The 115343-nt window shown below is 58.1% G+C and carries 85 protein-coding genes, 1 pseudogene and 1 riboswitch (1 of these 87 running past the window's edge); of the genes and pseudogenes, 55 read left to right on the forward strand and 31 right to left on the reverse strand.

The window, feature by feature from the left end:
• The 3 genes from HBN68_RS22025 to HBN68_RS08655 form a co-directional block, all read left to right on the forward strand.
• Positions 1–197 (forward strand): hypothetical protein (locus tag HBN68_RS22025; protein ID WP_222931619.1); only part of this gene is annotated, 197 nt, incomplete at its 5' end.
• Positions 198–295: 98 nt separating this feature from the next.
• The gene (locus HBN68_RS08650) at positions 296–1180 is read left to right on the forward strand and encodes a DUF4123 domain-containing protein (RefSeq protein WP_169963642.1); all 885 of its coding nucleotides are present in this window, start codon (positions 296–298) and stop codon (positions 1178–1180) included.
• Positions 1181–1364: 184 nt separating this feature from the next.
• The gene (locus HBN68_RS08655) at positions 1365–1916 is read left to right on the forward strand and encodes a hypothetical protein (protein WP_169963644.1); all 552 of its coding nucleotides are present in this window, start codon (positions 1365–1367) and stop codon (positions 1914–1916) included.
• A gap of 90 nt (positions 1917–2006) precedes the next feature.
• On the opposite strand, the gene putA is transcribed toward HBN68_RS08655, so the two are convergent.
• Entirely contained in the window at positions 2007–5960 is a 3954-nt protein-coding gene (putA, locus tag HBN68_RS08660; RefSeq protein WP_094991891.1) for a trifunctional transcriptional regulator/proline dehydrogenase/L-glutamate gamma-semialdehyde dehydrogenase, read from the reverse strand.
• Positions 5961–6418: 458 nt separating this feature from the next.
• Here putA and putP point away from each other — a divergent pair, with 458 nt between their 5' ends.
• The 3 genes from putP to rlmJ all read left to right on the forward strand — a co-directional run bounded on the left by putP (position 6419) and on the right by rlmJ (position 9401).
• Positions 6419–7906: a sodium/proline symporter PutP gene (gene putP / locus HBN68_RS08665; RefSeq protein ID WP_094991892.1), complete on the forward strand. Its 1488-nt coding sequence runs from the start codon at positions 6419–6421 to the stop codon at positions 7904–7906.
• A 227-nt stretch (positions 7907–8133) separates the two neighbouring features.
• Positions 8134–8475, forward strand: a complete 342-nt coding sequence (locus HBN68_RS08670; protein WP_094991893.1) for a hypothetical protein — start codon at positions 8134–8136, stop codon at positions 8473–8475.
• Between the two features lie 89 nt (positions 8476–8564).
• Positions 8565–9401, forward strand: a complete 837-nt coding sequence (rlmJ, locus tag HBN68_RS08675; RefSeq protein WP_169963646.1) for a 23S rRNA (adenine(2030)-N(6))-methyltransferase RlmJ — start codon at positions 8565–8567, stop codon at positions 9399–9401.
• Between the two features lie 161 nt (positions 9402–9562).
• On the opposite strand, the gene msrA is transcribed toward rlmJ, so the two are convergent.
• The 12 genes from msrA to aceE form a co-directional block, all read right to left on the reverse strand.
• On the reverse strand, positions 9563–10213 hold the full coding sequence (gene msrA, locus HBN68_RS08680) for a peptide-methionine (S)-S-oxide reductase MsrA (protein ID WP_169963649.1): 651 nt from the start codon (positions 10211–10213) through the stop codon (positions 9563–9565).
• A gap of 67 nt (positions 10214–10280) precedes the next feature.
• The gene (locus tag HBN68_RS08685; RefSeq protein WP_169963651.1) at positions 10281–12974 is read right to left on the reverse strand and encodes an EAL domain-containing protein; all 2694 of its coding nucleotides are present in this window, start codon (positions 12972–12974) and stop codon (positions 10281–10283) included.
• Between the two features lie 183 nt (positions 12975–13157).
• Positions 13158–14546, reverse strand: a complete 1389-nt coding sequence (locus HBN68_RS08690) for an alkaline phosphatase D family protein (protein WP_169963653.1) — start codon at positions 14544–14546, stop codon at positions 13158–13160.
• A 192-nt stretch (positions 14547–14738) separates the two neighbouring features.
• The gene (locus HBN68_RS08695; protein WP_346010205.1) at positions 14739–16661 is read right to left on the reverse strand and encodes a lipase family protein; all 1923 of its coding nucleotides are present in this window, start codon (positions 16659–16661) and stop codon (positions 14739–14741) included.
• Between the two features lie 296 nt (positions 16662–16957).
• Entirely contained in the window at positions 16958–17785 is an 828-nt protein-coding gene (locus tag HBN68_RS08700; protein WP_262373490.1) for a hypothetical protein, read from the reverse strand.
• Positions 17786–17797: 12 nt separating this feature from the next.
• Positions 17798–18316 carry a hypothetical protein gene (locus HBN68_RS08705; RefSeq protein ID WP_169963657.1) on the reverse strand — a complete coding sequence of 173 codons (519 nt, stop codon included), beginning with the start codon at positions 18314–18316 and terminating at the stop codon, positions 17798–17800.
• Positions 18307–18609, reverse strand: a complete 303-nt coding sequence (locus HBN68_RS08710) for a hypothetical protein (protein WP_169963659.1) — start codon at positions 18607–18609, stop codon at positions 18307–18309. Before HBN68_RS08710 ends, HBN68_RS08705 begins: the two co-directional genes overlap by 10 nt.
• Positions 18610–18621: 12 nt before the next feature.
• Positions 18622–19404, reverse strand: a complete 783-nt coding sequence (locus HBN68_RS08715; protein ID WP_262373491.1) for a hypothetical protein — start codon at positions 19402–19404, stop codon at positions 18622–18624.
• Positions 19401–20255, reverse strand: a complete 855-nt coding sequence (locus tag HBN68_RS08720) for a DUF4123 domain-containing protein (protein ID WP_169963661.1) — start codon at positions 20253–20255, stop codon at positions 19401–19403. Before HBN68_RS08720 ends, HBN68_RS08715 begins: the two co-directional genes overlap by 4 nt.
• Positions 20252–22333 (reverse strand): type VI secretion system tip protein TssI/VgrG, encoded by a 2082-nt coding sequence (gene tssI, locus HBN68_RS08725; RefSeq protein ID WP_169963663.1) that lies wholly within the window; start codon positions 22331–22333, stop codon positions 20252–20254. Before tssI ends, HBN68_RS08720 begins: the two co-directional genes overlap by 4 nt.
• A gap of 438 nt (positions 22334–22771) precedes the next feature.
• The gene (aceF, locus tag HBN68_RS08730) at positions 22772–24406 is read right to left on the reverse strand and encodes a dihydrolipoyllysine-residue acetyltransferase (protein ID WP_094991901.1); all 1635 of its coding nucleotides are present in this window, start codon (positions 24404–24406) and stop codon (positions 22772–22774) included.
• Between the two features lie 11 nt (positions 24407–24417).
• A complete protein-coding gene (gene aceE / locus HBN68_RS08735; RefSeq protein ID WP_094991902.1) occupies positions 24418–27063 on the reverse strand; it encodes a pyruvate dehydrogenase (acetyl-transferring), homodimeric type in 2646 nt (881 codons plus the stop codon).
• Between the two features lie 383 nt (positions 27064–27446).
• Between aceE and glnE the strand changes: the two genes are divergently transcribed.
• The 9 genes from glnE (at position 27447) to HBN68_RS08780 (ending at position 38552) form a co-directional block, all read left to right on the forward strand.
• Complete coding sequence (glnE, locus tag HBN68_RS08740; RefSeq protein ID WP_169963665.1) at positions 27447–30419, forward strand: bifunctional [glutamate--ammonia ligase]-adenylyl-L-tyrosine phosphorylase/[glutamate--ammonia-ligase] adenylyltransferase; 2973 nt, start codon at positions 27447–27449, stop codon at positions 30417–30419.
• An 84-nt stretch (positions 30420–30503) separates the two neighbouring features.
• The gene (locus HBN68_RS08745; RefSeq protein ID WP_047273066.1) at positions 30504–31427 is read left to right on the forward strand and encodes a branched-chain amino acid transaminase; all 924 of its coding nucleotides are present in this window, start codon (positions 30504–30506) and stop codon (positions 31425–31427) included.
• Positions 31428–31582: 155 nt separating this feature from the next.
• A complete protein-coding gene (waaF, locus tag HBN68_RS08750; protein ID WP_094991904.1) occupies positions 31583–32617 on the forward strand; it encodes a lipopolysaccharide heptosyltransferase II in 1035 nt (344 codons plus the stop codon).
• Positions 32618–33679, forward strand: a complete 1062-nt coding sequence (waaC, locus tag HBN68_RS08755) for a lipopolysaccharide heptosyltransferase I (RefSeq protein ID WP_169963668.1) — start codon at positions 32618–32620, stop codon at positions 33677–33679. It abuts the gene before it with no gap.
• Positions 33679–34800, forward strand: a complete 1122-nt coding sequence (locus tag HBN68_RS08760) for a glycosyltransferase family 4 protein (protein ID WP_094991906.1) — start codon at positions 33679–33681, stop codon at positions 34798–34800. The genes waaC and HBN68_RS08760 overlap by 1 nt, the downstream gene beginning before the upstream one ends.
• Complete coding sequence (gene rfaP / locus HBN68_RS08765) at positions 34800–35606, forward strand: lipopolysaccharide core heptose(I) kinase RfaP (RefSeq protein ID WP_169963669.1); 807 nt, start codon at positions 34800–34802, stop codon at positions 35604–35606. The genes HBN68_RS08760 and rfaP overlap by 1 nt, the downstream gene beginning before the upstream one ends.
• Positions 35606–36340, forward strand: a complete 735-nt coding sequence (locus tag HBN68_RS08770; RefSeq protein WP_094991908.1) for a lipopolysaccharide kinase InaA family protein — start codon at positions 35606–35608, stop codon at positions 36338–36340. The genes rfaP and HBN68_RS08770 overlap by 1 nt, the downstream gene beginning before the upstream one ends.
• Complete coding sequence (locus HBN68_RS08775) at positions 36337–37089, forward strand: lipopolysaccharide kinase InaA family protein (protein ID WP_169963671.1); 753 nt, start codon at positions 36337–36339, stop codon at positions 37087–37089. The genes HBN68_RS08770 and HBN68_RS08775 overlap by 4 nt, the downstream gene beginning before the upstream one ends.
• The gene (locus tag HBN68_RS08780) at positions 37089–38552 is read left to right on the forward strand and encodes a lipopolysaccharide kinase InaA family protein (RefSeq protein ID WP_169963673.1); all 1464 of its coding nucleotides are present in this window, start codon (positions 37089–37091) and stop codon (positions 38550–38552) included. Before HBN68_RS08775 ends, HBN68_RS08780 begins: the two co-directional genes overlap by 1 nt.
• A 123-nt stretch (positions 38553–38675) precedes the next feature.
• Here HBN68_RS08780 and HBN68_RS08785 read toward each other — a convergent pair whose 3' ends face one another.
• Together HBN68_RS08785 and HBN68_RS08790 are read right to left on the reverse strand one after the other, a co-directional pair.
• A complete protein-coding gene (locus tag HBN68_RS08785; RefSeq protein ID WP_169963675.1) occupies positions 38676–42905 on the reverse strand; it encodes a membrane-targeted effector domain-containing toxin in 4230 nt (1409 codons plus the stop codon).
• A gap of 119 nt (positions 42906–43024) precedes the next feature.
• Positions 43025–45127 (reverse strand): TonB-dependent receptor, encoded by a 2103-nt coding sequence (locus tag HBN68_RS08790; RefSeq protein ID WP_169963677.1) that lies wholly within the window; start codon positions 45125–45127, stop codon positions 43025–43027.
• Between the two features lie 282 nt (positions 45128–45409).
• Here HBN68_RS08790 and HBN68_RS08795 point away from each other — a divergent pair, with 282 nt between their 5' ends.
• The 8 genes from HBN68_RS08795 to HBN68_RS08830 all read left to right on the forward strand — a co-directional run bounded on the left by HBN68_RS08795 (position 45410) and on the right by HBN68_RS08830 (position 54299).
• The gene (locus HBN68_RS08795) at positions 45410–47167 is read left to right on the forward strand and encodes a carbamoyltransferase (RefSeq protein ID WP_094991913.1); all 1758 of its coding nucleotides are present in this window, start codon (positions 45410–45412) and stop codon (positions 47165–47167) included.
• Positions 47151–48281, forward strand: coding sequence for a glycosyltransferase (locus HBN68_RS08800; protein ID WP_094991914.1), 1131 nt, complete (start codon positions 47151–47153; stop codon positions 48279–48281). Before HBN68_RS08795 ends, HBN68_RS08800 begins: the two co-directional genes overlap by 17 nt.
• Complete coding sequence (locus HBN68_RS08805) at positions 48281–49177, forward strand: antimicrobial resistance protein Mig-14 (protein WP_169963679.1); 897 nt, start codon at positions 48281–48283, stop codon at positions 49175–49177. The genes HBN68_RS08800 and HBN68_RS08805 overlap by 1 nt, the downstream gene beginning before the upstream one ends.
• A 112-nt stretch (positions 49178–49289) precedes the next feature.
• Positions 49290–50684 carry a PIG-L family deacetylase gene (locus HBN68_RS08810; RefSeq protein WP_169963681.1) on the forward strand — a complete coding sequence of 465 codons (1395 nt, stop codon included), beginning with the start codon at positions 49290–49292 and terminating at the stop codon, positions 50682–50684.
• A gap of 64 nt (positions 50685–50748) precedes the next feature.
• The gene (locus HBN68_RS08815; protein WP_169963683.1) at positions 50749–51633 is read left to right on the forward strand and encodes a DUF6625 family protein; all 885 of its coding nucleotides are present in this window, start codon (positions 50749–50751) and stop codon (positions 51631–51633) included.
• Entirely contained in the window at positions 51630–52781 is a 1152-nt protein-coding gene (locus HBN68_RS08820; RefSeq protein WP_094991917.1) for a glycosyltransferase family 4 protein, read from the forward strand. The genes HBN68_RS08815 and HBN68_RS08820 overlap by 4 nt, the downstream gene beginning before the upstream one ends.
• A complete protein-coding gene (locus tag HBN68_RS08825) occupies positions 52778–53662 on the forward strand; it encodes a glycosyltransferase (RefSeq protein WP_169963685.1) in 885 nt (294 codons plus the stop codon). Before HBN68_RS08820 ends, HBN68_RS08825 begins: the two co-directional genes overlap by 4 nt.
• A 16-nt stretch (positions 53663–53678) precedes the next feature.
• Positions 53679–54299, forward strand: coding sequence for a CatB-related O-acetyltransferase (locus tag HBN68_RS08830; protein WP_169963687.1), 621 nt, complete (start codon positions 53679–53681; stop codon positions 54297–54299).
• A 15-nt stretch (positions 54300–54314) separates the two neighbouring features.
• Here the strand turns inward: HBN68_RS08830 and HBN68_RS08835 are convergent, their stop codons facing one another.
• Positions 54315–55526, reverse strand: a complete 1212-nt coding sequence (locus HBN68_RS08835; protein WP_169963880.1) for an acyltransferase — start codon at positions 55524–55526, stop codon at positions 54315–54317.
• A gap of 2 nt (positions 55527–55528) precedes the next feature.
• Positions 55529–57397: an O-antigen ligase family protein gene (locus HBN68_RS08840; protein ID WP_169963882.1), complete on the reverse strand. Its 1869-nt coding sequence runs from the start codon at positions 57395–57397 to the stop codon at positions 55529–55531.
• Between the two features lie 157 nt (positions 57398–57554).
• On the opposite strand from HBN68_RS08840, the gene msbA reads away from it, so the two are divergent.
• Together msbA and hldE are read left to right on the forward strand one after the other, a co-directional pair.
• On the forward strand, positions 57555–59363 hold the full coding sequence (msbA, locus tag HBN68_RS08845) for a lipid A export permease/ATP-binding protein MsbA (RefSeq protein WP_169963689.1): 1809 nt from the start codon (positions 57555–57557) through the stop codon (positions 59361–59363).
• Between the two features lie 170 nt (positions 59364–59533).
• A complete protein-coding gene (gene hldE / locus HBN68_RS08850; RefSeq protein ID WP_169963691.1) occupies positions 59534–60955 on the forward strand; it encodes a bifunctional D-glycero-beta-D-manno-heptose-7-phosphate kinase/D-glycero-beta-D-manno-heptose 1-phosphate adenylyltransferase HldE in 1422 nt (473 codons plus the stop codon).
• 41 nt (positions 60956–60996) lie between these two features.
• Here hldE and HBN68_RS08855 read toward each other — a convergent pair whose 3' ends face one another.
• The 4 genes from HBN68_RS08855 to HBN68_RS08870 form a co-directional block, all read right to left on the reverse strand.
• Positions 60997–61965: a metal ABC transporter ATPase gene (locus HBN68_RS08855; protein WP_094991923.1), complete on the reverse strand. Its 969-nt coding sequence runs from the start codon at positions 61963–61965 to the stop codon at positions 60997–60999.
• A 41-nt stretch (positions 61966–62006) separates the two neighbouring features.
• A complete protein-coding gene (locus tag HBN68_RS08860) occupies positions 62007–62819 on the reverse strand; it encodes an aldo/keto reductase (protein WP_169963693.1) in 813 nt (270 codons plus the stop codon).
• Positions 62816–63991: an FAD-dependent oxidoreductase gene (locus HBN68_RS08865; RefSeq protein ID WP_094991925.1), complete on the reverse strand. Its 1176-nt coding sequence runs from the start codon at positions 63989–63991 to the stop codon at positions 62816–62818. The genes HBN68_RS08860 and HBN68_RS08865 overlap by 4 nt, the downstream gene beginning before the upstream one ends.
• Positions 63992–64080: 89 nt before the next feature.
• Positions 64081–64413 carry an SMR family transporter gene (locus HBN68_RS08870; RefSeq protein WP_094991926.1) on the reverse strand — a complete coding sequence of 111 codons (333 nt, stop codon included), beginning with the start codon at positions 64411–64413 and terminating at the stop codon, positions 64081–64083.
• Positions 64414–64560: 147 nt separating this feature from the next.
• On the opposite strand from HBN68_RS08870, the gene waaA reads away from it, so the two are divergent.
• On the forward strand, positions 64561–65838 hold the full coding sequence (gene waaA, locus HBN68_RS08875) for a lipid IV(A) 3-deoxy-D-manno-octulosonic acid transferase (protein WP_169963695.1): 1278 nt from the start codon (positions 64561–64563) through the stop codon (positions 65836–65838).
• Between the two features lie 30 nt (positions 65839–65868).
• Here waaA and HBN68_RS08880 read toward each other — a convergent pair whose 3' ends face one another.
• Both HBN68_RS08880 and HBN68_RS08885 read right to left on the reverse strand, forming a co-directional pair.
• The gene (locus HBN68_RS08880; protein WP_169963697.1) at positions 65869–70572 is read right to left on the reverse strand and encodes a DUF6543 domain-containing protein; all 4704 of its coding nucleotides are present in this window, start codon (positions 70570–70572) and stop codon (positions 65869–65871) included.
• 138 nt (positions 70573–70710) lie between these two features.
• The gene (locus HBN68_RS08885; RefSeq protein ID WP_094991929.1) at positions 70711–72147 is read right to left on the reverse strand and encodes a TolC family outer membrane protein; all 1437 of its coding nucleotides are present in this window, start codon (positions 72145–72147) and stop codon (positions 70711–70713) included.
• Positions 72148–72329: 182 nt separating this feature from the next.
• A riboswitch (TPP riboswitch) is annotated at positions 72330–72435 on the forward strand.
• 154 nt (positions 72436–72589) lie between these two features.
• Between HBN68_RS08885 and thiC the strand changes: the two genes are divergently transcribed.
• Positions 72590–74479: a phosphomethylpyrimidine synthase ThiC gene (thiC, locus tag HBN68_RS08890; protein ID WP_094991930.1), complete on the forward strand. Its 1890-nt coding sequence runs from the start codon at positions 72590–72592 to the stop codon at positions 74477–74479.
• Positions 74480–74510: 31 nt separating this feature from the next.
• Positions 74511–74753: pseudogene (locus HBN68_RS08895) on the forward strand (putative hydroxymethylpyrimidine transporter CytX); the annotation flags it as partial.
• 51 nt (positions 74754–74804) lie between these two features.
• On the opposite strand, the gene HBN68_RS08900 reads toward HBN68_RS08895, so the two are convergent.
• Positions 74805–75551 (reverse strand): RsiV family protein, encoded by a 747-nt coding sequence (locus HBN68_RS08900; RefSeq protein WP_169963699.1) that lies wholly within the window; start codon positions 75549–75551, stop codon positions 74805–74807.
• Positions 75552–75771: 220 nt separating this feature from the next.
• On the opposite strand from HBN68_RS08900, the gene HBN68_RS08905 reads away from it, so the two are divergent.
• The 9 genes from HBN68_RS08905 to HBN68_RS08945 all read left to right on the forward strand — a co-directional run bounded on the left by HBN68_RS08905 (position 75772) and on the right by HBN68_RS08945 (position 85097).
• Entirely contained in the window at positions 75772–76395 is a 624-nt protein-coding gene (locus HBN68_RS08905; protein ID WP_169963702.1) for an NUDIX domain-containing protein, read from the forward strand.
• Positions 76386–76838 carry a DUF1249 domain-containing protein gene (locus tag HBN68_RS08910; RefSeq protein WP_094991933.1) on the forward strand — a complete coding sequence of 151 codons (453 nt, stop codon included), beginning with the start codon at positions 76386–76388 and terminating at the stop codon, positions 76836–76838. The genes HBN68_RS08905 and HBN68_RS08910 overlap by 10 nt, the downstream gene beginning before the upstream one ends.
• Before the next feature lie 105 nt (positions 76839–76943).
• Positions 76944–77759 carry a 3',5'-cyclic-AMP phosphodiesterase gene (gene cpdA, locus HBN68_RS08915; RefSeq protein WP_169963704.1) on the forward strand — a complete coding sequence of 272 codons (816 nt, stop codon included), beginning with the start codon at positions 76944–76946 and terminating at the stop codon, positions 77757–77759.
• A gap of 111 nt (positions 77760–77870) precedes the next feature.
• Positions 77871–78479: a YqiA/YcfP family alpha/beta fold hydrolase gene (locus HBN68_RS08920; RefSeq protein ID WP_094991935.1), complete on the forward strand. Its 609-nt coding sequence runs from the start codon at positions 77871–77873 to the stop codon at positions 78477–78479.
• A gap of 54 nt (positions 78480–78533) precedes the next feature.
• The gene (gene parE / locus HBN68_RS08925; RefSeq protein WP_169963706.1) at positions 78534–80438 is read left to right on the forward strand and encodes a DNA topoisomerase IV subunit B; all 1905 of its coding nucleotides are present in this window, start codon (positions 78534–78536) and stop codon (positions 80436–80438) included.
• Complete coding sequence (locus HBN68_RS08930) at positions 80438–81418, forward strand: esterase-like activity of phytase family protein (protein WP_169963709.1); 981 nt, start codon at positions 80438–80440, stop codon at positions 81416–81418. Before parE ends, HBN68_RS08930 begins: the two co-directional genes overlap by 1 nt.
• The gene (locus HBN68_RS08935) at positions 81415–81936 is read left to right on the forward strand and encodes a TIGR02281 family clan AA aspartic protease (RefSeq protein WP_169963710.1); all 522 of its coding nucleotides are present in this window, start codon (positions 81415–81417) and stop codon (positions 81934–81936) included. Before HBN68_RS08930 ends, HBN68_RS08935 begins: the two co-directional genes overlap by 4 nt.
• A gap of 11 nt (positions 81937–81947) precedes the next feature.
• Complete coding sequence (gene parC, locus HBN68_RS08940) at positions 81948–84212, forward strand: DNA topoisomerase IV subunit A (protein WP_094991939.1); 2265 nt, start codon at positions 81948–81950, stop codon at positions 84210–84212.
• A gap of 180 nt (positions 84213–84392) precedes the next feature.
• A complete protein-coding gene (locus HBN68_RS08945; RefSeq protein WP_169963712.1) occupies positions 84393–85097 on the forward strand; it encodes an ABC-type transport auxiliary lipoprotein family protein in 705 nt (234 codons plus the stop codon).
• Positions 85098–85200: 103 nt separating this feature from the next.
• Here HBN68_RS08945 and HBN68_RS08950 read toward each other — a convergent pair whose 3' ends face one another.
• Positions 85201–86733: an AhpA/YtjB family protein gene (locus tag HBN68_RS08950; RefSeq protein WP_094991941.1), complete on the reverse strand. Its 1533-nt coding sequence runs from the start codon at positions 86731–86733 to the stop codon at positions 85201–85203.
• A gap of 132 nt (positions 86734–86865) precedes the next feature.
• On the opposite strand from HBN68_RS08950, the gene serB reads away from it, so the two are divergent.
• Positions 86866–88080 (forward strand): phosphoserine phosphatase SerB, encoded by a 1215-nt coding sequence (gene serB, locus HBN68_RS08955; protein WP_094991942.1) that lies wholly within the window; start codon positions 86866–86868, stop codon positions 88078–88080.
• 47 nt (positions 88081–88127) lie between these two features.
• Here the strand turns inward: serB and asd are convergent, their stop codons facing one another.
• The 3 genes from asd to HBN68_RS08970 are packed head-to-tail and all read right to left on the reverse strand — an operon-like array spanning position 88128 to position 91398.
• Positions 88128–88979 carry an archaetidylserine decarboxylase gene (gene asd / locus HBN68_RS08960; RefSeq protein ID WP_169963714.1) on the reverse strand — a complete coding sequence of 284 codons (852 nt, stop codon included), beginning with the start codon at positions 88977–88979 and terminating at the stop codon, positions 88128–88130.
• A 9-nt stretch (positions 88980–88988) separates the two neighbouring features.
• Positions 88989–89816, reverse strand: a complete 828-nt coding sequence (locus HBN68_RS08965) for a rhodanese-like domain-containing protein (protein WP_094991944.1) — start codon at positions 89814–89816, stop codon at positions 88989–88991.
• Positions 89817–89859: 43 nt separating this feature from the next.
• A complete protein-coding gene (locus HBN68_RS08970; RefSeq protein ID WP_169963716.1) occupies positions 89860–91398 on the reverse strand; it encodes an HDOD domain-containing protein in 1539 nt (512 codons plus the stop codon).
• Between the two features lie 165 nt (positions 91399–91563).
• Here HBN68_RS08970 and motA point away from each other — a divergent pair, with 165 nt between their 5' ends.
• Together motA and motB are read left to right on the forward strand one after the other, a co-directional pair.
• Positions 91564–92415, forward strand: coding sequence for a flagellar motor stator protein MotA (gene motA, locus HBN68_RS08975; protein WP_094991945.1), 852 nt, complete (start codon positions 91564–91566; stop codon positions 92413–92415).
• 3 nt (positions 92416–92418) lie between these two features.
• Entirely contained in the window at positions 92419–93411 is a 993-nt protein-coding gene (motB, locus tag HBN68_RS08980) for a flagellar motor protein MotB (protein ID WP_169963718.1), read from the forward strand.
• Positions 93412–93453: 42 nt separating this feature from the next.
• Here the strand turns inward: motB and rsgA are convergent, their stop codons facing one another.
• Positions 93454–94485 (reverse strand): small ribosomal subunit biogenesis GTPase RsgA, encoded by a 1032-nt coding sequence (rsgA, locus tag HBN68_RS08985; RefSeq protein ID WP_094991947.1) that lies wholly within the window; start codon positions 94483–94485, stop codon positions 93454–93456.
• A 106-nt stretch (positions 94486–94591) separates the two neighbouring features.
• Between rsgA and orn the strand changes: the two genes are divergently transcribed.
• Positions 94592–95134, forward strand: a complete 543-nt coding sequence (gene orn, locus HBN68_RS08990; RefSeq protein WP_048377049.1) for an oligoribonuclease — start codon at positions 94592–94594, stop codon at positions 95132–95134.
• A 170-nt stretch (positions 95135–95304) separates the two neighbouring features.
• Positions 95305–95916, forward strand: a complete 612-nt coding sequence (locus tag HBN68_RS08995; protein ID WP_094991949.1) for a trimeric intracellular cation channel family protein — start codon at positions 95305–95307, stop codon at positions 95914–95916.
• On the opposite strand, the gene HBN68_RS22170 is transcribed toward HBN68_RS08995, so the two are convergent.
• Positions 95898–96059: a hypothetical protein gene (locus tag HBN68_RS22170; RefSeq protein ID WP_262373492.1), complete on the reverse strand. Its 162-nt coding sequence runs from the start codon at positions 96057–96059 to the stop codon at positions 95898–95900. The two genes, HBN68_RS08995 and HBN68_RS22170, sit on opposite strands and share 19 nt — an antisense overlap.
• 720 nt (positions 96060–96779) lie before the next feature.
• On the opposite strand from HBN68_RS22170, the gene HBN68_RS09005 reads away from it, so the two are divergent.
• Positions 96780–97775 carry a hypothetical protein gene (locus HBN68_RS09005; protein WP_169963720.1) on the forward strand — a complete coding sequence of 332 codons (996 nt, stop codon included), beginning with the start codon at positions 96780–96782 and terminating at the stop codon, positions 97773–97775.
• 53 nt (positions 97776–97828) lie between these two features.
• Positions 97829–102511, forward strand: coding sequence for an RHS repeat-associated core domain-containing protein (locus HBN68_RS09010; RefSeq protein WP_169963723.1), 4683 nt, complete (start codon positions 97829–97831; stop codon positions 102509–102511).
• A gap of 10 nt (positions 102512–102521) precedes the next feature.
• Here the strand turns inward: HBN68_RS09010 and queG are convergent, their stop codons facing one another.
• Complete coding sequence (queG, locus tag HBN68_RS09015; protein ID WP_169963725.1) at positions 102522–103586, reverse strand: tRNA epoxyqueuosine(34) reductase QueG; 1065 nt, start codon at positions 103584–103586, stop codon at positions 102522–102524.
• Between the two features lie 62 nt (positions 103587–103648).
• On the opposite strand from queG, the gene HBN68_RS09020 reads away from it, so the two are divergent.
• From HBN68_RS09020 to HBN68_RS09070, 11 genes are all read left to right on the forward strand, one after another.
• Entirely contained in the window at positions 103649–104509 is an 861-nt protein-coding gene (locus HBN68_RS09020) for an NAD(P)H-hydrate dehydratase (RefSeq protein ID WP_169963727.1), read from the forward strand.
• Entirely contained in the window at positions 104497–104970 is a 474-nt protein-coding gene (tsaE, locus tag HBN68_RS09025) for a tRNA (adenosine(37)-N6)-threonylcarbamoyltransferase complex ATPase subunit type 1 TsaE (protein ID WP_094991955.1), read from the forward strand. The genes HBN68_RS09020 and tsaE overlap by 13 nt, the downstream gene beginning before the upstream one ends.
• Positions 104970–106394 (forward strand): N-acetylmuramoyl-L-alanine amidase, encoded by a 1425-nt coding sequence (locus tag HBN68_RS09030; RefSeq protein WP_222931620.1) that lies wholly within the window; start codon positions 104970–104972, stop codon positions 106392–106394. Before tsaE ends, HBN68_RS09030 begins: the two co-directional genes overlap by 1 nt.
• The gene (gene mutL, locus HBN68_RS09035; RefSeq protein ID WP_169963729.1) at positions 106391–108304 is read left to right on the forward strand and encodes a DNA mismatch repair endonuclease MutL; all 1914 of its coding nucleotides are present in this window, start codon (positions 106391–106393) and stop codon (positions 108302–108304) included. Before HBN68_RS09030 ends, mutL begins: the two co-directional genes overlap by 4 nt.
• On the forward strand, positions 108304–109284 hold the full coding sequence (gene miaA / locus HBN68_RS09040; protein ID WP_169963731.1) for a tRNA (adenosine(37)-N6)-dimethylallyltransferase MiaA: 981 nt from the start codon (positions 108304–108306) through the stop codon (positions 109282–109284). Before mutL ends, miaA begins: the two co-directional genes overlap by 1 nt.
• An 89-nt stretch (positions 109285–109373) precedes the next feature.
• Positions 109374–109634 (forward strand): RNA chaperone Hfq, encoded by a 261-nt coding sequence (gene hfq / locus HBN68_RS09045; RefSeq protein WP_047273123.1) that lies wholly within the window; start codon positions 109374–109376, stop codon positions 109632–109634.
• A gap of 12 nt (positions 109635–109646) precedes the next feature.
• Complete coding sequence (gene hflX / locus HBN68_RS09050) at positions 109647–110948, forward strand: ribosome rescue GTPase HflX (RefSeq protein ID WP_047273124.1); 1302 nt, start codon at positions 109647–109649, stop codon at positions 110946–110948.
• Between the two features lie 96 nt (positions 110949–111044).
• Entirely contained in the window at positions 111045–112229 is a 1185-nt protein-coding gene (gene hflK, locus HBN68_RS09055; protein ID WP_094991958.1) for an FtsH protease activity modulator HflK, read from the forward strand.
• Entirely contained in the window at positions 112229–113107 is an 879-nt protein-coding gene (gene hflC / locus HBN68_RS09060) for a protease modulator HflC (protein WP_094991959.1), read from the forward strand. The genes hflK and hflC overlap by 1 nt, the downstream gene beginning before the upstream one ends.
• Positions 113108–113430: 323 nt before the next feature.
• Complete coding sequence (locus HBN68_RS09065; protein ID WP_169963733.1) at positions 113431–114618, forward strand: ATP phosphoribosyltransferase regulatory subunit; 1188 nt, start codon at positions 113431–113433, stop codon at positions 114616–114618.
• A gap of 54 nt (positions 114619–114672) precedes the next feature.
• Positions 114673–115343, forward strand: the 5' portion of a protein-coding gene (locus tag HBN68_RS09070; RefSeq protein ID WP_047273128.1) for an adenylosuccinate synthase. The gene runs 619 nt beyond the window's last position; 671 of the gene's 1290 nt are visible here — the first part of the coding sequence; the start codon lies at positions 114673–114675; its stop codon lies beyond the right edge, outside the window.

Raw genomic sequence — 115343 nt, forward strand, 5'->3', positions numbered from 1 at the left:
TCCACCTCAAGGCCGGGGCCCTGGTGACGTTGGATGCAGGCGCGAACCTGACGTTGATGGCAGGCGGTCATCATCTCGTGATCAATGCGGCGGGCATTTTTTGCAGCACACCGATCCAGTTGGGGGGGCGTGCCGATACCGGGCACGCCCGCCCTGCCGCTAGCGCCGGGCGAGGTAAAGGGCTTGCAAAGTGTTGAGCTGGACCCGGCGACTCAGTTGCAAGCGTTGTACCTCAAGGCACCTGCGTGCCCGCAATGCGAAATTTTGAAAAAACCCCTTTCAGTGGGAGGTGCGCATGCTGACGCCTGACACATTGCCTCGCGACCTGCCCTGGCAAGGCAATGCCTACTTGTTGCTGGATGGCATCAGTGTGCAAAACCTGCGAGTCCGCTTGCACGAGTGGTTTGGTGCCCCGGATTTCCAACTGCTGTATGCCAGCACACCGCTGGCGTCCTGCAACCTTGTGTCTCCTTGCCTGATCACGCTGGATGGGCCGCAAATGCCCGGTTTGCGTCCTTATTTTTCGCACATTGCTGAAGAGTGGGGCTATCTGATTTTCAGCCGTGCCAGCGCATTCGAGGTCATCTGTCATTTGCGTGCGCTGCTGAATGCGCAATACCCGCACGGGCCGAACGTCTGGTTGCGGGTGGCCGATCCCGCCGTCATGCATGCCTTGCTCACCCATGCTGCCGCTACGCAGCGCACGCACGTGTTCGGGCCTATGGAGCAGGTGGTGCTGCCGGATGCGATCAGTAATAAGTGGCACCACCACGTGCGCAGCGGTGACACACCGCAGCCCTTGACGGCGCAACCTTATGCCTTGTGTGAGCGCCAGGTGGCTTTGCTCGATGAGGTGCGTCTGCGGGCTACATGGAGAAGCCTGCAGGAACATGTGCAGGAAAAATTCCCGAACCTGCCAATCGGCCAAGACGCGCAAACACGCTGGGAGTGGATTCGCCAGGTGACCGAGGACGCTTATGCATTGGGGTTCAACAGCGAACACGACATCTGCCTGTACGCCAATGTGCAGGTGTTATTGGGTGATGACGCGCTGGAGTCCCATCCCGACATCGCCGGGCTGCTGACCCGACCGTCCTCACTCACGCCGACCCAACGTATTACCCAGGCCGCCGAACAGGCGCTAGCCCGCAGCGGCTACGTTGAGGAGCCCAAGGCATGAGCGCACCGCGTCCAAATTCCACTCATAGGGATATGAGGCCTGAGTTCCCGTCACCGGGTTCGGACTCAACAGCCGAGTCCTCCTAATGAGTGGGATTTGTCCTACATAAAGTTCGGAGCGGGACGATTCTTCGGGGTTGCTGAACGGCGCAATGTCGCCGCTTTCCATTTGTCAGGATCCCCTCATGACTCACGACACAGCACTCGCTGGCACCAAACCCGCTGAGTTTTATGTGATTTCGATCAAAAAGTTCCTCTTTATGTGCGTCATCACTATGGGGTGGTATTTGGTGGCGTGGTCCTATCTGCAGTGGACGCACTACAAGCGTTCGACCGGGGCAAATATTTGGCCTGCCTTTAGAAGCATTGTGGGTCTGTTGTATGTTTTTTCACTCTTCAGCAACGTTCAACGCGCACTCGTTGACTCCGGTCGCGATTATGAGTGGCATCCGATAAGCCGCTGCATCGTGCTCTATACCGCTTGGATCGTTTCGAGCTTCACCCTGCTGGTGGAGCCTGAACTTATCCTCGTTGCGCTCAACGCTGTGTTATTGGTGGCCAGTTGCTGGGCGCTGGTAGGGGCTCAAAAGGCCATCAACTTTCTCCACAACGACCTTCAGGGCAAAAAGAACCATGCACTGAGCTTTGTCGAGGGTCTCTGTGCAGTGGGCGGAGGCGTAGTCTGGGTGCTGTTGATCTTGATAGCGTCACTTGTGGTTTACATGCCCGTTGAATAGAAGCGTTCGTTGGCCTGACTGATTGTTCACGGGCAATAAAAAACCGGGCACCTTCACAGGTGCCCGGTTTTTCAAGTTTCGGTTAATGCATCAACCGATGGTCATCAAGCTTGCGTTACCCCCCGCCGCAGCGGTGTTGACGCTCAATGCACGCTCAATCACCAAGCGTTCCAGTGCGATGTTGGTTTCGCCCTGGGACAGACCTTGCACGCCGACGATAGCGCCCGCACGTTTGGCCACTTGCTGGCACACATCGCGCAGTTGGTCACAGTCGCCATGGTGCAGCACAGCGTCGAAGATCACATCGTCCTTGGTCCAGTCAGCGACCAGTTTGACGCGTGCCTGTACTTCTTTTGGCAAACGGGCCAACAAGGTTTTGGCCAATTCGCTTTGCGGGATAACCGCCGAACTACCCACCGCCAGAACGGCTGCCAGTTGAGTCAGCAGGTCGCTTTCAGTGTCGGCCAGGCACAGCACGTGTTCACGCGGCAGGATGGCGTAGCTGTTGCGTTCGCCCGTCGGGCCATTCAACAGGCGGGTAATACCGCTTTGCGAATGGGTGCCGAATTCGCTGCACAGTTCGGCCAGTGTTGCCTGCTGATTGCTTTCTGCCCAGGCTTGCAGGGCTTTGAGCGGTTTGCTCAAGGCGTCGCGGGCCTGGGTGTCTGGCGCGCTGATGGCGTCGACTTTTGCGAACGATTGCTCAATGGCATTGCCCGGACGCGTCGACAGCAGGCGGAACAGGTACAGCGGACCACCGGCTTTCGGGCCAGTGCCTGACAAACCTTCACCGCCAAACGGTTGCACACCGACCACCGCGCCGACGATGTTGCGGTTCACGTAGACGTTCCCCGCATGGACGCTGTTGACCACTTTGGCGATGGTCTCGTCGATACGTGTGTGCACGCCCAGCGTGAGGCCGTAGCCCGACGCGTTGATTTGCGCGATCAACTGGTCAAGGTCTTTGCGCTTGTAACGAACCACGTGCAGCACCGGGCCGAAAATTTCGCGTTCCAGCTCGTCAAAGCTTTCCAGCTCAATCAGGGTCGGCATGACGAAGGTGCCGCGCTTGCATTCTTCGATGTCGGCAATTGCCATCTGGTACACGTTGCGACCTTTGTCGCGCATGCCCTGAATGTGTTTTTCGATACCGGCTTTGGCTTCGGCGTCGATCACCGGGCCAATGTCCACGCACAGGCGCTCAGGGTTGCCCATGCGCGATTCGGCCATGGCACCTTTGAGCATTTCGATGACACGGTCAGCCGAATCTTCCTGCAAGCACAGGACACGCAGAGCCGAACAACGCTGACCGGCGCTGTCAAAGGCCGAGGACACCACGTCGATGACCACTTGTTCGGTCAGCGCTGAAGAGTCGACGATCATGGCATTTTGGCCACCGGTTTCGGCGATCAGCGGGATTGGACGGCCCTGAGCATCCAGGCGGCCCGCGATGTTGCGTTGCAGCAGACGGGCGACTTCGGTGGAACCGGTGAACATCACGCCTTTGACGCGATCGTCACCCACCAGGCGGGCACCGACGGTTTCGCCACGGCCCGGCAGCAGTTGCAATACGCCTTCAGGGATACCGGCTTCCAGCAGGATGCGCACAGCTTGTGCCGCCACCAGCGGAGTTTGCTCGGCAGGTTTGGCGAGTACCGGGTTACCGGCGGCCAGAGCGGCAGCCACCTGACCGCTGAAAATGGCCAGCGGGAAGTTCCACGGGCTGATGCACACCACTGGGCCCAGAGGGCGGTGGGCATCGTTGGTGAGGTCGTTGCGTGCCTGTACCGCGTAGTAGCGCAAGAAGTCGACGGCTTCTCGGACTTCAGCGATGGCGTTGGCGTAGGTCTTGCCCGCCTCACGCGCCAGCAGGCCCATGAGTGGCTGGATCTCGGCCTCCATCAAATCGGCAGCACGCTCCAGAATGGCAGCGCGTTCGGCGGGCGGGGTAGCCTGCCAGATCGGCGCGACGTTCAGGGCGCACTGGATTGCGTTGTCGGCATCTTCAACGGTGGCTTCTTGCACGTGGCCAACCACGTCACGCAGATCGGACGGGTTGAGCACAGGGGCCGGGGTTTCAGTGCTGGACGCGCAGCCGAGCATCGGCGCGGCTTTCCAGTCATTGTGGGCCGTGGCTAGCAAGGCGCAGGACAACGAGGCCAGGCGGTGTTCGTTGGCCATGTCGATGCCGCTGGAGTTGGCGCGCTCGCTGCCATAGAGATCACGCGGCAACGGGATGCGCGGGTGAGGCAAGCCGAAGCCGCCTTCTTGCGCAGCCATTTGCTCGATCTGCGCGATCGGGTCGGCCACCAGTTCCTGAATCGAAATGCTGTGGTCGGCAATGCGGTTAACGAACGACGTGTTGGCGCCGTTTTCCAGCAGACGACGTACCAGATACGCCAGCAATGTTTCGTGCGTGCCGACCGGTGCGTACACGCGGCAAGGACGGTTCAGCTTGCCTTCGGACACTTTGCCGACCACTTGCTCGTACAGTGGCTCGCCCATGCCGTGCAGGCATTGGAATTCGTACTGGCCAGGGTAATAGTTCTGACCGGCGATGTGGTAAATAGCCGAAAGTGTCTGGGCGTTGTGGGTCGCAAATTGCGGGTAGATGGCTTCTGGTACGGCCAGCAGTTTTTTCGCGCAGGCAAGGTAGGACACGTCGGTGTACACCTTGCGGGTGTAGACCGGATAGCCTTCCAGGCCTTCAACTTGGGCGCGTTTGATTTCGCTGTCCCAGTACGCGCCTTTTACCAGGCGGATCATCAAGCGGTGACGGCTGCGGCGTGCCAGATCGATCACATAGTCGATCACGTACGGGCAACGCTTCTGGTAAGCCTGAATCACAAAGCCAATGCCGTTCCAGCCAGCCAGCTGTGGCTCGAAGCACAGGCGCTCCAGCAGGTCGAGCGACAGCTCAAGGCGATCAGCCTCTTCGGCGTCGATGTTCAAGCCGATGTCATATTGCTTGGCCAACAAGGTCAGCGACAGCAGGCGCGGGTACAACTCGTCCATCACGCGCTCGTACTGGGCACGGCTGTAACGCGGGTGCAGGGCCGACAGCTTGATCGAGATGCCAGGGCCTTCATAAATGCCGCGACCGTTCGAAGCCTTGCCGATCGAATGGATCGCCTGCTCGTAGGACGCGAGGTATTTTTGCGCGTCAAGCTCGGTGAGTGCAGCTTCACCCAGCATGTCGTAGGAGTAACGGAAGCCTTTAGCTTCAAAACGCGTGGCGTTGGCCAGCGCTTCAGCGATGGTTTCGCCGGTTACAAACTGTTCGCCCATCAGGCGCATGGCCATGTCGACGCCCTTGCGGATCATCGGCTCGCCGCTTTTACCGATGATGCGGCTCAGGGAGGAGGTCAGGCCTGCTTCGTTGTGAGTCGATACCAGCTTGCCGGTCAGCAACAGGCCCCAGGTCGCGGCGTTGACGAACAGCGACGGGCTGTTGCCCAGGTGCGGGTGCCAGTTGCCCGTGCTGATCTTGTCGCGAATCAAGGCGTCACGGGTGCCTTTGTCCGGGATGCGCAGCAGTGCTTCGGCCAGGCACATCAGGGCCACGCCTTCCTGGGACGACAGGGAGAATTCTTGCAGCAGGCCCTGAACGATACCTGCACGGCCACCGGCGCTCTTCTGGTTGCGCAGTTTTTCGGCAATCGACGCAGCCAGGGTTTGCGTAGCCTCGGACATCGGCGCAGGCAGACGGGCCTGCTCGATCAGCATCGGAACCACTTCGGGTTCCGGGCGACGGTAGGCAGAAGTAATGGCGGCGCGCAGTACGGACTGCGGCAGGATGCTTTCTGCGAACTCCAGGAAGCACTGGTGCGCGTGATCGGCTTGCACGTCGTCGGCGTCATCGCTGGCCGCGCCAGGGATACCGCTCAACTCGGTCAGGGTTGCACCACCCTCGAGTTTTTCCAGGTAATTGAAGATTGCCTGCTTGATCAGCCAGTGTGGCGTGCGATCAATCGAAGTCGCGGCGGCCTTCAGGCGCTCGCGGGTCGGGTCATCAAGTTTGACCCCAAGGGTGGTGGTAGCCATATTTTTATCCTCATGGGTGCCGCATTTGCGCGGCAGCAGCTGGCGGCAAGATTAGCTCTGCGCACATCGAGGTGCAACCTAGTGCAACCCGTTTTTTTGAGGATTGTTCGACAGTTCGTCAGGTATTTTCATGCCCCGTATTTTTTTGCACAGGGTTGGTGCTTTTTCTTTGCTTAAGTGCGGTTCTTGCTCCGAAAAGGAGCAAAAAAACCGAATTGAGACGAAAAGGCGACAAGGTGCAACTTGTCAGACAAAAACTGGTTGCACCTGATTTGCTTTGTTGCATAGCATTCGCCGCTAAGGTGCAACCTCTTCACTGTTGGGTTCATCGGCTGATGATTTTCCTGGGGAAACGTCAGTTATAAATGCGCGGCTATGTTCTTCGTCTCAAACAGGACGTTTGTGAGCGTCCCACCAGACCGCTGCTAAACATAAAAACAATGCCAGGGCTTAATTCAATGAGTGTTAGTAACCCAACCCTGATCACGTTCGTGATCTATATCGTGGCAATGGTGCTGATTGGCTTCATGGCCTATCGCTCCACCAACAACCTGTCTGATTACATTCTCGGCGGCCGTAGCTTGGGCAGCGTTGTGACGGCTTTGTCCGCTGGCGCCTCGGACATGAGCGGCTGGTTGTTGATGGGTTTGCCGGGTGCGATTTATGTTTCCGGCCTGTCGGAAAGCTGGATTGCCATCGGTCTGGTGACCGGTGCCTACCTGAACTGGCTGTTTGTGGCGGGTCGCCTGCGGGTTCAGACCGAGCACAACGGCGATGCACTGACCCTTCCGGATTACTTCGCCAGCCGTTTTGAAGACAAAAGCGGCCTGCTGCGGATTATTTCTGCGATCGTGATTCTGGTGTTCTTCACCATCTACTGCGCTTCCGGCATTGTGGCCGGTGCCCGTCTGTTTGAAAGCACCTTCGGCATGCCGTACGAAACCGCACTGTGGGCAGGCGCAGCAGCGACTATCGCCTACACCTTCGTCGGCGGTTTCCTGGCTGTAAGCTGGACAGATACCGTTCAGGCCACCCTGATGATCTTCGCGTTGATCCTGACGCCAATCATCGTGCTGTTGGCGACCGGCGGCGTGGACACCACCTTTTTGGCAATCGAAGCCCAAGACCCAAGCAACTTCGACATGCTTAAAGGCACGACCTTCATCGGCATCATCTCGCTGATGGGCTGGGGGTTGGGTTACTTCGGCCAGCCGCACATTCTGGCGCGCTTCATGGCCGCAGACTCCGTGAAGTCGATCGCCAAAGCGCGTCGTATCTCCATGGCGTGGATGATCCTGTGCCTGGCCGGTACGGTTGCCGTGGGCTTCTTCGGTATCGCTTACTTTTCGGCGCACCCGGAAGTGGCCGGTCCCGTGACTGAAAACCCTGAGCGTGTGTTCATTGAACTGGCCAAGTTGCTGTTCAATCCGTGGATTGCCGGTGTATTGCTGTCGGCTATTCTGGCTGCCGTGATGAGCACCTTGAGCTGCCAGTTGCTGGTGTGTTCCAGCGCCCTGACCGAAGACTTCTACAAAGCCTTCCTGCGCAAAAATGCGTCGCAGAAAGAACTGGTATGGGTCGGTCGCGCCATGGTCCTGGTGGTGGCATTGATCGCCATCGCGCTGGCTGCCAACCCTGATAACCGCGTTCTTGGCTTGGTGAGCTACGCATGGGCAGGCTTCGGCGCCGCGTTCGGCCCTGTGGTTCTGATCTCCGTGCTGTGGAAAGGCATGACCCGTAACGGTGCGCTGGCCGGTATCGTGGTGGGCGCCATTACGGTCATCGTGTGGAAGCACTTCGAGCTGCTGGGTCTGTACGAAATCATCCCGGGTTTCATCTTCGCCAGCATCGCTATTCTGGCGGTCAGCGTCATGGGCAAAGGCCCTAGCACGAAGATGGTCGAGCGCTTCGACGCTGCCGAGAAAGACTTCAAGCTAAACCGTTAAGTGCATTGAGCTTCGGCTCGCGGCACTGTTCCTGAAAACGGCCCGTCTCTTTTGGAGGCGGGCCGTTTTTTTATGCGAGTGATTCTTTGGCAGGAAATTGAAGAAGGCATTCTGTAAGAGGATTCCTGGTGGTGACGAGGAAACGTCTGAGCTTGTTTTAACGCTTCATTCCACGTCTAGCCTTGTCTCAACGCTCGCTTATGAGCGTCAACTCAAGGAGTGTGTTGATGGGCCGGAAAGTCATTCGCGGTGATATCTCGCTGCATAAAATACCGTTTCAGTTCCAGAGCCAGTATGTATGGACGATTCAGCTGTTTATCGTTTTACCCAACGGTATTCGCAAGCAACTCGGCATGATCAGTGAACCCACATCAATCAGAGAGCCCTGGAATTTTGCATTCAATTTCGATGATGAACATACCCCTGACGGTGTAGGGCACTATGGGATTCGGGTTGAGGTACTGGACGGAACCGTTGTGGTTGCGGATGCCGATCAAAGCTTTTCAATTGCCTGGCATAACGATGCACCAAGCTTTCAGCAACTGGTGCTTGAACCCCAGGCCATTTGACCGGTAACACCGTCGGGCGCGGGGGGTGGCATAACGCCTGACGACATGGGCTGCACAGGGTAAACTTCGCCCCCTGCGCAGGAGCAACCATGAACTATCGTCACGCCTTCCACGCCGGCAACCATGCCGACGTCCTTAAACATATTGTTTTGACCCGTCTCATCGCCTTGATGTCGCGTAAAGAGCAGCCCTTTGCCTATCTGGACACCCATGCGGGCATTGGCTTGTACGATCTTCAAGGGGATCAGGCCAATCGCACCGGTGAGTATCTGGAGGGCATTGCACGTTTGTGGGGGCAAAAAGACTTGCCCGCCGTGACGGCGGACTACATGCAAGTGCTGCACGCGATGAACCCGGACGGTGAGTTGCGTTACTACCCTGGTTCACCTGAGTTGGCACGACGTTTGACCCGCTCCCAGGACCGCGTGTTGTTGAACGAGAAGCACCCGGAAGATGGCGTGTTGCTCAAAGACAACATGAAGGGCGATCGTCGGGTCGCGGTGCATCTGGGGGAAGGATGGCACGTCCCGCGTGCGCTGCTGCCAGTGGCCGAAAAACGCGGGTTGATGCTGATTGACCCGCCGTTTGAAAAGCTTGATGAAATGAAACGCTGCGCCGAGTCGTTGAAAGATGCGATCAGCCGGATGCGTCAGACGGTTGTGGCCATCTGGTACCCGATCAAGGACAAACGCCAGCTGCGTCGTTTTTATCAGGATCTGGCAAGTTCAGGCGCGCCGAAACTTTTGCAGGTGGAGTTGTTTGTACATCCCCTCGACACGCCAAACAGCCTGAATGGTTCGGGTTTGGCGATTGCCAACCCGCCTTGGGGCCTGGAAGAGGAACTGCGTGAACTGTTGCCATGGTTGGCCAGAAAGCTGGGGCAAACCCAGGGTGGCTGGCAGATGGAATGGTTGATCGCAGAATAAGTCATCGCCCGCCCGCACTGACGGGGAGGGCGGTGCGTTGTGGCTGGAGCAGCCAGCGGCGGTGGAGTGAATCGCCGCTTCACGCAGCTCGGCAACGGCTACAGATCATGCGTTTCTGTAGCCGCTGACGAGCTGAGCCATGCGGCGTCGGGAGCGGGGCTTTAAATTGGGCAAGTCACGCCTGTGCCGCCAATCCCGCAATAGCCATCAGGGTTTTTGGCCAAGTATTGCTGGTGATAAGCCTCGGCAAAGTACACCGTCGGAGCCTCATCAATTTCAGTGGTGATGGTGCCTTTACCTGCTTTGGTCAGTTCAGCCTGGTAGGCCTCTTTGCTGGCCTTGGCGGCTGCGAGTTGTTCAGGCGTGGTGCAATAGATCACCGAACGGTATTGGGTGCCGATGTCGTTGCCCTGGCGCATGCCCTGAGTCGGGTCGTGCAGTTCCCAGAACATTTTCAGCAGTGCGTCGTACTTGACCTTGTCCTGGTCGTAGACCACCAGCACGACTTCTGTGTGGCCAGTCAGGCCCGAGCACACTTCTTCGTATGTCGGGTTAGGGGTGGAGCCGCCCGCATAGCCCACGACGGTGCTGACCACGCCATCTTTCTGCCAGAACTTGCGTTCCGCGCCCCAGAAACAACCCAGGCCGAAAATGGCAAAGCCGACATTGTCAATAAAAGGGCCCAGCAGCGGGGTGTCTTCGAACACGAAATGCTTTTCGGGCAGCACCATAGGCGTTTCACGGCCCGGCAGGGCTTGTTCAGGGGTAGGTAGCACGTTTTTATTCACCAGGATTTCCGAGCGCAAGACCATGTTTCAAGCCCTCTCAGTCAGTTTGTAAAAATGTAGACCGCCAGTGTGCCCGAGTGTTGCGGCGCTGTCAGTCCAGAGGGCCACGCGGGTAGCGTTTGAGTTTTTCCACCAGTTCGCTGCCAGGAATCGGCCGGTCAAACAGGTAGCCCTGGCCCACATCGCAGCGATGGCGGCGCAAGAAGGCCAGTTGCTCGGCGGTTTCAATGCCCTCGGCCACGACTTTGAGCTTGAGGTTGTGCGCCATGGCGATCACGGCGGAGGTGATTTCCATGTCGTCCTGGTTGTCGGGGATCTCATTGATGAAACTGCGATCGATTTTGATGATGTCGATCGGGAACTTCTTCAGGTAGCTGAGCGATGAGTAGCCCGTACCGAAATCGTCCATGGCCAGGGTCAGGCCCAGTTTTTTCAGTTGGTCGAGCTGCAGGTGAGTGTCTTCGGTGGCTTCGAGCAGCAGGCCTTCGGTCAGTTCCAGCTCCAGCAAGCGCGCGGGCAGTTGTTCTTCCTTGAGGATGCTGGCAATCGAGGCAACCAGGTCGGGGTCGGAAAACTGCTTGGGCGACAGGTTAATGGCGACTTGCAGGTTGCCCAGGCCTTCGGCGCTCAACTGCTTGCTCATGCGGCAGGCCTGACGTGCAATCCACTTGCCGATAGGGATGATCAGGCCGGTTTCTTCGGCCACGCTGATGAACTGGTCCGGGCGGATCATGCCGCGCTCCGGGTGGTTCCAGCGAAGCAACGCTTCCATCCCCAGTAACCGGCCTGTGCGCAGGCACAGTTTAGGCTGGTAAAAGACGTCAAGCTCGTTTTGGGTCAGGGCGCGGCGCAGGTTGTTTTCGACGAACAGCTTGTAGCTGGCTTCGGCGTTCAGCGCTTCGGTAAACACCTGAACCTGATGTTTGCCATTGGCTTTGGCTTTGTGCAGGGCAAGGCCTGCGTTACGCATCAAGGTTTGCGGGTCGCGGCCGTGCAGCGGTGCGCTGGCCACGCCTACCGAGCCGGTCACGCTGATTAACTGGTTGTCGACGAACATGGGTTTGTCGAGTGTCATCAACAACTGGCTGGCAATCTGCTGGCCGGTTTCAAGGTCGGTGTCGTCGAGCAGCACCGCGAACTCATTACTGGCAAACCGCGCCAGGCTTCCGCTGGGGCTCAGGCTGTTACGCAGGCGGCGTGCGAGGCTGATTAGCAATTTATCGCCGGTCTGGTGACCGAGGCTGTCATTGATGCGTTTGAAATTGTCGATGTCCACCAACAGCAGGCAAAGGGGGGCATCGTGGTTGCGATTGAAGCGTTCATCCAGATTGCGAATGAAAGCGGGGCGATTGCCCAAATTCGTCAGGTTGTCGGTATAGGCCAGTCGCTCGATGCGCTGTTGAGCGAGCTTGGACTCCGTAATGTCTTCGTAAATGCCGATGTAATGCGTCAACTCGCGGTTGTCGCCATAAACCTTGGAAATCGACAGTTGTCCCCAGTAGGGCTCCAGGTTTTTACGGCGGCTCTTGAATTCGCCTTGCCAGCTGTTGCTTTTGCTCAGGCTTGACCGCGCGTCGAACAACAGTTCGCTGAGGTTTTCCAGGGCGGGCAATTCGGAGAGTTTGTGCCCTTGAACTTCTTCAGTGCTGTACTGGGTGATGGCCGTAAAACTGGGGTTCACGTACTCCACTACGCCATCACAATTGACCAGTAAAAAAGCGTTGGCGCTTTGCTCCACGGCGCGCTGAAACAGATGCAGCGCATTGGTGGCTGCTCGCCGGTTATGGTTGTTGATCACTTGCGCAAACTGGTCGGCCAGCTCACCGGCAAAGGCAATTTCATCGGATTGCCACAGGCGGGTGTTGCCGTTTTGTTCAAGGCACAGCACGCCAACCACCTGACCATCAATCCGGATGCTGGCGTCGAGCATGGCGCTAGCTTCGCCCCTGCTGAGGCTGGCAACCAATTCTCGCGTGCGCGGGTCGCGGTTAGCGTTTTGCGCATCAATCGAACGGCTGGTGTGCAGCGCCTCAAGGTAATCCGGGAAGTCGCTGGCGTCGAAAATCTCGTGAGCGACGTAGGCATTGCTGTTGCGCTCGTAAGCGGAGATAGGCAGCAGACGGTTGCCTTCGAGGTTCCACAGGCTGGCGCCGTCGATCTGATAGATGTCGCAGGCGCTGCGGGTGATCAGCTCTGCGGCTTCTTGCAGGGAGTTGTTCTGGCTATAACGATGGCGGGCCAGGCGCAGGATCAAATCTTGCTGAGCGCGCACACGCTCCAGATGTTGAAGCTGTTCTTGCTGGGCGCGCTGGTTGAGCTCAAGGGCAATCTGCAAGCGGGAATTCTGGGTTTCGAGATCATCCAGCGGCACCGGCGGTGCGCTATTGATGGCCGACTCAACCACCAGCAGGTAACCCCGCAGCAAGTGGCGATTATGTTGTTTATAGGCCTCGCCCAGTTCCATCAGGCTCAGCGCGCCCAGAGAGGTGTGCAAGGTGTAATGCACCACGTAATACGGGTTGACCCCAAGCTGGAGCTGGATGGCATCGTGCAGCCGATAGCGCGCTTGCGGTGCCATCAGGCTCGCATATGGCGACCCCAGCAGCGAACAAAGCTCGACGGCTGGCAAGCCGAATTGGCGCTCGCAATTAGGGTCCAGGTAAAGCAGCGCCCAACTGGCGTCATTAAGCCGCTCGAAACGCAGCATCCCGAGCCTGGAAGGCACAGGTAACTGGGTGACGACCTCGGCTGCCGCTCGCGGGACAGCATCGGGTTGGCTTTTCATTGGGAAACTCGCTTCACAAATGCTGTTTATGCACGGGCTGGCGCCTGTTACTGCGGTTCGGGCAAGGTTGCATCATGCTCACTGTGCTGACAAGTGAGCATGCAGGCTAAGTGCTATATAGGGTTATCGGCAGGCAGGCACATTTCTGCATGCCGACTGTCGTACGTTTCAGGCGTAGACGTGTCAGCGCAGGGCGATGGTCACGGACTCGATCTTTCTGCCTTTCTTATCGTGAAAGTCCACGTTTAACTGATCCGCTTGCAGTGTCAGGCAAGCAAAATTGTCTTCGCTGATCATGCGGCTAGTCATCGAGGCTTTGTAGGTGCCCGCTGTGTTGGTGGCCAAAGGCTCGTCGAGAATGAGGTTGTCTGCCTTGGCGTAGGGCAGCATTTTCGAATTGCACAATGGCGATGACACGATGCTGTGCACGACGAAGTCAGGGTCTTGGCTATGCCGCAACTGGCTGGTCAACGAGCCATGAATATCCCCGGATACAAACATGACGTTCTTGATCTTGTTCGAGCGAATGGTCTCAAGGATGCGTGTGCGCTGCGTCGAATAGGCCTTCCAGCCATCTTCGCCATGGTTCTTCAGGTCCGGGAACGCCAGCACACTGCTGACAATAAATTTCACTTTGGCCGGGCTCTGGATTAGCCATTTCAGCAGGGCGTTTTCTTGTTCAACACCCAGCATGCGTTTGTCGCTGCCCGACAAAATGCGTTGCGTGCGGCAGTCCGTGACAAACCAGTCGCTATCACCGTCGGCAAACGAGTGCCAGTAGCGCGAGACCTTGCGGTTGATTTTTCCGTCGGGGAGCCGTTCAAGCGCCGGGCCATGGCTGCATTGATAGATTTCATAAGCGCGTAGAGCGTTTTGATAGAGCGCTTTGTCAGCGCTGCTTTGATTGGCGGGCCAGTTATCTTCGATTTCGTGGTCGTCGAGAATCATATAAGTCGGTGTGCCCGACATTAAGTTGCGAATGTGCGGCTGCGAAAATGCGCTGCGGTATTTATGGGCGATGGCCGGGTAATCCCGGTCGGGCGCCACGATGTTCAAATCGTCGACGTAGACCTGATCGCCAACCATCAGCAACCCGTCCAGGGGCTGGCGGGCGGCCAGGGACTGAATGGCGCTGAAAATGGCATCCCCGAGTTCTGGCGCAGAGGGCACACCCAAGGTGAGCCTCAGGTAGCGACAAGACCCCACGACATAGCGGCGTACCCGGTTGCGTTCAGTGCTCGCGGTCTTGAAGGTGTAAACGGTTTCTGGCCATTCCAGTGCGATCTTGGCGACGGTTTCGGGAGTGTGGTCGGGGTGCGTGGTGTTGAACCAGCCCGCTTGGTATTCGTAAGGGCTGTCGGCATCAAGGTTGTCCAGCACCAGGGTGTCGGACATGTCGTATTCGCCATTGAGCTTTGAGTAAACACCCGCAGACCACAGCTGCTCGCCGCGTTTGCGGTGCCGAATCCCTGCAAAAACCGGGTAATCCGTGCTGGTGGCGCCGCGTAGGAAAATACGTGCATGGTGGGGCGTGGTGTAGCCCAGAATCGGGCCGACGGTAGGTCGATTCACATCGAAATCCTTTCTGATGTTTAAAAAAATCCTTTTTTAAACATAGAAGTGGGCCCCATGGATGACCTGTCCGTGAGTTCGACATGGGCCGTAGGGCGAAGCGATTAGCGCCTGTGTGATCCGGCCGATGTGAATACCGCGAAACACAGCCTCCAGCCCGGTGACTGGCGCAACCGGGCTGCTGCTGAGGGGTTACACAATGGAGTCGATGTCCAGGTAATACGGTTTCCCGGCTGAGGCGACCTCCATGTCATACGCCGTGGGCTGAGGGATCATCGCGATTTGCACCTGCACCTGGTTCTCGCGCTGGGCCATCCAGCGATCCAGCGTGGGTTGCAACTGCTCAGACTGCGCAGCGGTGCCGTAGACATCCTTGAGGGTCAGGTAACGGTTGTTCTGGGTCTTCAGGCGTTGCAGGGCCGTGCCGAGCTTGCCGTACTCGCCTGAATAATCATTGACGGTCTGGATGTAGTCGGGTTCGTTATTGGCATAACCCTTGGTGTCGGTGGCTTCTCTGCCCTTTTTCCAGACCTGTTCGCGCATGGTTTGCAGTGCTTTACCTACCAGCCTGTATTCACGATTGGTCACCACCGTCTGACTGTCTTGCTGGGTTTGCTGCCAGCGCCGCAAGGTGGCCCATGAGAACGGGATATAAGCGCCCGACAAACTGTGATCACCGAAGCTCATGAATTGTTTGATCACCCCACCGCGCAAAGGAAGGTCTCCATCCTTGGCCAGGGCGCGGGTGCAAGCGGCCTCTTCGATGGAGGCGCAACCGGGGTTCCAGAGAATTGAGGATTTTTCCTCGGTGCCGAAACGCACGGGCATGAAGTGGTGCAACGTGCCGTGATGCTCATACGGTTTGCCGCCGACCCGCACCAGGCCTCCGACAAAAATAAGAATGGCCAACACCGGGTTGATCACAAACAGCGAAGCCAGCCCCGGAAGCCAGATGGTACGCCGGGCATTCATCCAGGGCGCGGGCACGCTGGGCACCATGTCGTCGTTGTTGACCATACGATGGTGAACCAGCGGCTTGGCGGCCTCGACGAAAGCGGCATCACCTGCACGCGGTGCGCCGTAGGTGTAGAGGAGGATGTCGTACTGTTGCTCTTTATCGTTGCGCAAGGCCTCAGCGAGGATCAGTGCAATTGCCCCGCCCAAACTATGCCCCGAGATAATGACTTTTTGTCCCGTGTGAAAGCGATCGAGGTAGTCCTGAATGAATTTTTTTAGCGCCTTATAGGCATCGTAAAAACCATGGTGAACATGACCTGTACCCTCTTCAAAAGGCACTTGTACAGCATCGGCATCACGCCACCAGTCTGCCTTTTCAAGCGTGCCACGTATGCCGATCAGGATGATCTCATCGTGGTGCGTGATATAGGCCTGGGTGCTTTTACCGCTCAGCCAGTACTCATCGTGATCGGTGAAAAAATGAAGATTAGCCGGGTGCTCTTGCTCTTCTTCTTTCTCCGGCAAATTCATTTCATAAAGCGCAGGGTCGAAGGGCAGGATTTCGAAGCGTTTGGAGTAGGGCACCTCTTCATAAAGGGGGTAATAGCGGGTGACTGAAGACTGGTCTTTGTCGACCTTCCAGCTTTGGCGGAAGTTTGCCAGGGCATCCCCGAAAAAGTTGCCGACACTGGGGTCAAATTTGAATTCCACAGTCTGGGTAGGCCTGAGGGGAGGCTCTTGGCCGAAATCCGAATAACTCAACCCGGCCATGATGGAGAGCTGATACAAATTCAAGGCGCTGAAGTCATTACTGGTTGAAAGCAGAGGGCGGAATGCACGCAAAGGGCGAACCTCCAGCACGGTATGGCGATTAGGCATTAACCCGACGCCGTACAGGTCGGACGCGTCCTGCCCCGGCGATAACTTGGCCACTGCGTCAATCAGTGCTTTTTTGGGCGGGTAGTGACGGTCGACTACCGGCGGTAAATGCGCGCCGTTTTTAACCAGGTCGCGTACTTCCACCTGAATGAAATTGCCGTCGTTCTTATTGGCAGGGTTGTGTTCGGTGCGGAAGCCGTCTTTGTGGAAGAACTGGGTTTTTTCTGCTCGTACTTGGAGTTCGGTAATAGGGAGGGGGTAGAAGAGTCTGTCAGCCAAGAGTCGATAGGGTTGCTCTAAATCAGAATGTAGAGAGTCGAAGTGGAGTATTACTGGTCCCTTATAACAATCATGGATTTTCGCGGAGCCTTTTGAATCCAGAACCCCAACGTATTGCACATGAGTGCTATCCCTAAGTTTGTAACCAAGTCCTGCGTAGGGAGCACCATTTCCGTTCTCATCTACAAGCTGGAAACTTATCCATTGCTCTTTTAACGGGCAGGAAAGCATATTGCTTCGAAAAGTAGATCGTTCATCGCTATTTATCGACGGAAATATAGCCATCGTTATCTTCCTTATTCTGTACAGTTCGGATAAACGGTGCACTCTCGACCGCCCGGCATTTTGAAAGACTCAAGGAATTTATACGGCTTGGTGCAAGGCTCCTCATTTTGAGTGCCCCAAACGCCTGTACAGGCTTTCCATCCTTTTGGAGTTTCAATCCACCAGCCTTTGTAGTAAGGCTTTTCACTGTTGGCCACACTCAGCACCAATCTGACTGTCGAATCTGCCATCTGATCGCGATGCAAGCTGCCACCGATCATGCGTTTCTCCATGTCGCCGTTTGCACCAAGGGCCCTGCATTGCAGTATTTTTCTAATAAATCGCTCAGGGCCGGCTGTTCGAAAAAACCACTGACATTGCCTCTTAAAGACTCGGACCGGTGGTGTCGAATTGGCGGGCAAATTTGCTGAGGGCTCATCACTGATAGAAAAACCGGCAGACGCCAAACTCATGTCCAATTCACGCTTGCCCCACTGCCCTTCAATCTTCAGCTTCAACCCTCGCAGCACCATCGAGCAGCCATGGTCGTCGTCGGTCAGTGGCACTTTGAACTCAACCTGATGGGCTGTTTTGGGTTGTTCCGGCTTGAAGAACAGGCTGCCTGTAGTGAACGCTTCGCCGGAGGGGGCGATGCAAGTCTCACCGGGCGCGGGTTTATAGTTGGCAGTGCCGGTCACCGTGAAGTTTTCAGGCACGTCAGCCTGAAATGTGAAGGTTTGGGGTGGGGTAACGGAGCAGCCCGACATCACCAAAGCAAAAGCGCCCAGGCATAAAGCCTGCCCCCAGTTGATGGTGGGTATAAGCGGCTTATAATTTTCCGTGTTTACATGTGTTTTCATTTTTTAATGTCCTTATTCAGTGCAGTTCGGATAAACAGTGCAATCGCGACCGTCGGGCATTTTGAAGGGTTTGAAATCGGTGGTGTTTCCTCGGCAAAAGCCATAGCGATCATCCAGGCCTTTCCCCATACATCGCTTCCAACCCGTCGGAAACTTAACCCAGTTATCCCCAACCGCTGGTTCTTCTTCCTTCGCCACAGACAACACCAACTTGACCGTCGAGTCCGCCAACTGATCGCGGTGCAAACGACCGCCGATCATGCGTTTTTCCATATCGCCGTTTGTATTCAAGGCCCTGCACTTTGGGATTTTTACGATGTAGCGATACGGGCCCATGGTTCTGAAGAGCCACTGGCATTGCCCTTTAAACACTTGAGAAGTAGAAGTTTGTTGCGAGGTGTCATCTGAAATAGAAAAAGTGGCAAATTCTTGTGAAGTATGCTCTCTGCCTGGCCCCCAGCGACCCTCAATTGTCAGCTTCAGACTGTGCAGCACCGCCGAGCAACCAAGTTTGTTCTCGGTCAATGGCACTTTGAATTCAACTTGATGGGCCGTTTTTGGCTGTTCCGGCTTGAAGTGCAGACGACCGACGCGGACGGTTTGCCGGATCGTCCAGTGCAGGTTTCTCCGGGCGCAGGTATGTAATTGCCTGTGCCCGTCACCGTGAAGTCTTCAGGCACGTCAGCCTGAAAGGTGAAGGTTTTAGGTGTGGTAACGGAGCAGCCCGACATCACCAAAGCAAAAGCGCCCAGGCACAAAGCCTGCCCCCAGTTGATGGTGGGTATAAACGGCTTATAATTTTCCGTGTTTACATGTGTTTTCATTTTTTAATGTCCTTATTCAGTGCAGGTCGGATAAACAGTGCAATCGCGACCGTCGGGCATTTTGAATGACTTTAGAAATTTGTATGGCTTGGTACAAAGCTCTTCATTCGGCGTTCCCCAAAGACCTGTACAGGCTTTCCATCCCTTCTGAGTTTCAATCCAGAAGTTTGTGTAATAAGGCTCCTCACGGTTGGCCACACTCAGCACCAATCTGACTGTCGAGTTCGCCAGCTTATCGCGGTGCAAGCGGCCACCGATCATGCGTTTCTCCATGTCGCCGTTTGCACCAAGGGCCCTGCATTGCAGTATTTTTCTGATCACCTGCTTAGATCCGACTGTGCGAAACAGCCACTGGCATTGCCCGTTAAAATACTGGGCCTGTGGTGTTGACGTGGCAGGGGGTTGTGCGGAGGGCTCATCGCTGACGGAGAAACCGGCAGACGCCAAACTCATGTCCCGTTCACGCTTGCCCCACTGCCCTTCAATCTTCAGCTTCAACCCTCGCAGTACCATCGAGCAGCCATGGTCGTCGTCGGTCAGTGGGACTTTGAACTCAACTTGATGGGCTGTTTTGGGTTGCTCCGGCTTGAAGAAAAGGCTGCCTGTCGTGAACGCTTCGCCGGAGGGGGGGATGCAGGTTTCACCGGGCGCGGGTTTGTAGTTGGCAGTGCCGGTCACCGTGAAGTTCTCAGGCACGTCAGCCTGAAAGGTGAAGGTTTTGGGTGGGGTCATTGAGCAGCCGGTAAGGAGGCTCATGCTGGTGCTCAAGAGCCATGCACGCAGGTTGGGCTTCATAGGGGAGTTTCTCCCGCCCAGAACTGCACTTCGCTCAACAGTCGCTCAAAGTGAGTCTGTGGCGTCTCGTGCTCGCGGGGTGACCAGTTTTTTATCACTGGTCGCTCCAGGGTTTCTAAACGATGCAGCACTAAAAAGTGCAGCTGTTCGGGCGTGTTCCAGTTCCAGTGCCGTGCCTGGGTCAGTTGCTCGGTCAGCCACTCGTCCGGGTCTCGATGCTGGCTGAGTGCGAGCATGCCATCGCTGCGTTCGGCCCACAGGTAGCGGTAGATATTGGTGTGCAGGATGTCGATGGCCAGCAACTGCGGGGCCGGGACGTTGAGCCAGGCCGGTTGGTCGGGTACGGGGTGTTCACCGGGCGCGGGGTTGTGGGTGACGTCCCAGCGCGATTCGGCCCAGTAACACACGCTGGTGACAGGCCCCAGGTAGCCGGGCAGCGCCTCCTCGGTCATGAACGCCAAGGCCCGGGCGAGCACCCGGTTGTCATGGAACCGATACAGCGCCTGATTCGGGCGGGTGCCGGTGATGATGCGTTCGCGCCAGTGCCGGGTCAGGGCGGGCAGTTGCTGTTGGGGCAGGCTTGCCAGCCAGCCCCAGTGGCGCTGCGGCTCGGCCAGTAGCGTGTCCAGAACTGCGTATTCCCGGGGCTCGATGATGAAGATATAGGGCCCGGCATCGGCCAGTTCGCTGACCGGGGTCTGGTGATAGACCCCGCAGTAGCGTTCGTAATCGCAGCTTCGCAACAACTGTTGACGGGGCTCGCGCTCGTCTTCGGAGTCCAGCACCAGGGCAATTGCCTGGCCGAGCTGGCGTTGTTCGCTCATCCATTGGACGACGGTGGTGAGGCTCATGAGGTGGCTCCTTGTGGCAGGCAGACGCCGTCTTTGCACGCCTCGCAGAGGGGGCAGAAGTCAGCTCCCTTGGCTTTACTGGCCTTCATCAGGGCCGCCAGTGTGGGCGCAATCAGAGGTTTGGCAGCGATGGCCTGTGCCTGGGCTGCCTGTAATGGTGCGACGCCGGGCACTGGCGCACCGCCGACCACAATCGGCACGCTGCTGAAAATGCCCCCGCCATTGATCACGATGTGTTGGCCGCCCGCGCTCAGGGTCAAGCTGGCGCCGGCGTTGATTACCACGTGGGTGGCGGTGACGTGGGTGTGGGTTCCTCCTTGCATCACCAACGTGCCGTCGACTTGGGTACTGCTGTTGCCGGTGACCGAGAGTTGTTCGTTGCCTTCGATGACGGTGTCGCGCAACCCTTGGGTGGTGTGCTGTTCGTTGCCTTTAATGAGGCTGGTGCTGTTGCCGCCAACCTGCTCGAAACGGTCGTTTTCGATCAGGCTGCGGCTGTCGCGGGTGATTTGCTCGGCACGGTCGCGGCCGATTTTTGTGTCGCTGTCGTTCAGCACCATGTGTTCGATATCGCGCTGTGCCCGCAGAAAGATTTTCTCCTGCCCGGCACGGTCTTCAATTGACAGTTCGCTGTAACCGCCGGTGTGCGGCGAGCTGTGGCTGCGCATCACCGTTTTGGTTTTATTGGCCGGCAGCGGGTAGGGCACAGGCGTTGATGTGTTGGGCACGCAGCCGGTGATCAGCGGCTTGTCGGGGTCACCTTCGACATAGGTGACCACCACTTCCATGCCGACGCGGGGGATGGTACTGGCACCGAAATGCTCGCCCGCCCAGCTTGATGAGACGCGTACCCAGCAACTGCTTTTGTCGCTGTCCAGTTCGGCCCGGTCCCAGGGCAGCTCGATCCGTACGCGTCCCAGCTCGTCGCAAAAAATCTCTTGGCCCTCCGGGCCGGTCACGCGGGCTGTCTGGGTCACGAGCGGAGGGCGCGGGGGTGTCAGGGGGGGGCGATAGAAAACGTCCCACGGGATGGCGCTGAACTGGTTGCGGTACCCCTGAGTGAAGCCGTCTGCGGGCTGCACATCGCTGCTGACAGACTCTTCCAGTGCCTGCGGCTGTTTGCCTTCGTGATGGACGCTGAGCAGCAGCCACAAGTCGTTACAGGCTTTGCGCGGGTGTTCGGTCAGGGTGAAGAAGTGGCCGCTGCGCAAGATTGGCTGATCGCTGTGGCCTTCAGCCAGGCGATAGTCGCTGCGATGGCGCTCCAGGGCTTGCCGGGCCAGTTGCCTGCCGCGCTTCTCGGTGTCGATCAGCGCCGGGTAGTGATAGTCCTCGAGCGCGGGGGCAAAGTCCGCCGTGAACGCGCTTTGCAGCAGCAGGCTGGGGCGCTTGAGGTCGTAGTCGCGACGCGTAACGGTGCTGGTCCGGGTGCTCAGGCGCTGGGAGAACTGCTGAATCACAGGGTGGTCGGCCACGGTGCCAGTGCCTGGTTGGTAAGGCGTTTCTCCCAAAAGAGGAAAGTAGGTCTGGGTGTCTGTGAATACCAGCAAGTGGCTGTCTTTACTGGGCTGGTGATGCCAGGCGATGCCCTCTTCGGCGCACAGGCGCTGCAGGAACTCAAAATCAGTCTCGGCGTATTGCGTGCAGTATTCACGCACTGGGCTGTGGAGGACGTTGAAGGCATACGCATCTGCCTGGATACCATGGCCCTCAAGCACCTTGGCCAGCACTTGCGGCACACTCAGGTGCTGGAAAATGCGCGGGTTCTGGCTGAACTGCAAATAGTGCAGGGCGGGTACAAGGCTGACGATATAACGCGTCAGGCGCTTGCCGGATTCCCCGACGTATACATCTTCGATATGGCCGTGGAGCCCTTCGCCTTTAAAGCCGAATTGTAGAAAAGCGGGCTGGCACAATAACGATTCAAGATCGATATTCGAATGTTCGCTGACTAACTCGATGCGAATGGCGTACAGCTCGCTGATCGCTTCTTTGCCGTTAAATGCCAAGACTTTGAAGTCGTTGCGCACGTTCGGGATGAGCAAGGAAAAGTGAGCTGCATTGGCCTGCGCGAACATGTTTTTTACCCATGAAAAGAGTGAATTCAGCCCCGCAGGCCTGAATGGGAGCTAAGTGGGTAATCAACTTTCATGCCACTGTTTTTTAAAGCCTTGTTTACACGGTAATTATTTTTTTTTGGATTTTTAGAGGGGGTATTTGCCCGTAAAAAGTTTGGGAAAGTTCGAAAAAGTGCGCAAGAAGTTGCGCAGTACTGTGCAACTTCTTGCGCACTTGCTTGTACGTATTAAACAGTGTGGGTTTCAGCGATGTATCCACACACTTATCCACAACGAGGTGTGCAAGAAGTTGCGCATAATGGCTTTGAGCTATTATGTTTTTGAGGGTGTTCTTAGAGCAAAAAAAGCCCCGCCAATTGGGCGGGGTTGAGGTACGAGCGTGGCGCTCGGAAAACAGTGCGCGGCCCCGGCCTTCGGTGAAGAAGACCGGGGTCTGGCTTACAGCAAGATGGTGCGGATATCGGCCAGCAACTGGCTCAGGCGCTGGGTGAAACGTGCAGCTGCAGCGCCGTTGATCACGCGGTGATCGTAGGACAGCGACAGGGGCAGCATCAGCTTGGGCTGGAAGGCTTTGCCGTCCCAGACAGGCTGAATGGTTGCCTTGGAGACACCCAGGATCGCCACTTCCGGCGCGTTGACGATCGGCGTGAAGCCGGTGCCGCCAATGTGGCCGAGGCTGGAAATGGTGAAGCAGGCGCCTTGCATGTCGTCAGCGGTGAGTTTCTTGTCGCGGGCTTTGGCAGCCAGCGCAGCGGCTTCGGCAGCCAATTGCAGCAGGCTCTTCTGATCAACGTTCTTGATCACAGGAACCAGCAAGCCGTCCGGTGTGTCCACGGCGAAACCAATGTGCACGTATTTCTTGCGGATGATGGCTTTGCCGCTTGGCGCCAGCGAGCTGTTGAAGTCGGGCATTTCCTTGAGCAGGTGGGCGCACGACTTGAGCAGCAGGGGCAGTACGGTCAGTTTCACGCCAGCCTTTTCAGCAACGGCTTTTTGCGCGACGCGGAAAGCTTCCAGCTCAGTGATGTCAGCCTGATCGAACTGCGTCACGTGCGGGATGTTCAGCCAGCTGCGGTGCAGGCTCGACGCGCCGATTTGCATCAGGCGGGTCATGGCCACTTCTTCGACTTCACCGAAACGGCTGAAATCGACAGCCGGAATCGGCGGAATGCCAGCACCACCGGTTGCACCGGCGGCCGGAGCGTCCTTGGCCTTCTGCATCATGGCCTTGACGTAGGCCTGCACGTCTTCTTTCAACACGCGACCGTGCGGGCCGCTCGGGCTCACTGCGTTCAGCTCGACGCCGAACTCGCGGGCCAGTTGACGGACAGCAGGGCCTGCGTGAACTTTCGCGCCTTTTGGCGCAGGCGCGGCGGCCGGGGCAGGGGCTGCCTCGGCTTTGGCGGCTGGCGCAGGGGCTGCAGCGGCAGGCGCTTCAGCTTTGGCCGGAGCCGGGGCTGCTGGCGCAGGTGCGGCAGGTGCCGCAGCGCCTTGAACCTTGAGCTTGAGGATGAAATCGCCAGTGCCGACTTCGTCATCGAGCTTGACCGAAATGCTTTCCACCACACCGGCAGCTGGCGATGGAATTTCCATGCTGGCCTTGTCGGATTCGAGGGTGATCAGCGATTGATCGGCCTCAACGGTGTCGCCTGCCTTGACCAGAATCTCGATGATTTTGGCTTTGCCCGACGAGCCGATGTCCGGGACGTGAATGTCCTGCACGGTGGCTTCTGCCGGGGCCGCAGCTGCGGGTGCCTGGGCGGCTGGCGCTTCTGCGGCAGGGGCTTTGGCGGGTTCTTCAGCAGCGGCCGGAGCAGCGGCTTCAGGCGCCGCGCTGGCGCCCTCGACTTCCAGCTCCAGCAGTTCGTCGCCTTCTTTGAGGCGGTCGCCCAGGTTTACTTTCAGGCTCTTGACGATACCGGCCTTGGGCGCAGGGATTTCCATGCTCGCCTTGTCCGATTCCAGCGTCAGGATGCTCTGGTCGGCTTCAATGCGGTCGCCGACCTTTACAAACAGTTCGATGACTTCACCTTCACCGCTGCCGATGTCAGGTACTCGAATGAGTTCGCTCACAAATATTCTCCTCAGCAGTCCAGTGGGTTGCGTTTTTCCGGGTTGATGCCGAACTTGACGATGGCTTCTGCTACCACCTTCGGTTCGATATCGCCACGGTCAGCCAGTGCTTCAAGGGCTGCCAACACCACGAAGTGACGGTCTACTTCAAAGAAGTGACGCAGTTTTTTGCGGCTGTCGCTGCGGCCGAAACCGTCAGTGCCCAGCACTTTGAATTCCTTGACCGGTACCCACTGGCGAATCTGTTCGGCGAACAGCTTCATGTAGTCAGTCGAAGCGATGACCGGACCTTTACGGCCGCTCAGGCACTCTTCAACGTAGCTGACCTGTGGCTTCTGACCAGGGTGCAAACGGTTGGCACGTTCAACGGCCAGGCCGTCGCGACGCAGTTCGTTGAAGCTGGTAACGCTCCACACGTCCGCACCGATGTTGAACTCGTCACGCAGGATCTTCGCAGCTTCACGCACTTCACGCAGGATGGTGCCGGAGCCCATCAGTTGAACGTGGTGAGCGGCTTCCCGGGTGTCTTCTTCCAGCAGGTACATACCTTTGACGATACCTTCCTCGACACCGGCCGGCATGGCTGGCTGCTGGTAGGACTCGTTCATCACGGTGATGTAGTAGAAGACGTCCTGTTGCTCTTCGGTCATCTTCTTCATGCCGTCCTGAATGATCACCGCCAGCTCATAGCCGTAGGTCGGATCGTAGGTGCGGCAGTTCGGGATGGTGGCAGCCAGGATGTGGCTGTGACCGTCTTCGTGTTGCAGGCCTTCACCGTTGAGCGTAGTGCGCCCGGCGGTGCCGCCGATCAGGAAGCCACGGGTGCGGCTGTCGCCAGCGGCCCAGGCCAGGTCGCCAATACGCTGGAAGCCGAACATCGAGTAGAAGATGTAGAACGGCAGCATTGGCTGGTTGTGGTTGGAGTACGAAGTACCGGCGGCGATGAAGGAGCTCATGGCGCCTGCTTCGTTGATGCCTTCTTCGAGGATCTGACCTTTCTTGTCTTCGCGGTAGAACATCACCTGGTCTTTATCGACGGGCTCGTAGAGCTGGCCGGCGGACGAGTAGATGCCCAACTGACGGAACATGCCTTCCATACCGAAGGTACGGGCTTCGTCCGGGATGATCGGCACGATGCGCTGGCCGATGTCCTTGTCCTTGACCAGCTGCGCCAAGATACGCACGAAGGCCATGGTGGTGGAGATTTCGCGGTCGCCGGAGCCGTCAAGGATGGCCTTGAGGGTGTCCAGTGGCGGGGTCGGAATGCTCATGCTCTTGGCGCGACGCTGTGGCACGAAACCGCCCAGTGCCGTGCGACGCTCGCTCAGGTAGCGGGCTTCAGCGCTGCCTTCTTCTGGTTTGAAGAACGGCAGGTTTTCGATTTCTTCGTCTTTGACCGGGATGTCGAAACGGTCGCGGAACAACTTCAGGCTGTCGACGTCGACTTTCTTGGTGTTGTGCGCCGTGTTTTTCGCTTCGCCCGCACCGGTGCCATAACCCTTGATGGTCTTGGCCAGGATGACGGTTGGCTGGTCTTTGTGGTTGACCGCTTCGTGGTACGCCGCGTAGACCTTGTACGGGTCGTGGCCGCCACGGTTGAGCTTCCAGATTTCGTCGTCGGACAGGTCTGCAACCATCGCTTTGAGTTCAGGCGTGTTGAAGAAGTGTTCACGCACGAATGCGCCGTCTTTGGCTTTGTAGTTCTGGTACTCGCCGTCGATGACTTCGTCCATGCGGCGTTGCAGGATGCCGTCGACGTCTTTGGCCAGCAGCGGGTCCCAGAAACGGCCCCAGATGACTTTGGTTACGTTCCACTGAGCACCGCGGAACACGCCTTCGAGTTCCTGAATGATTTTGCCGTTGCCGCGAACCGGGCCGTCGAGGCGCTGCAGGTTGCAGTTGATGACAAAAATCAGGTTGTCGAGGTTTTCACGGCCTGCCAGCGAGATGGCGCCCAGGGATTCCGGCTCGTCACACTCGCCATCGCCCAGGAAACACCAGACTTTCTGCTTGCCGGCCGGGATGTACCCGCGCGCTTCCAGGTACTTCATGAAGCGCGCCTGGTAGATCGCCTGAATCGGACCCAGACCCATGGAAACGGTCGGGAACTGCCAGAAGTCAGGCATCAGCCATGGGTGCGGGTAGGACGAGAGGCCCTGACCGTCGACTTCCTGGCGGAAGTTGTTCATCTGGTCTTCAGTGATACGGCCTTCCATGAAGGCACGCGCGTAAACGCCCGGGGAGGTATGGCCCTGGAAGTAGATCAGGTCGCCGCCGTGTTCTTCGGTCGGGGCCTGGAAGAAGTAGTTGAAGCCGATGTCATACAGGGTTGCGCTGGAGGCGAAGCTGGAGATGTGACCGCCCAGGTCAGAATCTTTCAAGTTCGTGCGCATTACCATTGCCATGGCGTTCCAGCGAACCAACGAGCGAATGCGGCGTTCCATGAACAGGTCGCCAGGCATGCGTGCTTCGTGGGTAACGGGAATGGTGTTGCGGTATGGCGTTGTGATGGCGTACGGCAGCTGCGAACCGGTGCGAGTAGCGAGCTCACCCATACGGGTCATCAGATAGTGAGCACGGTCTTCGCCTTCTTTGTCGAGAACCGATTCCAGGGCGTCCAGCCATTCCTGGGTTTCGACGGGATCGAGGTCTTGCATGGCTTGCTCCAGGGCGGAAAGGCTTCCAGAATCGGTTGCCTGAGTTTGCGACTGGCCTTGTGGGCAGACGACATAAATTCTTGGATAGCCGGAAGTAGATTCCGGGGTTGTGTAGTTTTACTACAAATCGTTGGCCATTTCAGCCTTTCAAATGGGTGAGTCAGTAGTAAAACTACAGGATAGGCTTCAACGGCCACCTGTTTGGTTGTGCGAAAAATCGATACTGTTGGTGCGAAATTTAGATTTTTGCCTTCTGTGTGAAGGTTCTGTGCCAAGAAAAAAGAATTGTCAGCTATTTATAACCTTTGTTCGACAGTCGGATTAAACCGCTGTTTCTTCCTGTCACCGTACCCGGCAATCCCTTAGCCGATCAAGGATAGACCATGAGCCTTCCGTCGCTTGCCCCCATTCCCTCTCTTTTATTGCCCGTTGCTAAGCGTGCTGAACAGTCGTGGCGCGCTGCAGTGGCCGGGCTTGACAGTGGGCCAGGGCTGGAAGATTGGTCTGACGCGCGATGGGCAGCATTCAGTCGCGTCAGTGCGGCCAGCGACTTCTTTATTGAGCAGGCATTGCGTGACCCTGTGATGTTGCTGGAATTGGCGAGCTTCGGCGAACTGGACCGCAACTTCGCTCCCGGTGAGCTGTGCGGGCAAATTGCTGCTGCCGTGCAGCAGGCGCAAACCGATGAGGAGTTGGGCCGCGTATTGCGTCGCCAGCGCACGCGTCACCAAGTCCGCATCATCTGGCGCGACCTGACTCGCCAGGCGGATTTGATCGAAACCTGCCGCGACCTGTCGGACATGGCCGATGCTTGCATCGATCAGGCCTACCGCTGGCTGTACGAACGTCACTGCCAGCAGTTCGGCACGCCGATCGGGCAGCGCAGCGGCGAGCCGCAGCCGATGGTAATTCTGGGCATGGGCAAGCTCGGGGCTGTGGAGCTGAACCTCTCATCGGACATCGACCTGATCTTCGCCTATCCCGAAGGCGGTGAAACGGTCGGGGCCAAGCGCCCGCTGGATAATCAGGAGTTCTTCATTCGTTTGGGGCAGCGGCTGATCAAAGCGCTGGACCCGATGACCGTCGACGGCTTCGTGTTCCGCGTCGACATGCGCTTGCGCCCGTATGGGTCGTCGGGGGCGTTGGTGCTGAGCTTCAATGCGCTGGAGCAGTATTACCAGGATCAGGGCCGCGACTGGGAGCGTTACGCAATGATCAAGGCCCGCGTGGTGGCGGGCGATCAAGTCATGGGCGCGCAATTGCTCGATCTGTTGCGCCCGTTCGTGTACCGGCGCTACCTCGATTTTTCTGCGATTGAAGCGCTGCGCACCATGAAACAGCTGATTCAGCAGGAAGTACGACGCAAAGGCATGGCCGACAACATCAAGCTGGGAGCGGGCGGGATTCGCGAAGTTGAATTCATTGCCCAAGCCTTCCAGTTGATTCACGGGGGGCGCGACCTGAGTTTGCAACAACGCCCGCTGCTGAAAGTGTTGAGCATTCTGGAGGGGCAGGGCTATTTGCCACCTGCGGTGGTCAGTGAACTGCGCGAGGGCTATGAATTTCTGCGCTACACCGAACACGCGATTCAGGCGATTGCCGATCGTCAGACCCAGATGCTCCCCGACAGCGAGCTGGATCAGGCGCGCATTGCTTTCATGATGGGGTTTACCAATTGGGCCGCCTTCCACACGCAACTCATGGCGTGGCGAGGGCGAATTGACTGGCATTTCCGTCAGGTGATTGCCGACCCGGACGATGAAGAAGACATCGATGAGGGTGAGTTGATTGTCGGCGGGGAGTGGTTGCCGCTGTGGGAAGAAGTTCAGGACGACGCAGCGGCGTGCGTTCAACTGGAAGAGGCCGGGTTTGTCGATGCGCCGAAAGCGCTGAAACAACTGGCCAGCCTGCGTTCTAGCCCGCAATTGCGCGCGATGCAGCGCTTGGGGCGTGAGCGTCTCGACGCGTTTATCCCGCGCTTGCTGGCCCAGGCGGTTGAGCATGCCAACCCGGACTTGGTCCTGGAGCGGGTGTTGCCGCTGGTGGAAGCCGTGGCCCGACGCTCGGCGTATCTGGTGCTGTTGACCGAAAACCCCGACGCCCTGCGCCGTCTGTTGACCTTGTGCGCGGCGAGCCCGTGGATTGCCGAGCAAATCACGCGTTTCCCGCTGCTGCTTGATGAATTGCTCAATGAAGGCCGTCTGTTCAAGCCGCCCCTGGCGCCGCAGCTGGCAGCGGAGTTGCGTGAGCGCCTGACGCGCATTCCCGAGGACGACCTTGAACAACAGATGGAAGCACTGCGTAACTTCAAGCTTGCGCACCGCTTGCGCGTGGCTGCGTCGGAAATCGCGGGCAGCCTGCCGTTGATGAAGGTCAGCGACTACCTGACCTGGCTGGCCGAAGCCATTCTGGAGCAAGTGCTGGCGTTGGCCTGGCGGCAGACGGTTGCCAAATACGGCACCCCGCAGCGTACCGACGGCAGCCTGTGCGACCCGGGCTTTATTATTGTCGGCTACGGAAAAGTGGGTGGGATCGAGCTGGGACACGGTTCGGATCTGGACCTTGTATTCATCCACGACGGTGACCCGAATGCCGATACCGACGGACCTAAACCCATCGACAGCGCCCAGTTCTTTACTCGCCTGGGGCAGCGAATCATTCACTTGCTCACTGCGCAAACGACCTCTGGCCAGTTGTATGACGTCGATATGCGCTTGCGTCCGTCGGGCGCTTCCGGGTTGCTGGTCAGTTCGCTCGGAGCCTTTGAGCGGTATCAGGAAAATGAAGCCTGGACCTGGGAGCATCAAGCGTTGGTACGGGCCCGTGTGCTGGTGGGCTGCAAGCAAGTGGGCAGCGCATTTGAGAAGGTGCGCGCCGGTGTGCTGGGCCGCGAACGGGACTTGCCCACGTTGCGTCAGGAGGTCAGCGAGATGCGGGCCAAGATGCGCGACAACCTTGGCACCCGCATGACCGCCGCCGGCCTGGGTGAAAATGCCTTCGAGGCCACGGTGCCGTTCGACCTCAAGCAGGACGCCGGAGGTATCGTCGATATTGAATTTATGGTGCAATACGCGACCCTTGCATGGGCGCGGGAGTACCCGCAGTTGCTTCGTTTCACCGATAACATCCGCATTCTGGAAGGGCTGGAGGAGGCCGGGTTGATGCCCGCTGCCGATGCCAGCCTGTTGCGTGAGGCGTACAAGGCCTTTCGCGCGGTTGCCCACCGCCAGGCTTTGCAGAAGGAAGCCGGGGTGGTCACGGGCGATCAGTTTGTCGTCGAACGTCAGAACGTACGGCGCATTTGGTCTGAGCTGGGCCTGGGCCCGGTCAGCCAGAACACAGAGTTAAAGCTGTAAAACGTATCCGGCGGGCCCATAAGGTCCGTCCAATTTGCCTGTCGTCTCAAGGCGCAGGTGCTGGATTCTTTGAGGAGCGTAATGATGTCGATGGCTGATCGTGATGGTGTGATCTGGTATGACGGCAAGCTGGTGCCGTGGCGTGACGCGACAACCCACGTGCTGACCCATACCCTGCACTACGGCATGGGCGTGTTTGAAGGTGTGCGTGCCTACGAAACCCCGCAGGGCGCGGCGATTTTCCGCCTGCAGGCACACACTGACCGCCTGTTCGATTCGGCCCACATCATGGGCATGAAGATCCCGTTCAGCAAAGACGAAATCAACGAAGCGACCCGCGTAGCGGTGCGTGAAAACAACCTCGACAGCGCCTACATTCGCCCGATGGTGTTCTACGGATCTGAAGCCATGGGCCTGCGTGCCACCGGGCTGAAAGTCCACGTAATTATCGCGCCGTGGAGCTGGGGTGCCTACATGGGCGCCGAAGCACTGGAAGTCGGGATCAAGGTGCGTACCAGCTCCTTCACCCGTCACCATGTGAACATTTCCATGACCCGTGCCAAGGCCAACGGTCACTACATCAACTCGATGCTGGCCCTGCAGGAAGCGATTTCCGGCGGTGCCGATGAAGCGCTGTTGCTGGACCCGGAAGGTTTCGTGGCCGAAGGCTCGGGCGAGAACGTGTTTCTGGTCAAGGATGGTGTGATCTACACCCCGGACGTGACGGCGTGCCTCAACGGCATCACCCGCAGCACGATCCTGACCCTGGCCACCGAGCTGGGTTACAAATTTGTTGAAAAACGCATCACCCGCGACGAGGTGTACATCGCCGACGAAGCGTTCTTCACCGGCACCGCCGCTGAGGTGACGCCGATTCGTGAAGTCGACGGGCGTCAAATCGGGATCGGCCGCCGTGGCCCGATCACCGAAAAACTGCAAAAGGCTTACTTTGATCTGGTCACCGGCAAAACGTCGGCCCACGCCGAGTGGCGTACACTGGTCAAATAAAGCGAAATGGCATCACAGCGGGGAGGCGAAAGCCTGAGTCCCGCCAGTTAAGAAAAGGCTGTCCCTGCACGAGTGAGTTCGCTCACTCCTGCGGTTGATTGCGCTTGACTGGCGAGCATCAGGCGAATGCCTCCCTTGCTTGTTTATGGAAACTTATGAAAATTTTGATCGTTGGGCCCAGCTGGGTCGGTGACATGGTGATGGCGCAGACACTGTTCCAGTGCCTGAAACAGCGTCACCCGGAGTGCGAAATCGATGTGCTGGCCCCCGAGTGGAGCCGGCCGATACTCGAACGCATGCCTGAAGTTCGCCAGGCCTTGAGCTTCCCGCTCGGCCACGGCGCACTGGAACTGGCCACGCGGCGCAAGATCGGCAAGTCCCTCAAGGGTCAGTACGATCAGGCCATCCTGCTGCCCAATTCGCTGAAATCGGCGCTGGTGCCGTTTTTTGCCGCAATTGCTAAACGTACAGGCTGGCGCGGCGAATTTCGCTACGGCCTGCTGAACGATGTGCGCACGCTCGACAAAGAGCGCTATCCGCTGATGATCGAGCGTTTCATGGCGCTGGCGTATGAACCGGGCGTCGAATTGCCCACGCCGTACCCGCGGCCCTCTTTGCAGATCGACCCGCAAAGCCGCGATGCCGCGTTGAACAAATTCGGTCTGACCCTTGATCGCCCGGTGCTGGCGCTGTGCCCGGGCGCCGAATTTGGTGAGTCCAAACGCTGGCCGTCCGAGCACTACGCCAAAGTTGCCGAGCAGAAAATCCGTGAAGGCTGGCAAGTGTGGTTGTTCGGTTCGAAAAACGATCACGCGGTGGGCGAAGACATCCGCGCGCGCTTGATCCCCGGCTTGCGTGAAGAGGCGGTCAACCTCAGCGGCGACACATCGTTGGCCGAGGCGATTGATCTGCTGTCCTGCGCAGATTCGGTCGTGTCCAACGACTCGGGCCTGATGCACGTGGCGGCTGCGCTGAACCGCCCGCTGGTGGCGGTGTACGGCTCAACCTCGCCAGGTTTCACGCCCCCGCTCGCGGACAAGGTCGAGATCGTGCGCCTGGGGCTCGAATGCAGCCCGTGTTTTGAGCGCACCTGCCGTTTCGGTCATTACAACTGCCTGCGCGAACTGCTGCCGCAACTCGTCGTAGATGCCTTGCAGCGTTTGCAGGGCTCACCGGTCGAGGTTCACTAGGTGCGTGTTCTGTTGGTGAAAACCTCATCCCTTGGGGATGTGATTCATGCCTTGCCTGCGCTGACCGACGCCGCGCGAGCGATTCCGGGCATCACGTTTGACTGGGTGGTGGAAGAAGGTTTTGCCGAGATCCCGACCTGGCACCCGTCAGTGGGCAAAGTGATACCCGTGGCAATTCGCCGCTGGCGCAAAAATATCTGGGAAACCTTCAAAAGCGGTGAATGGCGACGTTTCAAGCAAAGCCTGCGCGCTGAAAAATACGATCTTGTCATCGACGCGCAGGGCTTGCTCAAAAGTGCGTGGCTGACGCGCTACGTCAAAGCACCGGTCGCGGGGCTTGATCGTGACTCGGCCCGTGAGCCTCTGGCCAGCCGCTTTTACCAGCGCCGCCTGGCTGTGGCCCGCGGCCAGCACGCCGTCGAACGGTTGCGTCAGTTGTTTGCTGTTGCGCTGGGCTACGACTTGCCCAAAGGCTTGGGCGATTACGGGCTGGATGTCGACCGGTTGGTCGAGTTGCCGCGTCAAAAGCCGTTTGTCCTGTTTCTGCACGGCACTACGTGGGACACCAAGCACTGGCCCGAAGTGTACTGGCGTGACCTGGCCATTCGCATGGGGCACTTGGGCGTTCAGGTGCGCTTGCCTTGGGGCAATCCGGTCGAGAAGGCCCGTGCGCAACGTATCGCCAGTGAGTTGCCCCACGTCGTCGTGCTGCCCAAGTTGAATCTGGCGGGCGTTGCCAAAGTGCTGGCCAGCGCCAGTGCCTGTGTGGCAGTGGACACGGGCCTCGGGCACCTGGCGGCGGCACTGGATGTGCCGACCATTTCCCTGTTCGGCCCGACAAATCCCGGTCTGACAGGCGCCTACGGCAAGGTGCAAATCCACCTCGCCAGCGATTTTCCGTGCGCCCCGTGCCTGCAGAAAAAATGCACGTACCAGCCGACTGCACAGGACCAGCAGCGGTTTGACCTGAAAGCCGAGTGGCCCTTGTGCTTCACTCGTTTGAACCCCGAGCGTGTTGCAAGTCGATTAAGCACGTTGTTACTGGCTGAGGAACTGCGCTGATGCAACTGGCTTTTGTCCTGTACAAATACTTTCCGTTTGGCGGTCTACAGCGGGACTTTATGCGCATTGCGCTGGAGTGCCAGAAGCGCGGGCACCAGATCCGCGTCTACACCATGATCTGGGAAGGTGATATCCCGCCGGGTTTTGAAGTGCTGGTGGCGCCGGTCAAGGCGTTCTTCAATCACACGCGCAATGAAAAAATGCTCGCCTGGATGCAGGCCGATCTGGCCAAACGCCCGGTGGATCGTCTGATTGGCTTCAACAAAATGCCGGGGCTGGACGTGTATTACGCTGCCGACGGCTGTTTTGAAGACAAGGCGCAAAACCTGCGGCACTCGATGTACCGCTATTTCAAGCGCTACAGGCACTTTGCCGAGTACGAGCGTGCGGTGTTCGACAAGCAGGCCAAAACCGAAATCCTGATGATTTCCGAAGTCCAGCAACCTTTGTTCATCAAGCACTATGGCACCCCGATCGAGCGTTTCCATTTGCTGCCGCCGGGCATTGCGCTGGATCGCCGTGCGCCGCCGAATGCGGCCGACATTCGCGCGGATTTCCGGCGTGAATTCAAGCTCGCGGACGATGATTTGCTGCTGGTGCAGATTGGCTCAGGCTTCAAGACCAAAGGCGTGGATCGCAGCCTTAAAGCGCTGGCAGCATTGCCCGCCGAGCTTAAAAAACGTACCCGATTGTTTGTAATCGGTCAGGACGACCCCAAAGTCTTTCAATTGCAAAGCGCCACATTGGGGCTGGGCGAGCATGTGCAGTTCATGAAAGGGCGCAGCGACATCCCGCGCTTTTTGTTGGGCGCGGACGTGCTGATTCACCCGGCCTACAACGAAAACACTGGCACCGTACTGCTTGAAGCGCTGGTAGCCGGCTTGCCGGTGCTGGTCAGCGCGGTATGCGGTTATGCCCACTACATTGCCGAAGCAGATGCCGGGCGTGTGCTGGACGAGCCGTTTGAGCAGGCGCAACTCAATGAGTACCTGACCCACATGTTGTCCGATGATGCTGCGCGCGCGGCCTGGAGCCAAAACGGCCTGGCCTTCGCGCAGACGGCCGACCTCTATAGCATGCCGCAGCACGCTGCGGATGTGATTCTGGCGGAGCAACACTGATGAAACTGATACTTGCCGAACCGTTCAAGCGCTTGTGGGCCGGACGCGATGCGTTCACCGAAGTCGAGCGTCTGGAAGGCGAGGTTTACCGCGAACTGGAAGGCCGACGTACGTTGCGTACTGAGGTCGAAGGGCGTGGTTTCTTTGTAAAAATCCACCGTGGCATTGGCTGGGGCGAAGTGTTCAAGAATCTGCTGACCGCCAAGTTGCCAGTGCTCGGCGCAGGTCAGGAGTGGCGTGCCATCAACCGTCTGCACGAGGTCGGCGTCCCCACCATGACTGCTGTGGCCTACGGCGAGAAAGGCAGTAACCCGGCCGCACAGCACTCGTTCATCATCACCGAAGAGCTGGCACCGACCGTCAGCCTCGAAGATTTCAGCCTCAACTGGGTCAAGCAACCGCCGCAGCCCTCGCTCAAACATGCGCTGATCGCTGAAGTGGCACGCATGACCGGCATGATGCATCGCGCTGGCGTTAACCACCGCGACTGTTACATCTGCCACTTTTTGCTGCACACCGATAAGCCGGTGGCGGCGGATAATTTCCGTTTGTCGATCATCGACCTGCACCGTGCCCAAACCCGCCCGGTCATCAGCCGCCGCTGGCGTAACAAGGATCTGGCCGCCCTGTATTTCTCGGCGCTGGACATCGGTTTGACCCGGCGCGACAAATTGCGTTTTTTGCGCGGTTACTTCCAGATGCCATTGCGTCAGATTTTGCGTGATGAAGCTCGCCTGCTGGCCTGGCTGGAAGGCAAGGCAAAAAAACTCTACGAACGCAAAGTGCGTTATGGGGATGCACTCTAATGGCGGGCTGGAATCTGGACCCCGCTTACAGCGCGCTGGCCCGCGACTTCGGCACGCTGGACGCCGTGTTCGCCCTCAAGGGCGAGCACCTGACCCGCGACCCGCTGTCCGAGGTCATCCGTGTTCAACGCGAGGGCGTCAATTACTACGTCAAACGCTACACCGGTGCTGGCAAAGGGCTGCGTCGCTATTTGGGCCGCCCACGCGTGAAGTCCGAATGGCAAAACCTCAAGCGGTTTGCCAAGTGGGGCATTCCGACGGCTGACGTGGTGGCCTGGGGTCTTGAGCGTAAAGGCCTGGCTTACGACCGCGGCGCCATGATCACCCGCGAATTGCCCAACACCCGCGACTTGTCCGAGCTGGCAGACAACAACGATCCGCTGCTCAAAGATCGCGCGTGGGTAGACGGTGTCAGCCGCCAATTGGCGCGCTACACCAAAACCATGCACGACCACCGTTTTACCCATAACGATTTGAAATGGCGCAACTTGCTGATCGACGATCAGGCGCAGTTGTATTTGATCGACTGCCCCAACGGCGACTTCTGGCGCGGTTTCTGGCTCAAGTACCGCATCACCAAAGACTTGGCGTGCCTCGACAAAGTGGCCAAATACCACCTTTCGGCCACCCAGCGCCTGCGTTTTTATTTCCAATACACCGGACGCACGCGACTTACTGGGGCGGACAAGGAACGCGTCCGTCATATCGTGCGTTTTTTTGAGGGCCGGGAATGACTGATTTTGTGGCAGACGCTGATCGCGCACTGTTGGAGCGCCAGGGTCTGGCTGACTTCGACGCGTTATGGAACCTGCAACTCGAGGCCGTTGACGAGCCCAATACCAGCCGCGGCGGCTGGAGCAGCGTGTTTCGTATGGACCTCGACGGTCAGGGTTTTTACCTCAAGCGTCAGAGCAATTACCTGACCCGGACGTTGCATAGCCCGTTGGGTGAACCGAGTTTTGCCCGTGAGTTTCGCAATATTCAACGCTATCAGCAGCTGGGTATTCCGGCGCTGGAAGCGGTGTTTTTTGGTGAGCGCAAAGTCGGCGGCGAGCGTCGGGCAATTCTGATGACCCGTGCGCTGGATGGTTGGAACGACCTCGACTCGCTGCTGGAGCAATGGACGCAACTGACGGCCGAACAGCGCCAGGCCATCTTGCAGGCGTGTGGTCAGTTGGCGCAGCGTCTGCATGCGGTGCGTCAGGTGCATGGTTGCTTTTATCCCAAGCACATCTTCTTGCAGCCCGATGGCCAGGCGTATCGCGCTCAGTTGATCGACCTGGAGAAAACCCGGCCTTTGCTGCTGGGCCAACGTGATCGGGTTAAAGACCTTGAGCCGTTATTACGCCGCGCTCAGGTCTGGACCGAGGCCGACGTGCGCGCGATGCTGGCGGCCTACCTCGACCAACCGCTGGACAGCGGTCTGGTCGACGCGTGGTATCAACGTCTGAATGTGCGCCGTCATCAAAAGGAGAACCGCTGATGCGTCTATCCGAACTGCAAAAAGCCGGGCGCGCCCCGGGTTTGCCGTTGAGTATTGAGCTGGCGGATGCGGCCGGGCCTGCGCAGTTGCAATTGCTCACGTTGTTGCGCGTTTTGCCGGGCCAGCGTTATGTCGGTGCAGGCGTATGGCGAGGTCGTACGGTGCTGGCCAAATTGATGGTAGGCAGCAAGGCTGCTCGCAACTTTGAGCGGGAGCTGGCGGGCGTCCGTGTGCTGGCCGAGCAAGGGCTGACGACGCCGTTGTTATTGGCAGACGGTTTGCAGGAAGGTGAGGGCGGCTGGCTGCTGTTTGAGTTTCTGGAGCACGCCGAGAGCCTGGGCGCTGCCTGGCGTGCCGTGCAGGACTTACCAGTGCTGGCGGACGAGCAACAAACCGTATTGGCACAAGCCCTTGAGGTCATTGGCCAGATGCACCTCAAAGGGGTCTGGCAGGAAGATCTTCATCTTGACAACCTGCTGCGTCAGAACGGCAAGCTGTATGTGATCGACGGTGGTGGCATTTGCGTCGAGACGGCGGGCAAGCCGCTGTCGCGGCAAAAAGTGCTGGAAAACCTCGGGGTGTTCTTTGCCCAGTTGCCCAAAAGCCTTGAGCCTTATATCGAGGAGTTGCTGGTGCATTACCTGCTCAGCAACGGTGAGCACGCCCTGCCGCTCGAAGCGTTACTCAAACAGGTCGAGAAAGTGCGCGCCTGGCGCCTGAATGACTTCCTCAACAAAGTGGGGCGCGATTGTTCGTTGTTCAGCGTGCAGCGTGGGGCGATGGCCTTGCGCGCCGTACGACGTGGAGAAGAGTCCGCCATGCTGCCGGTGCTGGCCACGGCGGATGCGTTGCTCGATCAGGGCCATCTTTACAAAACCGGCGGCGCAGCCAGTGTCGGCAAGGTCGAGGTGGACGGTCGCACGCTGGTGATCAAGCGTTACAACATCAAAGGCTTTGCCCATTGGCTCAAGCGTTTCTGGCGGCCGAGTCGTGCTTGGCACTCCTGGCGTGAAGGCAACCGGCTGGCATTCCTCGGGATCGCAACGCCCAAGCCGCTGGCGTTATTGGAAACCCGCTTTTTGTGGCTGCGTGGCAAGGCGTATCTGGTGACCGACTTCTTGCCCGGCCCGGACATCATTGAGCGTTTTGCGCCTTACGTCGACAGCGGCGACGCGCCAGAAGCCGAACTGCAGGCGCTGGATCACCTGTTCGCGGACTTGATCCGCGAGCGCATCAGCCACGGTGATTTGAAGGGTCACAATGTGTTTTGGCAAACAGAGCCGGCTCCCGGTCGTTGGGCGCTGATTGATCTCGACTCAATGTGCCAGCACCGTAGCGATGCCAGCTTTGCGCCGGCCTACGCCCGTGATCGGGCGCGGTTTATGCGCAACTGGCCAGCAGACAGCGCGCTGTATCAGGTAATCGACGGTCGCCTGCCCAAGAAACCCGGTGTCGAGTCATAACGCCCGGCCCTCGTATCGTCGTTGCCGAGGGGCGGGGAAGTGTGCGCTCTTTTGGTAGACGCTTCACAGACCTCGCCCTCGTCAATGAGGTCAGGCCGCAGCTGTGCAGACGGCGAGCGGGGTTCAGTGAACCAGCCGCACGCCTATCCTGTGCAGATCATGTTTAAGGTCGACGAGAAAGTCGTAGCGTTTTTGGTGAATGCTGCCCCAGCCGGGACGGTCAATATAAAACTGCCCGTCATCCTGAGTGCGGATGGGCGTACGGATAATCTCGTTAGATGTGGATCGGTGAATGATTTGCCCCCCGTGCGGCGCGTTATCAAATAGAAATAGACCGGGCTGGTGCAGTTTCGCTTCGATGTGCTCAGGCGTCAGGCCCAGTTTTATTGGCTCCGCGCCGCTGATTTTGACTTCAAGCCAGTAATCGTTTTTCAGGAAGTTATGCCCGAGGATGCCGCTTTTAGGCACTATTTGGCTAATGTTTTGCCGCAGTTGATATTTGCTGCCCGAAGCCGAGTCTGAAACGCGAACGCCGATCACGCCTTCCAGTTCTGCGAGTCCGGGCACGCCCTTGAACCGGTTCGCATGGGTATTTCCCGTCAAAGCAATCCACTTTTGGCCGCCGTTTTTTGCCTGATGGGTTCGGATAACCTGTGAGGCGAAGTAGCTGAACATGGCATGGCGTTGAATATTGGGGCCATCCGTGTTCATGCCTTGCGGGTTATAGCTGGCCATGCAATCGAGTGCGACGATCTCCAGGCCGTGGCGCCTTGCCTCTCGTACCAACTGGCTATACGTGTGATCGCTGGAAGCCGGAAGTTGGTGCCCTCTGTCCTGATCTTTAAGGAACGACTTTAAGGCCGGGGGCATTTTTCCGGTTTTGGCATAGTCATCCAGCATCGATTGATGCAGATCGGTTTGAAGGTGCTCCAGGTAAATCACCTTCACATCATGGGCGGCCAATTCCCCCATGTGTTTGATAAGCACTTTCTTGGCACTCAGGTCGGAATGACTTTCCCCGATGACAATGCCTCGGGACTCTTCAAACAACGATCTGAACAGATCGTCGGGCGTTGTTTTTACCGGCAGTGCAGGGCGCGTGGGTCGAGGTTTTACAGTCTCTTTGGCGAAAAATGTCTGGGCGTCGGCAAACAGCTTAAGGCGCAGTTGAGTAAAAAAATTCGCCGTGCGCGCATGCTCGGGATTGATGGAGAAATAGTGAGCGTCAAGCAGGCGGGGGTGGTGAGCGATCAGGTTTTGCACCTGGGCATGAACATGTGCAGGCACATCGTACTCGCTCAGCAGGCTGGCCGGTGCCTCGACGGGCACATCAAGATGATGGAGTGTCAACGGTTCCCAACGCTTTTGAGCGCCGGATCCCGATTTGATTTCCCAGCGCCTTGACTCCAGGCGCACCTTGAATGGGCCTGTCACAGTGGCGGTGCCCAGAGGTGTCTTCAGGTACCAATGGCGGCCCATCCAGCCTTTGTAAACTTCAAATACCAGGCCACTTTGTTCGATGTAGTGTTTGTCGCTTACCTGATAAATGCCATGGGCGTCTGCGCTGTGTGCGCTGAGGTCAATATCGCTCACCCGCGCATGTTTGATTAGCCGTGTAATGCCGCTGTTCTGTGTCAGCAAGGGTGATTGATCGTCCACGTCCCAGCGCCCTGCTGACAGCTCCCGCACGGGTGTTTGATGGCGTGCGCCAGGATGGCGTTCGTCAATGATGCGCCACGTGGTATCCAGGCTGTCGTAGCGGGCGCGATACCGATGACCCTTGGCATCTTCCACATAGTGCAGGGCCGTGCCCGAGGTGCCTGAGGTCGATTCGTACACGCCTGCGCCATATTCTGCGCCCGTGCGCAAAGTCAGGCCTGTCGAGTCACCTTGACTGGCGGCCCCGGCGTTGAGCCGTGGCGCGGGTGATTTGACGCGCTGGCGTATGGCGCGTGCGAAAACCGCCGAGCCTGCAAAGTCCGATACGCCATCGGTTACGTGGGAAATAGCCCCCATGAAGTGCAGAAAGGCTTCGTGTTCTTCGTCGCGCTTCAGTGCGTCAACGCCTTGTGCGACTTGAAACACAAAGCGTGCCGCGACCAGAGGGAGTAGAAACTTGGTGGGCAGTACGAAGGAAACAACGTCAACAATTGCCAGTGCAGCCTCCTTGGCGGTGTTGACATTGCTTTCATACGTGGAGGTGGTTTGTTCATCCGCATCCCTGAAGGCGTAGGACACTTCGTTGTTATAAGACGCCTCGAATACGTTCTCCGGGATGATCGGCAACTGGACCGTGGCTGTGTCCAGTCCTGTTTTCAGCAGGGGCTTGAGATAAGGCCAACTGGCAGAGGTCACGCGCTGTTGCAGGTAGTTGTGCAGCGTGGGTCGCGACAGCATCTGGCCCAACTCACTGCGCGAGTGTGCAACCACAAACCAGGTCTTGTCGGGCGCATCGGGCAAGTAGCAGAGCAGGTCTGTTGAGTCGGTCGAGCTGAACACCAGCACGCCGGGCAGCAGGTTTTTATTCACCTGTAGCAGGTGTGCCCTGAACGGTGCCCGCAATGGGGTGCCGGGTTGATCGAGGACGGCCTGAATCCGGGCTGCCTGATCCGGACTCAGGGTGCCTGCCAGCCGGGCTTCAAGCATATCCAGCTGTAGCTGCGCCCGCCTGAGCGCCACATAGCGCTCTTTGCGCCAGCCCGCCTGAGCCGAGTTGACCAGCATCTCGTTGAGGTGAGCCTTATAGCGCTCGCCCACATCGACCGTACGCACCAGCCCTTTGACGTAATGTTTGGTCAGTCGCGCGTGTGGTGCGCCGTTGACGTCGATGATCTGAGCCGTGAGGGCAAACGTTACGTCCCACACGCCGACATTGGACAGCGCTAATTGGGTAAGGCTGAGTCGTGTGGTCTTGTAGCTGATGGAGGGGCCTGTCCTGCCAATACTGTTCCCCGCCGTGTAGGCCGAGCCAAAAATAGGGTAGATAACAGGGCCTGTCTGGATGGCCTCTGTGGTCAGGACGTAAACGGCATCTGGATTAATCTCAATGCCAAGGTCAATGTTGACCTGCTGTTTGAGTTGAGCCTTGGCGTACTCCAGCAGGGTTTGTTTTTTACCGCTGTGGGCGATGGGCTGCGCGTGCAGGGATTCTGAGGCTTCTTGTGCTTGAATCAGTTGATTTGTGGCCAGACGCCACTGTGCCTTTTCATCGTCCGTGGCGGTTTTGAGCCACTGCGGCAACTGTTGTTCAAACAGGCGGGCATATCGCGCGCGCAGGATGGCTGCGGGGTTTACGAACCAGCCAGCAGTCAGGGCCTGTTCGATCTGCTCAAACAGCGTGTCGGGGCTAACGGCTGCAAGCCCTGCCGTCTGGCCGCGTCGGGCGAGGGCGCAGGCATGCATCACGTCATGCGCGAGTTTGTCGATTAAATGCCCGGTATAGAGCTCCGGGGCGTTCCGGTCAGTTGCAACCAGCGTGACATGCTCCAGCGCGTGAACCTGTGTCTGCTCCTTGGCCAGAACCCCTCTGAGCAACGCCGCTCGTTGGTAAGGGTCCTTGAGCCTTGCGTGGAGTTCGTGCGTGAACTGCTGAAGTGAATCGAATGCCTCAATACCGTTATCCGGCGTATAGAGCACCATCTGACTCGATGCATTGGCCGTCTTTTGGTCCAGGGTTTTATCGGCAATGACGAAGGTGCCTGCCAGCTTGATATCGGGCATGGGTCTTTCAGCTTTCAGGAACACTTCATACACAGTCAGTTGGGCTTGCGACTGAGGAACAGGTGCCTGAGTGCCGAAAAAGTGCTGAATGGCCTCGACCGCTGTACGGCTGAGGGTCTGGTCCGCAAGGCGCACCGCCGCTTCGTCCAGCACAAGATCTGTCAGGCACTGTGTCAGCCATTGTTGAGGCGCCAGAGACGCGTAAGCGGCATGCGGTGTTTGCCAAAATTCAGCCAGGGCATCGCGTGCGCAAAAGTCATAATTGCGAATGACATATTCAAGGTAGCTTTCGAGGTCGGCAGGGGGCAGGCCCGCGAGGCGTTGCTGCTCGATTAATGAGTAAGCGTGGCTGTAAACGTGGGTTGAGCCTTGTACGAAGGTAGGAATGCGTTGAGTCGAAAAGCATTCCTCAATATGAGAGCTGATGGTTCTGCTGATGAGCACCGGTGATTGCCCGGGCTCGGGTGGCGCAGGATGGTTGATGTGCAAGTCCTGCGTGCGGCTGTCGCGGGGTATCCGCGGGAAGCGTGCGCGCAGCCGATGATTAAACGCGTCTTCAAGCGTATGCAAATGCCCGCGCAGGGTGTGCAGTTTCAGCGCGGCACTTTTGAGGCGGTTGAGGTGAGGGGTCATGAGGCATCCCTGTCAATGCCCGCGCGGGAATCGCGCGGGTCTGTGCTGACAGGGGATCTCAGAACATTCAGCTCATGGCATTAGATAGATAGCGCGCGATGGCGCGCCCTCATCCCGCTTTAAAAGCTGTATTGCGCACCGGCTCCCGCATACCACGAGCGGCCGGGGGCGGCCTCGTAGAAGCGTTCGTTACCGTCGGCCACAATCACCGAGCCCACGTACTGGCGGTCCAGCAGGTTGTCCAGGCGCAGGGTCTGGTGGAAGGTCCAGTGTTCGACCTTCTGCTCAAAGCGTGCCCGCCAGTTGAAGACGCTGTACGCCGGTGCCGCTTTTTTGCTGTTGGTGTCCTCGACGTACACCTTGCTGCGGTACATGCCTTCGACGGCGGTGCTGACCCAGTCAGCGGGCTTCCAGTTCACCTCGGCAAACAGCGTGGTTTGAGGTACGCCGGGCAGGTAATTGCCTTTGTTTACCGGGCCTTTTGTGCTGGCGAAATCACTGTCGTAGGTCGCTTGCAGGCGGGTGTAGGCGAGGGAGGTGGTCCAGTGTTCGCTGAGCTGACTTTCGACGCCTAGCTCGAAGCCGCGACGCAGGGTGCGACCGGCGTTTTGGTAACTGGTACGTCCACCGACCGAGCCTGCCACCACTAATTCATCTTCAGTAGTGATTTGAAAAATGGCGGCGTTAATGCGTGTGTTGTTGAGCTGTGCTTTGAGGCCCACTTCGTACTGCGTGCTTTCAGAAGGTTTCAGGCCGAAGTTGAAGCCTTCCTGGTTTCCCGGCGCGTAGGCCAGTTCGGCTTGAGTGGGTGTTTCGAACCCTTTTCCAGCACTGATATAGCCATGCAGCTCAGGTGTGAAGGCATACATCACGCTCATCGACGGCGTTGCTTTTTCATAACGTTTGGTGCCGCTGGCGTCACCGTTGCTCAAAAAGTGATCGTCGACATCCATTTCCATAGTGCTGTAGCGCAACCCGGCTTGAAGTGTCCAATCATCTATGGCCCAGTTTGCTTGCACGAATGGGTCCAGGCTGCGTGCTGTGTCTACTTCGTCGCGACGCATTTCACCTTTAACGCCTAGCTGGTCGCCATTGTAGTTTTGATAGCCATGACGGTTATCACGACTCTGATCAAAGTCCAGGCCGCTGATGATAACCAGTTCACCCGGTGCACTATCTATGGGTTGAATCCAATGCACATTGGCACCGTAAAACTTACGGTCAAATTGAACGACACCTCCACCGCGAGCGTTTGCCGGGTTGAGTGTATTGGTATTCCCGATGTACTTAGGAATCGCCAAATACTGAATCACGCTGCGCGTGCCGGTGTACGCATTGACCTGCAAGGTCGCGTCGCCGAAGTAGCGCTCGTAGTTCATGCCCAGTTGCTGATGATCGATGCTTTTGCGCGTGTTGTACGTGATTGCATTGGGCGTGACCGAGCGCGGGTCTGCCTTGTAGGCCTCCCAGCTTTGGCCCAGTGGATCCTGTGTGCCGTTTTGCTCAAGGCTGCTGTAGATCAGCGCCAGTTTGCTGTCGTCATCGGGCTTGAGGTTGAGCTTGGCGAACGTCTGATCGCGGCGCGCGGCGCTGTGGTCGCGGTAGCCGTCGGTGTCCATGCGCGAAGCATCGAGCACAAAGCCAACGCCCTCAGCGGCGCCTTCGGCCGTCAGGTGGTTTTTGCTCAGCCCGTCGCTGCCCACCAGGGTTTCAGCGCCGATGCGGGGCGGGCCTTCGCCATCGCGGGAAAACATCTGGATCACGCCACCGGCATTGCTGCCGTACAGCGTGGCTGCCGGGCCTCGAAGGACTTCGATGCGCTCGGCTGTGTCGAGGTTAAATGTTGCGGCCTGACCCTGACCGTCCGGGGTGCTGGCGGGAATACCGTCTGCAATCAGTTTGATGCCGCGCACGCCAAATGCGGAGCGCGCACCAAATCCGCGGGACGAAATTTGCAGGTCCTGCGCATAGTTCTGCCGGTTTTGCACCACCAGCCCCGGCACGCGGGACAGCACTTCCGAGGCGTTGATGCCCAATTGGCCATCGCTGATTTGCTGTTGGTTGATGCTATCGACCGAATAAGGCAAGTCAAAACTCGGGCTGACACTGCGTGATCCGGTGATGACGCTGGGGTCGAGTTCAAGTGTTTCAGCGAAGCTGGGCTGCACAAGGCAAAGGCCCGGCAGTAAAAGGGCAAAGCGGGCGGGTACAAAGCATTTCATGGGGGATATCGGGGTTCCGTGTGACGCGACCCGGCAGGGCGACGGGTTTCAGGCTAGCAGAGGGCGCGCAGTTTAGCGGGCGTAAGAGGCATCAGACGAGAACTTCAGAACGCATGACCTGCGATTCTGTCGGTTCCGGCGCGCAGGCGCGGCAAATAGCGCTGGGTCATTACCGCGCTCTTTACGCTATAATCCCGCCCTTTAGTTGTTTCCTGCGGTGCGGGGAGCACTTCATTTTTTCAGGCGCCCGCCGCCTGCCTGCATTCAAAAGAGGCACAACCTGTGGCATTGACGATTCTTGGCCTGTCCGGCGCCCTGAGCCATGACCCCTCAGCGGCCCTCTATATCGACGGCAAGCTGGTAGCAGCGGCCGAAGAAGAGCGCTTTGTCCGCGACAAGCATGCAAAGCACCGCATGCCTTACGAGTCCGCAAAATTCTGCCTTGAACAAGCGGGTATCAAGCCATCCGACGTTGACGTGGTCGCGATTCCTTTCGCCCCGATCAGCTTGTTCGGTGAGGCGCGCTGGCACTATGCCAAGCGTTACTGGTACGCCCCGGACCGTGCGCTCGACGCGATCCTGATGGGCAATCGTCGCTACAAACGCTACCGCAACAAAATTGTCTGGTGCCTTGAGCAACTGGGTTTCGACCCGAAAAAAATCAAGATCGAACCGGTTGAACACCACCTGGCGCACGCGTCCAGTGCTTACCACTGCTCCGGTTTCAAAGAGAAAACCGCGATTCTGGGCATCGACGGCAAGGGTGAATACGCCACCACCTTCTTCGGCTATGGCGAAAACGGCAAGATCACCAAGATCAAAGAATTCTACGACCCGGACTCCCTCGGCGGCCTGTATGGCGCGATCACCGAGTTCCTCGGGTTCGAGATGCTCGACGGCGAGTTCAAGGTCATGGGCATGGCGCCGTATGGCGATGCCAGCAAATATGATTTTTCGCGTCTGGCCTCGTTCGAAAACGGCGAGCTGGTGATCAACACCGAATACGCCAACGTGATCGGCCTGCGTCGTTACAAAGAGAAAGGCAAGGGGTTCTACTTCTCGCCAAAACTGATCGAGTGGCTGGGGCCAAAGCGTGAAGGCGACATCGCCGATGAACCTTACATCCACTACGCGGCCAGCATGCAGGCGCTGTTCGAAAAACTCTCACTGCAGATGATCGACTATTACCTGGGTGACATCCTCAAGGAAAGCGGCAAGCTGGCATTCGCTGGCGGTTGTGCGCTGAACGTGAAGCTGAACCAGAAGATCATTGCCCGTCCTGACGTCAAGGAGCTGTTTGTACAACCTGCCTCCGGCGACGCAGGCACGGCAGTGGGGGCGGCGGCCTATGTGTCTGAAGCGCGTGGCGTGCCGGTCGAGAAGATGGAGCACGTGTACCTTGGCCCCGCGTACAGCAACGAAGACGTGATTGCCGCGTGTGCCCGCCACCCGGGCAAACCGGCGTACCGCAAGATCAACAACACGCCTGAGAACATCGCCAAAATCATGGTGGATGGCAATCCGGTAGCCTGGTTCCAGGGCCGTATGGAGTTCGGTCCGCGTGCATTGGGCGGCCGTTCGATCATCGGTTGCCCGAGCAGCGAAGGCGTAGCTGACCGCATCAACGAGCAAATCAAGTTCCGTGAACGTTGGAGGCCTTTCTGCCCGTCGATGCTCGATACCGTGGCCCCGCAGATGATCAAGGTCGATCACCCGGCACCGTTCATGACCTTCACGTTTGAAGTGGCAGAAGAGTGGAAAACCCGCGTGCCGGAAGTTGTGCACGAAGACGGCACCTCGCGCGCGCAAGTGCTCAAGCGTGAATACAACCCGCGCTACTACGACATGATGAAAGCCCTTGAAGTACTGACCGGCAACGGCGTGTCGCTAAACACCTCGCTGAACCGCCGTGGCGAGCCGATGGTGTGCTCGCCCACTGACGCACTGAACATGTTCTTTGGCTCTGATCTGCAGTACTTGATCATGGAAGACATTCTGGTAGTCAAAGACGGCGCGGATGCTTATGACTCGCTCGACTGAGCGTCATGTGTTGCAGTTCTGCCACGGCTATGACGGGCCGTTTCTGGACTGTGCCCGTCAATACGCCAGCCTGTTCGCGGGCACCGGGTACAAGGTCACCACGGTCTTTCTGACCGGGGCGGCCGATCCCGAAGTGGCGGCGGGCTGCGAGTCGGACGAAGTGCTGTTCATGGAATTCAGCTCCAGCGCCATTCGTGGCCTGAAGCTGGGAGCCATTCGCGCGTTGCGCAAAATCGCCGCCTCGCGCTCGTTCAGTTTTTGCATCGCCCATCGCTTCAAGCCGATTTATATCGCTTTGTTGGCCACCGACTTGCCGGTGATCGGCGTGCATCACGCCTTTGGTGACTACCAGCGCCGCAGTCGCAAGCTGTTTGCGCACCTGTTCCGTAAGCGTCTGAGCCTGCTGGGCGTCTCGGATGCTGTGCGCGATGACATGCGCAAGTGCCTGCCCAAGTGGCCGACCGGGCGTATTCGTACGCTCTACAACCGTCTCGACATCCAGGCAGTTCAAGCCAGCCAGTTGCCACGTGCCGAAGCCCGTGCCGACCTGGGTTTGCCTGCTCAAGCCTTCATCGTGGGCAACGTCGGCCGTCTGCATCCGGACAAGGACCAGGCCACCCTGATTCAGGGTTTTGCCAAGGCATTGCCGCAACTGCCTGCTGGCAGTCAGTTGGTGATTATGGGCAAGGGCCGTCTGGAGCATGACCTCAAGGCGCAGGCCAACGAACTCGGGATCGCCGCTCAGGTGAATTTTCTCGGGCAAGTCCCCGACGCGCGACGCTTTTTCCGCGCATTCGACGTGTTTGCTCTGAGTTCGGACCACGAGCCCTTTGGCATGGTGCTGCTTGAGGCCATGGCGGCAGGTGTTCCCCTGCTGGCCACGGCGTGTGGCGGTGCCAAGGAAGTGGTCGAAGGCGTGGGGATTTTATTCCCGCTGGGCGACGCTGACCATTTGGCTCAAGGTTTACAGCATTTGGCGCAACTCGATGACGCTCAGCGTCAAGCATGTGCTGAACTGATGCTGGCGCGCCTGCACGAGCGTTTTTCCGATCAGGCTGTACGCGACACGTTCTGGCAGTTGCCGCAAGTCACCGACCTGACTGCGGAGTCCTGATGCTTAATCGATTTCAGGGCTGGCGCGAGCGCGGCTGGCGCGCAGTTGACGCTCACACCTATGCCGCTGCCTGGCAGCGTTTTGGTGGCAGCGTCGCGACCCACCCGCAGGTGGTAGAACGTCTGGCAGACCTGGCCGGCATCCCGGTGCGTTACTTGGCCTGGGAGCACAACGGCGAGTTGAAAGCTGCAATCCCCACCTGGGGGCGCGATCTGGCGTTATCCAAAGATGTGCTCAAGCGTCACGGCAAAAAAGGGCTGTTCGATCTGGGCAATGCCGAGTTGATCCTGCCTGCTGCCGAAGACGCGCAAGCGCCGTTGCGCCATCGTGGGCGTTACCTGTCGCAACTTAATGAGGGGCGTTTCAGCACCTTGCAGCCGCAAGCCGAACAATTGGCCATGGCGCGTACCCCGGAAGAACTCTCGAAAAAATTCCGCTACAACCAGCGCCGCGAACTGCGTTTGCTGGAGGAGGCGGGCGGCGTGATACGTCCGGTTTCGACGTTTTCCAGCGTCGAACTGGCGGCAATTTATTGCGATTTGTTTCTGCGCCGTTGGGGGTTTGTCGCCACGGGGGCCGAGCGCATGGCTGAAGTGATTGAGTTGCTGCGTGAGTTTTTGATCGGCTCGGTGATCTTCCTCAACGATGCCCCGATTGCAATCCAGCTGGTGTATCGGGTTGAATCGCCGCAATGGATCAGCGTCGAATACGTCAATGGCGGCGTCGACCCCGAAACCCGCGCGTTCAGTCCCGGCAGTGTGCTGAGTTTTCTCAATACGCAGTCGGCCTGGGAACAGGCCCGTAGCGTCGAAAAGCCTCTGCGATTCTCGTTCGGCCGCGCCGACCGCGAATACAAAGAGCGCTGGTGCAATCCGGTGCCTGTCTTCAAGGTGTGATTGGTGCAGGCGCGCTTCGCGATGCAACGTACACGGTGTTTAGACCGGGTTGATGCCATCGCGGGGTGAGCGCGCTCCTACAGGCAAACCGCTAGCAAACAAGAGCCCAGTGATGACTCGCAAACAACACCTCTTAAAGCGCCATCGACGCAACAAGCGCATCAGTTTGCTGGTCGGTCTGGTGATATTCATTGCCAGCGGTGTGCTGGTGGTCTGGTGGCTGCCGCTTGCGCTGGCTGTATTGGCCTGGGTTGCCCACGAAGCGTGGTTTGCCGACCACTTGTTTTACTCCCCCAAAGACGACTATCAATACCGCTTTGCAGCCGACAGTGAGTGCCCGGCGGTTCGCCTTGAAGGCAGTCACTTGCGCCTGGACGCCCCCATTGACCTTTGCGGCAACGAAACCTTGATCCTCGCGCTTAAGGTCAAAAGTGGTTGGTTGGGGCGTTTTATTGACCCGTTTGTAATGTTTTCCGACGACCGACAAACCTTCGAGCGGGGCGTTAATGGCCTGCGCTACGTGAATCTCACTGGCAATGCCGACGCATTGATCGCAGGTCAATTGAGTATTCGTGGTCGTTATTGCCGGATCATGGGCCAGCCTCAACTGTGGGTCATGCGCCAGCCTGACTACCGTGAGCAGCGGGTCATGGTGATTGCACCTCACGCCGACGATGCCGAGCTGGCAGCTTTTGGTTTGTACAGCCAGGCCAAAGAAGCATGGATCGTGACCCTGACGGCAGGTGAAATCGAGGCCGAGCACTATCAACAGATGGGCCTTGGGCGCGCCGAAGCGGCTCGGCTCAAGGGCCGTTTGCGGGCCTGGGACAGTTTGGCAGTGCCACGCTGGGCCGGGGTGCCAGAAGCGCATTGCGCGCAGCTCGGCTATTTCTGCCTGCAACTGCCTGCCATGCAGGCGGCTCCTGACCAGCCGGTACCTTCACGCGAGGCCGACCTGAACGATACTCGCCTGTTTCGCCAGTTGAATACCTTCCCACTGCCGGGCGATCTGGACGGTGCGCCGACCTGGAACAACTTGCTGGCGGACCTGCGCGCGTTAATTCTGCGGGCCCGCCCTGAAGTGCTGGTGTTGCCGCATCCCGCCATCGACCCGCACCCCGACCATATTTGCTCCCATGCAGCCGTGATCGAGGCGCTTGACGGGCTTGAGTGGCAGCCGCAAACGGTATTGGGTTATGCCAATCACTTGCATGACAATGACCGCTGGCCAATGGGTAACAGTGGTGATGGCATTGCGCTGCCGCCGGTGTTCGACACCACACTGACGTTGCGGCCCCACTGCCTGTTGCTGAGTTCAGCACAGCAGCGTGACAAGGCGATGGCCTTGGGCATGATGCATGACCTGCAACCTCGTGCTGCGCTCAAGCGCCGCGTTCGTCGGTCGATACAGAAGCTCTTGGCTGGCCGAAAGCCATCACCTTGGGGTGAAAACGAGTTTTTCCGAAAAGCGGTTCGCCGCCATGAGCTGTTTTGGCGGCTCAACTAATAAGAAACACCGTAAACAGGGGCATAGCGTTGTCCTCTATCTCGACCTTTACATTGAGTTCCCCGTGATAAAACCATCGCCGCGTATTGTGTTTGTCATTCCATACTTCGGCCAGTGGCCGTTCTGGATGCCCTTTTTTCTGGAAAGTTGCCGGCGCAACCCTGACATTGACTGGCTGCTGTTCAGCGATTGTGGTGTGCCTGACAACCTGCCGCCTAACGTAAACATCCAGAGCATCAGTTTTGGCGATTATTGCCGTACCGTGTCAGCGCGTCTGAATATCAACTTCGCGCCCAAAGCCGCTTACAAGTTATGCGACATCAAACCCGCGCTGGGTTACATCCATGAGGACAGCCTGCAGGGTTACGATTTTTGGGCGTTTGGCGACATTGATCTGGTGTACGGCAACTTGCGCAGTTATTTCACGGCTGAGCGTCTGTCGCGCTATGACCTGTTTTCGACCCATGAACGCCGCGTGGCGGGTCATCTGTGCCTGATGCGCAATACCCGTTGCAAGCGCGAGTTGTTCATGAAAATCGAAAACTGGCAGCAGCGTTTTACCGATGATCAACATCATGCACTGGATGAAGGCGCATTCAGCCGCATCTTCTTGTGGCGAAAGAATTTTCCGAAGCCTTTGTTTGATCTTGTAGGCAAGTTCAACCCATTGCGCCGTACCAGCGACTTCACCGAGGCGTTCAGTACGCCGGGTGGCTGCATCAAATGGCATGACGGCACAGAAAATTTCCCGGGCCAATGGTTCTGGAAGAACGGCCAATTAACGAATGATCGTGACGGCGACCACACCTTTCCGTACTTTCACTTCGTCTGCTGGAAGCGCAATGAATGGGCGGCCTTGCCCATACCTGATCCCGTCACTGTCCAGCGATTGGCCGCTGAGCCATCCTGGATTATTGATGCCACCGGATTTCACCGGGGAGAGCTATGAAACGTTCCAAGGTTCTGCAGTTGCAGCCTGATTACAACGTCAAATCCCACGACTTTGCCGACCTCGCCGAGCAGATCGTGCGTGCCCTGCCCAGTGAGCGTTATGAGATTACCGCTGCTTTTTTGCGCGGACGTCCCGGTCCGGGCGAGCCTGTGAGCAAAGCGGATCACTCCGTGTACTTCGAATTCAGCGACAAGGCGCTCAAAGGCATGCGCATTCGCGCGATGTGGGCGCTGTATAAGTTCTGCCGCAAAGAGCAATTCGACGTCGTGATCTGCAACCGTTTCAAGCCAGTCAACATGATGTTGCAGCTCAATCGCTGGTTGAAAATCCCATTGTGCGTGGGGATTTCTCACGGTTTCGGTGAATACGATCGCGTCTATCGCCGCAGCCAGGCCAAGCGCCTGATCGATAAGGCATGGCGTTTTGTTGGTGTATCGCCTGCGGTCAAGCAATACCTGCTGGACTGCAAGTGCGGCTTTACTGACCAAAATACCTACGCGATTACCAATGCCATCGACATTGAACAGGCCGAAGCCTTGCAATTGCCACGTGTTCAGGCACGCGAAAAACTTGGGCTGGATCAAAATGCCCGCATGGTGGGGGCTTTAGGGCGACTGGTGCCTATCAAGGGGCATCGCTTCCTGTTACAGGCTTTTGCCGCGTTGAAAGACAAATACCCGAATGCGCAATTGGCGATCATTGGCGCCGGGCGAGAAGAGTCGCGCTTGCGTGAGCAAATTCAGCAGTTGGGCCTCAATGGTCGAGCGCATCTGCTGGGTTTTCAGGAAAACGCCTTGCAGTACGTGCGCGCTTTCGACATCTGGACCATGCCTTCACTGGCTGAAGGCCTGGGGCTGGCGTTGCTGGAGGGCATGAGCGGCCACTTGCCTGTGATTGCTACCGATGTGCCAGCAATGTTGCCGCTGATTCAGGGTGCTGGCGGGCTGGCCGTCAAACCCAGTGATGTCGCCACCCTGACCGCAGCGCTCGATCAATACCTGTCGCTGCCGGACGAAGCCCTGCGCGCCAAGGGCGAACAGGCTTACCGTTATTTGCAGGAGCACCATGACATCGAGGTGTTCCGCCAAGCGTATTTGGATTTGATCGACTCAGGCTTGAGTCAAGCTCGCAAGGAACGCTCATGACACACGCTCAACCCTTGGTGACGGTGATCATCGCCTCATACAACCACGGCCCTTATATCGAACAGAGCATTCAAAGCGTTCTGGATCAGACGTATCCGAACATCGAATTGCTGGTGGTCGATGACGGCTCTACCGACGATAGCGTGGAACGTATACAGCGTTTGCAGGCGGCCCATGGTTTTGATTTTCGCGTGCAACAGAACCAGGGCCTGACCAACACCCTTAATGGCGCCATTGCGCGAGCCAAGGGTTCATTGATCGTACCGTTCGGCTCCGACGACATCATGAAGCCGGACCGCATTGCGGTTCAGGTTGAGTACATGGACGGCAAGCCCGAGGTGGGCATTTGCGCGGGTAACATCGAACTGATCGACGCCCAGGGCAATTTGTATCCCGAGAAGCGCCAGCGTCGTGATGTTCCGTTTCGACGGCTGGACTTTGACGACATGTTCCTGGAACGCAAGCCATACCCGCCTGCCACCACTCTGATGATACGCCGCGAAGCGCTGGACAAAGTGGGGGGCTTTGACCCGAGCATCCGTCTGGAAGATTTGTACATCGAGCTGAAAATCACACACGCCGGGTACTTCATCGACGGCCTGAACGTGGTGATGGCGCAATACCGCAAACACGCGACCAACTCGTACAAAAACCACCGTTTCATGATCGATAGCATTCTGCGCATCTACGCCTTGTTCAGCGATCACCCGCTCTACGACGAAGTGCGGTACAAGTTTCTCAACTCCATGTTCCTGAAAACAGCTAACCGTGACCGGGCGCTGGCCCGCGAGCTGCTCAAGCAGATCCCGTTCAAACACTGGACCGGCAAAACTTGGCGCGGCCTGGGTCGTTTGTATTTTTCGCCGTTGGAAAAAAGCTGAGCGAATAGGGGACGTTATGGGATGGCTGGAGCGTTATCGGGAAAAGCGTGTCAAGCGCGCTATTCGAAAGCTGCCTAAAATTGAGCGGGGTGTAGCGCGTTTCAAGCAGCATTACCCTGATTACACAATGGGCTATGGCAGTTATGGGCTGCCGCAGGTGCACGACTGGAAGGAAGGTTCAACCTTATGCATTGGGGCTTTTTGCTCGATTGCCGAGGGGGTCAACATTTTTTTGGGCGGGCATCATCGTGCTGATTGGGTCACAACGTTCCCGTTTCCGGCCATGCTCAGTTCTGCGCAACATATTGCTGATTACAACGGAACCCGTGGCGATGTCGTGATTGGCAGTGACGTGTGGTTATGCTCTAACAGCACCCTATTGTCGGGTGTCACTATTGGACATGGCGCTATCGTAGCCGCCGGTGCACTGGTGACGCGTAACGTAGAGCCCTACGCGGTAGTCGGTGGTAATCCTGCGCGATTTCTGCGCTGGCGCTTCCCGGAGGAGCAGCGTCTGGCGCTGCTGAAAAGTGCTTGGTGGGAGTGGCCTTTGTCTGAGATCGAACAGGTGGTCGGTACGTTATGCTGTGACGATATTGACGGTTTTCTGGTCTATGCGAGACAACGCAGCGTTTAATCTGCGTTGTTGGTTTCAAAGGCCGGTTTTATGAGGGTATCGGCTGACAGATTTTCTGCGCAGCCACGACAGGAATCGCTTGCCTGCGTTGATGCCTGGCTTCTCGATCAGTAAAAACGTCACGCTGCTTACAACGATCAACAGGCAACTGCTTATGGCCGTGAGTATCAGGAAAACCCAAGGTTCCTTGGTATCGAACGGCATTGCCAAGGGCAGACGTTGCATCAGTAGCCAGATTATGAAGCCATGCAGCAGGTAGGTGCTGTAGCTGATTTCTCCCATCCAGCGAATACTTCGCAGTTTGAGTGCCCCAAAAAGGGTGTTGCCCGAGGCCACAATCGTAAAAAATACCGTCAATAACATCAGTGGAAAAATGGCGAAGCTTTTACGAAAGAGTAGTAGCTCAATAGCCAGCGCCAATAATGCAATCAAGCCTGCTTTCGGGGTCTGTCCCCAAGCGATCAGCGCTGGGTTACGTACCCAGTAGGAAGCGGCTACACCGCCCAGGAAGCTCATCAGGATGTGCTTCTTCAGCGAGTGTTCCCAGCCAATCACTTGATAAAGGGCATAGATGCCGATCAGGCACACTACCACCTGTAACCAGTGCTTTCTGTATAAGAACACTGCTCCAAACAGGGGTAATGCCATATAAAAGAACACTTCATAGTTGAGTGTCCAAGTGACATTGGAGATCAACATTCCCGTTTGAGGGTACTGGTTTATATCCGGACGATCGAAAATGAGCCATGCCAAGATTTGACGCAGCACTTCCCCCGGTGAGTCTTTGAGCTCCCAATCCTGAATGTAGAGAACGCTAAAGACCACAACAGCCAATAATGGCAGGTAAAGAGGATAAAGCCGGAATACTCTTGAAACCGCGAAAGCCAGCCAGTCGTGCTGGCGACCATGCTTGAGCAGGCGTCCCCAAAACAAAAAACCGGTGATCATAAAGAACAGAGCCACGCTGGCCAAGCCAATCTGCGTGTAAAAGTTACTGGGGGGAACATTGATTTCGCCCGTGTGCAAATAGACCCAGGTTATAGCGACGTGATGGACAAACACCCCGAACGCCAGATAACCGCGAAGCCCATCCACACCGGAAAAACGATTTTCACCAACATGTTCAAAATTTTCCCGGACTCGCGGGAAATAACGGAGCAACAACGCTGAAGTCGTAATAGCCAGCGCGTAAGCAATCACCGCCCATAACGGGTTGTTGCTCCCCAGGCTCAACTGACGTTGCTCCCACTTTGGCCCAGTTGTTCAATCTGCTGCTTCAAACGTCTCACGGCAATATCCGGCGCAAGGCTGGCGTAACCGTCGAGCAAGGCTTGCAGCTGCTCTTCGAACAGCCAGCGGCGGTCTTCAGGGTAACGTTGCATGTGGCGCAGGTTGCGTTGGCGTAATGCAAGCCTTAGTGGCGACGGGTAAAGGTGCAGATCGGCAATGTCGATCAGGCCAAACTCACCGTCGTCCATTAGCAAGACGTTGCCCAAATGCAGCGAGCGGAAGTAAACGCCTTGTTCATGAAGTCGTGCCAGAAACTTGCCGAAACGTTCTACCAACGCCTCCCGCATCGCGCCCGACCCCATTGACTGCATCACTTGACGCAGCGTTTGCCCCGGCAATGGCTGATACAGCACACCGCTGCTGCCATCGGCAAACTGATACAGATCGAGGATGGTCGGGGTGGTAATGCCCAGTGCTTGCAAGCGTTCGCTGTTGACCGCAAAGCGCTGCGAATAAGGATTGAAACTGCCAGAGGTATAGCAGCGTCGCTCGCGAAAGAGTTTGAGGAAACTGCCGTTTTCCAGTCGAAGCACTTTTGGCCCCAGACCGTCCTCTTCAATGACGTTGGCATTGACCTGAAGGGCGTTGAAATCAGCCTTGTTCACGCATTTGACGGGGCGATCGAGGATGGCCTTGAGCCGCTGGCCGACACTCAATGCCGCGATCAACGCCAGGGGAATCCATAGCAAATACCAGTGTTCTTTAGGGCGTGGCAGGATCCCGCCGCCCTCGGTCAGGGCAGCGCCAATGCCGTAAACCAGCCATGCGGAAGCCATGATGAACAATGGATTTGCCCGATGGCGCCAGCTGTTATACAGGCCCCATAGCTGCATAAACGCCCAAGGGATCAGGCCAACGATGCCCACGTAGTAGAGAACGCCCAAGGCAAAGTTATGCGGCTCGCTGAGAAAGTACCCGGAATTTTCAAGCTCCAGAGCCAGTGGCGCTTCATAACCATGGCCAAAGAATGGCTTTTGCCCGATCAGCTCAAGTGCCATGCCCCATAATTCAAAACGGAACGAGCTGCCTCGGCTGAAAATCATCTCGGAGAACAGCGCAAAAACCACAGCAGCGCCAGCGATGAGCATGCCCATCAACGCCAGGGAGCGACGATTCCAGCAAATGAAACTGAGCCAGATCATGCTCAATACCACCGCGACCAGCGGTGTTCTGGAACCCGTGGCAAGCAGGGCTGCAAACATGATCAGAAAGGCTGGGGCCGCTGCCATGACGGTGGTCAGGCGCTTGCTCGTCATCCCCAGCGTGAGCCAATACATGCAAAAGAACCCGAATGCATGGGAACTGAGGAGCGGGTTGTCGAAGGCGCCTGTTCCGATCATGCGCACGTCGGGCGAGTAGCTGCCGACAAATACATACAAGTTGTAAACCGTGATCCCGAGGGCAACGACAGCGGCGCCGAAGAAAACGGGTTGCAGGCTTTCGCTGCGGTATTTGACCAGCAGGGAGCAGCCCAAAAACAGCATCAAGATATGCAATGGTGGTTTTAACAGACCGAGGGGGCGGTCGCCAGTCGGGCTCCAGATCAGGGTGATCATTGCCCAGGCGATAAACGTCAACAGGCCCAGGATCAACGGTTCCTGAAGCAATGTCTTTATCTCCCGCGGTCGCAATAGTAGAGCGATCAGCGTTGGGATGCTGAACAAACCGTAATACAGTTTGTGGTGGATGCTGCGGTCGGGTACAAAATACAAATCAGATAGAAGCAAAAAAAGCCCGACAGGCAACAGCCACAGGCAAATGAAATCGAACATCCGATGTTTTGAGTAGCTCAAGTAACTGAATTGCATGCTGAAAGGTTCATTCCAGGTTTTGGATGGCCATAGTAACGTAATGGCCATTTAATGTCGTTTTAGGCGTCCTGTGAGACCTTGTCCCAACCGGCTGGCAGTACACCAGAGAAGCTGTGATAAAGTCAGCAACCTTTTTTCACAACTGTCGCGTGATATGACCGAATCCAGCCCCAGCTCAAGCGAATCGAGCTTGAAGATCTATCTGCGCCTCCTCAGTTATGTCCGGCCTTATATCGGTCTGTTTCTGCTGAGTATCATCGGCTTCCTCATTTTTGCGTCCACCCAGCCGATGCTGGGCTACATCCTCAAATACTTTGTTGACGGCTTGTCCAACCCTGATGCGGTGTTGTTCCCGTCGGTTCCTTACTTGCGTGATTTGCGCCTGCTGCAGGCGGTTCCGCTGCTGATCGTGCTGATTGCGGCGTGGCAAGGTTTCGGCTCGTTCCTGGGTAACTACTTCCTGGCCAAAGTCTCCTTGGGCCTGGTCCATGACCTGCGGGTTCAGTTGTTCAACAACTTGCTGGTATTGCCCAACCGTTATTTCGACAAGCACAACTCGGGGCACCTGATCTCCCGCATCACCTTCAACGTGACCATGGTCACCGGTGCGGCCACGGATGCGATCAAAGTGGTCATCCGTGAAGGCATGACCGTGGTGTTCCTGTTTGCGTCGCTGCTGTGGATGAACTGGCGTCTGACGCTGGTAATGATCGCCATCCTGCCGCTGATCGCAGTGATGGTCAGCACAGCCAGCAAAAAATTCCGCAAACAAAGCAAGAAGATTCAAGTAGCAATGGGCGACGTGACGCACGTGGCGTCCGAAACCATTCAGGGTTACCGGGTGGTGCGCAGCTTCGGCGGTGAGAAGTACGAGCAACAACGTTTCCTCAAAGCCAGTCAGAGCAACACTGACAAGCAACTGCGCATGACCCGCACCGGGGCCATCTACACGCCGATGCTGCAATTGGTGATCTACGTGGCCATGGGCATCCTGATGTTTCTGGTGCTGTACATGCGCGGCGACGCTTCGGCGGGCGACATGATTGCCTACATCACCCTGGCGGGCCTGTTGCCCAAGCCGATTCGCCAACTGTCCGAAGTCAGCTCCACCATCCAGAAAGGTGTGGCCGGTGCTGAAAGCATCTTTGAGCAACTGGACGAAAAACCGGAAGTGGACACCGGTACGGTAGAGCGTGACCACGTCAACGGTCGCCTCGAAGTCCGTCACTTGAACTTCACCTACCCGGACACGGATCGTCAGGTGCTCAAGGACGTGACGTTCACGGCCGAGCCGGGCCAAATGGTAGCGTTGGTCGGGCGTTCGGGCAGCGGCAAGTCGACGCTGGCCAACCTGATTCCGCGTTTCTATCATCACAACTCGGGTGACATCCTGCTCGACGGCATTGATATCGAGCAGTACCGCTTGCTGAACCTGCGCCGCCATATTGCGCAGGTGACTCAGCATGTAACCCTGTTCAGTGACACGGTCGCCAACAACATTGCTTATGGCGACCTGGCGGGGGCGCCGCGGGCCGATATCGAAAAAGCCGCGCGCGATGCTTACGCGATGGACTTTATCGAGCAACTGCCCCAAGGCCTTGATACTCAGGTCGGTGAAAATGGCGTGTTGCTCTCCGGTGGTCAGCGCCAGCGCCTGGCAATTGCGCGGGCCTTGTTGAAAAACGCCCCGCTGCTGATTCTGGATGAAGCGACCTCGGCCCTGGACACAGAGTCCGAGCGTCATATTCAGGCCGCACTGGATCACGTCATGGAAGGGCGCACGACATTAGTGATCGCGCACCGTCTTTCGACCATCGAGAAGGCTGACCTGATTCTGGTCATGGATCAGGGCCAGATCGTTGAACGTGGCACCCATGCCGAGCTGCTGGCGCAAAACGGTTACTACGCGCGCCTGCACTCCATGGGGCTGGATGCGCCCCTGACCTCGGGCGACATCGCCTGATCATGCGCGGGAGAAGGGCATGCCCCTCTCCCGCGTTTGCCCGTGTGTACGTCAATACGGGTGGTGTAAGTCACGTCTGATTCTCATTCCCCGCGATAAATACCGTGAACTGACCAGCGTTCACCCTGTGTTAATATCGCGCCCCTGTTCATTTTGTATGTGGGTTCTCCATGAAGTTGTCCATGCCGCGATTCGATCAAGCCCCTGTCTTGGTGGTAGGCGATGTCATGCTCGACCGTTATTGGCATGGCGGAACCTCACGGATTTCCCCTGAAGCGCCAGTACCGGTAGTCAAGGTCGAGCAAATCGAAGACCGTCCGGGCGGCGCTGCCAACGTTGCGCTCAACATTGCTGCACTGGGTGCGCCGGCATCACTGGTCGGCGTGACTGGCGATGATGAAGCCGCCGACAGTCTGGCCAATAGCCTTGAAGGTGCGGGCGTGCGCGCACTGTTCCAGCGTATTGCTCATCAGCCGACCATCGTCAAGCTGCGGGTCATGAGCCGTCACCAGCAATTGCTGCGCATCGATTTTGAAGAACCCTTCGCCACGGATGCGCTGGCATTGGGCGCTGAGGTCGACAAACTGCTTGAAGGCATTAAGGTGCTGGTGCTGTCGGATTACGGCAAAGGTGCGCTGAAAAACCATCAAGTGCTGATCCAGGCCGCACGCGCCAAAGGCATTCCGGTGCTGGCTGACCCCAAGGGCAAGGACTTCTCGGTGTACCGTGGCGCCAGCCTGATCACACCTAACCTCAGCGAATTCGAAACCATTGTGGGCGGCTGCACCGATGAGGCCGATCTGGTCGCCAAGGGCGCCAGCCTGATGGCCGATCTCGACCTGGGTGCGCTGCTGGTAACCCGTGGCGAGCACGGCATGACCCTGTTGCGTCCGGGCTTCCCGGCCATGCACTTGCCAGCCCGTGCCCGTGAGGTGTTTGACGTGACCGGTGCTGGCGATACCGTCATTTCTACCCTGGCGGCCGCCATTGCGGCAGGTGAAGAGCTGCCCCACGCCGTTGCGCTGGCCAATCTGGCCGCCGGCATTGTGGTTGGCAAGCTCGGTACGGCGGCCATCAGCGCGCCGGAACTGCGCCGCGCTATCCAGCGCGAAGAAGGCTCAGAGCGGGGTGTATTGAGCCTGGAGCAACTGCTGCTGGCTATCGACGATGCACGTGCCCATAACGAGAAAATCGTGTTCACCAACGGCTGCTTCGACATCCTGCACGCGGGTCATGTCACCTATCTGGAACAGGCCCGTGCCCAAGGTGATCGTTTGATCGTCGCGGTCAACGATGATGCGTCGGTGAGCCGCCTGAAAGGCCCTGGCCGTCCGATCAACAGCGTTGACCGGCGCATGGCGGTACTGGCCGGGCTGGGCGCGGTGGACTGGGTGATCAGCTTCCCTGAAGGCACTCCAGAAAACCTGCTGGCTCAGGTCAAGCCCGACGTGCTGGTCAAAGGTGGCGACTACGGCATTGACCAGGTGGTCGGCGCTGACATCGTGTCGGCCTATGGCGGCACGGTGAAAGTGCTGGGGCTGGTTGAGAACAGCTCGACCACGGCCATCGTCGAGAAAATCCGCGGCCAGTGATGCAAGCGATCTCACCAAGGCTCTCTCCCTTCAGGAGAGGGTCAGGGTGAGGGGCTTTTGCGCTTCACTACTTTTCTGAACATCTGCCGCGCTTTTCCGGTCAGGCGTTTAAGCCTCGACGCTTTGTCCGGTTCGCTCAAGCCCTGCTGTTTGAGCCAGTCCTTCCAGCGAATCCGCTCTTCGCGCACGACCCAGCCTTCCTGACGCGCAAAACTCTCTGCCAGATGCAGCCCACGGGTACTTGCCGCGTGCAATTTGTCTTTGCTCAGGGTGTACAGCTCGGCGCATGGCTGGCCATCAGTCAACGGGATCAGGTACAAATCAGGCCGTTTGCGATCAAGGCGCGCCACCAGTTGATCCCCTTCCAGCCGTTCATCGACATGAAACAGGCTCAAGGATTTGGCTTCTTTGGGCACTTCCAGCCGCAAGTCATAGACCAGTTGCAGCGAAGCCGTCGGTAAATGCACGTACGCCCGTGGACGTTCCAGTAAGGGCTGGCTGCCACATCGCACGGGACGCGCCGCGCCCGAGTTGGGCGTCAGGCGAAAGGGCAGGGCTTCGCGGTAATGCAGCGCGCTGATGTAGGGGGCGGGCAACCATGTCTCGTTGAAGCGCCCGCCCAGCCAGCCTTCGGGCGTTTCCAGCAAGCATTCTTCGGCCACTTCCTGAATGGCAGTGTGCAGTGGCAGATTCACCTCGTGCGCCGGGACGTAGCCAGAGATCAGTTTGAGCACCACATCGCCACGATCCTGACGACGCTGGCGCACCAGTACCCAGTAATCGCGACCTTGCCACTGCAATGTCAGGCGTACAGACACACCCAGATTCGCCAGCTCCAACCCGAAGCGTTGAGGGTCGGCCACCTCGACTGGGCGGCGCTTTTGCAGGATTTGTGCAAAGTTGAGCGGCATGCCGACGCTTTGATAACTCAAGCCTTCGGCCGTGGCCTCAACGAAGAGCGGCAGGGTTTTGAAGTCGCTGGGATTTTTGCGGATAAGCGAACGCGGCATGTCGGCTCCTTCTTGCGTCGGGGTCGGCCGCGTCGGCGGCATCAGGGTGTGCGCAACACCTGCGCAACCGTTGCCACGTTGTGGGCCAGGTGCAAGGGATTGATCGTGCCGACAATAGCACTGGCAACCCCATCATGGCCAAACACCAGTTCGAAACTGGCCCGCACCGGATCAACCCCCGGGCTCAAGCAAACGTGGCCACTGGCGAGGGCTTTTTTGACCAGAATCGCTTTGCCATGCGCTGCCGCGTAATCAATCACTGGCTTTTCGGCCTGCTCATTCAGGTTGTACGTGACCATGGCGCAATCACCGGTTTGCAGCGCTTTCAGTCCGCCTTCAACGGTTTTGCCTGATAGGCCAAAACCCCGAATCTTGCCCTCACGCTTGAGTTCGGCCAGTGTTTCATAGACCTCGCCGTTGTTAAGAATGGCCAGATCATTGCCATCGGAATGCACCAGCACCAGATCAATGAAATCGGTCTCTAAACGCTGGAGGCTGCTTTCCACGGACTGACGGGTGTGGGCAGCGCTGAAATCATGGTTTGACTGACCGTTGACGAATTCTTCCCCGACCTTGCTGACGATCACCCACGCCTGGCGTTGCCCCCGCAACAGCGGTCCCAGCCGTTCTTCACTGCGGCCATAAGCGGGTGCAGTGTCGATCAGGTTGATACCCAGGTCGCGGGCGAGTTTCAGGAGCATGCGCGCTTCGTCATCATCCGGGATCTGAAAACCGCTGGGGTATTTCACCCCTTGATCACGGCCCAGTTTGACGGTACCCAGTCCCAGCGGGGACACCATCAGGCCGGTACTGCCCAGCGGGCGGTGCAGGTCGTGCAAGGTCGGTTGACTCATGGCAGCAGTTGCTCCCATGGGGTCTGGCCCAGAGGAGGGCGCGGCAGCTCTGGCAGGGCAGGAGCGTTACCCGGCTTGATGCCGTCCTGCGCCAGGGCTTGCAATACCCGGTCCGAGAAGTCCGGGGCCAAAGCCAGTTTGGTCGGCCAGCCCACCAGCAAACGGCCCTGATCGGCCAGAAATGCGTTGTCCGGGCGCACCAGGCCTGATTGCGCGGGCTCGGCACGATTGACCCGCAGCGTGGCCCATTGCGCCTGGCTCAGGTCGACCCACGGCAGCAGGTTGCCCAGCTCTTTTTGCGCCACGGCGATTTGCGCGGCCGGCTCACGGGCCACACCTTCCGCCTCGGCAATATCACCACCCAAGTACCACACCCATTCGCCATTGGCGGCTGGGTGTGTGGTCACGGTAATACGCGGCTTGGGGCCGCCGCCCAGGCAGTGCGCGTACAGCGGCTTGAGGCTTGGGCCTTTGACCAGCACCATGTGCAGCGGGCGCAACTGTTGCGCCGGAACACGGATACCCGTACTGGCCAGCAACTCGGCGTTCCCGGCCCCTGCGCTGAAGACGATACGTTGCGCGTGGATGTTGCGCCCGTCGACCTGCAAGCCCACCAGCTCGTTGTTCTCAAACCACGGCTCGATGGATTGTCCGGCCAGCAAGCCATCACCTGCGAGGGTGGCCAGGCGTTCGATCAGGCTGGGCACGTCGACCACCAGTTCGGCCAGGCGGTACACCTTGCCCTTAAAGCGTGGGTCTTGCAGGGCAGGGGGCAATTGGTCGCCCTTGACCTGATCGACACGCCCGCGCACAGCCTTGCTGGCAAAGAAGCTGGTGAGATTGCCCGCCAGGGTGCCCGGCGACCAGAGATAATGGGCTTGGGAAAGGATGCGAACGCCGGTTAAATCCAGCTCGCCGTCACCGGCCAGCGCTTCACGCCAGCGACGCGGCATGTCGGCAATGGCTTCGGAGGCGCCGGTCAGTGCGCCGTGCAGCGCGTACTTGGCGCCGCCATGAATGATGCCTTGAGACTTCACACTTTGGCCGCCGCCCAGGCTCTCGCGCTCGACTACGATCGTCGAAAACCCCTGTTTGCGCAGGCGGGCATTGAGCCAGAGGCCGGCGACACCAGCGCCGACAATCAGCACGTCGGTGGAAATTACAGATGGCATGGGCGACCTCAGCGTTCAAAGACAAGGCCGGGAGTATACATCGTGATCGCGCCTCTATCTTGAGCAGGGCGACAACGCATCGACCAGCGTTAATGCCCCGCTGTTTTGGAAAATAACTGAATCACCACCACGCCCAGCACAATCAGGCCCATGCCGAGCATGGCCGGTACATCGAGCTTTTGGCCGTAGATAAACAGCGCGGCGATGCTCACCATCACGATCCCCATGCCTGCCCACACGGCGTAGGCAACGCCCACCGGAATCGTGCGCACCACCAGCGTCAGCATCCAGAACGCTGTGGCGTAGCCGGCAATGACAAGGATAAGGGGCAGGGGCGTGCTGAAGCCTTTGATCGCTTTCATCGATACGGTGGCAATCACTTCAGCGCAAATGGCGATGGCCAAGTAGTAGTAAGCGTTCATATTGGAATCCTGAAGGTGGGGCGCAGCAATTTAACAGCACGGCATTCTAGTGGTTGTAAAAGTGTGTAGTGGTTTTTTGTTGCCCCTTGCGAGAGCCATGTTCGGTGCCATCATCGTAGGTGTCGTTTTCAAGTAAACTCCGCGCCCATGAATAGAACTCTCTACACCTTGCTGTTTCATCTGGGGCTGCCGCTGGTGGCGATTCGTTTGTGGCTGCGGGCCCGCAAGGCGCCTGCGTATGCACAACGTATCGGTGAACGGTTCGCCCTGAACCTGCCCGCGCTGCAGCCCGGCGGGATTTGGGTGCATGCCGTGTCCGTAGGGGAAAGCATTGCTGCCGCGCCGATGATTCGGGCGCTACTCAAACGTTATCCACAGATGCCGATCACTGTGACCTGCATGACGCCGACGGGTTCAGAGCGGATTCAGGCACTGTTCGCCGATGAGCCGCGCATTCAGCACTGCTACCTGCCGTATGACTTGCCTTGGGCGGCGGCGCGCTTTGTGTCGCGGGTGCAGCCAAAACTGGCCGTGATCATAGAAACCGAGCTGTGGCCCAACCATATTCACCAGTGCGCCAAGCGTGGCATTCCGGTGGCGCTGGCCAATGCGCGGTTATCGGCGCGTTCGGCCAAAGGCTATGCACGTTTCGCCAGGCTCACTCGGCCCATGCTTGAAGAGATGAGTTTGATCGCGGTGCAGACGCAAGCCGAAGCCGAGCGTTTTCGTCAGTTGGGCGCGCGGCCTGACTGCGTGCAAGTGACCGGCTCAATCAAGTTCGACCTGACCATCGACCCGCAGTTGTTGATCAGGGCACGTGAGTTGCGTACGCAGTGGCACGCCATGGAACGTCCGATTTGGATCGCCGCCAGCACCCATGAAGGGGAAGACGAAATTATCCTCGCGGCCCATCGGCAATTGCTTGGGCATTACCCCGATGCGTTGCTGATTCTGGTCCCGCGTCACCCCGAGCGTTTCAACCGCGTTTTTGAGCTTTGCCAGCGCGAAGGTTTCAACACGGTGCGACGTTCTACGGCCGACCCGGTTGGCCCGCAGACGCAGGTGTTGTTGGGCGACACCATGGGCGAGTTGCTGTTTTTGTACGCGCTGGCAGACAGCGCATTCGTTGGCGGCAGTCTGGTGCCCAACGGCGGGCATAACCTGCTGGAGCCTGCTGCGCTGGGGAAACCGGTACTCAGCGGGCCGCACTTGTTCAACTTTCTGGAAATAGCAACGTTGCTGCGTGATGCAGGTGCGTTGGAGGAAGTGGACGATGCCCAAGGATTGGCCGTGGTCGTTCAACGGTTGTTCGAACTGCCTCAGGATGCGCAGCACCGGGCGCAGGCCGGCCTGAACGTGATGCTCGCCAATCAAGGCGCCTTGCAGCGTTTACTGGACGGATTGGCGCGTTTGCTGACCCGCTAATCCGTCCAGGCCGTCCAGGGGTAATTGCTTTTAGTCTGCCAAGGGCAAGAACCAGCGCTCTGCCAGTGCTTTACCGATTTGGCCACGGTGAATTGTCACAACCGCTTGCTCATTTTGTGCCGTGTTGAGTTGTGAGAAGTAGCTCATCGTGCGTTGTTCTCGGGTTTTCAGGTGAGCCACGGTGTACACCTCTTTGGGGGTGTCAGCGCGTTCATAGTGAAAATGGGCATACCACAAAGGCGTTTTTCCCGGTTCGCTGATGGCGTATTCCTGGATGTAATCCTTGCGCTCGCCGGATAACGGAACGCGCTGCCCCATGCGGGATATCTGCACACGTCTCTGGTCCAGCAAGAATTGCAGGTTGCCGTGGGTCGGCGGCAGCTCAAGGCAGAGTTGAAGACGCAGCGCCTTGCCTTCCTGATCGAGCTGTTGGGCAGCCGTATGCATGTCGTTGACCAGTATTTGGTCGGCGGGCAGGCGCGCGGCTTCGGGTTGCTCCAGCCACGCGGCGTGTAGTTCGTCCGCCAATCTGTCGAACTTCGTTGCTTCGTGGCTGAGGATTTCCTCTATTTCCTGCGGGTGTCGTGTCTGGCGTTTGTATTGCTTCACCTTGCGTTGGATTTGCTCAAACATGCCGAACAGTTTTCGGGCTTGGCCTTTGATGACTTCCAGGCTGCGCTTGGGCGTGGGCGCAATGTGACGTGGCGATTTTATTTCGACCCATTCGTCTCCATGTTGCGTATAGGTCGACAACAATTTGTTGTCGTACTCTGCACGTATTTCAACCACCTCAATGGGCCACTCCCCGCCCGCAGGGCGCACGCTACCAATCAAACTCCCTTTGCCGCGGGCATTGATCACTTTGCGTTGTGTCCTGCTGGTGGCGGAAGGCTGGCGTCTACGGATTTTCTTGCGGGGTTTTGGCGGCGGTTTGATTTCTGCGGCCAGTTGCTCGGTGGCTTCCTGATACAGCTCCGTAATCAGTTGGCGCAGTTTGCTGAAATATTCGATATCCAGCTCGTCGCTGTGGATCAGCCCGATACCTTGAACAGCATCCAGCGCCTGGCCGTAGTGCTCCACCAGGCTGTCCAGTACCTCGAGGCGTTTTCCAGGTTCAAGTTCTAGCGTGTTGAGCTGATTATGGGTATGGACATATTCCCTGACGGGGTCGATGGCATTTTCCAGGCTTTCTTCAATCTTGAAGCTGACCAAGGGTTTAGCACTGGCGAGTTTCAGGCAACTGAGCTGGAAGTTTTTGAGTGTCAGGCTGGTGAGTTCATGTTCGGACAGGTTGGCCGTTAAGCGATTTGCGGCCTCGGAGCCTGCATTGCTCAGGTTGTTCAGTTGGTCGAGGATACTGGTTCTTTGAGCGAGGCGTTCGATAGCGCGTTCATTGATTGCAATCTGCTCCTTTGCGAACTGCAAAATCCCTGCCGGGTCGGCTTCTGCGGCCGCTGTGGCTGCCTGTGGGGACAGAGGTGTTGCGAACTGGGGCCACTTTCTGGCGGCAATTCGTTGCTCGGTCGCTATGCTCGACAAGCCCGTGGCGCGATTATCGAACGCCTTTTCCAGCAACCCGATGACAACCGCCTCGCTCAACGGAATTTTCAGCTCGATACGCTCGTTGATACTGCCGATGAGTTCTTGATAGGCCATCATTTCTTGCGACAGTGCCATTTCAAACCGTGCACGAAACTGTTCAAGCTGCTCAAAAGTAAAACGCGGGTCATTGCTCGCGCGGACATAGAACTGCTGGGTTTTAAGGACATTGTCGTAAAGCGTTCTCTCTTGCCCGTAAATGGTTTGCAAAGTGGTATTCAGCGCTTCGATTCGTGCCTGCTTTTGGTGCTGATACGCGGCGATACGCCTGGGCGGCATGCCGCCGTTCAGGCGCAGACGCAAGTCCAGTGCCCACGTGCCATTCGCATCAGCGCGAATGCCGGGCCCACGTGTGTTGCTGTCTGAAGGCGCAACGATGGTGGCCCTGCCATCAGCTTCCAGTTCAACCTCGTACAACGCTTGATCGATCTCGGCGTGCCATTTCTGCTGGATGCGGTACAAGCCTTTACTCGCGCCATAGGTTTGGGGGGATGGCAGCGTCGCCGGGCGCGTGACTTCAAAGGTGGCCAGCCGTGCGCGTTGGCTGCGTGTCAGGCGGTTGCTTGCGTTGGCAAAACTGAAGTCCAGGAGCGTGCTTTGAGGGTCGGGGTATTCACCTGGTAATCGCACGGGCCCAGAACGTACGGGGATGATCTCAGGCTCTGGCCACTCGGGTACTTGAGGGCTCATGAGGAGCGGGTGCAGGCTTTCAGCCCTGAGGGCGTCGATTTGTGCCGGGCGTCCGGGTTTGCTCCCGGGAGCCATATGCAAGAGCAGCATGCCCAGATTGATGAGCACGTCGACCATCGCCAGTTCCCGTTCTGTGGGGGAATCGCTGGCGAGTGCAGGGATGTCTTGCGTCGCTGAATGCGCCAGGCTCAATAGCCATCCGGTCAACATAAAGGTGCGGGGTAAGCCGGGTAGAACTAACAGGCTGTCAAAAATCAGGCCACCGCCTTGCAGCAAAACACGCCAGCGGCTTTCGCTGTTCGAGACCGAGTCAGCGTCTGCCTGATCCACCAGTGCTTTGGCGTTACTGCCATAGAGGTAGAGCATCACTTGGCCATTATGCAGGTAATGCAGTAACTCGTTGCTGGTGCCGTTGGTGGCAAGCGAGGCAGGTGCGGGCACTTCGATTGGTGCGAACTCATCGCCTATACCGAATCGTACGTAATGGGGCTCTTTGAAGCCGCCGTTGTCGTAGATCGGACGGGCGCTGTCACTCAGCCAGGTCAGCACACTGTTTTGCAGCTCTCCGGGTTCCGCCAGCGCGCTGAGCAATGCGTCACGGGTCGCGAATTCGATCAGGGATTGCGCATAAAACGGTCGATAAAGCAGGTGAGGACCCACTGCAATATTGACGGGTTCGATGATGAACATGTTGCTGACGATATCCGGCGTGGCCTCATGTTCGCGGATCAAGGCCAACTGGCGGATGACAACCGTTTGCCCATCGATGATCCGGTCGGCGGGAAGGGTTTTCACCAATGCGGCGACATAACGGGCGCCAAGCGACGTGACGCCGCTTTCTTTTTTCAGGCTCAATTCCAGCGCGTGCAGAGGCAACTGAACCCGCAGGTATTGAGCGTACAGACGCTCGCGCTCCTGGGCGTCGGGTGTGTCACTTAACAGCAGGCTTTCAAGGCGTTTGGGGTAGGCCTCACCGATGTTAGCCTGCTCGATCAGGCCGCTGCGTCGGGTGATGTAGGCCGGTGTCAGCCAGGCTGGCAGCTCAAGCCCGCGGCGATGACGCAGTGTTAATCGGCCCGTGGGGCGGCCTTGCAAGTTCTTCAGGGCCAGATCGGTCAGGCTCATGGTGACCGGCTCTTCGATGCCCACGGCGCCCGGTAACCCCACCACGCTATGAAATGTCAGCTCAATGTCATCAGGGGCTAATTGCGCATCAAATGTTTGACCCTGGCTTTCTGGCTCGTACTGCAGTTTGTCTCTGAACAGCAGCTGTTTGAGAGCGTCGACGGTATACGTGCGGACATCGCTGATGCCGCTCAAGAACGTTCTGCCTTGATGGCTTTTTTTCGTAGATGCCAGCGCCAGGCTGAAGTGGCGATAAAGCGCCTGATCCGAGAAAGACGCTGTTTTCAGCCAATCCGGCAGGTGTTGTTGGAGTGAGAGGAGCAGCTTGGGGTCAACCGGCTGGAACTTGAGATACCCCGTCGAAACGTTGGTCATGTCTTTATAAACTTCCTCTAACTGAGCCCAGCCGATGCTGGCAGGCAGTTTGAGACGGTTCAGGTTTTCCAGTTGACGATTCAGGAGGGTGGCACTGCGGATTTCGAAGACGTCACCTTCCAGTTCAAAGCGTTCGAACTCGATAGGTTGGGTAGGTTTTGGCAGGCCCAAGATACGGCCAGCCTTTTTAATAAACGCGTCCAGGCTACTGAATAAAGTCAGGGGGCCTGTTGCAAACCAGGCGATCAATTGACCCGGACCTTCGATGAGCATGATGGTACTGAGCCGCGACGTGCGAGCGGGTTGGGTCAACGTGGCCTTGACCAAGTAGACACGGGCCGCTTTTTCACCATATTGGGCAACCCTGTCCTGTCGTACGGGGCAGTCCAGCAGTTGCTTGATCAGTGCGCGATGATTGTCGTTCAAGTTGTCTTGTTGGGCCGCACTCAAACTCAACATGTCTTTGAGCAGAAGACTGAACCATTGCCAGCGACTGCTCCCGGTATTGCCCCGCGCTGACCAGAAGTCGCTTAACGCGTTTTGTAAGCCGATGGGCACACGCCAGCTCAATTCTTCGATCAGGGTTTTGACGATGTGCATGTCCAGTACGCCGTTGGCAGGCGCGAGCCATTTATAGGGTTCGTCACAGAGGTAGTAGGGCTGATTGTTGCGGGGCGTAACATCCAGCTCGCTACCACTCCCCAGGTAATCCATCACCTTGGGCATCAAGAGGTGAAAGTCCCACCCCGTGGTCGTGCGCGGTATCGCTAGGTGAGTGTTTTGCAGGTCGAAGACGAGGGTCGGGTATTTTTCTTTGAGGGCGGCTTCCAGCATTGTGCGCACCACCGTCTGCAGATCAGGCGGGTTGGCGAACTGAGCGTTGATGGCGCTTGCGACAGGGGTGAGGGGGTCTGTTGTCGAGGCGAGGGCAGAGGATGTTGACATGAGCGTACCTGTGTTGAGTTCCAGAGGTCACACGACCGGTGCCGTATTAAGGGCGGGAATACTCAAGCGCAGGTGGTAGCGGGATATGACGCAGACGCTGTGGTCGCAGCCGGTGAGCTGCGACCACACGGCGCAGACTCAGTTGCCGGGCGAGCGCATGTTGGCTTCGGCGGCTTGTGCCAGGTCGGGCGGCAGGAAGTCTTTATCGGGGTTGTAGTCGGCTTTCAGGTAGCGCGACAGCGCCTCCAGATCACCGGGGTTCAGCGTACCGGCGACTTGCTTGAGGCGCAGGTTGTCGAGGATGTAGTCATAACGGGTGTTGTTGTAGTCGCGCACGGAGTTGTACAGCTGGCGCTGGGCGTCCAGCACATCAACGATGTTGCGCGTGCCCACCTGATAGCCGATTTCGGTGGCTTCCAGCGCGCTCTGATTGGAGATGATCGACTGCTTGCGTGCCTGTACCTGCTCAACGTCGGTGTTCACCGCGCGGTGCAGGTTACGGGTGTTCTCGACCACCTGACGGCGCAATCCCTCACGCTGTTGCTCGGTCTGATCAAGGCGTGAATACGACTCGCGCACTTGCGAGCTGGTCAGCCCGCCGCTGTAGATAGGGATGTTTAGCTGAATACCGATGCTGCGTTGAGAGACATCACCGCTGTAGCGCTGCTGCAAGGCATTGGGGTTGCTCAAGCCGAAACCGTCGTTGTCGCCGGTCTTGTATTGCGCCACCGCGTCGAGTGTCGGCGCGTGGCCTGCTTTGCGTTGCTTGAGGGTTTCCTGAGCGGCATCCACGGCAAAGTTACTGGCCAGCAGATTGAGGTTTTGCTGCGCTGCCGTTTCAACCCATATTTTGGCGTTGTTCGGGGAGGGCGGCAGGATAGGCAGCGTGTGGCGCATGCCTTCAATCGCGTTGTACTGACGGTTGGTCAGGGTGATGAGCGCCTCAAAGGCATCATCGACCTGACGCTGCGCGACGATCCGGTTAGCCCGCGAGGTGTCATAACTGGCTTGGGATTGCAGCACGTCAGTCTTGTCTGACAGGCCCACGTCAAAACGTTCGCGGGATTGATCCAACTGGCGCTTGAAGGCCGCTTCTTCGGCCTTGGTCGCGGCCAGCGTGTCTTGGGCGCGCAGTACCGAGAAATAAGACTCGGCGGTTTGCAGGATCAGGTTTTGCTCCGTGGCTGACAGTTGCAGCGCTGCCTGCTCATTGACCGACTCTGCCGCTTTTAACTGGAACCAGCGGTCGATCCGGAAGATTGGCTGCGCCAGCGTCGCTTGATACACCACAGCACTGCGCGTGGTGGTCAGCGAAGGCTGATCGATGGACGTGCGCACACTGCTCGACTCGGCCCCCCCGGAGAGGTTGGGCAGCAAGCCAGCGCGGGCCTGTGGCACCACTTCCTTGCGTGCGGCGTAATCGGCACGGGCGGCTGCCAGGTCGGCGTTGTTGTCCACCGCCTCGTGATAAACGCTGACCAGCCCTGTCTGGCTGGCCAAAGGGGCCTGGGTTTCCATGGCCATAACGTTGGTCGCACAAGACACGGCGATAGCCAGTGAGAGTTTGCGCAGCATGAGCGATCCCTAGTTCAATAATGCGGAGAAAATAAACTCCCGAGGCCTCGTGTGGCGCTCGTGGCGTCAAGACGTAGCGAGTGTAGTAGCGGTGACACCTTGCAACAATGCCGTTGTTGCGACTTTTCTCACGCTGATTATTCCGGGGTTGGCGTTCTGCCTCAGTCTTGTCTAGACTGGCCGGGTTCTTGTCGGGGTGCCTTGCTATGAGGCTGAGATCGAATAATTTCGGATCCCGTTGAACCTGATCAGGTTAGCGCCTGCGTAGGGAACAAGATTTCTCGTCTCCCGGCGAGTCCTCTTGAGTACCGTCCGGGATCGATTGTTCAAAAAATGATCAATCGTTCGAGGCCGTGACTCAGCACCCAGTCCTTGGGTAATTCCGTACTTATTTCAGGTTCTCCCTCCGACAATCCGCCTGGATGCAGTCTGGAGAGCCGTGATGAGTACAAAACCAAAAAACGCGATCAACCTCAGTGATTCGGCAAAAGTCGATGAGCAGTCGGTCAAGCCGTTTACCCGCTCGCAAAAAGTCTACGTACAGGGTTCGCGCCCGGACATTCTGGTGCCGATGCGTGAAGTTAGCCTGGATGTTACACCCACTGATTTTGGCGGCGAAATCAACGCCCCGGTATTGATCTACGACACCTCGGGCCCGTATACCGACCCGTCAGTGCAGATCGACGTGCGCAAGGGTCTGGGTGATGTGCGTTCGGCCTGGATCGACGACCGGAACGACACCGAGCGCCTGCCGGGCCTGAGTTCGAACTTCGGGCAAATGCGCCTTGAAGACGCTGAACTGACCACACTGCGTTTCGCCCACGTCAAGAACCCGCGCCGGGCCAAGGCCGGTGCCAACGTTAGCCAAATGCACTATGCGCGTCAGGGCATCATCACCGCCGAGATGGAATACGTCGCCATTCGCGAAAACATGAAGCTGCAAGAGGCACGGGCCGCGGGGTTGCTGGACCAGCAACACGCGGGCCACAGCTTCGGTGCCAATATCCCGAAAGAAATCACCCCCGAGTTCGTGCGCGAAGAAATCGCCCGCGGCCGCGCCATCATCCCGGCCAACATCAACCACGTTGAGCTGGAACCGATGATCATCGGGCGCAACTTTCTGGTGAAGGTCAACGGCAACATCGGCAACAGCGCACTGGGTTCTTCGATTGAAGAAGAAGTGGCCAAGCTGACCTGGGGCATTCGTTGGGGGTCGGACACCGTCATGGACTTGTCCACCGGCAAGCACATCCACGAAACCCGCGAGTGGATCATTCGCAACTCGCCGGTGCCGATTGGTACGGTGCCGATTTATCAGGCGCTGGAAAAGGTCAACGGAGTGGCCGAAGACCTGACGTGGGAGCTGTTCCGCGACACCCTGATCGAACAAGCTGAGCAAGGCGTTGATTACTTCACCATTCACGCGGGCGTGTTGTTGCGCTACGTGCCACTGACGGCCAAACGCGTGACCGGCATCGTGTCCCGTGGCGGCTCGATCATGGCCAAGTGGTGCCTGGCGCACCACAAAGAGAACTTCCTCTACACCCATTTCGACGAAATCTGCGAAATCATGAAGGCCTACGACGTCAGCTTCTCGCTCGGCGACGGCCTGCGTCCGGGGTCGATTGCCGATGCCAATGACGCGGCGCAATTCGGTGAGCTTGAAACCCTGGGCGAGCTGACCAAGATCGCGTGGAAACACGATGTGCAGTGCATGATCGAAGGCCCCGGCCACGTGCCGATGCAGTTGATCAAAGAAAACATGGACAAGCAGCTGGAGTGCTGTGACGAAGCGCCGTTCTACACCCTCGGCCCGCTGACCACGGACATTGCGCCGGGCTACGACCACATCACCTCGGGCATTGGCGCGGCGATGATCGGCTGGTTCGGTTGCGCCATGCTGTGCTACGTGACGCCCAAGGAACACTTGGGGTTGCCGAACAAGGATGACGTGAAGACCGGGATCATCACATACAAAATCGCGGCCCATGCCGCCGACTTGGCCAAAGGCCATCCGGGGGCGCAAATCCGTGACAACGCCTTGAGCAAGGCGCGTTTCGAGTTCCGCTGGGAAGACCAGTTCAACCTCGGGCTGGACCCTGACACCGCGCGCTCGTACCACGACGAAACCCTGCCCAAGGACTCGGCCAAGGTCGCGCATTTCTGTTCGATGTGCGGGCCGAAATTCTGCTCGATGAAAATCACTCAGGAAGTGCGCATTTACGCCGCTAATCAGCGCATCGACGCGATTGACGTCGACGTTGCCCAAGGGCTGGCCGAGCAAGCCGCGCGCTTCAAGCAGGAAGGCAGTCAGCTGTACAAAAAAGTGTGATGTAAGCGCAATCGCTGCCGGGGCAGCGTTGCTGCACCTCGTCAGCGGTTTGTTTGCGCCGTTGTTTGGCGTGGTGCTAGTGGATCACTTCATTGTGCGCAAGCGCAGTGCGCAGGTCACCCCGGCCCTGTTCCGCTGGCCGACGTTGTTGGCATGGTTGGGCGGGGTAAGCGTCTATCACCTGCTGGCCAGTGTGGCACCCGACATGGGGGCGACGTTGCCTGCGTTGCTGGTGGCCGCGATGCTGCACTGGGCTTTTGGGCGTCGCCGCTAAAAGCCCCTGACCCCAACGCTCTGCTGTCGGGAGAGCGTTGGGTCGTGGCGCTTACCGCTGTGCAGGGAACCACTCAGGCTTGAGAATCCCGTTGAGGCGCGAGTAAGGGATTTTCAGTTCGACATGACCTTCGGAGTACGGCGCAATGCTGTACACATCGTACTTGAGTACAACATTGTCCTTGAGCAAGGCCACGTGCGGGGTCTGCTGGAACGGCCAAGTTTTTACATATTCAGGATCGTTGCCAAAGCGGGTGCTGATCAACCAGTTGTTATGCGCGACTTTGCCTGCGGCCCAGAAAGCTTTTTCCTGACCCGGAATCAGCATGTCCTGCAAGGTCACTTCCCGCTGATCCTTGTGCGAGTAGTTGATGAACCCGCGGCCCGGCATGCCATGTGCGCCACCGGTGTCCAGGTAGCTCGACAGCTCCACAATCACGAGGTCGTCATGCTGCTCACGTACCTTGGCCTGCAAGTAGCTGCTGTTGCGGCTGTCAGCGGTACGCAAAAACTGCTCGCGGTAGGCATTGAGGGACGGCGCCAGTTTGTCTTCGGGGGAGTTGACGGTCATTTTCAACAGGCGGCTTTCGATCAGTGCGTCCAGTTTGGGATCGCCCTGCGGGTGCACGGTGTCGATATTCACCAACGGGCAGTCCTGGCCCTTGCAGCCGGCCTTAAGCTGCTCCGATGCGTCAGGAGTGAAGGTCAGCGGTTTTGGTGCAGACGCTTGAAATACGCTTTGGCACGCGCCCAGGGTCAGGGCGATGCAGGTCAGGGAAGCAAACTTTAAAAGCGACATGGTCGTCCTTCATCAACAAAAGAAAAGCAAAGTTATGGGGGTTTGACTGCCTGCGAGGGCATCCGTTCGCCACTAAGCTTAAAGGTGCCAATTAGAGTTGGTTTACAGGTGATCCGTCTATCCCTGTGTCAGAAAAGTGGCTGCATCACGGCGCTTATGCGCGTTAGGATGCGCGATGCCGCGGGCCACCCCGGCAGCCATTTGCCAGCAAGAGGTTTGAATGACGGATATCACCAACGCTACGCCCAGCAGTGTCGAGATCGTAAAGCGCGAACAGTGTTTCAAGGGTTTCTATCAGCTGGACCGCGTGCACCTGCGCCACGAATTGTTTGCCGGTGGCATGAGCCGTGAGATCAGTCGTGAAGTGTTTGTGCGTCATGATGCGGTTTGCGTGTTGCCCTACGACCCACAGCGCGACGAAGTGGTGTTGATCGAGCAGTTCCGCGTCGGTGCCATGGGCAAAACTGAAAACCCTTGGTTGATCGAACTGGTGGCCGGTTTGATCGACAAGGAAGGTGAAAACGAGCCTGAACACGTGGCTCACCGTGAAGGCGAAGAAGAGGCCGGTGTGACGTTCACGTCGCTGTGGCCGATCACCCGCTACTTTCCGTCACCGGGTGGCAGCACCGAATTTGTGCACCTGTTCTTGGGGCGTTGCAGTACGCACGGCATTGGTGGCTTGCACGGCCTTGAGGAAGAAGCGGAAGATATTCGAGTGACGGTTTGGGCGTACGAAGATGCGCTACAGGCATTACGCGATGGTCGAATTTCCAATGCGGCAAGCATCATTGCCTTGCAATGGCTGGCGCTCAATCGCGCCGAGGTGAGGGGGTTATGGTCGTAAACGGGGTGCGCGACCGTTATCGGGTCGATCTGATTGGCTTGCAGGCTGCCTGCGAGGCCAATTACGCGCGCCTGATGCGTTTGTTGCCCGACATGCGCGAGCAGCCTGATGCGCGGCGCATTGCCGTGACCCAGGGCGATCAAATGCTCGGCGTTTTGACCCTCGAAGTGGTACTCGACTGCCCCTACACCAGCACTTTGCGCGTGCGCCAGGAACACAGCTTGCCGTGGTTGCCGGTGCCTGAGTTGCAGGTGCAGGTGTACCACGACGCACGCATGGCGGAAGTGATTGGCGCCGAGCATGCACGACGCTTTCGCAGCATCTACCCTTATCCCAATGTCGCCATGCACCAGCCGGACGAAAAAGCCCAGCTCAACGTGTTTCTGGGTGAATGGCTGAGCCATTGCCTGGCGTGTGGTCATGAATACGCACAAGTCAGATAAAGACGAAGTGTCCAGTCGCTGTCCATGAACGAGGCTGTGATCGGCAGCGCAAGCAGGCTAATGGCATAATCGCGCCATTCATCGACTTCTCCCGGGAGAGCCACCTTGCCGAGTGTTTCCACCCTGACCACTGAAGACCCGGTGCTGCTGGTGCAGCTCTCTGACAGCCACTTGTTTGCTGACGCAAACGGCTCGCTACTGGGGCTTAACACCGCTCGCAGCCTGCAGCAGGTTATCGACTTGGTAGGGGCCGAACAGCCGTCTGTCGACGTGCTGCTGGCCACCGGCGATCTGGCTCAGGACGGCAGCGTCCAGGCCTACCAATATTTTCGCCAGGTTACCGCTTCGCTGGCGCCAGTGGCGCGCTGGATTCCCGGCAATCATGACGATGTGCAGCAGATGCGCGAGGCGGCCATTCAAAGCCGTCTGATGGACCCGCGAGTGGATGTGGGCAATTGGCGTATCACGATGCTGCACTCCAACGTGCTGAAAAAAAGCCATGGTTATCTGGAAGACGACCAGCTTCAGTTGCTGGCGCAATCGCTGAGCGAAGCGCCGCAGCGTCATCACCTGATTGGCCTGCATCATCATCCGGTCCCGGTAGGTTGCCAATGGATTGAGCCGATCGGCTTGCTTAACGCCGAAGCATTTTGGGCCGTGATCGACCGCTTTCCTCAAGTCAAAGCTGTGCTGTGGGGGCATGTGCACCAGCCTTTCGATCAGCGACGCAAGGCAGTCAGGTTGTTGGCCACGCCTTCAACGTGTTTCCAATTCGCGGCGAACAGCATGGATTTCAAGGTTAGCAGCGAGGCGCCCGGCTACCGCTGGATACGCCTCAATCCTGATGGCACTTTGCATACCGGGATCTCGCGAGTAGCGGACTTTGACTTTGAACCTGACTACAGCACGGACAAATATTGACTACTGGACAAACTTACAGATGATGGGTCGAGTCATTCACCCCGAGTCAGGCTAAACTGCGCGTCTTTCTCAAGGCTGTGTCTGGCTGAATTTGTACTCGGGAGTAATGGCATGTCGGGTTCCATCTTGTATATCCACGGATTCAATAGTGCGCCCGAGTCGAAGAAGGCCTCGCAGTTGACGTCGGTGATGCAGCGAATGGGCCTTGGCGAGCAGTTACGTGTGCCTGCCTTGCATCATCACCCGCGTCAGGCGCTGGCACAGCTGGAAGCGGCCATCGGCGAGCTGGATAGCCCGTTGCTGGTGGGGAGCTCCCTCGGCGGCTACTATGCGACGTATCTCGCTGAGCGCCATGGCCTTAAAGCCTTGCTGGTGAATCCGGCCGTCAGCCCGCACCGCATGTTTGACGGTTATCTGGGTACTCAGACCAACCTGTACAGCGGCGAGACCTGGGAGCTGACCCACGATCACGTGAACGCCCTGGCCGAGCTTGAAGTCGCAGCTCCACGTGACCCGCAGCGCATTCAAGTGTGGCTGCAAACCGCCGATGAAACCCTCGACTACCGCTACGCTGAAAAGTACTACGCAGCGTGTGCCTTGCGCATTCAGGCCGGGGGCGATCACAGTTATCAGGGATTTGCCCGGCAACTGCCTGCGTTGCTGAGCTTTGCTGGAATAGCAGCAGAACAGTACCAAGCCATCGACTTTGCAGCCCTGTGAGGCACCCGTCGAATGGCCTTTATTTTCTTCATTTACGACTGACGACGAGACCCTATGGCCACTCCCAGCGCTAGCTCTTATAACGCCGACGCCATCGAAGTCCTCTCGGGCCTCGACCCGGTGCGCAAACGCCCCGGTATGTACACCGACACCAGTCGGCCCAACCACCTGGCCCAGGAAGTCATCGACAACAGTGTCGACGAAGCCCTGGCCGGTCACGCCAAATCGGTCAACGTCATCCTGCACGCCGACCACTCGCTGGAAGTCAGCGACGACGGGCGCGGCATGCCGGTGGACATCCACCCCGAAGAAGGCGTCTCAGGCGTCGAGCTGATCCTCACCAAGCTCCACGCGGGCGGTAAATTCTCGAACAAGAACTATCAGTTCTCTGGCGGCCTTCACGGCGTGGGGATCTCGGTCGTGAACGCCTTGTCGACCCAGGTTCGGGTCAAGGTCAAGCGTGACGGCAACGAGTACCAGATGACCTTCGCCGACGGCTACAAAGCCACCGACCTGGAAGTCATCGGCACCGTGGGCAAACGCAACACCGGCACCAGCGTCTACTTTGCACCGGACCCGAAATACTTCGACTCACCGAAATTCTCGGTCAGCCGCCTCAAGCATGTTCTTAAAGCCAAGGCCGTCTTGTGCCCCGGCTTACTGGTCACATTTGAAGACAAAAACACCGGCGAAAAGGTCGAGTGGCATTACGAAGATGGCCTGCGCTCCTATTTGGTCGATGCGGTCAGTGAATTCGAGCGGCTGCCAGACGAGCCCTTCTGCGGCGCCCTGGCAGGCAATAAAGAAGCGGTCGACTGGGCGCTGCTGTGGCTGCCAGAAGGCGGCGACAGCGTTCAGGAAAGCTACGTCAACCTGATTCCAACGGCGCAGGGCGGGACCCACGTCAACGGTTTGCGTCAGGGCCTGCTTGATGCAATGCGTGAATTTTGTGAGTTCCGCAGCCTGCTGCCGCGTGGCGTGAAACTGGCCCCGGAAGACGTGTGGGAGCGCATTGCGTTCGTACTGTCGATGAAAATGCAGGAGCCGCAATTCTCCGGCCAGACCAAAGAACGCTTGTCGTCCCGTGAAGCCGCCGCGTTTGTTTCCGGTGTGGTCAAGGACGCTTTCAGCCTGTGGCTCAACGCGCATCCTGAACTGGGCATGCAGTTGGCAGAGCTGGCGATCAACAACGCCGGACGCCGTCTCAAAGCCAGCAAAAAGGTCGAGCGCAAACGCATCACCCAAGGGCCAGCGTTGCCGGGCAAACTGGCTGACTGCGCGGGCCAGGACCCGATGCGCGCTGAACTGTTTCTGGTGGAAGGCGATTCCGCCGGCGGTTCCGCCAAGCAAGCGCGGGACAAAGAGTTTCAGGCGATCCTGCCCTTGCGCGGCAAGATCCTCAATACGTGGGAAGTCGATGGCAGCGAAGTGCTGGCCAGTCAGGAGGTGCACAACATCGCCGTGGCGATTGGCGTGGACCCTGGCGCAGCGGACATGAGCCAGCTGCGTTACGGCAAAATCTGCATCCTGGCCGACGCCGACTCCGACGGTTTGCACATTGCGACGCTGCTCTGCGCGTTGTTTGTACAACACTTCCGGCCGTTGGTGGACGCCGGCCACGTGTACGTAGCGATGCCGCCGCTGTACCGCATCGATTTGGGCAAAGAGATTTTCTACGCCTTGGATGAGGCGGAACGTGATGGCATTCTTGACCGTCTGGTGGCCGAGAAAAAACGCGGCAAACCGCAAGTCACGCGATTCAAGGGCTTGGGTGAAATGAACCCGCCGCAACTGCGCGAAACCACCATGGACCCCAACACGCGTCGTCTGGTGCAGCTCACGCTGGAAGACTTCGCCGCGACCTCCGAGATGATGGACATGCTGCTGGCGAAGAAACGTGCGGGCGACCGCAAGACCTGGCTGGAGTCCAAAGGTAACCTGGCGCAGGTGCTGGCCTGATGCGCAGAGCCTTTCTGGCGCTGCTGATGCTGGGCACCACGCCGCTGATGGCTGAAACATGGCCTGAACTGGTGTTGGCGTCTGAACACCCGGTTGAAGGGATGCGCGGCGGCAATTTGTCGGGCTTGGCGATGTGCCAGGGCGAAGTGTGGGCTGTGTCTGATCGAGATGATGATCAGATCTACCGACTCGACACCCGTTATCCCGAGTGGCTGGCCGAAGCGGTGAAAATCCATTTACCCCGGCCGCCGCAAAGCGGTTTGCCGTGGGGTGTGCGCATGATGGGCAAAGCCATCAGCCCGCTGCGGGGTGGCGATCTGGACTTTGAAGGCATCACCTGCGACGCGGCGGGCAACCGTTACGTGGTCAGTGAATCCCATGCGAGCGTGCTGTTGATAGCGCCGCAGGGCAACGCCTCATGGCTGAAAATCGACGCCGGTCTGGTGCGTCAGGCGCGGGCCAGCGGCATGCTGCTGCATTTCAATGCCTTGTTTGAAGGCATTGCGATCAACCCGCAAGGCAACCAGATCTGGCTGGCGGCAGAGCGCGAGCGCCGTGGCTTGCTGACCATCCGCAAAAAACAAAGCGTGTGGGACTGCGAAGACGGCTGCGTGATCATGAGTGAAGCGGGGCCGGAACAACCGCCACCGCAACTTAAGGCCAAACCGCAGGCCAAGGATTTCGCCGATCTGGCGGTGTTCGAGGGCAAGCTGTTTACCCTGGAACGCATGGCTTATCGCGTGTGCCGCCGCACGCCTGCGACCGGGCAAGTGGAGCGTTGCTGGTCATTTGCCGCTGACGCGCTGACCGCGCCGCGCCGTTACGCGTCGGCTTACGGGAATGCCGAGGCCTTGAGTGTCGACGCCCAAGGTGCCTGGATCGGTGTCGACAATGGCGATCACGTGCGTGCCGATGGCGAGGCGCGCCCGGTGGTCTGGCGCTTTGCGGCGCCGCCGGGTGGCTGGAGCGCCCGGTCATGAGTCAGCAACCACCGGGCAAGCGTGCCGGTCGTGTACTGATGATCGTGGCCTGGTGTGCCGGTTTGTACCTGGCGACCCAATTCTTCGGGCGTTGGGAACAGCGTCAGGAAAACCCCAACCGCGAGGTGGTCTCGGAGCAGGGCGAAGGCTTCGTCGACGTCAAACTGCAAGCCAACGTGCAGGGGCACTTCGTCGCCAGCGGCCGTATCAACAACGTGCCGGTGGAATTTTTACTGGATACCGGGGCCACCGATGTGGCGGTCCCGCTGGATTTGGCCCGGCAACTGGCATTGCCCAAGGGCGTGCCCGTGACCCTGAACACCGCTAACGGGCGGGCGCAGGGCTATCGCACGCAAATCGACCGTCTGCAACTCGGCGCCATTGTGTTGCGCAACGTGCGCGCAGTGGCTGCACCGGGGCTAGAAGGCGAACAGGTGCTGCTGGGCATGAGCGCATTGAACACACTTGAATTCACCCAGCGCGGCGGCACCATGCTGCTGCGCCAGACAACGAACTGAATGAGGTCCGCATGAGCGACTCCCTTGATCTCAGCCTGGACGGCGTAGAACGCCGGTCACTGGCCGACTTCACAGAACAGGCCTACCTCAACTATTCCATGTACGTAATCATGGACCGGGCCTTGCCGCACATTGGCGACGGCCTCAAGCCCGTACAGCGGCGTATCGTCTACGCCATGAGCGAGTTGGGGCTGGACGCCGACGCCAAGCACAAGAAATCGGCGCGTACCGTCGGTGACGTACTTGGCAAGTTTCACCCCCACGGCGACTCGGCCTGTTACGAAGCCATGGTGTTGATGGCACAGCCGTTCAGCTATCGCTACACACTGGTTGACGGTCAGGGCAACTGGGGGGCGCCGGACGATCCCAAGTCGTTCGCTGCCATGCGTTACACCGAAGCGCGTTTGTCGCGTTACTCCGAAGTCCTGCTCAGCGAGCTGGGTCAGGGTACGGCGGACTGGGTGCCGAACTTCGACGGTACGCTGGACGAACCTGCTGTGTTGCCCGCACGTTTGCCGAATATCCTGCTCAATGGCACCACCGGCATTGCCGTGGGCATGGCCACCGACGTGCCGCCGCACAACTTGCGAGAAGTCGCCACCGCCTGCGTGCGCTTGCTCGACGAGCCCAAGGCTACGGTTGAACAACTGTGCGAACACATTCAAGGCCCGGACTACCCGACCGAAGCCGAAATCATTACCCCGCGTGCCGACCTGCTGAAGATCTACCAGACCGGCCGTGGCTCGGTGCGCATGCGTGCGGTGTATCACGTTGAAGACGGCGACATTGTCGTCACCGCCTTGCCGCACCAGGTCTCGGGTGCCAAGGTGCTGGAGCAAATTGCAGCCTTGATGCAGGCCAAGCCGACCAAGCTGGCGATGGTGACTGACCTGCGTGACGAATCGGACCACGAAAACCCGTGCCGCATCGTCATCATTCCGCGCAACAACAAGGTCGATCTCGACGAGCTGATGCAACACCTGTTCGCCGTGACTGATCTGGAGTCCACGTTCCGGGTCAACATCAACATCATTGGCCTGGACGGCAAGCCGCAGTTGAAAAACCTGCGGGCCCTGTTGGTGGAATGGCTGGAATTCCGCATTAACACCGTGCGCCGCCGCCTGCAGTTCCGCCTCGACAAAGTCGAGCGTCGTCTGCACCTGTTGGACGGTTTGCTGACGGCGTACTTGAACCTCGATGAAGTGATTCACATCATCCGCACCGAGGAGCACCCCAAGGCCGAATTGATTGCACGGTTTGCCCTGACCGAAACCCAGGCCGACTACATCCTCGACACGCGCTTGCGTCAGCTGGCCCGTCTCGAAGAGATGAAGCTGCGGGACGAGCAGGATGCATTGCGTAAAGAACAAGCCAAGTTGCAAGCGTTGCTCGGCAGCGAAGCCAAGCTGAAAAAGCTGGTGCGCAGCGAGCTGCTGGAAGATGCCAAAACCTACGGCGATGACCGCCGTTCGCCAATCGTGGCCCGTGCAGAGGCCAAGGCGCTGTCGGAAAACGAGCTTGTTCCGACTGAGCCGGTAACCGTTGTGCTGTCTGAAAAGGGCTGGGTACGTTGTGGTAAGGGTCATGACCTCGACGCGACCGGCCTGTCCTATAAAGCGGGCGACGGCTACAAGACCGCTGCGGCGGGGCGTTCCAACCAGTTTGCGGTGTTTATCGACTCCACCGGGCGGAGTTATTCCGTGGCGGCGCACACCCTGCCATCGGCCCGTGGTCAGGGCGAACCGTTGACCGGTCGCCTGACGCCGCCACCGGGAGCCAGCTTTGAATGCGTGCTGTTGCCTGAGGACGATGCGCTTTTCGTCATTGCCTCCGACGCAGGTTACGGGTTTGTGGTTAAAGGTGAGGATCTGCAAGCCAAGAACAAGGCGGGTAAAGCCTTACTCAGCCTGCCCAAGGGCGCCAAGGTCATGCAGCCGCGTCCGGTCACCGATCGCGAGCATAACTGGCTGGCGGCCGTAACGACGGAAGGGCGTTTGCTGATCTTCAAGGTCAGCGACCTGCCTCAGTTGGGCAAAGGTAAAGGCAACAAGATCATCGGTATCCCCGGCGATCGCGTAGCCAGTCGCGAAGAGTACGTGACCGATATTGCCGTGTTACCTGACCACGCCACGCTGGTGTTGCAGGCGGGCAAACGCAACCTGTCGCTCAAGCCTGATGACCTCGAACATTACAAAGGCGAACGTGGACGTCGGGGCAATAAATTGCCCCGTGGTTTCCAGCGTGTAGACGCGATGTTGGTAGAAACGCCCAATTAAGCCGGTTTAGAGCACCCGATCTGCGTTTTTTCGCGTAGATCGGCTTTGCGGCGCTGGAGTCGGGCTGGATATTCGCGGATGATATGGCGCACTTGCGGCACCGCCCCATGGCGCTGTGGCCAGCGACTTTTTCGAGAATCACACTGTGGCGCGCCTGATGGCTGCCACCTGGATGGAATGATGAACGTTCTGCGCCTTCCTTTAATTGCGTTGCTGACCGGTGTGCTCGGCCTGGCGGGGTGCTCCACGCATCAGCCAGCTGCCTTGTACCAGCTGGACAGCGGCACTCCCGGTCAGCCCGCGCAAAGCGCCGGCATGGCTGTGGTACTCGGCCCGGTCACCGTGGCTGACTACCTGCAACGTGAAACCCTGCTGCAACGTCAAACCGACGGCAGCCTGAGCGCGGCCACCGATGGCCGTTGGGCGGGTAGCCTGTCGGCTGATATCGACCAATTATTGCTTCGCCAACTGGCCTGGCGCCTGGACAGCCAGCGCGTGGTGTTGGCCCCGGCGCCTGCGAGCTTCGCCCCTGACGTCCAAGTGCTGTTGTCGATCACGCGTCTGGACTCTGGAAAAAATCAGCCAGCCATCCTCGATGCGCAGTGGCGTCTGCTCGACCGTCGCGGTCAGGTGCGTGACAACCGCATGGTGCATCTGGAAAAACAGCACGATGGCACCACGGCCTCTCAGGTCAAGGCGCAAGGCGAGTTGTTGCAACAGTTGAGTCAACAGTTGGCTGTGGCCCTCAAGCCGTTGGCCAACCAGCCGCCATTGGTGGACGCCCGTAAACCGGAGCCCAAGCCAGCCCGCAAGGATGAATCTGACAAGCCGCGCATTCCGATGGCTTCCCCGATTCGTACAGACATGGAAGTGTTCCGCTTCTGAGTCAGTGGCCAATAAAAAAATCCCGCGAATGTGCGGGATTTTTTTTGCAGGTCAAAATTGCTTCACTTCAACCCTCTTCCTGAGGGTGAGGGCATCTGTGAATTTACCCGCGCTTCTCGTGCATGCGTGCCAGTTGGCGTTCGAGCATCGACGGGTAGGGCTCCATCAGGCGCTCTACACAGCACGCTCCTTCAGGGCTGGCAATCGGGCGGATGCGGGCGCGCTGGCGAATCAACGCGTCGTCACTGATTTTGCGCTCGACCAGCAACAAGTTGCGGCTGTGCTGTGACAGCGCCAGCGCGTCTTGCGCGGTTTCAGTCAGTAACAAGTCGATCTGGCTCATGCCTGTCAGGCCTTCGCCCAATACCAGTCCCAATTGCAGTTGCAAGGTGATGCCACTGTCTGCCACTTCGATTTGCAAGGCGTGACCCAGTGCGCGCAACAGCTCACCGCAGCAAATGGCGTTGGTCAGGTAGTCGTCGCCGCTGTCTTCGCTGTGGAACAGCATCAGCGTGCTGCCATCGTTGAGCGTGTGCAGCTCGCTGTCATACAACGAGGCGGCTTGCTCCAGGCAGTCGCGATAGCGTTCGAGCAACTCAGTCAGGCGCGCGCGCGGCAAGCGGCGCAGTTGGTCCTGTGCACCCAGTTGCACGGCCAGCACAGCGCTCGGCTGCGGAGCGGATGGCGCGGCGGGCTGTGGTTTGGCCAGTGTCGCCGGGGTGGCACTGCTGGAATCGCGCAGGTCGGCAAACGGGTCTTCGTCGTTCTCGTCTTCTTCAGCATGAACCACGTGCCGCGCGGCCGCTTTAGGGGCGGGCGCAGCAGGCGCTTCGTCAAAGTCCGGGTCGCGCAGGTTGCGCACTTCAAACGCGGGCTCTGGCTCGTTGTCTTCGTAGTCGCTGTCGTCGTAATCCGGCTCGGGTTCTGGCTCGGGTTCCGGCGCAGGCGGTGCCAGGCGGGTGTGAAGCTGGCGCGCCAGATCACCGATCTCATCCTGGCGGTTAATCGCCGGGGTGTAAGGGTCGGGCTCACGCAGCCACACGCGCAGTTGCAGCAGCGGGGTGGAGATGTGACGGCCCAGACGCAGGCTCAAAGCCAGGGCAAGAGCCAGCAGAATGGCGCTGAGGATGCCCATGCTTTGCAGGCTGATGGTCATCGGTTGCTGGAACTGATTCATGTCGAGGCTGATGCGCAGATGCCCGGCGGTCACGTCCTGGAATGTGATCTTGGTCTGGTACATGCCTTTGGCTTCGCCCAGCAGGCCGTTTTTCGGACGTTCACCGGCTTCTGCGAGGATGCGGTTGTCAACGCTATAAATAGCTGCGTGCGCCACCAACGGGTTTTTCGTCAGGTTATTGAGCAGCACGTTGAGGCTGAGGATGTCATTGGACACCAGCAGCTCGGTAGCGGACGTCGCGGTTTGCGTGGTCAGGCTCTGGCCCAGGGCGTCGGCCTGATCATGCATGGCCTGCTTGAATTGCAGGCCCATGACCACGGCATAAATCACCAGCGCCAGGGCGACCAGGATCACGTTATGGCTGGCAATGCGCAGAGCAAGCGGAATGCGACGATCGCGCAGGGCCCGGAAGATCAGCAGGAAGAAGTTATCGGTTTTGACAGGCGATGGCCGGTTCACTGAGCGCGGCTCTTAGTCCGTTAAATTGGTGCGCAGTATAGCGAGCGGCCCACAGGCGGCAAAGCCTTGGCGATGCCCGATGGTCACTGAAAGTGGGTAGAATGCGTTTTTTTTAGCGAATGGGGGTGTGCCTTGCGCGAAATCGTCTTGATAAACATCACGGGTGAGGACCGTCCGGGTCTCACTGCGGCCATCACCGGTGTGTTGGCCAACAATGGTGTGAACATGCTCGACATCGGCCAGGCCGTCATTCATGGCGTTTTGTCGTTGGGTTATCTGGTTGAAATCGAGCAAGCCGATCAAGTGTCGGCCGTGCTCAAAGACCTGCAACCCTTGATTGCCAATGAAGGGCTGCAACTGCGTTTTGACCCCATTAGCGAAGCGCATTACCAGCGTTGGGTGAACGAACAAAGCCAGAAGCGTCACGTGGTGACATTGATGAGCCGCCGGGTCACCGCGCAAGAACTGCTACGAGTGACATCGGTGATCAGCCAGCACGGTTTGAACATTGAACAGACCGATCGCCTGTCCGGCCGTGTGCCGCTGGATGCGCCAACCCGATTGAGCAAGAGCTGCATCGAACTGCGCGTCACGGGCGAAGTCGCAGACCTTGAAGCCTTGCGCGCCGAGTTCTTTGAGTTGTCGCAGGCGCTCAACATCGACATCGCCTTGCAAGAAGACACCCTGTTCCGTCGTAACCGCCGCCTGGCAGTGTTTGACATGGACTCGACCCTGATTGAAGCCGAAGTCATCGACGAGCTGGCGAAAGCCGCGGGCGTGGGCGATAAAGTGTCGGAAATCACCGAGCGCGCCATGGCGGGTGAGCTGGACTTCAAGGCCAGTTTCAAAGAGCGTCTGGCATTGCTCAAAGGGTTGGACGTAGGCGTGCTGGATGCCATCGGCGCATCGTTGCGCTTGACCGAAGGCGCAGAAGTGCTGTTCGCCGAACTCAAGCGTTTGGGCTACAAAACCGCGATTCTGTCCGGCGGGTTCACCTATTTTGCCAAGCAGTTGCAGGCCAGACTCGGTATCGACTATGTGTTCGCCAATGAGCTGGAAGTGGTGGACGGCAAAGTGACCGGCGTGGCGGTTGAGCCGATTGTCGATGCGCAGCGCAAAGCAGACTTGCTGCGTGAACTGGCGCAAAAGGAAGGTTTGAGCCTGGAACAGACCATTGCGGTCGGGGACGGGGCCAACGATCTGGCCATGCTGGCCATCGCGGGGCTGGGGGTCGCATTCCGTGCCAAGCCGTTGGTGAAGAAGTCGGCCAAGCACGCAATTTCAACGCTGGGCCTGGATGGCGTGCTGTACCTGTTGGGGCAGCGCGACCGCAATAGCCAAGGCTAAAGCGCCATTGGCGTCGCTGCCGCACCTTGCAGCAGCGACGCCACGCTTTACTCGCCGATCTTCTGACCCATCATCACCGGCGAACCCGCCGTCAGCTCTTGCGCCCATTTCACCTGTTCTGGCCCGAACAACACAATGGCGGTCGAACCCAACTTGAAGCGACCCAGCTCGGCACCTTTTTCCAGGTGGATCGGCGCACGCGCAGCTTCATCGTAACGGAATGTTTTGAGCTCGCGCTTGGGCGGCGTGACCAAGCCTGCGAACACGGTTTCAATCGAAGCCACAATCATCGCGCCCACCAGCACCACGGCCATCGGGCCGCGCTCAGTGTCGAAAATGCACACTGCGCGTTCGTTACGGGCAAACAGTTCCGGCACGTTTTCAGCCGTGGTCTGGTTGACCGAGAACAGGCGGCCCGGCACGTAGATCATTTCGCGCAGCGTGCCGGCCAATGGCATGTGCACGCGGTGGTAGTCCTTGGGCGACAGGTAAATGGTGGCGAATTCACCGCCCATGAACTGCGAGGCCACGGCCGGATCGCCGCCCACCAGTTCCAGCACGCTGTAGCTGTGGCCCTTGGCCTGGAACACGCGACCGTGTTCAATCGCGCCCAGTTGGCTGACAGCACCATCGGCCGGGCTCAAAATGGCTCCTGGCGTCGGGTCGAGCGGGCGTGCGCCTTCTTTCAGGGCACGGGTGAAGAACGCATTGAAGTGCTCGTAAGCAGTGATGTCTTCAACCAGCGCCTGAGACATGTCCACTTGATAACGCTTGGCGAACCAGGTGGTGAACGCATTTTTGAACCAGCGCACGCGGCACTCGGCAACGCAGCCAGCCAGGCGCGACAGCAGGTGGTGCGGCAACAGGTACTGACTCAGGAGAAACAAACGTTTTTTCATGACGGGTCCTTAATGTTTGGCAGGCAGCTCGACGGGGGTGTCGGGGTGGTTGCCCCATTCGCCCCAGGAGCCTGCATAGCCTTTGACGCGCGGGTAACCGAGCGCCTTGGCCACCAGATACGTAAAGCCAGAACGATGGTGAGTCTGGCAGTGGGTAATCACTTCTTTGTCGGGCGTAATACCCAGATCTTCGAGGATCTGCGGCATGTCCTTGCGGATGCGCAGGTTGCGGGTTTTATCCATGCCTGCGGTCCATTCAAAATTTTTCGCGCCGGGGATGTGGCCGCCTTTCGCCGCCAACACTTTTTCGCCGCTGTACTCGGCGAAGCTGCGTGCGTCCCAAATGGCCAGATCTGCAGCACCCAACCGGCTTTGCAGGTATTCGCGGGTGGCAGTGGGTTCATCGTGCAGAGTCAACGAGACCTGTGCGTTTTTAGGCGTCGGCACCTCGGTCGATTCGCGCAGGCCATCGGCGATCCATGCGTGAATGCCACCGTCCATATAGTGATAAGCCTTGTGCCCGATCACATCCAGCAACCAGATAAACCGGCCAGCCCAACCGCCGCCTTCATCGTCATACACCACGTAAACGGCGTTTGAGCAGTGCCCCAATTCGCTGAACAGTTTTTCGAGCGCTGCTTGAGTGGGCAATAAACCCGGAGCAGGCGGCAGGCCGAGCTGGGTGCGCTTGGGGTCCACGAAGCGCGCGCCTGGCACGTGGCCTTTGGCGTAGCGTGCCTCGCTGGTCAGGTCGACAATAATCAGGTTTGGTGCGTCGAGCCGCGCATACAGGTCGCTGGGCTCAATCACCAATGGCAAGCCAGAGAAGTCAGGCATGTGAGGTCTCCAGGGCGAAAAGGGGCGGATTGTAGCGCAAGCGTCAGCGTCCGCGCGTGGTAAAGCTGTTGAGCGCTTTTTCGATGCACTGCACGGTTTTGCCGAAGGCCTGCACGGTGGTCTCCGAAAACGGCCCGCCGCCCTGATCGGCCAGCACCAGCATCACCATCCGGCCGTGGTTACTGAGCGAGCGCAACAGCAGGTGCTCGCCGGGGAACAGGTTACGCAAACTCTTGGGTAAGGCCGCTGAAATTTGCGCATTGTTCTCTGGCGTCAGGCGAAATTGTGCAGGTTGTGCCATCAAGCGCTGCAGGACTGCGCTCTGGTTGATTTGCAGGCTCAAGTCGAAGGCTGCCTTGGGCAGGCCGGCAATCTGATGCACGCTCAGGCTGGTCGATGTTTTATCGGCCATCAATAGCAGCACGCGGCGCATGCCGCAGGCCACCAGCGCATCACGGGCGCAGGTGGTCAGGTGCATCGAATTAGTGAACGAACTCGGTTCGGCCAGCAGTTGCCTGCATTGCTTGCGCCACACCACCAGCGATTCGGCCGACGGCGGCGGGGCAGGCAACAAACCCCGGTGCATGCGCCGCATGCCCCATGGCCACAACAGCGATTCGGCCGGGTGCCAGAGGTCGGGCATCGAGTGATAACGTGCACTGCTGGCCGCATTCTGGTGGACCAGTTGTTGCAGTTCTTCCAGTGGCATTTGCAGGTACAGACTGGTCAGGTATTGCCAGCGCAAGTTGTGAGGTGTATCCCATGCTTGCTGGGCTGAGAGTGCCAGGCCATTGGCCAGCAATACCGTATTCGAGGGCTGATTCAACCAGCGGCGCAGGGCCGGGTCAGCGTCCAGGCGTTGCTGCTGGCGCAAGCGATGATGATTGTCGCGGGCAATGTGCAGCACCTTGACCAAGGTGCGCTGCTCATCGGTAATGACGGCATAACCCTGCAACACCCACTCCGGCAGTCGCCACAATTGCGCCAGTGCGCGGCATATTTCAAACAGGCGCACGCCGAACAGTTTTAGCTCCACCTTGCTTGCGCATTCACCTTTGTGAATCACACGCAGCTCCCACTCTTCGAGCTGTTCGGGGTGCGTGAGGGCCATCGCCCACAGCGGCGACAGAAACAGTAGGCTGCCCCAATAGATTTCTTGCCACAGGCGTGCCAGACGATTGCCAAACAGGCCGCTGGCTTGTTGCGCAGCGTGCTGACTAATCAGCTGAATCTGGCGAAAAGCCTGCGGGATTTCTTCCCACGGCAACGCGGGGAGGCGTTCAAGCAATTCTTGCGTGCGGGCCAACCCCAGGCGATTGATCGCGACTTCCAGGCTCTCGGCAGGCTCACTCAAACTGCCGTGCGTGTGGTGATTGGCGTCCCGTATCAAGCTCAGCGCCAGTGCAGGACTGTCCTGCATCAGCTCGGCAATGTCGCGTAACGAGCGGCGATTGTCGTTGATTGCCTTGCAGACGCGCTCGTGGCTGTCTTGCGGGATGGGCAGACGAACAGCATCGAGCTGTTTGACCCACGCATCGAGGGTATTGGGAGTTGGAGTCGCGTTGCCGGTTTCATTAGCCATGATGGGAGAGTGGTCATCATCCATTGTTTACACGCCCGGAGCGGGCCCAACTGGCTTTTCGCCTTTATGGCCTATAGTCTGGCGCAGTTTTGCCGATAAGTAGAAGAAGAGTTTTTTAACTCTCGAATATGACCTTGAACCCGACGCAGAAGTACCTGAATACCTATGGCTAAAATTATCGGCATCATTGTCGTGTTCGCGAGCGTGCTCGGCGGATACGTGCTTTCCCACGGCAAGATCGGGGCGCTGATTCAGCCGTTCGAGGTCTTGATTATCGGCGGGGCGGCGTTTGGTGCGTTCCTGCAGGCGAACCCCGGCTACATGACCATGCACGTGATCAAAAAATCGCTGGGCATGTTCGGCTCGCGCTTCACCCACACGTTCTATCTGGAAGTGCTGGGCCTGGTTTACGAGATTCTCAACAAAAGTCGTCGCGAAGGCATGATGGCCATCGAAGGCGACATTGAAGACGCCGCGGCCAGCCCGATCTTCGCCAAATACCCTTCCGTGCTCAAAGATGACCGCATGACCGCGTTTGTCTGCGATTACTTGCGCATCATGTCGTCGGGCAACATGGCGCCCCACGAGCTGGAAGGTCTGTTCGACATGGAGCTGTTCAGCCTTAAAGAAGAGCTTGAGCATCCTTCCCATGCCGTGACCGGGGTTGCCGACGGCATGCCGGGCTTCGGTATTGTGGCCGCGGTATTGGGTATCGTGGTGACGATGGCCTCCCTGGGTGATGGCGATCAGGCGATGATCGGCGTGCACGTAGGCGCGGCGCTGGTGGGTACCTTCTTCGGTATTTTGGCGGCTTACGGTTTCTTCGGCCCGCTGGCGACCTCGCTGTCCCACGATGCGAAAGAAGAACTCAACGTGTACGAATCCATCAAGGCGTCACTGGTCGCCTCTGCCTCGGGCATGCCGCCTTCGCTGGCGGTCGAGTTCGGCCGTAAAGTGCTGTATCCCAAGCACCGTCCGAGCTTCGCCGAGCTGGAACAAGTAGTCCGCGGTCGCTGATCCATGGAAAACAATCAGCCAATCATCATTAAGCGCGTCAAGCGCTTCGCGGCGGGCCACCACGGTGGCGCCTGGAAAATTGCGTTTGCTGACTTTGCTACGGCGATGATGGCGTTCTTCCTGGTGCTGTGGCTGTTATCCACAGCCACCCCGGAACAGAAAATCGCCATTGCCGGTTACTTCAAAGACCCGATCGGGTTCACCGAAACCGGCACGCCGTACATCATTGACCTGGGCGGCACGCCCACCCTGGCGCCGGACACCACGCTCAACCCTGAAGAAAAAATGCAGCCCCAGCCCGACAAGATCACGGTCGACACCGATCAAGTCGAAGGCATGGCCGAGCAGGTCGAGAAAGAACGCCTCGAACTGTTGCTTCAGGAGTTGCAGAACAAGGTTGAAGAAAATCCGCAACTGCGCAAATTCAAAGACCAACTGTTGTTCGAAATCACCCCCGACGGCTTGCGCATTCAGATCATGGACGCGGAAAACCGCCCGATGTTCGACGTCGGCAGTGCGCGGCTCAAGCCTTACTTTGAAGACATATTGCTGGCCATGGCGGACACCATCAAAGCCGTGCCGAACAAAGTCAGCATCAGCGGGCACACCGATGCCACGCCCTATGCCAGCGATGCAGAGTTTGGTAACTGGGAGTTGTCGGCCAACCGAGCAAACGCAGCGCGCCGGGCATTGATTGCGGGCAGTTATCCGCAGGATCAAGTCGCGCGGATCGTGGGTTATGCCTCGTCAGTACTGTTCGACAAGGTCAACCCGTTGAACCCGATCAACCGCCGCATCGACATCGTGGTGTTGACGAAGAAAGCGCAGCGGGCGATTGAAGGTGAGCAGGGCGCCGAGATGGCCAAGCCGGAAACGCCGACCACCCCGATTGACCCGATCACCTTGCCTGCTGACCAAGTGCCGCCCGCCATGCATGAAGAGCGGGAAAAACTGAACCTGTTTGATGACAAGGCACCAGTGATACCGAAGCCTTGATCCCGCGTGCCCTCACCCTCGGACAGAGGGTGAGGGCACCGTTCAGTAGCTCGACTCAGGCAAGCTGGCAATGATCGAACGGTAGCTGTTCATGCGTTGTTGCTGCACGCGGCCATCGTCCAGCGCCATCAGCAAGGCACATCCCGGCTCGCGGTCGTGCTTGCAGTCGCGGAAACGGCAACGGCCGATCAAGTCGTGGAACTCGATAAACCCGGCTTCCACATCCGCCCGGCTCACGTGGCCCAGACCAAACTCGCGAATACCGGGGGAGTCGATCAGCTCGCCGCCGCCCGGGAAGTGGAACAGCCGCGCCGTGGTCGTGGTGTGCGTGCCCTGACCGGAAATCTCGGACAGCGGGCCGACCCGCAGGTTGACCTCAGGCAGCAAGCTGTTGACCAGCGACGATTTGCCCACGCCTGACTGACCCACAAACACGCTGATATGCCCGTCCAGCTTGGCCTGCAACTGCTGCATGCCGTCGCCGTGGTGCGCGGACACTTCCAGCACCGGATAACCCAGCTGACGATAAACGCCCAGCAGCGCATTCAGCGCCGGGGCGTTTTGTTCGTCGATCAGGTCGGCTTTGTTGAGCAGCAGCAACGGGCGAATCCCCGCGTGCTCGGCAGCTACCAGATAACGGTCGATCAGATTGGCGTGCGGCTCGGGCATCGGCGCAAACACAATAACGATCATGTCGACGTTGGCGGCAACCGGCTTGAGCTGGCCACGGCTGTCCGGGCGACACAGTTCGGTTTTGCGCGGCAATTGGGCGACGATCACGCCAATCCCTTGATTGCCCGCGCGCCATACGACGGTATCGCCGGTCACCAGCGCTGGCAGGTTGGCGCGCAAGTGGCAGCGGAACATCTGGCCTTTGAGCTCGCCTTCTTGGGCCTCGACCTCGACCTGCACACCGAAGTGCGCGATCACCAGACCGAGTTGCTCGGGGCCCAGATCGCCCCCTTCAAGCGCTTCTACGGCACTGGATTCGCGTTTGGCGGCGCGGGCAGCGCGCTCGCCCTGGATCTTTTCGATGCGCCAGTTTTGGCGACGGTTGAGCTGGCGTTTGGCCATGGGTGTTCCGTGTTGATAAAACGATAAGGAGGGTAAAACGCTGGCGAGTTTAGCACGTGGGCTGCGTGCCTAAGCTAAACTGCGCGACTAAGCCCAGGAGCCTTCTATGCAAAACCCACAGAATTTGATTTGGATTGACCTGGAAATGACCGGTCTGGACCCAGACAACGACGTCATTATCGAAATGGCCACCATCGTCACTGACAGCAACCTCAATACCCTGGCTGAAGGCCCGGTCATCGCCATCCACCACAGCGACGACGTACTGGCGCGCATGGACGAGTGGAACACCCGCACCCACGGCAACAGCGGCCTGACCCAGCGCGTCAAAGACAGCACCACCAGCATGGCCGAGGCCGAGGCACAAACCATTGCCTTCCTCGAACAATGGGTGCCTAAAGGCAAATCGCCGATCTGCGGCAACAGCATCTGCCAGGACCGTCGCTTCCTTTATACCCACATGAAAACCCTGGAAAGCTACTTTCATTACCGCAACCTCGACGTCTCGACGCTTAAGGAACTGGTTGCCCGCTGGGCACCTGAAGTGCGCGACAGCCTAGTGAAAAAAGGCACGCATCTGGCACTGGACGACATCCGGGAGTCGATTGCCGAGTTGCAGCACTACCGTAAACATTTCATCAAGTTCTGAAGATCGTGTCCCTGGCCGCTGCCATGGGCTGCCAAATGCTGCGCCGCAACCCGTTTGCGAAGGGGTTCGCGGCCTGCCGGCATCGTTTACAAAAGTACTGCCCCCGCTGCCCCCTTTTGGTGCCCGCGCCAACTGAGTAGACTGCGCGCCTTATTGCAAGGAACGCCGCCATGTTGCTGATGCTCTATTTAGTTGCCATTACTGCCGAAGCCATGACCGGCGCGTTGTCTGCCGGGCGTCGGGGCATGGACTGGTTTGGTGTGGTGCTGATTGCGTGCGTTACGGCGCTCGGCGGCGGTTCGGTGCGCGATGTGCTGCTGGGGCATTACCCGCTAACGTGGGTCAAGCACCCGGAATACCTGGTGCTTACCACTTTTGCCGCGCTGGTGACGATTTTTATCGCACCGCTGATGCGCCATTTACGCTCGCTGTTTTTGGTACTCGATGCGCTGGGGTTGGTGGCGTTTACCCTGATCGGCTGCATGACCGCGCTGGAAATGGGCCAAGGCATGCTGGTGGCGTCAGTCAGTGGGGTGATTACCGGCGTCTTTGGCGGCATCCTGCGTGACATCTTCTGCAATGACATCCCGTTGATCTTTCGTCGTGAGCTGTATGCCAGCGTGTCATTTGCGGCCGCGTGGTGCTTTTTGCTTTGCACTTACCTGAACATGCCCAACGAACAGGCGATTTTCGTCACCTTGTTCGGTGGTCTTTTGCTGCGCTTGCTGGCAATTCGCTTTAACTGGGAAATGCCCAAGTTCGTCTACAACGACGCGCACTGAGTCGGCTGCACACCTGCCAATAGCGCGTCGACCACGGCGCGCGCCCTCTCTACGTTGTGAGCCACGCGCCATAACCGCTCGGCTTCAAAGCGGCTGAGGTGGGGGCTGGTGTTGTCGGCGTTCAGTTCCGTCCCTTCGAGCAATAGTGAGAGCTGCTACAAGGCTTCCTCAGCCGTGACACCGGGGTCGATGCTGAATAAGGAAGAGCCGCAATGGGGTGTGGTGTGTAAAGAATTGAGAAGTGGATCGAGGGCGATTGCTTTCATTGATTTACTCTCATAAATAAGTTGGAAAAACTGCTGTTATTCGCTGTCAATCGAAAGGTGGCAGTTGTGTGCGAGAACAACCAAGACCCGGCGCGCTCAACAGCCATAACACGGTGAAGGGTTGCTAGCGGTTGCCTTGCTTGTCCTCATGCGGTCTGTCAAAACCGGTCACTGATTTCAGCGACGCGGCGAGACTGTTCTCGGATGATGAGTGTCACAAGGCGGGAGGATTCTCTCGGGAACTTGCCCCGAACGAAAGCGATGATCCAGGTGCAGACGTTGCAACTTCTGTAGGAGGTTTTTCATAACTTAACGCGGTCTTTGTAGGCGAATGTTTGACGGTCATGTTGATATAACTATTTTTTGTGAACGGCAGCGCATAACTCAATTATCCTGATAAGGATTTTCTTTGTTGAGTATTTTGTTTTAGGCGCGCCTGAACGGTATTCAGTGGCTGGGTAACATAGTTTGCTGCGATTACGCTGAATCAGCCTACAGCTTATAGAGAATTTGCGGTGCGCTGTTGCTGAGTGGCTGAACTAATCTGCAAAGGCATGGAAGGATCTGTGCGGTCACCGTTAATCAGGGAGATTGCTTGTGAGCGAATTATTAAAGGGTAGTGCTGCAGTCGATGAGGGCGAAATTGTAGGTGTTTCAAGGCTAAGTGTGGTTTTTGACTCGCACCCCAATAATGTGTCTAAAAAGATTTTTGCGAATGCGCGGATGCAGGCGCGAATCACTGTATTAATAAATTGTATCGATAATAATGGCCGTGATGTTCGGCCTCCGGACGCCATGCTCAAAAGCCTTAAACTTATTCACTATAACGGAGGCCATGATCTTGGGTCGCAGTGGACCGTTCGTGAAGTACCCAACCAATACAGGCATGACATCTCCGGCGTGGCAGGGCGTCAGCGTCGTGACGCCAGTGATGAAGATGAGCGCGGGGTGGTGGTTGAGCGCTGGGTCAGCTGTGATCAAATTGATGAAACCAGGATCGCGGTTGCTATTACCCTCCCCAATGGTCGGGTGGCAAAGAGCAATAACCCTCACTCTTTGATGGGTGGAAGTGACAGCTCGGTGACCTTGGAGGCGATTGCGCCAGTTCGTTATGGTGCGGAGTATTTCAGGTTGGAGAAAGTTGCTGAACCTGCGGGGGTTGGGCACAAGATTTACAAGTGGTATTTGGGGTTGCGTGTGGGTGCAAGTAACATTCCCCTACAAGACTGGATGACTAACGATATCGATGTATTCAGAGGGCAACCGTTTTACTGCGATCCTTGGACGGGCAATGTAATCAACTCTCCCTTATATGTTGTGGGTACTCTCATTCATGCAGGTACCCAATTAACTCATGTCTGGCTGCCTACAGATTCGGCAGACCATTCGGGGCGTTTCCGGCAGGACTACATCGTTAATGTGAATGACAGGCCTGGAGAACTGACACTTGTTCAAGGGCTTTCTGGATGGGGGGATCGATCTTGTCCGGTCAAAAAAAATCCTTGTTTTATCACCGTTATTGACGCTTTCGGGACGGAACATGCGCTGCATATTTTTGTGAATGAATATGAACAGGGCTTCGAGTTGAAGTAGCAAAAAAAGGGGGTCTATTCTGCGTGATAAATAAAATATGAAAGGGGTGCGTAATGCCAGTTGCGGGAAATAACGATATTTATTCAAATGCTTTTAACTTCGACAGTTTCCTGTCGGGAGGGGTGGATCCTCGCACAGGTATTTACAGTTGCAGGTTGTCGTTGGGCAACATCCAGTCTCAAGCGCTCAATGGTCCAGCCCTACCACTGAGTCTTCACTTTAATCCGCTTAATTCCTTTGATCGCGGTTTTGGTATCGGCTGGATGCTGACGGCTACGCGTTATGACCGGACAGCTAAAACGCTATCGCTGGCAAGCGGAGAAACCTATAAAACGCAGGAGTTACCGTCCAGGGTTTTGCTGACGGATCAGAAGCTTGAGCACCACAAGTTGCATGTCACAGGGGAAAAACGCTTTCTCTTGTCTGCCCAAAATGGTCAATGTGAAGAACTGGCCATGATGGGGCTCAGCAACGTAGCGATGACGCAACGAATATGGAGTGCCAACGGGGCAAGTATTGAACTGGCTTACACGCTTTATAACGGTCATCCGATGTTGAGCGAGGTGCGCGATAGCCGTCGAACGCTGTTGTCGATCACGCGTACGGGCGCAGGATTAGAGCTCAAGCGCTTTCCCGGTTCCGATAAGGAGGCCACTTTCGTTATTCATTTAGTCAATGGCCGCCTCTCCAGTATTACGTTGCCCGGTGGTGGGCGATGGGAAATACGTTATCTGGTGCTCAACGGGCTGGCCTATCTGTCGCGTTTGTACTCGCCCCTGGGAGCGATTGAACATATAAGTTACAAAACAATGGGGCTGCGCTTTCCTGAAGGAAGCAGCATGCCTGCAATGGCTTCAGTGGCGACACACTCGGTATTCCCGGGTAATGGGCAGCCCTCTATTCATAAACACTTCAACTTTTCAGATACCAACTTCCTGGGCTTTGGCGCGGCCGGTTTCTCATCAGAAACGTCTGGCGACAGGCTTTACAAAGTCGTTGGAGATTACAGCTATGCATCGACCGAAACCCTGATGTCAGGGGGGGAGGTGCACAGTGAAACAGTGCGCACCTTTAACAAATTTCATTTGCTGGACGCTGAAGTGACTCGGTGCGGTGCAAAAAAAATATCCGAGCGGGTGGATTATCACACCGAGGCAGGCAAGTGCTTCAGGGACCAGCCTGCGCAATGCCGACTGCCAAAGCGCTCGCTGAAGCGCTACGAGGATGTCAAAACAGGCATTTTCCGTGAGGAGGTTACGCAGTTTGAGTTCGACACGTATGGCAATGAAGTCAAACGTGTCACACCTGATGGCCTTACCACGCTGACTGACTACTTCCCGAGTGAAGGTGCTGACGGTTGCCCGGCGGATCCCTTGATGTTTGTCCGGTTTCCACGTCAAAAAACGGTCTTCTCTGGCACTCACCCGCAAGAACCTCATCACATCACACGATTTCGGTATACCGCATTGGCGCTGCTTGAGGGCGCGACAGTTGCTTCGATTATTCCCGAGCGCGAGCAGTTCTATGTGCGTGTTGGTGAAGCCGAGGTTTTGCATGAGCAAACCGATTATGAATACGCTGCAACACCTCAGGACCCCACTCTCCATGGACGCCCGGTAGCCAAAACTTCGACCCTCAACGGCTTGGCTACTAAAGAAACACGTAACTATGTCATCAGCCATCATGCAGTGACGGTGGAAACTGTACTGACAGGCCATGACGAAAGCCGCGCAACGGACCGGGTTGTTTACTGCGCATTTACGGGGGGCTGTTTATCGCGTAGCGAAGAAGACAAGGCACCAGTCGAGTATGAATATGACGCATTGGGGCGGGTGACACGCGAAACGGTGTCGAAGGCTTCGTCGTACCAAGCCTCAAAAACCAGGGCTTACCAGCTCCCTCAATCCGAGACGCAGTACCCCACGCTCCTCATTACTGATGTCAATGGCATGCAGCAGCGAGTGACATACGACGGTATTGGGCGTGTCTGCACGATTGAGGAGCAAGACGTAGAAAGCACTTCGAACGAACAGCCATTGCGGCTCATCAAGCGCAACCAGTACAACAGCCTGGGTCAGCTTCATAGCGAAACCGTTACAGACTGGCTGGGTGTCAGGCCGTTGGTGCTTCAGACACGCTATGCCTATGACGATTGGGGACAGGTCAAAACAACGCTTCATCCTGAAGGTGTGCAGGCGCATGTCGAGCGATCCCCTGAGCATTTATCGCAGACCTGCTGGAAACAGGGGCAGGGTAAAACGGTCACGTTTTTTAATACTCAAGGCAAACCTCTAAGTGTTGAGACCTTCGATTTGCAGGGCGTTAGCCAGTCCAAAACGACCCATGCCTATGATGGGTTTGGTCGATGCATTCGGCAGACGGATCCCGCAGGCAATGAGACCACATTTGAGTACGACGCTTTTGGGCGCCTCTGTCGAAGCACTTTGCCCGACGCGACGGTTGTAGAGACCCGGTATGCGTCGTTCAGCAGCGAAGAACTGCCGGTGCAAATTCAAGCGGCTGACAAAGTGATCGGCACCCAGACGTTCGATGGCTTGGGGCGTTTGGTCGCAAGCGACACCGGTGGGCGGAAAACGACCTATGAATATGCACCGGGTAGCTCACTTCCACGTGCGGTCAGTCGACCCGATGGTCAGCGCAGCACCCGCGACTATGAGGCGATGCTTGATGGGGCAGTGGTCGGGCGTACGAGTGCGAATCAAACTTCTGTTTATGGTTATGACCCCCGTTCCGGCTTGCTCACTCGCGCCAGCGAACTGGGACGTACCAGCACCTATGAATACTCACGGGCGGGAAGGCTGAAGCGGGAGCAATGGGCCCTGGCGGGGCAGTTGTACGAAGCTTTTTACACCTATTCCCTGGGGGGGCGCGTGCTGAGCCAGGTGGGTGTAGACGGTTCGCGCAGTGAGCACGGTTATGACGCATACGGCCGGCTGAAAACCATGAGTTGCGACGCTTTAAAGGCTGAGTGCGAGTACAACGCCTTGGGTCAGATGCACATCATCAAGGCCAGTGATGCCGCGCAACAACAGCTTACAACGACCATGAGCTATGACGAGGTGGGGCGGGAAGTGCAGCGCATGGTGCACGCCAATGGTGTTGAAAAATTCACCTTGAAAACCCGTTACACCCGCGCCAGTAAAGTTGCTCAGCGCAGCCTGTTGAATAACGGGGTCGTCCTGCGCGATGAGTATTTCGACTATGACCGTCGGGGGCGACTTGTCCATTACCGGTGTAATGGCTCCCAGCGCCCCTGTAACCCGTTGGGTAAAGAGATTGTGGCCCAGCGCTTCGAATTTGATGCTTGGGACAACATTGTGTCGCTGCAGACAACCTTCGAGGGCGGCCAAAACACCACGACCTACACCATGAGCGAGAGTGACCCGACGCAGTTGATCAAGGTTGAGCACTCTCATGCGGACTATCCGGCGCCGGTTACGTTGCGCTATGACGCCAATGGGCATTTGATTCTGGATGCTGCCGGACGGACGTTGAGTTATGACGGCTTGGGTCGTCTCACACAGGTGTCGCTGGCCGTGAATGCTGCCGTTCGCAAGTACGGCTACGACGCGGGGGACCGTTTGGTCGAGATGATCGATAGCGACACGGCCCCCCGGCATTTTTTTTATCGCGATGACTGTTTGGTCAATGAAGTTCAGGGCTCGGATACCAAGACGTTTCTGCGCATGGGGAATACGCTGCTGGGGCAGGAGGAGCAAGGGGGCGCGGCACGTACAGTCTTACTGGCGGGTGACTCACAGAAGACCGTGTTGGGTGCGTCTGTGAATGATCATGTTTCTTCGGTTGCATATGACCCTTATGGCAACCGGTCGATGCAAGGTGAGGTGCTGACCGGGCTCGGTTTCAATGGCGAGCGTTTTGACTCCGTGACTGAGTGTTACCTGCTGGGGAATGGCTATCGGGCATACGATCCTTTACTGATGCGTTTTCAGAGCCCGGACAACCAGAGTCCGTTTGGCGCCGGAGGGTTGAATCCCTATGCCTATTGTTTGGGTGATCCGATCAATCGAAGCGACCCTACAGGGCATTCCGTTTGGGAAGCTATCGTAGGCGCCGGTATGGCTGCGCTGGGTATCCTGGCAAGCATTGCAACGTTTGGTGTGGCTACCCCGCTGGCAATCGCGGGACTGGTGGCGGGCGTGACCAGTGGCATCGCGGGGATTGCCAGTGCTGTATTTCAAGGGGCTTGCCCGGAGTCAGGTGCAGGCGAAATATTGGGTTATGTAAGTCTGGGGCTTGGGCTTCTATCAGTCGGTATAGGCCTTGCTGCCTTGGGCAAAGGTTTCATCTATTTTGGTAATCGCATGCACGATGCCTTTAAGAATGGGCTCGATGGAAAAGGGGCAATAAAAGCGGGAAAGGCAATGGCAAGCGGTGCCAAGGGGAAAACCACGGCACCCGCTGTGAAATGGAAAGTTATTGCGCCCAAGCCGAAAAATATACGTTCAGATTTGAGTGAGAGTGCTCTGAATGACTATCACCGGTTTGTTAAAAGTATCGAAGAGCAGAATTTGCACCCGGGTGTAGCCGCGCAAAAACTCGGTGACGCCAAGTACACCAGGATGAGTGGCACGGCTAAAAACATACATCAATATGAGATTCGTATAGGTGGAAAGGACCGCGTCACGTTTTTATTGCACAAGGATTCAGTAGAAATACTCCAGGTTGGCGGGCACGCACTGATGAAGAAGTAAGCCAAAGCCTCTAGCGCGCCGCGTGCTGATCAAGCGCCCACTGCACATGCTCCTGCACCAGTGCTGACGGGTAATCGCGGCGTGCCTTCAATGCTTCCAGCACAGGAATGGTCGACGGCGCATTGCCCAGCCCCACGGCCAGATTGCGCAGCCAGCGCTCATAACCAGCCCGTCGCAGTGGCGAGCCTTCTGTGCTGCGCAGGAATGTGTCCTCATCCCACATGAACAATTCGGCCAGCTCAGCGTTGTCCAGGTTGTGCCGCGGCTTGAAGTCACCTTCAGTCGTGGTGCGGGCGAAGCGGTTCCAGGGGCATACGATCTGGCAGTCATCGCAGCCAAACACCCGATTGCCGATCATGGCGCGCAGTTCTACCGGTATGGCGCTTTTTAGCTCAATAGTGAGGTACGAAATACACCGCCGTGCATCCAGCACATAAGGCCCGACAAACGCATTGGTCGGGCAAATATCCAGGCAGGCCGTGCAACGCCCGCAGTGTTCGGTTTCGTGCGGTGCATCTTCGGGCAGCGGCAGGTCGACAAACAGCTCGCTCAAAAAGAAGTAACTGCCCGCCTTGCGATTGAGGATCAAGGTGTTCTTGCCGATCCAGCCCAAACCGGCTTTTTGAGCGATGGCTTTTTCCAGCACCGGTGCGCTGTCGACGAAGGCACGAAAGCCGAACGGGCCGATCTGGGCTTGAATACGGTCCGCCAGTTGTTGCACGCGCTTGCGGATCAGTTTGTGGTAGTCGCGCCCCAAGGCGTAACGCGACACGTAGGCTTTTTCTGGCTGGGCCAGTAATTGCGCCATGTGCGTGTCGCCGGGCAGGTAGTCCATGCGCAGCGACACCACGCGCAAGGTACCGGGCACCAGCTCTTCAGGGTGCGAGCGTTTGCTGCCGTGAGCACCCATGTAGTCCATCTCGCCGTGATAACCCGCTGCGAGCCAGCGTTCGAGGTGTTGCTCGTGCTCTTCCAGATCGAGGCCGGCAATGGCGACATGTTGAAAGCCCAGCTCGCGGCCCCATTCCTTGATGGATTGAGCGAGAGCGGGTAGGTCGACAGTAATAGCAGGCATGAGGCAAGAGAAACCGGGGCTGAGATGCGTATAATTCTGCCAGACATCGGAGCCCGACACGTATGCCGCAGACCAAACACCTGTTATCTGAACCCGACCTCCTGCACGTAGCCACCTTGCCGCGCCTGCCTGCACGCGCGCCTGATGCGCATAAAGGCCAGTTCGGGCACGTGCTGCTCATAGGTGGAGATCGAGGTTTCGGCGGTTCCATCACCTTGAGTGCCCAGGCAGCCTTACGCAGCGGCGCCGGGCTGGTGTCACTGGCCACGCGCCCGGAGCATGTGCCCGCGGCGTTGACCCGCCTGCCGGAAGTGATGACCTTAGGTGTGTCGTCTGCCAATCAGTTGATGAGACTTTTGGTGCAGGCCTCGGTGTTGGTGGTTGGCCCCGGTTTGGGGCAGGCAGCATGGGGCCGCAGCCTGCTGTCTGCAGCGGCGCAGGCAAAAATCCCGCAGGTGTGGGATGCCGATGCGTTGAATCTGTTGTCCAACGCTGACCTTGCATTGGCGCCGGGCTCCGTGATGACGCCGCATCCTGGCGAAGCGGCGCGGTTGTTGGGCATCAGCGCTGAACAGGTGCAGGCCGATCGTCCTGCGGCGGCGCGGGCACTGGTTAAAAAATACTCAGCTGTGTGCGTGCTTAAAGGCGCAGGCAGTTTGATTGCCGGGGTGGATGGCCAATTGGCGCTCTGCGATCTCGGGCATCCTGCCATGGCCACAGCCGGGTTGGGTGATGTGTTGGCAGGCGTGATTGGCGCATTCCTGGCACAAGGCATGTCAGCGTTTGATGCGGCGTGTCTGGCGGTGTGGCTGCATGCCCGCGCCGGAGAGCAACAAGGGATTCTGGGCCGAGGGCTGGCGGCCACTGATTTGATTCCAGCCATTCGTCAGTTGTTGGAGGAACACGCACCGTGCACACATTAAAACTGCAACTGGACGATGAAGCGGCCATGACCGCGTTTGGCGCAAAGCTGGCGAGTATCACCGAAGGCCATGGTCTGATCTTCCTTGAAGGCAACCTTGGAATGGGCAAAACCACCCTGTCACGCGGCTTGATTCGCGGGCTTGGGCATGTGGGTGCGGTTAAAAGTCCGACCTTTACGTTGGTTGAGCCCTACGAGATTGGCGACATTCGCGCCTTCCATTTCGACCTTTATCGCTTGGTTGACCCTGAAGAGCTGGAATTTCTGGGCATTCGCGACTATTTCGAAGATGACGCACTGTGTTTGATCGAGTGGCCCGAAAAGGGTGCAGGCTTTTTGCCAAAGCCCGACCTGACCATTACCATTACCCCTTATAACACCGGGCGTTTGCTGACGCTGACGCCCCAAGGTTCGCGTGGCGAGTCTTGGTGTGCCGCCTTGGCACCGGAAAACAATCAATGATGGGGTTTGGTATGCGCTTTCGCGCGTTAGTGAGTGTCGTTGGAGTGTTGCTCAGTGTCATGGCCGTCAACGCCTTGGCCGCGACCCAGGTAAAAAGCGTACGACTGTGGCGCGCACCGGACAACACACGTCTGGTGTTTGACCTGACAGGCCCGGTGCAACACAGCGTGTTTACCCTCACATCGCCCGACCGGCTGGTGATCGACATCAACGGCGCTACTCTGGCAGGCGCATTGAATGTGCCGACGGCCAACACGCCGATTACCAGCTTGCGCTCGGCGCAACGAACACCCACCGACCTGCGCGTGGTGATCGACCTGAAAAAGTCCGTTACCCCGAAGAGTTTTGTGCTGGCGCCTAACGCCCAGTACGGCAACCGTCTTGTGGTTGACCTTTATGATCAGGGCGTTGATCTGGCGCCAAGCCTGCCTGCCACCAACGTGGCGAAAGTGCCCGTGGTGCCAGTGACCCCTGCGCAGCCTGATGTCGCATTGCCCCCGATTCCGAGTGGCAAGCGCAGTGTTGTGGTCGTGATTGACGCCGGCCACGGCGGTGAAGACCCGGGAGCTTCAGGTTCCCGCGGTCAACGCGAGAAAGATGTGGTCTTGGCGATTGCCAAAGAATTGCAGCGTCAGGTCAACGGCATGAAAGGCTTCCGCGCCGAGCTGACCCGGACGGGCGACTATTTCATTCCTCTGCGTGGCCGTACTGAAATTGCCCGCAAGAAGGGTGCCGATCTGTTCGTCTCGATCCACGCTGACGCCGCGCCTTCCAAGGCCGCGTTTGGCGCTTCGGTGTTTGCATTGTCTGAACGCGGGGCCACGTCTGAAACGGCGCGCTGGCTGGCCGACAGTGAAAACCGTTCTGACTTGATCGGCGGTGCCGGTAACGTCAGCCTGGACGACAAAGACCGCATGCTGGCCGGTGTGCTGCTCGACCTGTCGATGACGGCGTCGTTGACCTCCAGCTTGAACGTGGGCCAGAAAGTCCTGACCAACATTGGCCGCGTAACCCCGTTGCACAAGCAACGCGTGGAGCAGGCCGGGTTTATGGTGCTTAAATCGCCGGACATCCCGTCGATCCTCGTGGAAACCGGCTTTATCTCCAATGCCAACGAAGCCTCGAAGCTGGCGTCGGCGAACCACCAGCAGGCACTGGCGCGTTCGATCAGCAGCGGTGTTCGTCAGTTCTTCCAGCAAAACCCGCCGCCGGGCACCTATATCGCCTGGCTGCGTGATACGGGCAAAATTGCCCAAAGCGCCCGCGAGCACCGTGTGTTGCCGGGCGAAACCTTGGCCATGATCGCCGTGCGTTATCAGGTCGGCGTGGCCACGCTGCGCTCCAGCAACAGCCTGAAAAGCGATGAACTCAAGGTGGGTCAGACCCTCAGCATTCCCGCTGCTGAACTGGTGTCCAAGCAATGAGTGAGATTGAACTCACGAGCAGTGCGCGGATTGAGCTGCTCAGCCCGCGCCTGGCCAACCAGATTGCTGCGGGCGAGGTGGTTGAGCGCCCCGCGTCGGTGATCAAGGAGCTGCTGGAAAACAGCCTGGACTCCGGCGCCAAGCGCATTGATGTGGACGTTGAGCAGGCCGGTATCAAGTTGTTGCGTGTGCGCGACGATGGTAGCGGTATCTCAAGCGACGATTTGCCTCTGGCACTGGCGCGGCACGCCACCAGCAAAATTCGTGACCTTGAAGACCTTGAGCGGGTGATGAGCCTCGGTTTTCGCGGGGAGGCGCTCGCGTCCATCAGTTCCGTGGCGCGGTTGACCCTGACCTCGCGCACCCGTGGCGCCGACCAAGCGTGGCAAGTTGAAACTGAAGGCCGCGACATGGCGCCCCGGGTTCAGCCGGCTGCCCATCCCGTGGGTACATCGGTTGAAGTGCGCGACCTGTTCTTCAATACGCCTGCGCGGCGCAAGTTTCTCAAGACCGAAAAAACCGAATTCGATCACCTTCAAGAAGTGATCAAACGCTTGGCGCTGGCGCGCTTCGACGTGGCATTTAATTTGCGTCACAACGGCAAGTCGATCCTCAACCTGCATGAAGCCCGCGACGATGTGGCGCGAGCCCGGCGTGTGGCCGCAGTCTGCGGTTCGGCGTTCCTGGAGCAGGCGTTGCCGATTGAAGTCGAGCGCAACGGCTTGCATTTATGGGGGTGGGTGGGCTTACCAACGTTCTCGCGTAGCCAGGCCGACTTGCAATATTTCTACGTGAATGGCCGGGCCGTGCGCGACAAGCTGGTTGCGCATGCGGTGCGTCAGGCGTACCGCGACGTACTGTTTAACGGCCGTCATCCGACGTTTGTACTGTTTTTCGAGGTCGACCCTGCGGTGGTCGACGTTAACGTTCACCCGACCAAACACGAAGTGCGTTTCCGTGATGGGCGCATGGTGCATGACTTTTTGTACGGCACCTTGCACCGCGCGCTGGGTGATGTACGCCCCGAAGACCAATTGTCCGCCCCGGCGCCGGTGCCGGGGGCTGAACGCCCGACCGGTCTGGGTGCGGGTGAGTTTGGTCCGCAAGGTGAAATGCGCCTGGCCGCCCACGTACTGGAGCAGCCGCAGTCCGCGCCCACCCCGCACGTTGCCGGATCAGGCGCCGGGGCCGGTTATCAGTATCAATATCGCCCGCAGCCTTCCACGCCCTCGGTGCCCGCCGAAGAGGCGCGCAATGCCTACCGCGAATTTTTCGCGCCGTTGCCCGAAGCCAATGCATCGCCGCTGCCTGAGGGGCAGGGTGACATCCCGCCGCTGGGCTTTGCGCTGGCGCAGCTCAAAGGCATTTATATCCTGACCGAAAACGCTCTGGGGTTGGTGTTGGTAGACATGCACGCAGCGCATGAACGGATCATGTACGAGCGGCTGAAAATCGCCATGGCCAGCGAGGGTTTGAGCGGGCAGCCATTGCTGGTGCCCGAATCGATCGCCGTCAGTCAGCGCGAAGCCGATTGTGCTGAAGAGCATGCCGAATGGTTCCAGCGTCTGGGCTTTGAATTGCAGCGTCTGGGCCCGGAAACATTGGCCATCCGCCAGATCCCGGCATTGCTCAAGCAAGCAGAGGCCCAGCGTCTGGTGCATGACGTACTCGCGGACTTGATGGAATACGGCACCAGTGACCGGATTCAGGCGCACCTCAACGAACTGCTCGGCACCATGGCGTGCCACGGTGCGATTCGGGCCAACCGCCGCTTGGCGATCCCGGAAATGAACGGCTTGTTGCGTGACATGGAAAACACCGAGCGCAGTGGTCAGTGCAATCATGGTCGTCCCACCTGGACCCAAATGGGCCTGGACGATTTGGACAAACTCTTTTTGCGCGGTCGCTGATGACAGGTTCCAACGCATTACCTCCCGCCATTTTTCTGATGGGGCCGACGGCGGCCGGCAAGACTGACCTCGCCATTGAACTGAGCAAAGTTCTGCCCTGCGAGTTGATCAGTGTGGATTCGGCGCTGGTGTACCGCGGCATGGACATTGGCACTGCCAAACCCTCCCGCGACATATTGGCCAAACATCCGCACCAATTGATCGACATTCTCGATCCGGCACAGAGCTATTCAGCGGCCGACTTCCGTGCCGATGCCCTAAAAGCCATGGCCGAAATCACCGCTCGCGGCAATATTCCGCTGCTGGTGGGCGGGACCATGCTGTATTACAAGGCATTGATTGATGGGCTGGCAGACATGCCGGCTGCCGATCCCGAGGTGCGTGCGCAGCTCGAAGAAGAGGCACAGCGCCTGGGCTGGCAAGCTCTGCACGATCAGTTGGCGGCGATCGATCCGGAATCGGCAGCACGGATTCACCCCAACGATCCTCAGCGTTTGACGCGCGCGCTTGAGGTCTATCGGGTGAGTGGTCTGAGCATGACTGAACATCGCCTGAAACAATCTGAGCAATCTACTAAAGCAGCGGCTTCAGGCGCTAGCCAATTGCCCTATACTGTCGCGCACTTGGCCATCGCTCCGGCGGAACGTCAGGTACTGCATGAACGAATTGCACAAAGATTCGGGCAAATGCTGGAACAGGGGTTCATAGATGAGGTCCTAGTCCTGCGTAATAGAAGTGACCTTCATGCAGGGTTGCCGTCTATACGTGCAGTGGGCTATCGACAAGTCTGGGACTACCTCGACGGCAAGCTGTCGCAGGCCGAGATGAAGGAGCGCGGCATCATTGCCACGCGCCAGTTGGCCAAGCGGCAGTTCACCTGGTTGCGCAGCTGGGATGACCTGCATTGGCTTGACAGCCTGGCCTGCGACAATCTGCCACGAGCCTTGAAATACCTGGGATCGGTCTCCATATTGAGCTGAGTCTCCGGAAATGCCGTCTATCCTATGGGTGTGGCGTCATCGACCCTCTAAATTTTGTTTCTTTTTTTATCCTTACAGGAGTGCGGCATATGTCAAAAGGGCATTCGCTACAAGACCCTTACTTGAATACTTTGCGTAAAGAGAAGGTTGGCGTTTCCATCTACCTGGTCAACGGGATCAAGCTGCAGGGGACTATTGAGTCTTTCGACCAGTTCGTGATTCTGTTGAAAAACACCGTCAGCCAAATGGTTTATAAACACGCTATCTCGACAGTCGTTCCTGTGCGTCCAATTCGTCTGCCAAGCGCAGCAGAATCGGAACAAGCAGACGCTGAGCCAGGTAACGCCTGATAGGAGTCTGCTTTGTTCTTTGAGCGCCACGGTGGTGGTGAGCGAGCAATCCTCGTTCACTTGGAAGGTCAGGACCCTGAGGCGCGCGAAGATCCGCAGGAGTTCCAGGAGTTAGCTGTGTCGGCCGGCGCCGAGACCGTCGCGTTTTTTAACGTGCCGCGTCATCGGCCATCGGCCAAGTACCTGATTGGCAGTGGCAAGGTCGAGGAGTTGCGCGACCTGGTCAAGGCCGAGAAGGTCGACATTGTGATTTTCAATCATGTCCTCACGCCCAGTCAGGAGCGAAACCTCGAACGTGTTTTCGAGTGTCGCGTGCTTGACCGTACCGGGCTGATCCTCGATATCTTCGCTCAACGCGCCCGTACCCATGAAGGCAAGCTGCAAGTCGAACTTGCACAGCTTGATCACATGAGCACGCGTCTTGTGCGCGGCTGGACCCACCTTGAGCGTCAGGGTGGCGGTATCGGTTTGCGCGGGCCGGGTGAAACCCAGCTCGAAACCGACCGGCGTCTGCTGCGTGTACGCATCAGCCAGATCAAGGCCCGTCTGAAAAAAGTCCGCAGTCAACGCGAGCAATCCCGTAGAGGGCGCCAACGCGCCGACATTCCTACGGTTTCGTTAGTGGGCTATACCAACGCCGGGAAGTCCACGCTGTTTAATGCGGTGACCGGCTCTGACGTGTTCGCAGCCGACCAGTTGTTCGCCACACTCGATCCGACCTTGCGCCGTCTCGATCTCGACGACCTTGGCCCCATCGTACTGGCTGACACCGTGGGCTTCATTCGTCATCTTCCGCACAAGCTAGTTGAAGCTTTCCGGTCTACGCTCGAAGAGTCGAGCAATTCGGATTTGTTGCTGCATGTAATTGATGCACACGAGCCGGAGCGCATGGCGCAGATCGAGCAGGTGATGGTGGTGCTGAACGAGATTGGCGCTCAGGACTTGCCGATCCTTGAGGTCTACAACAAAATCGATTTGCTCGAAGCGGTTGAGCCGCAGATTCAGCGTGATGCCGATGGCAAACCGCAGCGGGTCTGGTTGTCGGCCCGCGACGGTGAGGGGTTGGAGCTGCTGCAACAAGCCATCGCCGAGTTGTTGGGCAATGAATTGTTCGTTGGCACCTTGCGCTTGCCGCAGCGTTTTGCTCGACTGCGTGCACAGTTCTTTGAGCTGGGCGCGGTGCAAAAAGAAGAACACGACGATGAAGGTGTGTGCCTGCTGGATGTACGCCTGCCGCGAGCCGAGCTTAACCGCCTGGTCAGCCGCGAAGGGATGGAGCCAGCAGTGTTCATCGAAGAACACACTTTGCAATAAAAGCCTCGCAAAGCGGTCGTGCCGCTGTGATAGGCATTCTGTAGCATTGGTCGGCGCGCCGTGGGCGCGTCTTTGCTTTATCAGATGGAGAGCGCTATGGCTTGGAATGAGCCGGGTGGCAACTCGAACAATCAGGATCCTTGGGGTAGCAAACGCCCTAAAAATGGCGACCGCAAGGGACCACCAGATCTCGACGAGGCCTTCCGAAAGCTGCAGGAAAGCCTGAATGGGTTGTTCGGTGGTGGGAAAAAACGTACAGGCGGTAGCGATGGCGGTTCAAACGGCGGCAAAAGCGCCGGCTTTGGCGTGCTGGGCATCGTACTGGTCGTCATGGCAGCCATCTGGCTGTACAGCGCTGTTTACGTGGTCGACGAACAGGAGCAAGCCGTGGTGCTGCGCCTGGGCAAGTACTACGACACAGTTGGGCCGGGCCTGAATATCTACTTCCCGCCGTTCGATAAAAAGTACATGGAAAACGTGACGCGTGAGCGTGCGTATACCAAGCAGGGCCAAATGCTGACTGAAGACGAAAACATCGTCGAAGTGCCGCTGACCGTGCAGTACAAGATCAGCAACCTGCGCGACTTCGTGCTGAATGTCGATCAACCGGAAGTCAGTCTGCAACAGGCGACCGACAGCGCCTTGCGTCACGTCGTGGGTTCGACCTCGATGGACAAGGTTCTGACCGAAGGCCGTGAGCAGATGGCGATAGAAATCAAGGAACGCTTGCAGCGCTTCCTCGATACCTACAAAACGGGCATCACTGTGACTCAGGTCAACGTGCAGAACGCCGCAGCACCGCGCGAAGTGCAGGAAGCCTTTGATGACGTGATCCGTGCCCGTGAAGACGAGCAACGTGCCCGCAACCAGGCTGAAAGCTATGCCAATGGTGTGGTGCCGGAAGCACGTGGTCAGGCTCAGCGCATCATCGAAGATGCCAACGGCTACCGCGACGAAGTGGTTTCTCGCGCCAAGGGTGAGGCTGACCGCTTTACCAAACTGGTTGCCGAGTACCGCAAGGCGCCGGAAGTCACGCGTGATCGTCTCTACCTGGACACCATGCAGGACGTCTTCAGCAATACCAGCAAGGTACTCGTGACCGGCAATAAAAACGGCCAGAGCAACCTGCTTTACCTGCCGCTGGACAAAATGATCGAAGGCCGTAATGGCAACAGCACGCCGGCAACGGGTTCTGGCGCTGCAGCGAGCACCAATAATGATGCTGCTTCACATACCAGCACCGATCTGCCGCAACAGCCGCGTACCAGGGAGAGCCGCTGATGAGCAATAAATCGCTGATCGCCCTTATTGTCGGCGTAGTCGTGGCAGTGGTGGCCTGGAACAGCTTCTACATCGTCTCGCAAACCGAACGTGCGGTTCTGCTGCGCTTCGGCCGTGTGGTTCAGGCAGATGTCCAGCCCGGCCTGCACGTGAAGATTCCTTACGTTAACCAGGTGCGCAAGTTCGACGCCCGCCTGATGACGCTGGATGCGCCGACCCAGCGTTTTCTGACGCTGGAAAAGAAAGCTGTAATGGTTGATGCCTTCGCCAAGTGGCGTGTGAAAGATGCCGAGCGCTTCTACACCGCCACCTCCGGCATGAAGCAGATTGCTGACGAGCGCTTGTCGCGTCGTCTGGAATCCGGCCTGCGTGACCAGTTTGGTAAGCGCACCCTGCACGAAGTGGTGTCGGGTGAGCGTGATGCTTTGATGGCTGACATCACTGCGTCGCTGAACAAAATGGCTGAAAAAGAGCTGGGCATCGAAGTGGTCGACGTTCGCGTCAAGGCCATTGACCTGCCAAAAGAAGTAAACCGCAGCGTGTTCGAGCGCATGAGCACCGAGCGTGAGCGCGAAGCGCGCGAGCACCGGGCCAAGGGTAATGAGCTGGCAGAAGGCATTCGTGCCGACGCCGATCGTCAACGTCGTGTTCTGCTGGCTGAGGCATATCGTCAGTCTGAAGAGTTGCGCGGTGATGGTGATGCCCAGGCTGCTTCGATTTACTCCAAGGCTTACGGTCAGGATCAAGAGTTCTACAAGTTCTATCGCAGCCTGCGCGCTTACCGCGAAAGCTTTGCGAACAAGAGCGACGTACTGGTTCTTGACCCGAGCAGCGACTTCTTCCGTTACCTGGAAAAGTCCAAGCCGCAGCAACAATAAGGCGTCATGCCGTCCGATTGTGGTCTCTGACGTAACAATCGGGCGCATGCTTTCACTCCGCCTGGCGGGCAAATGGCCTGGCGGGGTGATCCTTTAAGAAAACGTGTGTATGATGCGGCAGCCGGGAAATTCCCGGCTTTTTTGCGTCTGCATGTTTGATTGACCGATCGGCTGGTACAGCGTCGGCAGATTTTTCGAGGAATGTGCTGTGTGAGCCTTTCGTTTAAGGCTTTTTTGCTGTGCGCGTTCAAGACGCAGCCACGTTCTGCTTTACTCAAGGCTCGCCTGCTGGCTGGCCGCCCGGATCATAGGGGAATGGCGTAATGGCAACGGTAGACCGCTGGCTCTTGCCAGATGGCATCGAAGAAGTACTTCCACCTGAAGCAGCCCGCATCGAAGTGGCGCGCCGTCAGGTGTTGGATCTGTTCCAGAGCTGGGGCTATGAGTTCGTCGTCACCCCGCATATCGAATACCTGGAGTCCTTGCTAACCGGGGCTGGCCAGGATCTCGACCTGCGGACCTTCAAGGTTATTGACCCGCAGACGGGTCGCCAGATGGGTTTTCGTGCCGACATCACGCCGCAAGTAGCGCGGATCGACGCGCATACCTTGCGCCGTGCCGGTCCTAGCCGTTTGTGCTACGCCGGCAGCGTGCTGCATGCTCAGCCGCGTGCCCTGTCATCCTCGCGCAGCCCGATCCAGCTGGGTGCCGAGCTGTATGGCGATGCGAGCCCGAGCAGCGACGTTGAAGTCATCAGCCTGATGCTGGCAATGCTGCAACTGGCTGACGTCCCGGATGTCCACATGGACCTGGGGCATGTCGGTATTTACCGTGGTTTGGCCCGTGCGGCCCGACTGTCGGTTGAAGTGGAACAACAATTGTTCGACGCCCTGCAGCGCAAGGCGATCGACGAAGTAACGGCCTTGACCGAAGGCTTGCCTGCCGATCTGGCGGACATGCTGCGGGCATTGGTTGATTTGTGTGGCGGTCGTGAGGTACTGGCTGCTGCGCGTGAGCGACTGGCCAGGGCTCCGGCGCAGGTCATGGCTGCTCTGGATGACTTGCTGGCGATTGCCGAGCGGTTGTCTGTGCGTTTCCCGCAGTTGCCGTTGTATTTCGACCTGGGTGAGTTGCGTGGGTATCACTACCACACAGGTGTGGTGTTTGCGGTTTTTGTACCGGGCGTTGGGGACTCCATTGCTCAGGGGGGGCGGTATGACGACATCGGCGCCGACTTCGGTCGTGCCCGTCCGGCAACCGGCTTCTCGACCGATTTGAAAACCCTGGTAACCCTGGGGCGTGCTGAAGTCGAGCTACCGTCTGGCGGTATCTGGATGCCTGACAGCACGGATGCGGCACTCTGGCAGCACGTTTGCCAGCTTCGCAGCCAAGGCCAGCGCGTGGTCCAGGCATTGCCTGGGCAGGCGTTGACCGCCGCCCGCGAGGACGATTGTGATCGCCAATTGATTCTGCAGAACGGCGTGTGGCAAGTGATGCCGCTCGCTTCTTGAGTTTTCCCGCCGGCGGCTGCCGGCACCAAGTTTGCGCGAATGAGGACAAGTGTTATGGGTAAGAATGTCGTAGTCCTGGGCACCCAATGGGGTGATGAGGGCAAAGGCAAGATCGTTGATCTGCTGACCGAACATGCTGCCGCTGTAGTGCGTTACCAGGGTGGCCACAACGCTGGCCACACGCTGGTTATCGACGGCGAAAAAACCGTATTGCACCTGATTCCGTCGGGCGTGTTGCGCGAAGGCGTGCAATGCCTGATCGGCAACGGCGTCGTGGTTGCTCCCGATGCCTTGCTGCGTGAAATCATCAAGCTGGAAGAGAAAGGCGTACCGGTGCGTGAGCGCCTGCGTATCAGCCCGTCCTGCCCGCTGATCCTGTCCTTCCACGTGGCGCTGGACCAGGCCCGTGAAAAGGCCCGTGGCGAGCTGAAGATCGGTACAACCGGTCGCGGCATCGGCCCGGCTTACGAAGACAAGGTTGCACGTCGTGGCCTGCGTGTCGGTGACCTGCTGAACATGCCGCGTTTCGAAGCCAAGCTGCGTGAATTGGTGGAATACCACAACTTCATGCTGGTGGGTTTCTACAAAGAGCCAGCCATCGACTTCGACAAGACCCTGGCCGAGTGCAAGGAATACGCCGAGCTGCTCAAGCCGTTGATGCTCGACGTGACTGCCGAGCTGCACGACCTGCGTCGCGCTGGCAAAGACATCATGTTCGAAGGCGC

This window comes from Pseudomonas sp. WS 5078 (assembly GCF_012985745.1).
Taxonomy (GTDB): Bacteria; Pseudomonadota; Gammaproteobacteria; order Pseudomonadales; family Pseudomonadaceae; genus Aquipseudomonas; species Aquipseudomonas lundensis_A.

Bases quoted from the DNA above. Each gene is read 5' to 3' on its own strand.
- HBN68_RS08650 (WP_169963642.1), top strand. From the start codon at position 296: ATGCTGACGCCTGACACATTGCCTCGCGACCTGCCCTGGCAAGGCAAT.
- HBN68_RS08655 (WP_169963644.1), top strand. From the start codon at position 1,365: ATGACTCACGACACAGCACTCGCTGGCACCAAACCCGCTGAGTTTTAT.
- putA (WP_094991891.1), bottom strand. From the start codon at position 5,960: ATGGCTACCACCACCCTTGGGGTCAAACTTGATGACCCGACCCGCGAG.
- putP (WP_094991892.1), top strand. From the start codon at position 6,419: ATGAGTGTTAGTAACCCAACCCTGATCACGTTCGTGATCTATATCGTG.
- HBN68_RS08670 (WP_094991893.1), top strand. From the start codon at position 8,134: ATGGGCCGGAAAGTCATTCGCGGTGATATCTCGCTGCATAAAATACCG.
- rlmJ (WP_169963646.1), top strand. From the start codon at position 8,565: ATGAACTATCGTCACGCCTTCCACGCCGGCAACCATGCCGACGTCCTT.
- msrA (WP_169963649.1), bottom strand. From the start codon at position 10,213: ATGGTCTTGCGCTCGGAAATCCTGGTGAATAAAAACGTGCTACCTACC.
- HBN68_RS08685 (WP_169963651.1), bottom strand. From the start codon at position 12,974: ATGAAAAGCCAACCCGATGCTGTCCCGCGAGCGGCAGCCGAGGTCGTC.
- HBN68_RS08700 (WP_262373490.1), bottom strand. From the start codon at position 17,785: ATGAAAACACATGTAAACACGGAAAATTATAAGCCGCTTATACCCACC.
- HBN68_RS08710 (WP_169963659.1), bottom strand. From the start codon at position 18,609: ATGAAAACACATGTAAACACGGAAAATTATAAGCCGTTTATACCCACC.
- HBN68_RS08715 (WP_262373491.1), bottom strand. From the start codon at position 19,404: ATGAAGCCCAACCTGCGTGCATGGCTCTTGAGCACCAGCATGAGCCTC.
- HBN68_RS08720 (WP_169963661.1), bottom strand. From the start codon at position 20,255: ATGAGCCTCACCACCGTCGTCCAATGGATGAGCGAACAACGCCAGCTC.
- tssI (WP_169963663.1), bottom strand. From the start codon at position 22,333: ATGTTCGCGCAGGCCAATGCAGCTCACTTTTCCTTGCTCATCCCGAAC.
- aceE (WP_094991902.1), bottom strand. From the start codon at position 27,063: ATGCAAGACCTCGATCCCGTCGAAACCCAGGAATGGCTGGACGCCCTG.
- glnE (WP_169963665.1), top strand. From the start codon at position 27,447: ATGAGCCTTCCGTCGCTTGCCCCCATTCCCTCTCTTTTATTGCCCGTT.
- HBN68_RS08745 (WP_047273066.1), top strand. From the start codon at position 30,504: ATGTCGATGGCTGATCGTGATGGTGTGATCTGGTATGACGGCAAGCTG.
- waaF (WP_094991904.1), top strand. From the start codon at position 31,583: ATGAAAATTTTGATCGTTGGGCCCAGCTGGGTCGGTGACATGGTGATG.
- HBN68_RS08760 (WP_094991906.1), top strand. From the start codon at position 33,679: ATGCAACTGGCTTTTGTCCTGTACAAATACTTTCCGTTTGGCGGTCTA.
- rfaP (WP_169963669.1), top strand. From the start codon at position 34,800: ATGAAACTGATACTTGCCGAACCGTTCAAGCGCTTGTGGGCCGGACGC.
- HBN68_RS08770 (WP_094991908.1), top strand. From the start codon at position 35,606: ATGGCGGGCTGGAATCTGGACCCCGCTTACAGCGCGCTGGCCCGCGAC.
- HBN68_RS08775 (WP_169963671.1), top strand. From the start codon at position 36,337: ATGACTGATTTTGTGGCAGACGCTGATCGCGCACTGTTGGAGCGCCAG.
- HBN68_RS08780 (WP_169963673.1), top strand. From the start codon at position 37,089: ATGCGTCTATCCGAACTGCAAAAAGCCGGGCGCGCCCCGGGTTTGCCG.
- HBN68_RS08785 (WP_169963675.1), bottom strand. From the start codon at position 42,905: ATGACCCCTCACCTCAACCGCCTCAAAAGTGCCGCGCTGAAACTGCAC.
- HBN68_RS08790 (WP_169963677.1), bottom strand. From the start codon at position 45,127: ATGAAATGCTTTGTACCCGCCCGCTTTGCCCTTTTACTGCCGGGCCTT.
- HBN68_RS08800 (WP_094991914.1), top strand. From the start codon at position 47,151: ATGACTCGCTCGACTGAGCGTCATGTGTTGCAGTTCTGCCACGGCTAT.
- HBN68_RS08805 (WP_169963679.1), top strand. From the start codon at position 48,281: ATGCTTAATCGATTTCAGGGCTGGCGCGAGCGCGGCTGGCGCGCAGTT.
- HBN68_RS08810 (WP_169963681.1), top strand. From the start codon at position 49,290: ATGACTCGCAAACAACACCTCTTAAAGCGCCATCGACGCAACAAGCGC.
- HBN68_RS08820 (WP_094991917.1), top strand. From the start codon at position 51,630: ATGAAACGTTCCAAGGTTCTGCAGTTGCAGCCTGATTACAACGTCAAA.
- HBN68_RS08825 (WP_169963685.1), top strand. From the start codon at position 52,778: ATGACACACGCTCAACCCTTGGTGACGGTGATCATCGCCTCATACAAC.
- HBN68_RS08830 (WP_169963687.1), top strand. From the start codon at position 53,679: ATGGGATGGCTGGAGCGTTATCGGGAAAAGCGTGTCAAGCGCGCTATT.
- HBN68_RS08840 (WP_169963882.1), bottom strand. From the start codon at position 57,397: ATGCAATTCAGTTACTTGAGCTACTCAAAACATCGGATGTTCGATTTC.
- msbA (WP_169963689.1), top strand. From the start codon at position 57,555: ATGACCGAATCCAGCCCCAGCTCAAGCGAATCGAGCTTGAAGATCTAT.
- hldE (WP_169963691.1), top strand. From the start codon at position 59,534: ATGAAGTTGTCCATGCCGCGATTCGATCAAGCCCCTGTCTTGGTGGTA.
- HBN68_RS08855 (WP_094991923.1), bottom strand. From the start codon at position 61,965: ATGCCGCGTTCGCTTATCCGCAAAAATCCCAGCGACTTCAAAACCCTG.
- HBN68_RS08860 (WP_169963693.1), bottom strand. From the start codon at position 62,819: ATGAGTCAACCGACCTTGCACGACCTGCACCGCCCGCTGGGCAGTACC.
- HBN68_RS08865 (WP_094991925.1), bottom strand. From the start codon at position 63,991: ATGCCATCTGTAATTTCCACCGACGTGCTGATTGTCGGCGCTGGTGTC.
- HBN68_RS08870 (WP_094991926.1), bottom strand. From the start codon at position 64,413: ATGAACGCTTACTACTACTTGGCCATCGCCATTTGCGCTGAAGTGATT.
- waaA (WP_169963695.1), top strand. From the start codon at position 64,561: ATGAATAGAACTCTCTACACCTTGCTGTTTCATCTGGGGCTGCCGCTG.
- HBN68_RS08880 (WP_169963697.1), bottom strand. From the start codon at position 70,572: ATGTCAACATCCTCTGCCCTCGCCTCGACAACAGACCCCCTCACCCCT.
- HBN68_RS08885 (WP_094991929.1), bottom strand. From the start codon at position 72,147: ATGCTGCGCAAACTCTCACTGGCTATCGCCGTGTCTTGTGCGACCAAC.
- thiC (WP_094991930.1), top strand. From the start codon at position 72,590: ATGAGTACAAAACCAAAAAACGCGATCAACCTCAGTGATTCGGCAAAA.
- HBN68_RS08900 (WP_169963699.1), bottom strand. From the start codon at position 75,551: ATGTCGCTTTTAAAGTTTGCTTCCCTGACCTGCATCGCCCTGACCCTG.
- HBN68_RS08905 (WP_169963702.1), top strand. From the start codon at position 75,772: ATGACGGATATCACCAACGCTACGCCCAGCAGTGTCGAGATCGTAAAG.
- HBN68_RS08910 (WP_094991933.1), top strand. From the start codon at position 76,386: ATGGTCGTAAACGGGGTGCGCGACCGTTATCGGGTCGATCTGATTGGC.
- HBN68_RS08920 (WP_094991935.1), top strand. From the start codon at position 77,871: ATGTCGGGTTCCATCTTGTATATCCACGGATTCAATAGTGCGCCCGAG.
- parE (WP_169963706.1), top strand. From the start codon at position 78,534: ATGGCCACTCCCAGCGCTAGCTCTTATAACGCCGACGCCATCGAAGTC.
- HBN68_RS08930 (WP_169963709.1), top strand. From the start codon at position 80,438: ATGCGCAGAGCCTTTCTGGCGCTGCTGATGCTGGGCACCACGCCGCTG.
- HBN68_RS08935 (WP_169963710.1), top strand. From the start codon at position 81,415: ATGAGTCAGCAACCACCGGGCAAGCGTGCCGGTCGTGTACTGATGATC.
- parC (WP_094991939.1), top strand. From the start codon at position 81,948: ATGAGCGACTCCCTTGATCTCAGCCTGGACGGCGTAGAACGCCGGTCA.
- HBN68_RS08945 (WP_169963712.1), top strand. From the start codon at position 84,393: ATGAACGTTCTGCGCCTTCCTTTAATTGCGTTGCTGACCGGTGTGCTC.
- asd (WP_169963714.1), bottom strand. From the start codon at position 88,979: ATGAAAAAACGTTTGTTTCTCCTGAGTCAGTACCTGTTGCCGCACCAC.
- HBN68_RS08965 (WP_094991944.1), bottom strand. From the start codon at position 89,816: ATGCCTGACTTCTCTGGCTTGCCATTGGTGATTGAGCCCAGCGACCTG.
- HBN68_RS08970 (WP_169963716.1), bottom strand. From the start codon at position 91,398: ATGGCTAATGAAACCGGCAACGCGACTCCAACTCCCAATACCCTCGAT.
- motA (WP_094991945.1), top strand. From the start codon at position 91,564: ATGGCTAAAATTATCGGCATCATTGTCGTGTTCGCGAGCGTGCTCGGC.
- motB (WP_169963718.1), top strand. From the start codon at position 92,419: ATGGAAAACAATCAGCCAATCATCATTAAGCGCGTCAAGCGCTTCGCG.
- rsgA (WP_094991947.1), bottom strand. From the start codon at position 94,485: ATGGCCAAACGCCAGCTCAACCGTCGCCAAAACTGGCGCATCGAAAAG.
- orn (WP_048377049.1), top strand. From the start codon at position 94,592: ATGCAAAACCCACAGAATTTGATTTGGATTGACCTGGAAATGACCGGT.
- HBN68_RS08995 (WP_094991949.1), top strand. From the start codon at position 95,305: ATGTTGCTGATGCTCTATTTAGTTGCCATTACTGCCGAAGCCATGACC.
- HBN68_RS09010 (WP_169963723.1), top strand. From the start codon at position 97,829: ATGCCAGTTGCGGGAAATAACGATATTTATTCAAATGCTTTTAACTTC.
- queG (WP_169963725.1), bottom strand. From the start codon at position 103,586: ATGCCTGCTATTACTGTCGACCTACCCGCTCTCGCTCAATCCATCAAG.
- HBN68_RS09020 (WP_169963727.1), top strand. From the start codon at position 103,649: ATGCCGCAGACCAAACACCTGTTATCTGAACCCGACCTCCTGCACGTA.
- HBN68_RS09030 (WP_222931620.1), top strand. From the start codon at position 104,970: ATGGGGTTTGGTATGCGCTTTCGCGCGTTAGTGAGTGTCGTTGGAGTG.
- mutL (WP_169963729.1), top strand. From the start codon at position 106,391: ATGAGTGAGATTGAACTCACGAGCAGTGCGCGGATTGAGCTGCTCAGC.
- miaA (WP_169963731.1), top strand. From the start codon at position 108,304: ATGACAGGTTCCAACGCATTACCTCCCGCCATTTTTCTGATGGGGCCG.
- hfq (WP_047273123.1), top strand. From the start codon at position 109,374: ATGTCAAAAGGGCATTCGCTACAAGACCCTTACTTGAATACTTTGCGT.
- hflK (WP_094991958.1), top strand. From the start codon at position 111,045: ATGGCTTGGAATGAGCCGGGTGGCAACTCGAACAATCAGGATCCTTGG.
- hflC (WP_094991959.1), top strand. From the start codon at position 112,229: ATGAGCAATAAATCGCTGATCGCCCTTATTGTCGGCGTAGTCGTGGCA.
- HBN68_RS09065 (WP_169963733.1), top strand. From the start codon at position 113,431: ATGGCAACGGTAGACCGCTGGCTCTTGCCAGATGGCATCGAAGAAGTA.